We start from the raw sequence: 112,395 nt of genomic DNA, 5'->3' as shown, positions 1-112,395 counted from the left end.
CCAGCGCCATCCCGACCCCGAGCACGTCGGTGAGCATGTGAGCGGCATCGGAGATCAGGGCCAGCGAGGACGTCGCGAACCCCACGACGAACTCCACCACCATGAAGACCGCGCCGATGCCGAACGCGATCCACAACTTGCCGGCGTGCTGCCCACTCGCGCTCGCCGATCCGTGCCCATGCCCGTGGCCCATGCTTCGGAACATATAGCGATATGCGCATGAGTGCAATCTGGCGTATTCCCGTCTCACTCCGTGGTGACGGAGGTCATGCTCTGGCGGCGTTGGGGGTGGGTGTGAAACGGAGTGGCGGGAGTGCGCTAGGATCTTCCACGTAGCTACGGCCCCCGTAGCTCAGGGGATAGAGCACCGCCCTCCGGAGGCGGGAGCGCAGGTTCGAATCCTGCCGGGGGCACCGAAGTCGAAGGCGATCCATGTTCGCGGAGTGCGCGAACCGGGTCGCCTTCGGGCGTTTTCTGGGGGCTGGGAACGTCCGCGTGTCGCCTCTGCTGGGGGCACTGTTTCTTCTCTACTGCTCGCTCAAGTCCGCCAGCAGGTTGTTCGGCGGGGCATGGACGCCGGTTCGGGACGAGAAGGTGCGGCGGTAGTCGGTCGGAGTGGTTCCCGTCGCGACCCTGAAGTGGTGGCGGAAGTTCGCCGGAGTTCCCAGACCGCATGCCTGGCCGATGTGGTCTATGCCGGCGTCGGTCGTCTCCAGCAGTTCGCGGGCGCGGCTGATCCGGGCGGCCGTGAGCCACTTGATCGGGCTGATCCCGAGCTGTGCGGTGAACGTCCGGGCGAACGTGCGCTCGGCGACTGCGGCGTGCGCGGCCAGCGCGGCGACCGTCAGCGGGGTGTCGAGGCGGCGCAGCGCCCACTCCAGGGTCGCGCTCAGCTCGGTGCGGTTCGGTGGCGCCGGCGGGCGGGTCACGTACTGCGCCTGGCCTCCCTCTCGGTGTGGCGCGGCCACGATTCCGCGGGCGATCGACGTGGCCGTGGCCGCGCCGCAGTCCCGGCGCACTAGGTGCAGGCAGAGGTCGATGCCGCTGGCCACCCCGGCCGAGGTGATCAGGGAGCCGTTGTCGACGTAGAGCGCGCCGGGGTCCACCTCGATGCGCGGATACCGGCGGGCCAGCTCGTCGGTGAGCAGCCAGTGGGTGGTCGCGCGCTTGCCGTCGAGCAGGCCGGTGGAGGCCAGGGCGAACGCGGCCGTGCAGATGGTGGCGATCCGCGCACCCTGGGAGTGCGCCTCGCGCAGCGCGTCCCGCACGTCCGGGGTGGCCTCCGGCGGTGTGTCGCGCTCCGAGCCCCGGTAGGCGGGCACGATCACCGTGTCCGCCGTGACCACCTCGTCGAGGCCGTGCGGCGCGGTGAGCGACCAGCCGTTGAGGGTCTCGACCGGCCCGGCGGACCGGCCGCACAGGATGACGTCGTAGCGGCTGTCGTGCAGGCCGAAGGTCTGGAACGGCATGCCGACCTCCATCGGCTGCACGCCGTCGAGAGCCAGTACCGCGACGCGATGCCGCCGGCGAGACGAACCGGTCATGGCGGAATCCTATCGATCATGGGCATTCCTGCTACTCGCCGCGGTGGGGCGGGGTGCGAAGGATGAGGGCATGACGGACACGCAGCCCTACCGCATCACCGTGCTCCTCTTCGACGGCGTCGAGGAACTGGACTTCACCGGCCCGTGGGAGACGCTCCGGATCTGGCAGACGGTGGCGAGCCGGCCGGTGAGCGTGCGCACGGCCAGCCTCGACGGGGCGCCTGTGCGGTGCGCGCTGGGGTTGACGGTCACCCCGGACGGCGGGATCGACGACGAGCCCCTGCCCGACCTCATCGTGCACCCCGGCGGCGCGGGCATCGACGCGCTCTACGCCGACCAGGCCCATCTTGCCCGGATGCGGGCCATCGCCGAGCACGGCACGATCATGACCTCGGTCTGCAACGGCGCGATGGTCTACGCGGCGGCCGGGCTGCTCGACGGCCGGGCCGCCACCTCCCACTGGCTCGTCCTGGACGAGTTGGCAGCGCAGCACCCGGCGGTCGAGGTCGTCCGCGACCGGCGCTGGGTGGACACTGGCACGGTGGTGACCAGCGCGGGCATCACCGCCGGCATCGACATGGCACTGCACCTGATCGACCGGCTGGAGAACACCGACACGGCCAGGGCGGTGGCCGGCGTGCTCGAGCACCCGTGGGACCCGGAGGTGGACCGCGTCGCGGCGATCAGCCCGGAGAACCGCCAGCACACGCTCACCTCCATCGTCCCGCTGATGCAGGCGGCCCGCCGGGCCGAGTGATCGCCTCGGTCACGGCCCTTTCCGGCGCTGGCAGGATGTGATGAAGGGGGTCGTGCTCGTCGGACGCGCGTTCCCCTTCCCGGCCCGAGGATTGGACGCAATTGGGACGCTCGTCGGTGTTCACCTTCCAGTACATCGCCATCGACACGGAGGCCGGTGTCACGCCGGAGGAGTTCGAGACCTTCGTGCGTGCTGAAGGCGTTCACCTGCCCTTGTACCTGGGGTGGCGGTGGACTCTGCTGCGCGGGTTGCGCGGAGAGCGGACCGGGCAGTACCTGATGTTGTACGAGATCGAGAGCGCCGAGCAGCGCGACCGCTACGTCACCGCCAGGGGCGAGCAGACCGAGCAGGCCCGGCTGTTCTGGGCGCAGCACCCCGAGGCGGAGGCCGTGCTGGCACGGTGGCGGCGGCTGGGCACGTTCGGTGAGCTGCCCACGTTGTTCACCGACTACCGGCTGCTGGCCGACAACCCGCGGAGCACGGTCACGCCCGGCCCCCGCTACCGCGACCTCCCAGGCGAGGATCCCGTCGCCAGGGTCGTCGGGATCCACAACCTGGCGTTGCGCGCCGGTGTGACTGAGGAGATGTTCGACCGCTTCATCGCCGAGAACCACCACCGGATCGACGACTACCCGGACTGGCGGTTCCACGTGCTCAAGGGCGAGCGGGGCAACCGTCTCGACCAGTACGTGATGATGATGGAGATCGCGAGCCTGGACGCGTTGGACGTCTTCTACCCCGAGCCCGACATCGCCACCGGGGAGGCCGCGGAGTTCGCGGCCGCCCACCGCGACACCAAGCAGATGTACGAGGAGTGGAAGCAGCTGGCCTCGTTCTCGGGCTCGCCGCAGATCTACACGGACTACCTCGCCGTCGCGGAGAACCCGGCTTAGCCCCGCACGACCGGGCGTGCGGTCAGAGCTTCACCCTGACGACCGTGAACGGCAGGTTCGGCTCGGCGATCTGGTACTGGAAGTTGACCACCAGCAGGTCGCCGCCGTCGAACACCGCCGTCGACGGGACGTCCATGCCCCGGCCGTTGATCCGGTGCTGCACCTTCGCGCGCGAGTAGTCGTCGTTCAGCTGCAGGACGCTGATCTCCCCCTCGGGGTGGAACAGGCTCGTGACGCTGTACAGCTTGCCGCCGCGCAGAAGCAGGCCGTCCGAGCCGATGTCGGTCACGCCGCCGAGGTCGATCGGCAGAACGGCACCGGTCCTGGTGCTGATGCGGTAGAACGCCTGCGAGTTGGTGTCGGCCATCAGCACGTAACGGCCGTCCGGGGTGACGACGAGACCGTTGCCGTTGATGACGCCCTCCGGCTCGTACTTCACCGGAGTGCCGACGAAGCTCACCGCGGTCCGCAGTGGCTGCTCGACCTGCCTGCTCTTCAGCTGTGCCGAGGTGATCCGGTAGAGCACCGGGCGGATCGAGTCGCTGACGTACGCGTCGCCGTTCGGGGCGATGGCGACGTCGTTGACGAGGCCGTCCCGTGTGCCGGAGTCGAAGACGTGCAGTAGCTGTCCGGTGTGGACACTGTGGACGAAGACCTTGCCCGTGGCGCCGCCCGCGACGATCAGGCGGCCCTGGCTGATCTTCATGCCGACCGCGGTGGTGCGGCCGTGCTGCCCGCCTGGCAGGAAGACCCGCAGCCGCGGCTGGTCGAGACGGCCGCGCCAGATCGTTCCGTCGGTCGTTCCGCTGACGTAGAAGTACGGCGAGCCCGGCTCGTGGGCGATGCCCTCCGGGTAGGCCTTGTCGCCGGGGACGACGTACCGGCTGATGGGCTCGCGGCCGTGGGCGCCGGCGGGTGTCGCCGGCGCGAGCGCGGAGAAGGCCAGTGCCGCCGTGAGCACGCCGCCGAGCGCGCGGGTGGTGAACATGGTTGTGCTCCAGAACTGTTGGTGTGGTTGACGGTTCCATGGAAGTGCGGTGGCCGGACGAGCGGCAGGGCCGGCTTGTCGGGGGGAGAATCTCGACCCCCTTGCCACCGGGTGGCGTGCCTAGACTCGAGGCGTGAGCGACCACGGCCAGGCCTCGTCCGGCAACCGCGCGGACGTGCGCGAGTTCCTGGCCAGCCGCCGCGCCAGGATCAGCCCGGACCAGGCCGGTCTGCCCGTCGCGGGACGGCGCCGCGTGCCGGGGCTGCGCCGCGAGGAGGTCGCGATGCTCGCCGGCGTCAGCGTCGACTGGTACACCCGCCTGGAGAAAGGCCACATCCGCGGCGTTTCGCAGGAGGTGCTCGACTCCGTCGCCCGCGTCCTGCAGCTCGACGACGAGGAACGGATCTACCTGCTCGACCTGGCCCGCGCCTCGCGGCCCGCACGCCGAGCCCGGACCGCCACGCCCCAGCTGCCGGCGAACGTCCAGTGGTTGCTCGACAGCATGACGGGGTCCGCGGCGATGGTCACCAACGCGCGCCAGGACGTGCTCGCGACCAATCCGCTGTCCCGCGCGCTCTACGCGCCGTTCTTCAGCAGCGCCACCACGCTCGACGACGGCCGCGCGAACCTCGTGCGCTACCACTTCCTCGACCCCGGCGCCCGCGACTTCTACGGCGACTGGAACCTCACCGCGGACACGCTCGTGGCCTCACTGCGCACTGAGGCCGGACGCAACCCGAACGACGCCGGCACCCGCGACCTCGTCGGCGAGCTCACCACCGCCAGCGCCGACTTCCGGACGCGGTGGAACACGCACGACATCCTCATCCACCCACGGGGCGCCAAGATCTTCCGGCACCCCGAGGCCGGCCGCCTGACCCTGAGCTACCACGCCCTGGACCTGCCGATCTCCACCGGCGACACTCGGCACCTGTGCGTCTGCACCGCCGAGCCCGGCTCACCCGACGAGGACAGGCTGAGCCTGCTCGCGAGCTGGGCGGCCACCTCCGGCGCCGATCAGGCGTTCAGCGCGGCGATCAGGTCGTCACCCGGCAACTCCACGCCCAGCTGACCACCGGGGTTGATGACGAGCACGGCGCCCGCCAGCGCCGGGGCCAGTTCGCGGCCCGTCGTCTCCATCGGGGAGGCGGCCTCTGGCGGCAGGTGGCCGGGTGCCGACCAGACCGCCACGAAGCGTTGCCCGTCCTGGGTGACGCCCATGCGCAGGTTGCCCTGGCCGTCGGTCTCGAGGATCAGGTGGGCGTCCAGCGTCGCCTTCAGCAGGCTGTGCTGCGGTGCCCAGCCTGCCGCTGCGTACCCCAGCGACACGTCCAGGTCCGCGAGGGGTTCGGGGAAGCCGCGGCGTTGCGGGCCTGGCCGGTAGTTCGGGTTGAGGTAGGTCTCGCCGGTGAACTCGCCGTCCTCGCCGACCGCGTACGCGCCGAAGAGCGTCGCGTCCGGGATGCCCTCGATGTAGTTCGGGTTGACCTCCGGGTCCGCGCACCACAGCCAGGCGTCGGGGACCTGGCGGCGGGCCCTCTCGCGCATCGCGTCGGTGAGCGGGGGCAGGCCGGGGTGCAGGGTGAAGTCGTCGATGTAGCCCGGGAACTCGGTGTACCGGTTCGGCAGGACGTAGGCGCGGACGCCTTCCGCGGTGACGGCGGTGATCAGGGTCCAGGGGCCCTTGAGCCGGTAGAGGTGGTGCTCGCGGTCGGACTGGATCTCGGTCTCGTAGGCCAGGTTGCCGTCCTGGTCGCCGTAGCGGTGCACCCACAGGTCCTCGACCTGCGTCAGCCGCACGCCGGTCATCGTGTCGAGTTGCGGGTCCTGCTCGGAGATCACCTGGTACGGCGACTGCCAGGCCGGCAGCTCCTCGTCGATCTCGAACCGCAGCGCGTCCTGGTTCTCGATGAGCTGGCCGGTCAGGTAGGTGACCGCGTTGCGGACGTCGGCGAACCGTTCGCGCCTGTCCTTCAGCTCGCCCTCCGCCCAGTAGACCTCGTACCAGTCCCCGTCGCGCACCAGGCACCACGCCCGGTCGCGGTGGCCGTCGAGGCTGTAGAAGCGCGGGCTGGTCTGGACGCGCGTGATCACCAGGAGCAGGGGTTCCAGCGCCTTGCGGAAGGCCGCCTCGATCTGGTTCTCGTCGAACGGCCTGCCCATCGCGAGCGCGGCCGCGCGGGCCTTCGCGTTCTCCGTGACGACCGGGCACTCGTAGCGATGCTGCCGGATGTGGTCGACCAGCGCCGTCGACGGCGGGATCTCGTGCTCGCGCAGGTAGTGCGCGACGCTTTCCGGCCACACCCAGCGCCCGTCGGTCCGGAAGGCGAGCGGCACGACCCGCTCAGCACCGCTGAAGAGGTCGTTCGCCGAGCCGCGCGACGACAGGACGACCGGGGCGCTGTCCAGGTACTGCAGCAGCAGGTACTTCTCCCTGGCACCGATCATCGGCCGGTACCAGACGCCCTTGCCGTCCTCGACCACGTCGAAGGCGCGCACCAGTTCGAGCGGGGCCGCGACCTCCGGTTCCCGTGGCAGGAGCGCGTGGACACGGCCTGTCTGCTGGGCCTTGCCCGCCGCGTGCCACATCCAGTCGGGCACCGCTTCCGGCCGCCTGGGCATCAGGCGCAGCTCGTCGGCGGCGAGGTCGAGCGCGACGCCGTAGTGCACCGGGACCAGCCACTCCGGCTGACCCTCGATCAGGAACCGGCGCGTGGTCTCGCCACCGGAGACGAACGTGAAACCGGCCGTGAACCACGTGCCGAGGCTGTTGCGGAAGTCGCGCAGCCGTTGCCGGTACAGCCACTGGCTGACCATCACCGGAGGCGCCCACGCGCGGGTGGTGCCGTCGACGGTGACCGTCGCCTCGATCTCCATGTGGCCGCCGAGGGCACGGCACTGAAGGTCGATCTGCTGCCAGCCCTCCGGTGCGAGCGCGACGACAGCCTCCTCGACCCGGTCCGCGATCGACGTGTTGGTGCGCGGCATCACGTCGCCAGGAGGCAGTGACGGGTACTGCGGCCATCCGCCGCCAAGGCTCGGCAGGTCGCGGATGAACACCAGCCGCTCGTCGCTCACGGTGCCCTGCAACGGATCCAGGTCGGTCGACTCGGCACCGTCCTCGGTGACGCGCCAAACTTTTGCGCTGAGCACCGTCTCGTACTGCCCGGTCGTGCCGGGCTCGATCCGGAACGCCTCGTTGCCGTCGATGGCGAACTGCACGTGCTTCACTCCTTGCCGCACAAGCGAAAACCGGTCACGACTGCCGCGGTTCGACGAACTCGGCCCACTTCGGCGGCTGCTTGCCCATCTCCTCCATCATCTCCATCATGTCGCGGAGGTCGGCGACGTTCGGCGCGGTGCCCGCGAACCAGTCGCTGACGCTGTCCCAGGCCTTGCGCGCGCCCTCGCCCTCGACGACGTCCCAGACGGGCGGGTCGTCCTGGTCGAGGTCCGCGCCGTCGACGACGTGGTAGGCGTAACCCTGGTGCGCCGTCAGCACGAGCAGGCCGCGCGGGTCCGCCAGCTCGTGGTCGAGGCCGCCGAGGGTGGCGACGACGTGCCGCTTGCGTTCGGCGGTCATGGCTTCGACCCCGAACGCGGTGCCGGCCAGCCACAGTCCTGATCGGACACCCATGACGCGCAGAACCTCGCGCACCGCCTCGGGAACGCGTTCCACGCCCTGGTCCGCCGCCATCTGGTCGATCTGGTCGTCGGACGCGCCTGCCACGGACCCGCGGCGCAGACCGTTCGCGCACACGCTGTCGAAGATCGCGTCGATGCGCTCGCCCGGGTTGCCGATCGGTTGGTTCACAGCGGGTACAGCCTCTCTCCAGCTCGGTTGACGACTTCCAGGCGCATGTTCGGGAAGACGCGCTCGTAGGCGAGCATGATCTTCTGGCACGACATGCAGATCTGGAACTCGGCCGGGGTTCCGTCGCGCTTGGCGGACGGCAGGTCGACCACCATGCGGAGATCACCCGAGACGTCCGCGGCGGAGAACGGTGTATAGGTCTCGCCGTTCGCCTCAGCCCTCGCCATGGCGCGCTTGTTGAGTTCGTCGACCGCGAGGGACATGCGGTCCTGCGTGCGCTGGACCTCGCCCTTGAAGCCGTCGCGGTAGTAGTTCGGGTCTTCCTTGTCGAGACGGTCGACCACCCTGTTGGCGTCGCGCAGCGCCGTGTCGACCTCGTTGGGGGTCAGGCCGCTGTACTCGGCGAGCTGGTGCCGTGCGAGCTCTTCGAACATCTTCGGTTCCGAGTCGTTGACCCGCGGGGTGCCGGCGCCGTCGCGCCAGACCCCGCTCTCCGGGTCGTACGAGGTCGCGTTGGAGGTCTCGAAGAGGCGCTCGTTCTTCGGCGGCTGCTGAGGGGCTTCCGCCGCCGGACTCCAGTCGTGCTGCTTGCCGCTGAAGTTGTAGAAGTCAGCCGACTCGCCGTCGCGATCGCTGCGGTAACGCCCCGTGGACAGGGTGCGCTCGTGCGGCCGGCGTTCGGCGTCCGTGCTCGGGTTGCGGCCGGTGAGCTCGCGGACCGAGTCCAGGCCCTCCTCGCGCTTCTCGCGGTTGTCCTCGCGCAGCTCGCGGAAGTCGTCCTCCCGCTCGCCACGTCGTTCCGCGGTGCCCGGCGCGAACTCGGGCGTCTCGTCACCCCACTCGGGCGTGTGCCCTGGCGGGTAAGGACTTTCGTGGATGCTCTGCGAGCCGTCCTGGCCGAACGTCCGCCACTCGCCGTTCGGCGGCCAGCCGGGACCGTCGTCGGTGTTCCTGGTGGCGAAGACGTTGCCGTTGTAGTCGACCCAGGCGTCCGTGTTCGGCGCGGTCACCGGCGCGCCGAGCTCCTGGGCGAGCTGGGCCGCGAACCCGTCGTCCCGCCTGCCCGTGTCGCAGCCGACGAGGGTGATCGGGTCGCCCCTGTTGTAGTCGGGGTTCGCGCGGATGACGTCGGCGACGTCCCTCGGGGTGAGCGGGTGGTTGCCGACTCGGGCGTTGTGCTCGTCGCTGTGCAGGTCGACGACGAACTGGCCGGGGATCCTCGGGAGTTCCCTGGCCGTGTAGTACCCGTTGTTGTCCTGCGACCTGTCGAAGATCGCCATGCCGGCCGGGGTGCTGTGCACGTGGTCGCGCACGACCGGATCGAGGTCTTCGCTGAGCGAGTCGAGGCGGTCGCTCAGCGGTTTCTGGGGGCGTTGCGGGGGTTCCTCGTCGTGGCGGTCGGTGTCGTGCCTGTCGGTGTCGGGCTTGTCGGAGTCGGGCTTGTCGGTGTCGTGTTGCTGCGACTCGTGTTGTGGCGCCGGGTCCTGGGACGGGTGTGGTTGCTCGGTCCTGGCGGGCTCGGGATGGCGGGTGGGGTCCGGCGTGTCGGAGCGGTCGGAGTGGCCTGGCGTATGGCGCGGCGACGGCTCGTTCGAACCGCTGAGGCGGTCCGCGATCGACGGGCGCGGCAGGTCCGGCTGGCGTGGCAGCGGCTGCGTCGGGCCGGACTGGCGCTGTTCGGGCACATCGGACTTGACCGGGGTGTCGCTGTGCCGGGGAGTGACCGGCTCCTGCTTCGGAGGCGTCCGGTCGGCGCGGGTGTCCGCCTGGTCTCGCGTGTCCGCCTGCGCGGTGGTGCTGTCAGCGGTCCGGTGGCCGATGAAGTCCGGGTTCGGCACGAACGGACCGAGCACCCGCCCGCCGTCGTAGCTGACCTGGTGCCAGCCCTCGACGTAACGCCAGTCGATGCCACCGGGGAAGAGCGTCTCGTTCTCGGCGTACCTGTGGGCGTGACCGACGTTGTCCAGCGTCGCGTCGGTCATGATGCCGCCGGGCGCCTTGATGACGTACACCTTGCCTTCGCCCGTGCCCGACCGCTCCATCGCGACCTTCTCGTTGGGCGTGGTGCTGACGAACGCGTTGGTGTGCGCGTCGACGTGCCGGCGGAGGTCCGGCTCCTCCCAATGCCTGGGCACGTCGAACCCGCCCGCCGCCTTGATCTCCTCCGGCGAGCGCGTGTCCCCGCGGTACAGGACGTTCTCGTCCCTCATCCAGCCCGGGACGTCCCGGTACACGACCTTCGACGGGTCCACTCCGTAGAGCGACGGGTCGAGTCCCCGGATGGCGACCGGTGGCCCGCCGTCGGGTCCGGGAGATGGCGACGTGTAGGACGGGTGGGGCGTTTTCGGCTCTTCCGGGGTCGGCTGGTGCCCGTCCGGCGCCGGCTGGGTGCCGGGGTGCTGCCCACCCGGCGGGCCGAACGAGCCGGGCGGCATGTCCTGGTGCGGACGTGCCGGAGGCGCGAACGACTGCGGCGGCCCACCAGGACGCCGGTCGCCTCCCTGCGGAACCGGTGCGTTGCCGTGTCCCGGCATGGCGGGCGGGCGATGCGCGGGCGGGGCCTGCTGGTGGAGGCCCGCAGGCGGGCCGCCTGGACGGTGGCCACCAGGCGCGTTCGGAACGCTGTGGTGAGCGCCGGGATGCGTGTTCTGTCCCCAGGGCTGCGCGCCAGGACGCGTGTGGGAGCCGTTGCCGGGCATGCGGGGGACGTCTGGGCGCATGCCTGGAGCGACCTGCGGCATCCCGTGGCCACGCGGCGGCACGCCAGGTCCGCCGGGACGCGTGCCCGGAGCACCTGGCGGTGTGCCTGGGCGTGCGTTCACGGGGTCGCCGGGCATCCCCTGGTTGTTGGGGCGCACGCCGGGAGCACCGGGTTGCATGCCCGGATGGCCGGGACGCGTGCCGGGTGCGCCGGGGTGCGTGCCAGGTGCGCCGGGGTGCGTGCCAGGTGCGCCAGGACGCATGCCCGGAGCGGCGGGAGGCGAGTTCTGAGCGCTTGGGTGCGTGCCAGGGGCGCCAGGGTGCGAGCCGGGTGCTCCGGGAGGCAAGTTCTGCGCACTTGAGTGCGTGCCGGGGGCACCGGGGCGCGAGTTCTGAGCACCTGGATGCATACCGGGGGCGCCGGGGTGCGAGTTCGGAACGCCAGGAGGCGGGGTGTGGCCTCCTGGCGCGCCGGGGCGCGTGCCCTGGCCGCCGGGAGGCGTGTTGTTGCCGCCTGGCATGCCGGGTCCGCCTGGACGCATGCCGGGAGGTGTGCTCGGCGCGGGACCGTTGCGGCCGTGGCCGCCCGTGTTGGCTCCGCCCTGTCCGAACGCTCCTGGAGCTCCGGGGGCGGCGTGGGGGTTCGGCGTTGCGCGGCCCTGGGTTCCGGGGGCCTGGCCGCCGAAGCCCTGGGGAGTTGGTCCGCCGGGAGCCGTGCGGCCTGAGTTCGGGGGCGGGCCTGCCTGGCCGGGACCGCCGGGCCGGCCTCCAGCAGGTCCGCCGGCGGCAGCCATGCCACCCGGCGGGCCACCGGCCGGTGCGCGGCCCTGTCCGCCGGCCGCTATACCCGCGGGCGGGGCACCGGGCGGGCGGCCTTGGCCACCAGCCGCAGCCATACCCCCAGGTGCGCCGCCGGCGGGCGAACGTCCCTGGCCGCCGGGCACACCTCCAGGCGGACCGCCGATAGGCGAACGTCCCTGGCCTCCGGCGGATGGGCCACCGGCGGGTGTGGTGCTCGGAGTCTGGCCGCCGGGCCGAGGTGCGCCTCCCTGACCCGAGGTCGGGCCGCCTGCCGGGTTCGTCGTGCGCGGGGGTGCACTGCCTCCGGGAGCGACCGGAGCCGAAGCGGTCGGCCGCCCGGCTGGAGGGGCGCTCGACGTGGTCGTGGGACCGCCGAGCTTGTCGGGCAGTCTCGCCGGCTGGCCGCCGAGAGCGGGTGGCTTCGGGGAGCCGGTGCCCGGGGTTCCGCCCGGGATCGGCGGCGCTGACGAGGCGCGGTTGCCGGAGGAGGACGACGCCGTGGAGGAAGGGGTGCTGGTGGACGCGGTGGTGGAGGGCTGAGCCGGCGTCTTCGACTGGATGCGGTTCATCGACGAGGCGGCCGACTGGTCCGCGTCGCGCGCGGTGCGGGCGGTCTCCCTGGTCTTGGTGCCCGCGTTGTCCGCGGCGGCGGCTGCCTTCTCGGCACCACCGCGGGCGGTTTGGATCGCCCGGTCGGCGTGTTGCATCGCCACCTGGCCGAACACGCCCGCACTGCCCGAGGTGGCGTTGATGTTCAGCTTGGCCGCGACGGAGGAGCGGACCTGGTCACCACGGCTGGTGATCTTGCCGCCGAGCGACTCGACGGCGTCCGGGTCCATCCGGGTGCCGCGGCCACCGAGGCCGCCCGGTGTCGACGGAGACGACGACGGCGTGGGCGACGGCGTGTTGCCGCTGTGCGAGTTGCCGCCGTGATGAGAGGAGGACCCCCGAGTCCGGCCGGTCATCAGGCGTTGGCGGGAGGCATGTCGTAAGGCTTGACCGCGTCGTACGCGGTCTTCGCGTAACCGCCGTACTCCGCGAACCGTTCGAGCCCCTTGACCAGGCCCTGCATCTTCTCCGCCAGCTTGGCCATGCGGCCGCCGAAGCGCGCCATCGCCGACGCCAGCTTCGACAGGCGGCCGGCGATCTTGGTCGCCATCATGGCCGCGCGCGTGCCCGCGTACCCGGCGAAGGCGGCTATGGAGCTGCCCAGTGTCACCACCGCGGACGCTGCGGCGATGAGCGCGCTCGCGATCAGTTCGCCGATGAGGTCCGAGATCCAGCCGAACACCAGCGACCGCAGCTCGCAGACGAGCGCGCCGGACAACGCGTAGATCGCGGCGGTGCCGTCCATGGTCTTGCCGAGCGCCTCGTACTCGCCCGACATCTGTTCCATCTCGCGCTTGAACGCGTCGCCCGACTCGCCCTGCCAGTCTGCGACGGCGCGCATGTCCTCGCGGTGCTCCTGCGCGACCATCTTCATCTGCAGCGCGGCCTGCTTGAGCTGATCGGTGTTCGCGTTGATCTCGTCCGGGTTGCCCAGCAACGCGTCCAGCGGCTCGCGCAGGAAGTCGACGTGCTCCAGCAACCAGCCGACACCGGCGGACGCGAGCATTCCCAACGGGTTCGCCATCGTGGCGACGACGTCCACCACCACACCGGCACCGCCGAGCGCGACGTCGATGACGTCCGGCCCCTCGCCTTCGGACTCCGACGTCAGCGAGTCGACGAAACCGGCGACGCTGTCCACGACGCCGGCACCGGTCGACCACGTGGTCGTGCTGTTCTCCTCGGACACCCCGGACCGCCCTACTGCTTCTTGAAGATCGAGTCGCCGCCGAAGTCCTCGTCGTCGTCAGCGCGCGGACGCAGTGCGGGACGACGAACGGGCGGCGGAGGCGGGGCCGTGGCGGCGCGCTCCTCGTACTCCTCGTTGAACGCGTAGCCCGCCGGCTTCGGCTGCTCTTCCTCCTCCGGCGGCGGTAGGTACTCGGTGATCATCCGGTAGGTCTCGGACCCCTCACCCTCGACCTCGGCGAACGTCTCGGCGACCTTCACCGCCGCACCGCGCTGCGCCTTGCGCGCGATCTCCAGAATCTCGCCGGACAACTGGCCGTGCGACTTCCGCATGGCGTCCGCGGTCAGTTCGAGGCCGGTCAGCGCGCCGTTGGGCGCGACGCTCACCGTGATCGTCCCGTCGTTGGACGAGGCCGAACCGCCTGCCTGCGCCAGCCCCTCCTGGACCGCTGCGGCCTTCGCCTGCGCGTCGGCGATCTTCGCCTCGAAGTCCCGCATCCACTCTTCGGGCGTCTTCACCCTGTCCCCCAGCTCACCCTCGATCGAACGACCCAAAGGATTCCACAGCCGCGCCGGGCATGTCGGCCGAACGGCCGTATCGGCGGATCCCACACCCTGACGAGGTCGGCGGGACGCGCTGGCCGGCCGTACGGTGCCGGCACGGAAACAGCGGAAAGGACGAGATGAGCGAGGAGCTGAACCGGGAGCGCCAGGACCTGGTCGGCCTGGCACGGCGGTTCGGGTTGCCGCAGACGGTGAGCGGGGACCCGTTCCCGCCGTCGCAGCAGGGTGCGCCCCTGATCGTCGACACGGACGCCGGGAACGATTCGGATGCCGCCATCGAGCTCGTCGCGACGCAACCGTCGCTGGCCCTGGTGTCCACAGTGGATCAGCGCAGAGGTCGCCGCCTTCGACGTCTGCTCGACCTGCACGGCCGCACCGACGTCCCGGTAGCCGAGAGCAACGAGCTCGACAAGGCGGTGAGGCGCGTCATGACGAGCACAGACGGCCCGGTCCGCTGGGCGGGCCTGGGACCGGCCACGAACGCCGCCCTGGCTCTCGGGGAGCCTGGTGTCGCGGAACGGCTCGTGATCAACCAGGCGGGAGACCCTGCGGTCCTCCTGCGCGACCTCACCGCGGCGAGAGCCGTGCTCACCAGGGCGAAGCTGCCGAAGCTCGTGTGCTGGGAGACGTTCCGGCACGACGGGCTGGTGGTCGCCACCGCACTCCAGCTGCCGTTCGTGGCACTGCGACGCGAACGCGTCGCGCTCGACGAGGACGGCCGACTGGTCGAGGCGCCCGGCGGCGCGCTCGTGCGAGTCACCGTCAAGGCGGACCAACGCGCGTTCCGGGACTGGATGTCCGAGGTGCTCGGCTAGGACGCGCCGGCCGCGATGTCCTGAACCACCGCGCACGCGCTCGGCACCGGGTCCTGCTCGTTGACGTGCCCGGCCACCCGGCGGAGCAACGCCTTGAAGGTCTCCCGATCCGCGGCAGGAAGGCCGGACAGGACGTGCGCCTCGGCGTGGGAGAGCCGGAGGTCCAGCTCCTCCAAGCGCTTGCGGCCCACGTCCGTCGCCACGACGAGACGGGTGCGGCGGTCGGTGGGCGCGGGCGTGCGGGTGACGAGGGAGGCGCGCTCCAGGTCGTCCAGCAGGTAGGTCATGACCGTGCGGTCTATGCCCAGTTGCTGGCAGAGCGCGGACTGGCTTTCCGGCTGGTCACGCACCGAGGCGGTGAGGATCTGGTAGCCGCGGTGGCCGCCGGGGAGGTCGCCGACGGCCGCGTTCGTGGCCTTGACGAAGGCGCGGAACACCACGCCCAAGGTCCAGCCGAAGTCGTCCTCCAAAGCGGTCACGCCCCAATGATAGCCAGGACAGAACGTCTGTCACACAGAACATCTGCGTGGCATACTTTCGGCATGACAGATTACGGTCACCCGCTGGAGTTCGGGGTGTTCCTGCCGCCCGGTGCCGAGGACTTCGCCACGACGTTGCGGCTCGCCAAGACCGCTGACGTGCTCGGACTGGAGCTCGTCAGCATCCAGGACCACCCCTACAACGCGGCGAACCTCGACACGTGGACGTCGTTGTCGGTCATCGCTGCGTCCACGACCAACGTGCGTGTGTTCCCGAACGTGGCGAACTTGCCTCTTCGGCCGCCGGCTGTGCTTGCGCGCGCTGCGGCGAGTCTGGACGTGATCAGCGGTGGGCGCGTTGAGCTCGGGCTTGGTGCTGGGGCGTTCTGGGACGCCATCGCCGCCATGGGCGGGCCGCGTCGCACCGCGCCGGAGTCCGTCGAGGCGTTGGAAGAGGCCATCGCGGTGATCAGGGCGTTGTGGACGCCCGGTCGCGGGATTCGCTTGCAGGGCAAGCACTACTCGTTGGACGGGGTGCGGCCCGGGCCGATTCCGAAGCACGACATCGGCATCTGGCTGGGTGCGTACAAGAAGCGGATGCTCCAACTCACCGGGCGGAAGGCGGACGGGTGGTTGCCGTCCAGCCCGTATGCGCCGCCACAGGAACTCAGTGCGATGAACGCCGTCATCGACGAGGCGGCGAACGAAGCCGGTCGTGCGCCCGCGGACATCCGCAGGCTCTACAACATCACTCCCGAACTCAACGCCGAGCAACTCGCCGAGGTGGCGCTCAACGACGGCATGAGCGGGTTCGTCCTGATGGTCAACACCGACGACGAGCTGCGCACGTTCGCCGAGGAGGTCGCACCGGCCGTGCGCGAGATGGTGCAGAAGGAACGCGGTTCGAAACTGTGGGACGAGTCGACGCGCCCAAAAGGCCCGGCGCCTGAAGCGGGCGCCGTCTACACCGCTTCGGGCAGGGCGATGGGGCGTCAGCTGGTCGGGGTGCACAACCACCTGCGGGACGAGCTGAACAAGGTCCGTTCGATCGTGAAGCAGGTCGCGGACGGCGTCATCCAGGCAGGCGAGGCGCGGTCCGAGATCAACGCGATGACCATGCGCCAGAACAACTGGGCGATGGGCGCGTACTGCGAGAGCTACTGCCGGCTCGTCACCATCCACCACACGCTGGAGGACACGAGCCTCTACCCGCAACTGCGCCGGGGCGACCCGCGCCTCGGGCCGGTGCTCGACCGGCTGACCGAGGAACACCAGGTCATCCACCACGTGCTCGAACGCCTCGACGCCGCGTTGGTGGCCCCGGTCGCCGAACCGCACCGCATCACCGAGGTGCAGGGGGCGGTGGACCTGCTCGCGGAGACGCTGCTGTCGCACCTGTCCTACGAGGAGGGTGAACTGGTCGAGCCGATGGCGCGCATCCCGTACCACCACTGAGTGCACTTGGGCGTGTGAGGCGGCACGCGGCCAGGGGTTGCCAACAGACTGGGGTTCGTGGACACCAGGAAGCGAGTCGATCCCGTCCGGCGCGGTCGCACCATCCTGGGGGCGTCGTTGCTGCTCACAGCCGTCGCCGCGGGGACACGGGCCGCCGTCGGGTTCAGCTACGCGGCCGAGACGGAGGCCGCGATCCGGGCGAAGGACGGCGTGGACGTCACGATCGCGCTGCACACCGGGATGACGTACGCGTGGCTCGTGTTCGCGGTGCTGACCGGTGTGGCCGCGATTCCGTTGCTGCTCAACGGCTCGGGCCGGACGTTCGCGGCCGGCGTCTGCTACGCGCTCGGGATGCCGTTGCTGCTGTTCAGCATCGGCGTGATCGCGCCGATCGGCACGGTTCAGACGCTGACCTGGCTGGCGTGCGGGACGATCCTGTTGCTGGCGTGCTTCGTGATGCTGACGTCCGGTCCTGTTCCCCAGCAGCGTCAGGCTCCGGACCGGCGCAGGCCGGTCCGGAGCCGTCACCGCTAGACGCCTGCCACCGTGCAGGTGGCGGTCGCGGACCTGCCGGGGTTGCTCTCCGAAGCGGCCGTCAGGGTCACCTTGGACATCAGCGAACCGCCGCCCCGCTGCGCGTGCACCGGAACGTCGACGCGGCCGCCGAACTTGGCCGTGGCCAGCGCGTTCGGCACCGAGACGGTCCAGCCGTTCGACGCCGTCGCCGTCACGCGGTAGACGTCGCCGTCGAGGTACTGGTCGACGGGCTCCGGGTGCTGGCCGCCGGGCGCCGCCGCACGACCGGTGTTGGTGAGCGGGAAGCGGCACGTCGCCACTCCCGACCCGTCCACGCGAGCAGCGGTCGGGGTGACCCGGACGCCGCGCTGCTGCGGGCCCGCGCCGTCGAGCGACCGGATCGCCACCGTGTAGGACAGCACGCCGCGCGAGTCGCGTTGCAGGTCCAGCACGTAGAAGTGCAGGCGGTTGGCCGTGTCGACGAACTCGAACTCGCTGCCGGAGTTCGTGCCCGCGTGGAACAGCGCGTCGGACAGCTGGCGGTAGTCGCCGATCGTGATCGGGACCTTGGTGCCGTCGGGCAGGACGTAGTCGGTCATGCCGATGTCCTGCGGGTTGGCGTCGATCACCCACGTGAACGGTGCGGCGTCGACGTTCTTGGTCTTGGCGAGCAGCACGCCGGCGTCCGGGGTGAACGAGTCGGCGCCCATCCTGTCCACGACTTCGAGCGTGTAGTTGTTGTAGCCGCCGCCGTCGCAGAACGGGTCGGTGGACACGTTGCAGGACGGCGTCTTGTCGCCCGTGCCCAACGCCAGGTTGATGCCGGTCAGTCCGGTGGCGCCGGGGTTGACCTCGCGGGCGGTGATCTTCGCGATGACCGTGCCGGACCCGGCCAACGCCTCACGGGACAACCGCAGGACGTTCTTCTCGTCGACGATGCCCAGCTTGATCTTGTTGCGCAGAGTCTGTTGCGCGCCGAGGGACGCACCACCGGTCGCCGGGATCGTCCAACGCGAGTGCGGGCCGCCCGGGCCGTTGAACGAGCCGCGCGACAGCATGTCCCACGGGCCGCTGTAGTCACGGCGCGGCGGGCTGCCGTAAGGGTTGTTGTAGTTGTCGCCGATGCCGAGGATGTGGCTCAGCTCGTGCGCGTAGACGCCCTGGCCGGAGCTCTCGGCCTGGGTGGACGACCCGCCGCCCGCGTTGGGCCAGATCGACGAGCCGGCGGCCCACGACGTCCAGTCGACGTACCGGGTGCGCGACCAGTTCGGCAGCGCGGGGTCCGGCGGGCCGAAGTCGTCGGTCACGTCCTCCTTGGTCCGGAACTTCATCATCCCGAACTCCTGCCACGTGCCGGACTCGTCCTGGCCCGCCGACAGGTAGTAGATGAAGTCGTAGCCAGCCGGCACCTCGGCGCCGACGTCGGCCACCCACGCGGCACGGCCGTCCGTGCGGATGTTGCGGTTGCAGGAATCGCCTGCGGGACAACCGGTTCCGCCCTGGAACTCCATGGCGTACTCGTGGTCCTTGCCCGGCATCTGGTACGGGCCGAACGCCTTCAGCTCGACGCCGTAGCGCCCGCCGGAGGTCTCCATCCAGTACTCGTGCACGGTGTGGCCGCGGTTGAGGCCGTTCGGCTTGTTGAGGAAGTCCTGGTAGAACTGGCCGACCTCGGCGCGCGGCACGCCGGAGGCCTCGGCGCTCGGGTTGCCGAACACCGTGGAGTTCTTGGGCTGCGTCACGACGAACGGCTGGTTCGGGTAGTCCAGCAGGACCAGCGCGCCCTTGAAGTTGCGCACCGAACCCCTGGCGGACGGGTCGGCCCAGTTCGTGCCGGGAATCTTCTTGTAGTCGCGTTCCCAGGTCATGTGGTCCGGGTTGACCCAGTTCTGCGGGTCGACCGGGCCCGGGAACCCCGCCTGCGCCAGCACGCGGGCGGAGTCTCTGGTCTGCTGCCACGGCTGTTGCTGCGGCCAGTGGTCGTACTGCCAGTGGTTGGCCGGTTCAGGGGCGGCCGCCGAGTTGCCGACGTTGACCATCGCGATCGAGAGGAGCGCGACGATCAGCAGGGCAGGGCGCCGGTGTTTGCGCTTCATGAGCCAACCGTGGTGCAGAACGGCCCTCGTCAACCACCGTCGATCGTCTGGCGCTCAACGGAATTCCGGCAGATCGACGCGAACGGACGCGCCGCGCGGTCTCGGCACGAACCGCACGCTGCCGGAGTGCGCGGACACGGTGTCCGCCACGATCGCCAGTCCCAGACCGGATCCAGGCAGGGCGCGGGCGTCGGGGGCGCGCCAGAACCGTTCGAACGCCGAGGTCCTGTGCTCGAACGGCACGCCGGGGCCCTCGTCGCTGACGGTGAGCCAGCCCGGCTTCGAGCGGACGGTGATCGCGGAGCCGGCCGGGGAGAACTTCACGGCGTTGTCCAGCAGGTTGAGCACGCTGCGTTCCAACGCGCCCGCGTCGCCGACGATGGACCACTCTGCGCGGTCGACGTCGAACACGTGGTCGTGGGCTCGGCTGCGGGCGCGCTGGACCGCCCTGTCGATCACGCCGGCGACGTCCACCGGGTCGCTGGCCAGCTCCTTCTCGTCGCGGGCGAGCACGACCAGTTCGGTGACGAGGTCGCTGAACTCCTGGCTCTGGGCCTGCAGTCGGTCGAGGACCTCGGCTCGCTGGGGCAGTTCGCGGCCCGTCCGTTCGGCGCGGACCAGCAGGTCGATGTTGGTGCGCAGGCTGGTCAACGGCGTGCGCAGCTCGTGGGCGGCGTCGTTGACGAGATCCCGCTGGCGGCGGCGGGAGTCGGCGAGGGCTGCGGTCATCAACGTGAACGCGCGGCCCAGCCTGCCCACCTCGTCGCGGCCGTCGACGGTGACCGGGGTGGTCAGGTCCTCGGTGCGCGCGATGTGCTCGACGGTCTCGGTGAGGCGTTCCATCGGGGCCAGGGCGCGGCGGGTGAACCACAGCCCCGCTCCGGCCGCCAGCAACGCGCCGAGGACCGACACGGCCACCAGGACGCCGGCGAGCGCGGTGAGGGTGCTGTTGATCTCCGCCTTGCTGCGACTCAGGATCAGCACCTCGCCGGGACCGATCGGTTGCAGCAGAACGCGTGCCTCGGCACCGGACTCCGTGACGCCGTCGCGGAACGTCGGTGTGGTCACGACGTCCTCAGCCGCGGTGACGACGGGGTCGACGCCCGGTGGCGCGCAGCTCAGGCCGTCGGCGGTCAGCGTCTGGATGCCCTGCAGGACCTGGCGGAGGCCCTCGGCGGGAACCCCTTCGTCGCAACGGATCTTGATGCGCGGCGGCGGCGTGCTCGCCAGCAAAGACCTGTCGAGCTGCGAGCTCAGGTTGTGCTCGGTGGCGACCCAGGTCACGACGCTGATGCCGGCGATCGCGACCGCCACGACGAACGCGGTGATCAGGGCGAGCTTGCCGCGCAACAGGACCGGGCGGCTCACGGCGACTCGCGCAGGATGAAACCCATGCCGCGCACGGTGTGCAGCAGACGCGGGCGGCCGCCCGACTCGGTCTTGCGGCGCAGGTAGCCGATGTACACGTCGAGCAGGTTGGTGCCCTGGTCCTTGCCCCACACGGCGTGCCTGAGGTGCTTCTTGGTCAGCAACCGGTCGGGTTCGCCGAGGAAGACGGCCAGCAGGTCGAACTCCGTCGGGGTCAGGTCGAGCAGGTCACCGCCGCGCACGACCTCGTGAGCGCGCGGGTCCATCCGCAGGTCGGCGAACTGGAGCACCTGCGGTGGCGTGCGGCGCCGGTTCTGCTTCAGCAACGCCCTGATGCGGGCCAGCAGCTCCTCCAGCGCGAACGGTTTGACCAGGTAGTCGTCGGCGCCGGCGTCCAGGCCGGTGACCTTGTCGCCCAGCGCGTCGCGGGCGGTGAGCATCAGCACGGGCAGGCGTTCCCCGGCGGCACGCAGGCGCCGACAGGCCTCCGAACCGTCCAGAACGGGCATCATCAGGTCGAGAATCGCCAGGTCGGCGTGGTGCACGAGCGGCAGCGCCTCGGCACCGTCCGCGGCGGTCGTGACCTCGTAGCCCTCGAACTCGAGGCTGCGCCGCAGACTGTCCCGCACATCCGGGTCGTCGTCCACCACGAGCAGTCTCATGCCGAGGACGGTAGAGCCGTTCGCTGTGAGCCAGCTGTGCATCCGCGCTCTCACGATTCTCTCAGCGCAAGCCAAGGACGTTCTCACAACTCCGTCAGCACGCTCGGTTCAGGAACGAGCGAGTTGTGTCCACAGTGGAACGGAGAGAGCCATGACGGCGGTGAGCACCGCACAGGCCACGGGGACGGTGGACATCATGATCCCCGTCTACAACGAGGAACGCGCGCTGCCCGGCTGCGTCGAGGTCCTGCACCGGTTCCTGACCGAGCAGTTCCCGTTCGACTGGTCGATCGTCGTGGTCGACAACGCCAGCACGGACAGGACCATGGAGGTCGCCGGGGAACTGGCGCGCAAGTACGAGCGGGTGCGCGTGCACCACCTCGACCGCAAGGGCCGCGGACTGGCGCTGCGGGAGTCGTGGGGATCCAGCGAGGCGGCGGTCGTCGTCTACATGGACGTCGACCTGTCGACGGGACTGGACGGGCTGCTGCCGCTGGTCGCGCCGCTGCTCAACGGGCACTCGGACCTCGCGATCGGGTCGCGCCTCGCGCCGGGGTCGCGGACGGTGCGCGGGCCGCGGAGAGAACTGGTCTCCCGTGCCTACAACGCGTTGATCAGACTGACGCACGGGGCGCGGTTCAGCGACGCGCAGTGCGGGTTCAAGGCGGCGCGCACCGAGGTCGTCCGGCCGTTGCTCGGGCAGGCGCGCGACGAGGCGTGGTTCTTCGACACCGAGCTGCTGCTCCTGGCCGAGCACAACGGTTTGCGCGTGCACGAGGTGCCCGTCGACTGGGTCGAGGACGTGGACAGCCGGGTCGACGTGGTCGGCACCGCGATCGACGACGTCAAGGGGTTGATCCGGGTTGCCCGTGCCAAGGCCAACGGAACCGCTCTCGTGAACGGGTTGCCGCGCCGGCCACTGCCCCGCGCGATCCACCCGGACGCCGTGCTGAGCCGCAGCGAGGGCGGACTCTCCTGGCAGGTGCTGTCGTTCGCGGTGATCGGCGTGATCTCCACTCTCGCGAACCTGGCTCTGTACGGCGCTTTCCGGCTGTGGTGGCCCGTGCTGGCGGCGAACCTCGCCGCACTGGTGATCACCACGTTGTTCAACACGGAGGCCAACCGCCGCTTCACCTTCACGGCCCGCAACACGTCCCGCGGCAAGACGCACCTGCAGGGACTCGTGGTGTTCGGGCTCTACTTCGCGTTCACGTCGACCGCGTTGCTCGTGCTGCACGCGGTCTCCCCCGACCCGCCACGCGCGCTGGAACTGGTGGTGCTGCTCGGCTCCTCGGCGCTGGGCACGGTGGGTCGCTTCTTCCTGCTGCGGAGCTGGGTGTTCCGCCGCGCCGAACGAAAGGACGACGTATGACCGCCACTGCCGAAGTGGCAGCCCCTGCTGGCGAACCCGTCGAAGCACGACCTCCCAGTTGGCCCGTCTGGGCCCTCGTCGCGATCTGCGTGCTGGCCGGTGGCCTGTACGCGTGGGCGATCGGCGCGGGACAGGTCGGCAACTCCTACTACTCGGCCGCCGCGAAGTCGATGTCGACGTCGTTCACCAACTTCCTGTTCGGCTCGTTCGACCCCGCCGGTGTGGTGACCGTCGACAAGCCGCCGATGTCGTTGTGGCCTCAGGCGTTCGCCGTGTGGATCTTCGGGTTCCACGGCTGGGCGGTGCTGCTGCCGCAGGTGGTCGAGGGCGTCGCGGCGGTGTTCCTGCTGCACCGCACCGTCCGGCTGTGGGCGGACGAGAAGGTGGCGCTGCTCGCCGCGTTGATCTTCGCGCTGACTCCGATCACCGTGGCGATCAACCGCGACAACAACCCGGACACGTTGCTGGTGCTGCTGCTCGTCGCCTCCGCCTACGCCTTCACGCGTTCGGTCAAGGCCTCGGACAGCCGGCAGCGCACGAAGTGGTTGCTGTGGTGCGCTTTCTTCATCGGCTGCGGGTTCCTGACGAAGATGTTGCAGGCGTGGATCGTGGTGCCCGGCTTCGGCCTGGCCTACCTGGTGGGGTCTAGCGCGCCGGTAAAGCGGCGGATCCTCGACCTGCTCGGCGCGGGCGCCGTGCTGGTGGCGTCGTCGTTCTGGTGGGTGGCGCTGCACGCGTTGTGGCCGGGCTCCAAGCCGTACGTCGGCGGAAGCACGGACGGCGGCGCGTGGGACCTGATCATCGGTTACAACGGGCTGGGCCGGGTGTTCGGCGGGAGCGGCAACCGAGGTGGCGGCAGCATGCCGATGCCCAGCGGCGCGGCGCCGACCGGACAGGGGCCGATGGAGTTCGGCGGACCCGGTGGCGGTGCGATGTTCGGCGGTCAGCCCGGCATCACGCGCATGTTCGACGCCGCGGTCGGCGGGCAGATCTCGTGGCTGCTGCCGTTGTCGCTGCTGGTCCTGGTCACCGTCTCGGTGGCGGGCGCGCTGCGGTGGCGGCGCGGGGTTCCCGGTGACGCGGCCGAACGCGCGGGCTGGTTCATGTGGGGCGGCTGGCTGCTGGTCACGGCGCTGGTGTTCAGCCTCGCGCAGGGCATCTTCCACCCGTACTACACGACGATGCTGGCGCCGGCCGTCGCCGCGATCAGCGCCGCCGGGATCGTGATGTTCTGGCGTGCCAAGAGCTTCGTGCGGTTCCTGCTGCCGCTGTCGGTCGTGATCACGGCCGGGTGGGCGTTCGTCGTGGTCTCCCGGGACACGTCCTGGCACGGCTGGACGCGGTGGGCGGTGCTCGGAGTGGCCGCTGTCGCTGTGGTCGTGCTGCTGCTGGGACTGCGCCGGGCCGGACTCGTGGCCGCGGTGGCCGCGATGCTGCTGGTGCCCGCCGTGTGGTCCACGGCCACGGCCGCGACGGCAAGTTCGAACGGCTCGATCCCCGCGGCCGGTCCGGCCGAGCGCGGTGGTGGCTTCCAGGTCTTCCGCGGTGGACAGCGGCCGGGGAACGGCAGGCCGCAGATCGGGACGATGCCCGGCCCCGGCGGTGGTGGCCGGGGCGAGCTGACCGACGAGCAGAAGCGAGTTCTGGCCTACGCCAAGGAGAACAGCGGTGATGCGGAGATCATCCTCGCGGTCGCCGGCTCGTCGCAGATGGCCTCGCCGTTCATCATGGGCTCCGACGAGGTCGTGATCGGCATGGGCGGGTTCTCCGGCTCGGACGACGCTCCGTCGGTAGACCAGCTGCAGGCGTGGGTGAGCGAGGGCAGGCTGAAGTACGTGCTCAGCGGCGGTGACCGCATGGGCGGCTTCGGCGGCCGTGACGACAACGGCCGCCAGAAGTGGATCACCGACCACTGCACCGCGGTGGACCCGAGCGCCTACGGAGGCGGATCGGAGCAGCTGCTGGAGTGCCGCGCGTGACGGTCAAGGCACCAGTGCCCAGGCCTGCTGCGCACTGGCCTTGCAGAAGGCGAGCCAGCGGCTCTGCGTGGTGATCACGCCGTCGGAACCGGCGCGGGCGAGGGCGGCGGAGGAGTTGGCTTGCGTCTGCGGGCCCCAGTCACCGTCGATGCCGGTCGAGATGCCCCAGATGTACTGGCAGGCGGCCTGGACGAAGTACGTCTGGGTCGTCGAGCCGGTGTTGAAGCTGGAGTCACCGCTGCCGGAGATCGCGTTGTCGATGTGGGCGTGGTTGTGGTGCTCGGTGTCGTCGAGGTACGAGAGGACGTGGCGGAAGTGGTGGTGCAGCGACGCCATCGTTCCCCAGTAACGGATCCGCGCGGTGCGCAGGGCGTCACCGGTGGTGTTCTTCCACTGGTCGTAACGGGCGTTGAAGGCGGTGAACGTCGCGCCCGTGTCGCGGTTCGTGATGAGCATGCGCGCGAGGTCGAACGCCCTGCCCTCGCCGTGCATGCCCGACTTGTTCACGTACGCGCCGTACGAGTAGATCTTGTGCGGCGCGGTCCAGTGGTACGGCGTCCAGTTGCGCCAGTGCACGTGCCAGGCCTCCAGCCGCGCGTAGAACGCGGGCTCGTAGCGGAACGACGACGCGGCGCCGTTCACCTCGTAGAAGGTCGGCTGCGAGTTGATCTCGCTGTGGCTGACGAGGGTCGCCGCGGAGGCGTTCGTGGTGCCGAGCAGAACCGCAGCCGATCCCGCCACACCTGCGGCGAGGATGCTCCGGCGCGACATAGGTCCGTTCATGCCCGGAAGTGTTCTGCCGGGCATGAACGCGATCCCTAGTCCTGCGACCAGTCTTCGGCCGCCGGAACCTCCTCGTCCGCCGCCTCTTCTTCGAGCACGCGACGGACCTGTTCCTCGCTCGCACCGAACATGAAGCACATGCCTCCGACGTTAGGACGCGGCGACTTTCCGGGCTTCTCGATTCCTGCTCGCTGTTGCCCCTTCTCGTTCCGGCCTCCACGTGTTGGGATGCACCATGACCGATCGCGGCGAACGCATTGTGAGCGTGCTCGAAGAGGCCTTCTCCGGCCTGATGACCGCCGACCCCGCCGCGTTCCGGCACAAGTTCCGCAAGATGGCGGCCGAGCCGTTCGCGTTCTACCGGGGCAGCGCGTGCCTGTTCTACGCCGACATGGCCGAAATGCCCGATGAGTGGACGGACGAACGCACCGGCCGCATCTGGATCCAGGGCGACCTGCACGCGCAGAACTTCGGAACCTACATGGACTCCGAGGGCACACTGGTGTTCGACGTCAACGACTTCGACGAGGCCTACCTCGGCGCGTTCACGTGGGACCTCCGCCGCTTCGCCGCCTCGATGGCCCTGCTCGGCTGGCGCAAGGCGCTGCCCGACAGCGCGATCACCGAACTGATCCGCACCTACGTCCTCTCGTACGTCGCGCAGGTCCGCTCGTTCGCCGAGCACCCGAACGACGAGCTCTTCAGCCTGCGCCTCGACAGCACCGAGGGCGTGCTGCACCGCGTCCTGCAACGGGCCCGCCTGGCCACCAGGATCGGCCTGCTGGAGGAGAAGACGGCGATCGTCGACTACGAACGCCGCTTCCGCCGCGACCGCGAAGGCACCCACGAGCTCGACCCCGAGGTCCACGAGGCCGTCCTGCGCGCCTACGAGTCCTACCTGGACACCATCCCGACCGGCAAACGGGCGTCGAGCCGCACCTACGCCGTCAAGGACGTGGTGGGCCGCAGCGGTTTCGGCATCGGCTCCGCCGGCCTGCACGCCTACAACATCCTGGTCGAGGGCCGCTCCCAGGCGTTGGAGAACGACGTCGTGCTGTCGATGAAGCAGGCCAACATCGCCGCGCCCAGCCGCATCGTCCCCGACGAACGGATCCGCGAGTACTTCACCGACCACGGCCACCGCACCGCCGTGTCGCAGCGGGCCCTGCAGGCGCACGCCGACCCGTGGCTCGGCCACACCGAGATCGACGGCGTCGGGTACGTCGTGTCCGAACTCTCGCCGTACGAGGCCGACCTGGACTGGTCCGACCTCACCGAGCCGCTGGACATGCTGCCGGTGCTCGACCACCTGGGGCGCGCCACCGCGAAGATGCACTGCGTGGCCGACTCGGACTCGTCGCAGACCCTGGTCGACTTCCAGTGCGAGGAGGCGATCGCGGCGGCCGTCGGGGACCGCGACGCCGACTTCTGCGACTCGATCGTGGAGTTCGCGCTCGACTACGCGCGGCAGACGCGCGAGGACCACCGGCTGTTCGTGGACGCGTTCCGGGACGGCCGGATCAAGGGCGTCGGCTCCACGGCGTGATCCAGGCGACACCATGCGTATTCGTTAGATGACTATTCTAGTGAATATGCGCATCCTCTTCTCCAGCGTTCCCCAGCACGGCCACCTCCTGCCCCTCTTCCCGCTCGCCCGCGCGTTCCGGGAGCGCGGGCACGAGGTCGCCGTCCTCACCGCGGCGGGCATGGCGCCCGTGGTCGCCGCCCAGGGGCTCGGCCACCTCGCGGCCGGACCGCTGCCGGACGTGCTGTTCGCCGAGGTCGCACGCCGCACCGGGGCGGACCCGGCCGGTGCCCCGACGCCCGAGTCGGTGGCCGAGTTCTTCGCGGGCACGCGGGTCGACCTCACGGCGGACGAGGCTCTGGCCGTCGCCGCGGACTTCCGGCCGGACCTCGTCGTGGCCGAGGCCTGCGACTTCGTGGGGCCGCTGGTGGCCGCCGCCGCGGGCGCGCCGGTCGCGACCCTGGCCTTCGGGCCGCCGTTGCCCCTGGTGTTCACTGACGCCATGGAGGCCCTGGCGCGCACGCGGCACGAGGCGCGTGGACTGCCCTGGCAGCCCCGGAAGTGGCTGCTCGACACGTGGCCCGCGCCGATGCGCGCGGACGGGTGGCAGCAGCCGGAGGGGTGGTTGCCGCTGCGCCCCGAGGCGTTCCGCGACCCCGGTGCGCAGGCCTGGAAGCCGCAGGTGTCGGTGCGGCCGCGGGTGCTGGTGACGTTCGGGACGTTCTTCGGCGACCCGGCGAAGCTCAGCCCGTTGGTGCGCGAACTGTCCGCCGAGGACCTGGACGTCGTGGTGACACTGGGCCTGCTGGCCACGGCCGAGGACTTCGACGTCGACCACGAGCGCGTCACGTTCGTCGGGTTCACGCCGATGGAGGACCTGCTGGACGGCGTGGACGTGGTGGTGACGCACGGCGGTGCGGGCACGACGGCGGCCGCGTTGATGAAGGGCGTGCCGCTGGTGGTGCTGCCGCAGGGCGCCGACCAGTTCCTGCAGGCCGAACGGGTCGCGGCCGCCCAGGCCGGCATCGCGCTCGACCCGCCTTCGCAGACGCCGCAGGCACTCGCGGAGGCGGTGCGGACGGTGCTCACCGACGTGCGGGTCCGCGAGAACGTCACCACCATCGCCAAGGAGATCGCCGCCATGCCGGACGCGCACGAGGTGGCCACGACACTGGAAGCCGGTCTGTGACGAGGTCCTACCACTCCCCGCGCCGTGCGCAGGACGCCGCCGGCACCCGCCGGGACATCCTGCACGCGGCCACGGAGTTGTTCTCCGCCAACGGGTACGCGCGCGTCACGGTGGCGGAGATCGCCAAACGGGCCGGGGTCGCACCGCAGACCGTGTACTCCAGTGCGGGCAGCAAGGCCGAGATCCTGCGCGAGGTCGTCAGCGAGTCGATCGCCCGCAGCGGCTCGGCCTCGGCCACGGACGCGATCCGGGAGACCGACGGCGTCGCGGCGGCGATCACGTTGCTGGCCAGGGGAACTCGGCTCTGCAACGAGAACGAGCAGCAGGTCGTCGAGGTGCTCTTCGCGGCGATCCCGGCGCACGAGGACGGCGCGGCGTTGTGGGAGCACAGCACCGGGAGCTACCGGCAGGCGCTCCGGGACGTCGCGGAACACCTGCGGGACAAGGGACTGCTGGAGATCGACGTCGAACGGGCCACCGACGTGCTGTGGTTCTGCTTCGGGTTCGGCGCGTGGCGGACCCTCGTCAAGGAGTGCGGCTGGTCGTGGGACGACGCCGAGCGGTGGCTCGCGGAGCAGGCCACCAGGATGCTCGCGAAGTAGCTAGTGCACGAGGCCGTGGTGCCGGTTCGTCCACGCGGCGACGGCCGGCAGGACGTCCGTGATCCACTCGCGGGCGGCGGCCGTGAGTTCGTAGCGGGACGCGCGGCGGAGCACGAAACCGTTGTCCTGCAGACGTTCCAGCGTGAGGATGACCCTCGGTCCGAGGATCGCGACCAGGTCCTCCGTCGCCTTCGGACCGTCGGACAGCGACACGAGGACCTGCGGCAACTGGTCGCTGCTCATCAGGTCCTGCAACGCGAGCAGGTGGTGCAGGGCCGAGGAGTCGGTGCGCTCGGCGGCGAACGTGCTCGGGTCGTGCAGCTGGACTCGGGCCCGGCCGCCGCGCTTGGCGCGTTGCAGGGCCGCGTCGGTGTCGCGGACCAGGTCGATCAGCGTGTTCTCGCCGCTCGGCACGTGGGAGGCGACGCCGATGGACGCCGTCTGGCCGTGCAGGGTGAGGTGATAGCCGTCGTTCGTGGTGATCTCGGTCTGCAGCGTGCGGATGCCGCGCAGGATTCGTTCGGCCACCACGGCTGCTTCTCGGCCCGTGGTGTGCGGCAGCAGCACGAGGAACTCATCGCCACCGTGGCGGCACACGAGGTCCGTTGGGCGCGTGTGTGCTTTCAGGACCGCGGCCACGTTGGTCAGCACGACGTCACCGGCCGGGTGGCCGTACTCGTCGTTGATCTTCTTGAAGCGGTCGAGGTCGACCATGAGCAGCGCGACCTGTTCCCACCGGCGCTGGGCTCGGCGGTACGTCGCGGGCGCCTGGTCGTCCCAGCCCCAGCGGCCGAGGAGGCCCGTCAGCCGGTCCGTCGCCCAGGCGCCGACCGGTTGGGCGCACGAGCCGCAGCGCGAGGGAGCGCTCTCGTCGTGCAGGCGCAGAGAACCGTGGTCCACCGGCAGTCCCATCCGCGCAGTCGCCATGAGTCCCCCCGGATTCGCTGACCGGCCCGATCTGCCCCTTTCAACTGAGGTGACGTCGTTCGGATCAAACGCGACACATCAGTGCAAGCGGCGGAGTGTGATCATAGGACTACGGATTGGTGGATTCAACCCCTGTGATGCCATATGCTCGCGTGGTTCCACAGCAGTGGAACGATTTCTGGCCCTGAGGCGCTCCAGCGGAGGTGTGGCGTGAGGCCGTTCGCCGAGGTCCTCAACGAGCTGTGCACCAACCCGCCCGACGGCCGCGGCAAGGTCACCAACGTAGCGCTCTCCGCCGCCGTGAAGGCACGGGGCGGGGACATCGCGCACGGGTACATCTCGCAGCTGCGGCTCGGCGTGAAGGACAACCCGACCTGCCAGGCGCTCGTCGACCTCGCCGGCGCGCTCGGCGTGCACCCCGCCGTGTTCCTGGGTGGGCGTCGAGAGCTGCACACGGCTGAACGGCCCGGATGGCGGCCCACGGCGTTGAGCACGCTCTTCGAAGCCGTGCACCCGCCGGACCGCGGCCCCTGGTCGCCGGAGGAGGTCGCGACGGCGATCAGCTCGTCCGGCCACTTCGGCAGCATCTCCGCCAGCTACATCCGCGAGCTCCTGAGCAACACCAGCGACAACCCGCGGCTCAAGCACATCCTCGGCCTGGCCGACCACTTCGGTGCCGACCCTGCGTACTTCTTCGACGACGAGCTCGCGGCGCGCGTCGACTCGGAGCTGACGGACTTCCTGGCACTGCGCGAACTCGGCGTCGTCGAATTCGTCACCCGTCTGGCCGAACGCACGGGCGATCTCTCCCCACAGGCCAGGGCCGCTGCGGTAGAAGGGTTCCGGCAAGCCCTCGAAGTCGGTGAGGGGTGGTCGTTCCCGTTGAACAGCCGCCGCCCCTCCGCGGACCACACCTGACGACGACGGCGTGAAGATCTCGGCCTGGACGGCTGCAGACGACATCGAGAGGAGGCGACGGGTGAACCGCAGGAGACTGCGCAAGCTGGTCGACGAGGTCGCCCGGGACCTCGCGCTGCCGCCCGACGCCACGCACCAGGAAGCGAGCCGCCGGGTCTGCGAGCTGATGAGCGAACGGCTCGGGCGGCGCGTCGACGTCCGGTTCGCCGCCATCACGAACGCGGTCTGCCTGAGCGGCGCGACCGCGTTGCTGGAGAACGGCACGTACCTCGTCATCTGCGCCGACTCGCCGTCCTGGTACCACCGCCTGCACGTGCTGCTGCACGAGTTCGCCCACGTGCTCCTGGAGCACCAGCCCGTCGCGCTGAGCCGCGACGAGGGCCTGCGCAGGCTCGCGCCGCACCTGCTGCCGCGGATGGCGAAGATCATCGCCGGGCGCACGACGCTGACCGAGGACGAGGAGCGCGAGGCCGAGAACCTCGCCGACCACCTGCTGGAAAGGCTGACGGAGCACCGGGTGTGGGCCGACACCGCCGAGGAACCGGCGCACGTGCGCAGGGTCGCCGAGTCTCTAGAGGGAAGATCTCGCTGGGTGCGTCGTGGCGATCTTTAACCTGATCTACCTCTCGTGCGGTGCCGTCGGTCTCTTCCTCCTCGCGTACAAGATCCGCTCGCTGCGGTCCAGCTGGGGCAGTCCCCGCGTCGTGGCGCTGATCTCCACCGTGTTCTTCTCGGCGTTCGCCATCCTCTTCGCGGCGCCCGCGAACATCACCTGGATCAACCGGGCCACCGGCGTGCCGAACTTCGCCGCGCTGCTCGTTTACAGCCTCGTGGTCTGCTTCGCGGGCTCGGCGTTCGCGCTGGTGCTGTACTGGCGCTACCCGGCGGCCCAGGCGTGGCAACGGGTCCGGCTGATCGTCGTCAGCTACGCCACCGTCGTCGCCGCGATGGTCGTGCTGTTCTTCAAGTCCGAGGTCTCCGAGGAACGCCAGGTCGACTTCGACACCTTCTACGCCACGCAGCCGACGATCGCGGTCTTCCTGTTCATCTACTTCGTCGCCACCATGATCGGCTGCGGCGGGCAGGCCTACCACTGCTGGCAGGGCTCGCGCGACGAGGCGATCTCCGCACGGCCGTGGCTGCGGCGCGGGCTGCGCTGGTACTGCGCGGCGGCGTTGTTCCCCATGGCGTTCGCGATCATCAAGCTCTTCGTGCTGCTGATGGACTGGGCCGGTGAGCGCAGCTTCGACGTCCTGAGCACGACGGCGCCCCTGATGGCGTCGCTGTCGATGATCCCGCTGGTGATCGCGATGGCGTTGCCGGTCTTCGGGCCGCACCGCCCGTCGCCGTCGCAGTGGGTGCGGCGCTGGCGCACGTACTTCGCGCTGCGGCCGCTGCACCGCGCGCTGGTGCACGTGAACCCCGGCATCGTGCTGGTGGCGCCAGGCAAGTTCCTCAACCCGCACCACCGCGTGCGCCGTCAGATCATCGAGCTCAACGACTGGCGCTGGGCGTTGACGCCGTACTTCGACCTGTCGGTCGGCGAGACCGCCAGTTCGCTGGCGCAGCGTGCCTCGCTGACGAAGGACGAGGTGGCCGCCGTCGTGGAGGCCGCGCAGCTGCGGGCCGCGGGCTCGTCCGGTGGCCGTGCGCGAACGCCCCAGCGCCGTCCCGCCGCGGAGATCGTCGATGGCACCGACCTCGCCGGCGAGCACGACAGGTGGGTCCGGATCTCGCGCGCGTACCAGCACTCGCCGATAGTCGACGCGGCCGTCGCCGACGCGGCACGGGTGGAAGCAGCAGGGGGAATGGACTAGATGGCACCCACACACGCCGTTGTGCTCGGCGGAGGACTCGCGGGCGTGCTCGCGGCGTCCGTCCTCGTCCGGCACGTGGACGAGGTCACCGTGGTGGAGCGCGACAAGCTGCCCGACGGCCCCTCGTCGCGCTCCGGCGTGCCGCAGGCCCGGCACGCGCACCTGCTGATGTCCGGTGGCGCGCGGGCGATCGAGTCGTTGCTGCCGGGGACGCTGGACGCGTTGTTCGCCGCCGGGGCGCACCGGATCGGGGTGCCGAACGACCTGGTGTCGCTGAGCGCCCAGGGATGGGTGCCGCGGTTCCCCGAGATGCAGTTCATCGTCACGTGCAGCCGTTCGCTGCTCGACTGGGTGGTGCGCGTCCAGGCGTTGCGGGACAACAAGATCTCGGTGCTGACCGGAACGGAGCCGGTGTCGTTGCTCGGTTCCGCCGACGCCGTGACCGGGGTGCTGGTGCAGGACCGGATCTCGGGTGAGCAGGTATCGCTGGAGGCCGACCTCGTCGTGGACGCGACCGGGCGCGGCTCCCGTCTGCCCGCGTGGCTCGCCGAGTTCGGGCTGCCCGCCGTGGAGTCCGAGAGCGTCGACTCCGGACTTGCTTACGCCACCAGGATCTTCCAGGCTCCCCCGACGGCTGCCGCCGGGTTTCCGCTCGTCAACGTGCAGGCGAACCCGCGTGACCCGTTTCCCGGGTGCACCGCGACCCTGCTGCCCATCGAGGACGGCAAGTGGCTGGTCACGCTGTCCGGAACGCGCGGCGGTGAGCCGTCGACCGACTCGGCGGAGTTCGTGTCGTTCGCGCGGTCGGTGCGCAACCCCGTCGTGGGTGAGCTGATCGAGTCCGCCGAGCCGTTGTCGCCGGTGTACGGGTCGCACAGCACGGCGAACCGGCGGATGTTCTTCGAGCGCTTGAAGTCGTGGCCCTCGGGGCTGCTGGCGCTGGGCGACTCGGTGGCGACCTACAACCCCGTGTACGGGCACGGGATGTCGATCGCGGCGCAGAGCGCGCAGGTGCTCGACTCGGGTCTCGCGGCCGGGCGTTCCGCGCAGCAGATCCAGCGCGGGATCGGCAAGGTCGTCGACGGGGCCTGGGCGATGGCGACCAACCAGGACATCCTGTATCCGGGCGCGGTCGGGAAGCCGTTGCCGCTGGCCGGGCGGGTGTTGCAGCGCTATGTGGACCGTTTGGTGCGCACGGCGACCACGGAGGCCCCGGTGACTCGGGCGTTCCTGGAGGCGTTCACGTTGTCCGCGCCGATGGCGAACCTGCTGAGCCCCCGGATGATGTGGGCGACGCTGCGCGGACCGCGGTCGGCGTCGCCGGAACCGACGCTGACCGCGGACGAGCGGGACCGCGTCACCTCCGCGGAGTGAAGTCCGCGCTCTGCACGTAGGCCATCGCGCTGATGAACGCCGGGTCCCGCATCCTGGCGTCCAACTCGTCTGCGGTGGGCTCCGCGACGCGCTGGTGCAGCCACCACAGGTTGCCGAACGGGTCGGCGAACCGGCTGACCCTGTCACCCCAGAACATCTCCGTGGGTTCGGTGACGACCCTGCTGCCCAGGTCCTGGGCACGCTGGAGCGTCTTCGCGTCGTCGGCGACGTAGAGCCGGAGGAACGCGGGCGTGGGCGGCCAGTTCGGTACGTCGAAGAGCATGACGGTCGAGTCGCCGATGCGGACCTCGGCGTGGCCGATCTCCGGCGGCTCGCCGACTCGTCCGAGCTCGGTGGCGTCGAACACCTCGACGATGAAGTCGATCAGCTCGGCAGTCCGGCCCTGACTGATCAGCCACGGCGTCACGGTGTGGTAGCCCTCGGGCACGACGTTCATGTGGTCTCCCCTTGTTCTCGGTTGGGGGCGACCGTAATCGCGATGTAGGACGAGATCGGTCCTAGTTTTGTTTTACGTTTGCGGCATGAGTGATGCGGCCCGGTTGTTGCGCCTTCTGTCGTTGCTGCAGACGCCGCGCGAGTGGCCGGGCAGCGAGCTCGCGGCACGGCTGGAAGTCACACCGCGGACGGTGCGGCGCGACGTCGACCGGTTGCGCGACCTCGGCTATCCCGTCGAGGCCTCGATGGGAGTGCTCGGCGGGTACCGGCTCGGCGCGGGCGCGGCGATGCCTCCGCTGCTGGTCGACGACGAGGAGGCCGTCGCCATCGCGGTCGGGTTGCGGGTCGCCGCCCGCCAGCCGGTGGCGGGCATCGCCGAAGCGTCCCTGCGCGCGTTGTCGAAGCTGCAGCAGGTGCTGCCGCCCCGGCTGGCCAGGCGGGTCGCGTCGCTGACGTCGGCCACCTCCGCCCCGGTGTCCCCCGCCTCGCAGGTCGACCCCGGCCAGCTGACCACGGTCGCCGGCGCGGTCACCGCTCGTGAACGCGTGCGGTTCACCTACGTGGCCAACGAGAACGTGGTCTCGAAGCGGCACGTGGAGCCTGTTCGGTTGGTAGCGCTGGGCCGGCGCTGGTACCTCCTCGCCTTCGACGTGGATCGGGACGACTGGCGGACGTTCCGGCTGGACAGGGTCTCGTCGGCGGTGGCGACCGGTGCGCGCTTCGCACCCCGCGTGCCGCCCGGTGGGGACGCGGCGGCGTTCGTGACGCAGAAGATGTACGACACGGCGCCCACGTTCTCCGCGCGGGCGATCCTGCGGTTGCCGGTGGAGCTCGCGCGGGCCCGGCTGGCGGACTTCGCCGGTGAGCTGGTGGTGTTGGACGACGGGTCGTGTTCCTGGCGCAGCGCTGAAGACACCGTTGAGTACCTGGCGTTTCGCCTCACCTCGCTGGGGTGTGAGTTCGTGGTGGAGGGGCCGGAGGAGTTGGTCGTGCACCTGCGGGGGTTGGGTGAGCGGATCGGGCGGGCGGTGGGGCGGGCTGGGAGCGGAAGCGCTGGCGGGAGGTAGGCGGGGCCTGGGTGGGCCGGCAGGCAGGAGTGGCGGCAGGCGAACGGGAAGTGGTCGCGGGGCGGACGAGCGAGACGCGTCAGGCCACGGGGCAGGTGGGTGGACGGACGCGGCGGCAGGCAGAGCTTGCGGACGCGCCGCGAGCGGTGCCGGCACGAACCGGCCGGCCCGAAGCGGAGCCGACCAGGCGTAGCCAGCCAGGCGAAAGCTCGGCCAGGCGAAAGCTCGGCCAAGCGAAGCTCGGCCAGGCGAAGACCAGCCAGAGGCGAAGCCCGACCAGAGGTGCAGCCTGGCCAGAGACGCAGCCGGCCAGAGGCGCAGCCCGACCGGACGCGCAGCCCGGCCAGAAGCCCGGCCGACCCTCATCCGCCTGGCGGCCCCGCTCTCACCCCCAGCACCGGCTGCCCTCCCACCACGCCCTCGTACGACCGGTCCCAAGGCCACCGCCCCGCCTCGTCGGCGTGCACGAGCTGCAGCGCCTCGATGCCCTCCCCGTACAGCCGCGCCGACACCAGCAGGTGCGCCCACGGGCGGGCCACGCGCACGACCTCCAGCAGCGGGCCGCCCGGCACGGTGAAGCGCTTTCCCACGGCGGGGAGGCAGCTGTGCGCGAGGTGTTCGGCCATGTCGTCGAGCAGGCGGCCCGCTTCCAGGACGGGCATGCCCGTGACGACGAGTTCCGGGAGGCCCTGGGGGCTGAGGCCGACCGTGTAGGCCCAGGGCGGGTGGGCTCGGTCCCGTTCCACCGCCTGCACGGCCCAGCCCCTGGCGGCGATGCAGCGGCGCAGGGTGGCCAGGTGTTCTTCCATTCGGTCGGCGGGGTGGTCGCAGTCCCAGCACATGGCGGTCTCCTCGGATCGGTGGTGGATCCAGTGTGCCGAGGAGCACCGACAAGATCGTTTGAGCGATTCGTTGACAGAAAGTTGACAAACGATCTGTGGGCCGTCTGGATCGTTAATCTGCGACGCACGGAGGAACGTGCATGCGCCAAAGAACGGCTCAATCCGAAGAGGCACAGGGACACCGCCCTGCCGGGGGCTGCGGGTACTGAATGCGCATCGAACCCGGCAGCCCACTCGCGGACGCGGTCAAGGCCGCGCGGTCCGCCGCACTGCGCGGCAACGTGCTCGGTGTCGACCTCGCCTACGCGAAGGCCGCGAAGATCAGTCCCGCTGTGGCTCACGACCACTGCTCGACCCTGCTCAACCTCGGTGCGATCACCAAGGCCGCGCAGCGCTGCGACGAGTACCTGAGTGCGGGCAACGACACCACGTTGCGGGTGCTGCGAGCCCAGATCCGCAGTGCCGCAACGGATCACACCGCCGCCGAGCAGGACGTGCGCGAGCTGCGGCGGCTCAAGCTCACCGAGTTGGAACAGGCGCGGCTCGCACGGGTCGCCGCGCTGGCCGCCGCCGACTTCTACGACTACCCCACCGCCGAGAGCGAGCTCGACGCCGCCGAACGCCACTTCCGCCGTGCCGGGCGTCCCGAGTACCTGGAGCACATCGGCCGCGACCGGCTCCTGCTGGACGTGCGCAGGGGCACCCGCGTCGCGAAGCTCGGCGACCGGATCGCCCGCACGCCGATCGAGTTCCTGCAACGGGCCGCCGCGCTGCGCCGTGAGGTCCGGTACGAGGAAGCGCTGGCGTTGATGACGAGGTGCGTCACCAGCTACCAGATCGAGGCGGCGCTGAGGTTCGCCGTCCTGTACGAGCTGACGGTGCTGCTGGTCATGACGCGGCAGGCGGGCGCGGCGCGCAGGCTCTTCCCGCTGCTGGTCGCGGCGGCCGGTCCGGAGGTGGTCTCGCGGCTCCCGGACGCCACGCAGGCGCTCAGCCCTGAACGCAGGCTCTCCCACGTCCGCCGGCTGATCGCCGAGGACGAGCTGCTCAAGGCGGAAGGCATGCTGGGCGAGGGGAACTCCCCGCTCTGGCACCTGACGGCGGCCGAGCTCGCTCACGCACAGGGGCAGCTCGACCAGGCGGTGCTGCACTTCGAGGTCGCGAGCCGGTCCGGTCACGCCGAACTCACCGCGCTGGCGTTGCGCGAGCTCGGTGACACGTTCGCCGACGCGGGAAAGGAGGACCTGGCGGCACAGCACTGGGAGGAGTCGCACCGGATCGAGGACACCATCGCCGACCACCGCGACAGCCCCAGCGTCAAGCTCCGGATGCTGCGCGCCGCCCCCGGTGTGCGGGACGGCCGGGTGCGCGCCGCGGCCCGGCGCGTGCACCGCGAGGGCGACAGGGCGTTGCCGGGACTGGTGGTGGCCGTCGAGGCGGCCAGGGGTACGCCGGTCCTCCCCCACACGCGCGAGCTCCCGAGCTTCACCGACCTGCGGGCGGCCCGGCGCTGGCTCGCCGCCGTCAGGAGGCACCTGCCTGGGGACCAGGTCGTGTGGATGATGCACGCGACGCCGGACCGGCTCCACCACCTGATCATCGGCCGCCGTGTCACGCACGTGACCACCGACGTCCACATAGGCGACCTCACCGACACGATCCGCCGCCTCAGGGCGTGGAAACCCAAGTACGACAAGGCGATCCTCGGCGCTCTGCTCGTCGAGCTGGCCGGCCTGATCGCGCTGGACGACGTCGTGAAGGCCCTGCCGCCCAAGGTCACCAGGATCGCCGTCGTGGCGGGGGACGTCCTCGCCGACGTCCCGCTGGCGGGCCTGCCCGTCCCCGGCACGACCGACTTCCTCGGCCTGACCCACGCGCTGTCCAGCCTGCCGTGCCTGTCCGCGCTGCGACCGCTGCAACGGCGCTCCCGCAAGCAGCGAGGCGACGAGACCGCGACCGTCGCAGAAGCTGCTGAACTGCAACGAATTCTGAGAACCACCAGCTTCCAACGCCTCCGCATCAACGCCCACGGCATGCACGACCGCATGAACCCCGACCAGTCGTGGCTCCAGTTCGACGACGGTCAGGTGTCGGTGGAAGCGTTGGCAAAACTGGACTTCAGCGCGTTCGGAACGGTCGTGCTCGGCGCCTGCGAGTCCGGGATGGCGCAGCAACGCGGCCGTGACGAACGGACCGGGTTCGTCCGCGCGGCCATCACGGCGGGTGCGGCGGCGGTCGTCGCCGCTCGCTGGAAGGCCGAGGGCGAGGCCGCGCGCAAGGTGCTCGACGCGTTCGACCGCAACCTGGCGAGGTTCCCCCGGGACCGCGCCTTGCAGCACGCGCTGGGAGAGGTCGCCGACCGGCACCCGGCCGACTGGGCGTGCTGGTCCCTGCACGGCGACGCGGGCGTGCAGACCTCAGCGGGCCCGCTGCGCAGACGACTCAGGAAGAACGGAGACCCAGTGCCGCTCGAGACCCGTCCCAAGGTGTTCCTGTCGTTCGCGGGGAAGGACCGCGAGCACGCCGAGCGGCTGCGCGCCGAACTGGAGGCCCGCAACGTCAACGCCTTCCTGGACGAGAACGAGGTCGAGCCCGGCGGCAACGTCGCCGCCGCGATCGACGAGGCGCTGGCGACCTCCGACTACTACGTGCTGCTGTGGTCGGCGAACACCCCTCAGCGCGAGTGGGTCGCCGGGGAGTGGACAGCGGCGTTCAACCTGGAGATGACACGCCGCCGCGCCTTCCTGTTCCTGGTCCGGCTGGACGAGGAACCGCTGCCGCCGCTTCTCGCGCCGCGCAAGCACATCGACCTCGTGGACGCCGCCGACCGCCTCGTCGCGGTGTGGCGCTCCGACCGCAAGTCCGAGCTTCCCGTGTTCCCGCAACCCGTTCCGCCGACGCCGGGCGGCCCGACCGCCGCGATCTCGGTGCGCAGCCACGACCTCGGCACCACGCACGTCGTGATGACACCGCTGCACCTCACGGGCGCCGCGCTGTACCGGGCGGTGTTCGACGCGCTGCAGCTCCCGACCGAGCAGGTCACGTTCGACGGCACGATCGGGATGCGGTTCAGCTACGAGCTGTACCAGCAGAACGAGCCGATCCCGGACGACGAGTCCGTTGTGGAGCTGGCGTCCGACGTCGTGGACATCGCGGTCCGCGTCGAGTCGATCGGCGCCTCCGCCGACCGCGGCGAGGACCACGACGAAGGCTTGGAGGTCGACCAACAACGCATGCTGCTGGTCGCGGCCTTCCGTCACCTGCTCCCCTAGGTTCCGTCGATCGGGTGAATTCCCTTCCCGCTGTCAGCCTTCGCTGGTGTCAACGCCTGTAACCGGTGAAGGTCGCCCCAGGGCGGTTAACGACACGAGCGGACGCTGAAGGGGAAGGCCGTTGAGCGCACCGGATCAGGGCTTCGCGGAGTTCTTCCGCGAGTGCCGGCCAGTGCTGACCAGGACGTTGACGGCTCTGAGCGGCGACACCCGTGTCGTCGAGGACATCGCGCAGGACGCACTGCTGATCGCACAGCACCGGTGGAGCGACATCCACGCGTACGACAAGCCCGAGGCGTGGGTGCTCAAGGTCGCGATACGGCTCATGCGGCGCTGGCAGCAGCGGTACGCGCACGAAACACCGCTGGCCGAGGTGCCGGAGGTAGTGCGGCAGGCCCACGACGTGGAGGCGCTGCATTCGGCGTTGCGCGAACTCTCCCCCAGGCACCGCGAGACCGTGGCGCTGCACCACCTGCTCGGCTACTCGGTCAGCGAGATCGCCGCGGTGCTGGTGGTCGGCGAGTCGACCGTGCGCACGCACCTCACCCGCGGCAGGGCCGAGCTGCGAAGGATTCTCGGAGGCAGTGATGAGTGAGCTGCTGGACCGGTTCGAGCTCGACGACGCGGTGGAGCAGATGTACCGCGCGGGTGAGGCCGCCGAACGGGCAGGTCGGCTGCGCGAGGCGGCCGTGCACTTCCGGGTCGCCGCCGACCAACGCCTCGGCGACGCCGCCGTGCGGCTGACACGCGTCCTGTTCGCACTCGGCGAGACGACCGAGGCCGCGCAGTGGTGCGCGGCCGCCGTGCGGGACGGGTTCACCGAGGCCGAGGACCTGGTCCGCGAGAACTCCGAGGAGCGGCAACGGTTTCTGGAGCACGCGGCCCGCATCATGGTCGGCGCGCCCACGTTCGACTGGCTGCCGTCAGGGATGCCGGCCCGCCGCATCCCCACCGCGGAGATCACGAGGCGCACTCGGGCGTTGCGCGCACTGGACCAGCGTTATGGCGGAATCGCCTGCCACACCTCGGTTCTGGAGCACCTGGCCGCCGTCGAACCGATGGTCGTCGTGGGCGACGCTCCGACGTGGACGGCCGTCGCCGAGGTCTGCGAGCTGGCGGGCTGGACGGCGTTCGACAGCGGCCTGCCGGGCACCGCGCTGCCGCACTTCGCCCACGCCCTGACGTTGGCGCGTCAAGCCGAGAACGAGTCGCTGATCGCGTCCGTGCTGACCCACGCCGGCCGGATGTTCCTGCACCACAACGCACCCGACGACGCGCTGAAGGCCTTCCAGCTCGGTTTCGTGGCGGCGCACAACGCGTGGGCCGACCGGCGCGCGCTGGACGATCCCCCGCAGGCCATCGCGTCACTCACCACGAAGGTCGGTACGTACGGCGAGGGCCGGTCGCGCACGCTCGCGCTGACGGCGCTGGCCCGCAACCACCTGGCGCTGGGCGACGAGGTCGCGGCGACCGAGTTCGCGGCGCAAGCTGTGGCATCCGCGCGGAACCTGCGTTCGACGCGCGCCGACGACCACCTGCGCTGGCTCGATCAGGAAGCCCGAGCCGCGGGCGCATCGGTGCTGGCAGAACAGATCTCGGCCCGTTCCGCGCGCTCCGGCTGACGCTTTCACCCGATCCGGGCCGATACACGCGTGCGTGCATGCGGGTAAGTTTCGCACCATGGCCGAGCCTTTCTCGTGGGTGCCCGCAGGGATCAACACGGACGTGCCCAGCGCGGCACGCGTCTACGACTTCCTGCTGGGAGGTGGCCACAACTTCGCGTCGGACCGCGTGGTCGGCGACAAGGTGCTGCAGATCCTGCGCGACGGCCGCGCCATCGCCGCGTCGAACCGCTCGTTCATGCGCCGCGCCGTCCTGCTGATGATGGAGCAGGGCATCACGCAGTTCCTCGACCTCGGCTCGGGCATCCCCACGGTCGGCAACGTCCACGAGATCGTGCAGCAGGAGAACCCGGACGCACGCGTCGTCTACGTGGACTACGACGAGGTCGCGGTCTCGCACAGCCAGCTCATCCTGGAGGACAACGCCAACGCGGGCGTCGTCCAGGCGGACATGTGCCGCCCCGACGACGTGCTGTCGGACCCGGTCGTGAAGGACCTGATCGACTTCTCGAAGCCAGTCGGCCTGCTCATGGTCGCCGTGCTGCACTTCGTCTCGAACGACAAGGGCCCGGCCGAGGTCGTCGCCCGCTACCGCGACGCCATGCCCGCGGGCAGTCTGATCGCCCTGTCCCACCTCACCGCCGACTTCAAGCCGGACGAGATGGGCGGAGTCGTCGAGGCCATGAAGCACAGCCGCGACCCGATGTACTTCCGCGCGCTCACGGAGTTCGAGCCGATGTTCGCCGGCATGGAGGTCCTCCAGCCGGGCGTCGTCCCGGCGCCGCAGTGGCACCCGGAACTCGGCCCGGCCGGAGAAGGCGGCCCGGAGGACGTCTACGTGGGCGTCGGCCGCAAGGTCTAGCGGAACTTCCAGGCCTGCGCCGCGGAACCGTTGCAGGTCCAGAGGTTCAGGCGCGTGCCGGGAGTGGTGGACGCACCGGGGTTGTCCAGGCACAGCCCCGACTGCGGGTTCTGCACCGAGCCGTCCGACCGCACGCGCCACTGCTGCGCGCCCGTGCCGTTGCACTGCCACAGCTGGACGACGGTGCCGTTGGTGGTGCCGCCGTTGTCGACGTCGAGGCACTTGCCGGCGATGGTGATGGTGCCGTCGGCGACGACGCGCCACTTCTGCGCGTAGGTGTTGTTGCAGGTCCAGATCTGGATCGGGTTGCCGTTGGCGGTGCCGCCCTTGTCGTTGTCCAGGCACAGCCCCGAGGGCAGTTCGACGGAGCCGGTGCCGGACGGGTGGCGTTCGGCCGGGAGTGATGGCGTGTTCAGGTGGTAGAAGTCGACGGCCAGGTAGTTCGGGGTCTTGCGGGCCGCGGGCTCGCAGAAGCGCTGTGCTCGGTTGACGGTCTTCGCGTTGTCGGTGATGACGGTGCCCTGCATCGGGACGTCGCGGAAGTGGTTCATCACGTACAGCGGGCGGAAGTTGGTCTCCGTGGCGGTGAGGGGCTTGTCGCCCCAGCGGGAGTAGCAGGACCAGTCGCTGTTGCCGACGCCCGCGCCCATCGACCAGTAGTTCTCGACGGTCCAGTCGCGCTGGTAGAGGACGCCGGAGTCCTCGCGGCCGTCGCGGCCGTGCGAGGTGAAGATGAGCAAGCGCTTGCCGGAGGCCCTCATCTGCGACAACGTCGGCCAGCCGTTCTCGCGGACGCCCTCCGCGCGGAACAGGACGTCGTTCAAGCCTCGGACGCGGGCCAGTTCGGAGCGCAGGACGTCGGCCGAGACGTAGTCCTCCAGGAAGACCGTGACGATCTCGGTGGGGCGTGACTTCAGGAAGTCGACCATGCGCTGGAGGTCGACGTTCAGGGCGACGGGCTTGCTGACGGCCGTGCAGCTGTTGTGGCAGAGGATGGCGCCGTCGGGGGTCTGGTGGATGTCGAGCATGAAGCCGCGGACGCCGTCGTTCAGCTGCTGCACGATGCCGCGGGACTGGTTCGGGGCGATGTTGGCGAACATGAAGCCGCCGTCGACGCCGTTCGCGTAGGCGTTGTGGGCGGTCAGGAACGTCATCTCGTCCAGGCGCGGGTCGGCGGGGGTCTGGACGCGGACGGGGGTGACCGGGGTGAGGAACCACGTGTCGTTGCCGGTGCCGACGCGGACCTGGTCGGTGCCGGACGCGATCAGGTAGCGGTCGGCGCCGGGGTCCTTGAACCGGTATCTGTCCTGGTCGTCGAGGATTCCGACCCACTGGGCGTCGGGGCTGGAGCAGCTGACCATCTGGGCAACGTCGCCGGAGCGGCCCAGGCACTGGCCGCCCTCGGAGAGGGTGCTGCCGTTCCAGGAGAACTGCTGGCGGTCCTCGTTGCCCTTGGGGCGGTGCTGCTGCACCGAGGAGCCGGAGACGGCCGCGTTCTGGCCGGTCACGGCGCTTTGCAGGTAGTAGTTGCCGTTGGGGGCGGCGGCCGCGTCGACGGGGACGAGCAGCAGCGACAACAGCGCGAGCACAGGGATGATGCGCATGAGGTGAAGGCTGGCTCATCGGCGTGAACATGAAAAGGATTCACACCGAAATCCGGCCGAACCGAGACCTCTGTGGCCCAGCCCACAGAAACTCGGTGCAGCGGATGGAGCAGCGAAGGGGGTTTCCCACTCCGCAAACGACCGCGACTGGAAGGGGGCGGCGTGGGGTTCGACCAGTTCGTCGCTGAACGGCTGGACCGGTTGCTGGGGTACGCCACAGCGATCACCTGCGACAAACACCTGGCGCAGGACATCGTGCAGAACGTGCTCTTGCGCGCGCAGGGCAAGTGGGAGCGCATCGGCGCGATGGACGCGCCGTACCTCTACGTGAAGCGCATGGTGACCAACGACTACCTGTCGTGGCGGCACCGCAAGGCCGCGCGTGAGATCGCCGTGGAACGCAGCGAGCTCGCCAAGCACGCGCCGGCGATGGCCGATCCGGCCGACGCGCACGCCGAACGCGAGGCCATGCGCGCACGGATCGCGATCCTGCCGCGCAAGCAGCGTGCCGCGTTGGTGCTGCGGTTCTACGAGGACTGCAGTGACGCCGAGATCGCACAGGTGCTCGGGTGCACGGAATCCACCGTGCGCAGCCAACTCTCTCGCGCACTGCAGACGCTGCGCACTCACGAACTCGCCCGGTCCGCCACCCTGGGGGTGCACTCATGAACGACCTGATCCGCCAGGCCATCGCCGCTGAGGCCGACGACCGCGTCGACTCCAGGACCGTGCTGGCCAACCTGCACAAGCGCAAGAAGGCCAAGCCGTTCGGCATGATCATCGGGGTCGCGACGCTGACCGTCGCGGCGGCGGCAGCGGCCGTCATCATCCCGACGACGATCAAGAAGACCGATGCTCAACCGGCGAGCCCGCCTGCCGACGGGGCGCAGAACGTCCTGCTGATCGGGACCGACGACCAGCGGATCGCGGACGCGATCGTGTTCGCCCGCTTCGAGGCCGACGGATCCGCGGCGATCATCTCGCTGCCGCGCGACATCTACGCCGGATCGAGCCCCGACAAGCTCAACAGCCTCTTCAGGGACGACCCGCGCAGGCTGACCGCGGCCGTCGAGGATCTCACCGGCGTGAAGGTCGACCACTACGCCGCCGTCCAGATGTCGGAGTTCGGCCGGGTCGCCACGGCCGTGGGCGGCATCGACGTGTGCTTGAACAACTACGTGCACGACCCGTACAGCGGCGCGCACTTCATGGCGGGCAGGCAGACGCTCGTCGGAGAGCAGGCGCTCCAGTTCCTGCGGCAGCGCCACGACCTCCCCGGCGGTGACCTGGACCGGGTCAGGCGCCAGCAGGCGTTCCTCACCTCGTTCGCCACGAAGATCACGAAGGACAACGCCCCCGAGCTGCTGCAACTGCTCGAACGGTCGATCGCGTACGACGAGGGGTGGGACCTGCTGAAGTTCTCGCAGCGGTTCACGGGGCCGGTGAAGGTCCGGAGCGCGACGCTGCCCGTCGGTGAGATGGCGCAACGCGGCGACATCACGGGGTACGAGCCGGACCCCGGTCAGTCGAAGCAGTTCGTCGCGGACCAGTTCGGCGGCAAGGGCTCGACGGAGACCGGCTGCGTGAACTGACGATCACTCGGATGGAGCATCAAGTCGCTCTTCTGCGCAGCCGATGACCTGCATGTAGCGCGCGAAACGGCCGCTACGATCAATTTGTGCGCGAACCACTTGAACGTGACTCCGAGATCGCGCACATTCGTGAAGCTCTGGACGCAGCCACCCGTGGTGAGGGTCGCGTCGTCGTCATCCAGGGCCGTGCGGGCATCGGCAAGACCAGGCTCGTGCACGAGTGCCGTGAGCTGGCCAAAGAGCATGGTTTCGGGCGACTCCAGGCCGTCGGTGACGCCCTGGAGAGCGCTATGGCGTGGGGCGTCGTCCGGCAGATGGTCGAGCGGTCGGTGTCGCGGTACTCCGGCGAGATCCGCGAGAAGATCCTCGCCGGGCCGTCCGGTGCGGCGCTGAAGGCCCTGGACGACGCCGCGCTCGACCCGAGTCAGGCCGAGTTGGCGCGCACGCTGCACTCGTTGTGGTGGGTCGCGGTGGACCTCTCCTCCACCCGGCCGCTGCTGATCACGGTGGACGACGCGCACTGGGCAGACCACTCGTCGCTGCAGTTCCTCGTCTACCTGTCCCGCCGGATCGCGGACCTGCCGATCGCGCTGGTCGTCGCGACACGGCCACCGATGGACAACGCCGGACCGCTCGCGCAGCTCAGCGTGTCCGCCGACCGGTTGCTGCCGCGCCCGCTCACCGCGGACGCGCTCAGCGCACTGGTCGGCGGGCACCCCGAGGTGATCACCGCTCTGCACGCGGCCAGCGGCGGAAACCCTTTCCTGTCAGGAGTCCTGGTCGACGAGCTCGCGGCGCTGGGGCTGCCGCTCGACGACGCGGCGACGGCGGAGAAGGTCGGCACGCTCGGGCCGAGCACGGTTTTCCGCGCCACGCTGGGAAGGCTGCCCGCCGACGCCGTGTCGCTCGCGGGCGCGGTCGCCGTTCTCGGCACGCACGCGGATCCGTGGCAGGCAGCGGAACTGGCCGAGGTCACCGACCTCACCGGCGCGGCCGAGGCGTTGACGGCGGCGAACGTGCTGATCACCGGTGAGCACCTGGAGTTCGTGCATCCCGTTGTGCGGGAAGCGGTTCTGACCGGTCTCGGGCCGATCGCGCGTGCCTCGCTGCACGCACGCGCCGCGAAGTCGTTGCAGGAACAGCACGCTCCGGCCGACCGGGTGGCAGCGCACCTCGTCCACGCTCCCAAGGGGACACTGCCGAACGCGGCGGAGGTGCTGCGCAAAGCCGCGTCGGCGTTGCTCGCGGCCGGCGATCCCCGCACGGCCGCAGGACATCTGGCGCGTGCGGTGGACGAGAAGCCCGACGACGCGGGACTGCGCGCGGAACTCGGGCGCGCGTTGCTGCGTCTCGGCGACGCGGTCAACGCCCAACGGCACCTGAAGGCCGCGGCACAAGGGCTTCCGGACGCGGAACTGGTGGCGGCGGCTGCCTCGGCAACGGCCGCGCTGGAGGGTCCGGCCGCGGCGATCGCGGAACTGACCGAGGCCATCGCGGCCCGTCCCGGCGGTGAGTCGAGGCTGCACCTGGAGGCACGGCTCGCGGTCTTCCGCTCGTTCCTGCCCGACCAACGCCGAACCGCCTCCCAGCACCTCAGCGCGTACGCGGGCCTCGCGGGCAGCACCCCGGACGAACGCACACTGCTCGGACTGCTCGCGCAGATGGGCCGCTACGAGGTGTGGCCGCACGACGAGGTGGCCACGACGGCGACGCGCGCGCTCGCGAACGGTGCGTACCTCGACGACGCGACGGGCAGCACGGACGCGATGGTCGCGTGGCTGGTGGCGTTGCTCGCGCTGATGGCCGCAGACGGCGTCGACACCGCGCGGCACGAGATCGAACGGGCCAGGCTGAAGGTCCGCCGGCACGGGTCGCCGATCGAGTTCGCGATGGTGGCGAACGCGTCGCTGTTCCTGAACTGGCGCTGCGGGAACATGCAGGTCGTCGAGGCGGAGGCCGAGGGAGCGCTGGCCGCCGTCGCGCACGAGGACCCGGTGTCCGAGGTGATCAGCCTGCGCGCGACCTCGACGCACTTCGCGGTGTACGCGGCGCTCGAACGGGGTGACGTCGCGGCGGCGAAGGCGTTCATGTCGGCGTTCGACGGCAAGCACGCCGACGCGCGGCTGACCATGCCGATGATCTGGCTGCACGAGGTGCGCGCGTTGATCGCACTGGCCGAGGGCGACGCACGGCGCGCGATGTCCGAGGCCTACCACCAGCGCGACGCGATGCACCAGGTGCACGTCGATCCCCCGACCATCCCGTGGCGTGCGCCGGCGACTCGGGCGGCGTTGCTGCTCAACCAGCACGAGCTCGCGCTGGAACTGGCCACCGAACAGCTGGAGGTGGCGCGCAGGTGGGGTGCGGCGACCGAGGTCGGCGCGGCTCTGCGGCTGCTCTCGAACGCGGACGCGCACTCACGGCTGGAGCTGCTGACCGAGTCCGTGTCCGTGCTGGAGCAGTCGCCGTCACGCCTGGAGCTCGCCCGCTCGCTGGTGGACCTGGGTGAGGCGCTCCGGGTCGTGCGCAGGCGGACGGACGCGCGCGAGCCGTTGCACCAGGCCATCGACATCGCCGAGAAGTGCGGCTCGGCGGTTCTGCGGACCCGTGCGGTCGAGGCGTTGGAGGCGCTCGGCGACCGGCCACGACGTCAGGTCGTGGTGGGGGCGGAGGCGCTGACGGCGTCCGAACGCCGGGTGGCCGACCTGGCGGCGGCGGGCAGGGCGAACAGGGAGATCGCGCAGGAGCTGTTCGTGACGCCGAAAACGGTCGAGAACCACCTCGGCCGCATCTACACGAAGCTCGGAATCGCAGGTCGCAGAGACCTCGCCCGCGTCCTCGCCTGAGACAGAGCGACGTGGGGGTGTCCCTGATACACCCAACTTTCCGGCAACGGGGTTGAGGGTTCTCCCCTCATGCCCTTGGGGGTCCGCCTCGGCGAATCTTGTGTCACCGCAGGGGAACACAAGACTCGAAGGGGACACAGAAATGATCCGCAACGCTCTGATCGCCGCCGCCGCTCTGACCGCCGTCGTCGCTCCCGCCACCGCGATGGCCGACCCGATCATCGGCACGCCCGCCCCGTGCATCGGCGCCTCCGACCTCGTCGGCCCGCAGTTCAACGTCAAGAAGTGCGGCGTCAGCGACGTGGACCAGCACCGCGCCGGCCTGGAGAGCAACGGCAACGCGTACTGCGGACCGGCGTCCCTCTACAACGTCCTGCACTACTGGGGTCACGAGAAGAACGCGCCGGTCGGCTGGCTGACCACGAAGGTCGGCAACCTCGACCCGAAGGACCCCGCCGACTTCAGCGTCATCACGAACTCGATCTGGCGCGTCGGCGTCGACGCGAAGTACAACGGCGGCACCAACCTCACGAACCTGCGCAAGGCGTGGGACATCGCCACCAAGCCCGCCCGCGACGCCGGCTGGACCACCTCCGCGGGCGCCGTGAGCACCCACGAGAACGCGGACTTCGCCGGTGACCTCGCGAAGAAGCTCAACGAGGGCCCGATCCAGCTCGTGTACGGCCGCTACAAGGCGGGCCCCACGACCGGTTCGCTGCAGCGCAGCGGTGGCCACATCGTCACCGTCGTGTCCGCGACCGGCACGTTCGGCGGCAACACGATCCAGCTGAAGCTGGCCGACCCCGGCCGCGCGGGTGACAGCGGTCAGGGCGACTACCTCTACACGCAGTCCGCCTACGAGTCGCTCGACGTCACCCTGACCAAGCGGTCCATCAAGGAGTACGTGCCGGTCAAGGACAACGAGAACACCCGCGAGGACGAGTCGCTCGAACCCGGCACCTACCGCACGGTGACGCGCTGGGAGCTGACCGGGCCGCGGTACGTCAGCGACACCACGCGTCAGATGGTCGAGGCGTTCAACTGGTTCGACATGGCCAAGTAAGCAACTGTTCTGAGGGCCGCATCCCTTCTGGGGTGCGGCCCTTCGGCCTAGCCTGAAGCCATGCACAACCGCGATCGGGAACGCACCCGCCGCCGGTTGCTGGACGCCGCGTTCGTCGAGTTCGCCGCCCACGGGATCGCCGGGGCCCGGATGGAACGCATCGCCCGCATAGCCCGGTGCTCCGCGGGCCTCGCCTACAACTACTACGGCGGCAAGGACGAGCTGTTCGACGCCGTGCAGTCCGAGGTGGCGGGCGCCACCTCGCTGGAGTTCGACGTCCGCGACCTGCCGGGGTACGCGGGCCGGTTGTACGACCTGCAGCACCAGCACCCCGAGTTCGCCCGGCTCGCGACCTGGCAGCGACTGGAGCGCCGTTCCCAGGAGGCCCGCACCGCGGAGGTCGAGGCGATCCGGTCCGCTCAGGAGGCCGGGCTGGTGTCGTCGCGGTTCCCCGCCGACCAGGTGTTGCAGCTGGTGCTGGCGGTCGCGTCGATGTGGGCCTCGGCTCCGTCGAGTTCGGACCACGGCGTGCGGCGGCGGACCGTCGAAGCCGCCGTGCACCGGCTGGTGGACCCGTAGCCTGGAGGTATGCGTGTTCTCGTCGTCGCCGCTCCCCTCCTGGGTCACGTCTTCCCGTTGATGCCGCTGGCCCTGGCTCTGCGCGACGCCGGACACGAGGTCGTCGTCGCCACGGGCGGTGAGGCGTTGCGGGTCCGCGACTCCGGGTTGCGGGTCGAGGACGTCGTCGGGTCGAAAGTCCGCTTCGGACCGATCGCACTGCGGATCATGCTCCGGCACCCGCTGGTGGCCAGGCGGGAGATGCGGGGCAGCGGCCGGCTCGACTTCGTGTCGCGGTTGTTCGGCGCGGTCGGTGACGCGATGACCAGGCCGTTGCGGGCGTTCGCCGAGAGCTGGCGGCCGGACGTGGTGGTGCACGAACCGCTGGCCGCCGCCGGGTCGGCGCTGGGCGTGCCGTCGATCATCCACGACGTGTCGCTGTTCGACGGGCTGGACCTGACGGCCGCGGTCGGTGCGCGCATGAAGGCCGCAGTGCGTTCTCCCACAACGGTTCTGCGCACGGCGCCGTCGTCGCTCGCGGAGTTCCTGGGCGGGAAGCCGATGCGGTTCGTGCCGTACAGCGGTGACGGCGAGGTGCCCCAGTGGCTCGCGGAACCGTCCGGCAAGCCCCGGATCCTGGTCAGCAGGAGCACCGCGCCCGGTCCGGGCTCCGGCCGGATGATGGCGGCCGTGGTCAGGGCGGCCGAGCGGGTGGACGCCGAGTTCGTGCTCGTGCGTCCCGACCGGACCGAGGGGCTGCCCGCCAACGTCCGGACGGTCGGATGGGTGCCGATCCCGCGCGTGCTGCCGTTCTGCGACGGGATCGTGCACCACGGCGGCGCGGGGACGTTGCTCGGCGCGCTCGCGGCCGGGGTGCCGCAGCTCGTCGAACCGGGGCCGGGTGACCGGACCGTGCACGCCGAGGCGATCACCAGGCGTGAGGCGGGGCTGAGGGCCGAGCCGCGCGACGTCACGCCGGACCTGCTCACGCGGCTGATCGAGGACTCGAAGCTGCAGCGGGCCGCCGGTGAGGTGCGCGCGGAGATCGCCTCGATGCCCTCGCCCGCGGACATAACCGATCAGTGGCACAGGTTCGTGAATTGACCCTGACGTAATAGAAGAGCACCTAATCTGACTCGGTGCGCATTCTCTTCTCGAGCCTAGGCTCCCACGGACACGTTTACCCGATACTTCCGCTCGCGACCGCCGCGCGAGCGCAAGGCCATGACGTTCTCTACGCCGTCGACTCAGGATTCCACGCGACAGTGGAAAAACTCGGACTCACGGTGGTCGACGCGGGCATCAGCATCTGGTCCGCGTTCCGCCAGGCGAACGAGCTGCACGGCACGGGCGAGTTCCGGCGCGACATGCTGCGCCAGACCGCCGTCGACGCGTTCGGATCAGTGCTGCCCAGGGCCTTCGTGGCCGACCTGGAGCCGGTGCTCGAACGGGACAAGCCCGACCTCGTCGTCTTCGAGCTCATGAACCCCGGCGCGGGTCTCGCGGCCATGCGCGCCGGAATTCCGGCCGTCTGCCACGGGTTCGGCAAGATGGACGAATCCCTTGTTCCGGAAGCGATGAGCGAGTTGCTCCTGAAGTACGTCGCCGAACTCGGGATCGCCCTGCCGAATGGGCAACATTACGGGCTCGGATCGACTTATCTCGACGTCTTCCCGCCGTCGCTGCAGGATCTGACGTTTCTTTCGGACGTGGATCGCATTCCGATGCGTCCGGTCCCGTTCACCGAGCCGGGCGAATTGCCCGGTTGGGTCGTGGAGCACGAAAGGCCGCTGGTCTACCTCACGTTCGGCACGGCGTTCTCGAACCAGGACGTGCTGCGGACGGCCATCACCGGGCTGTCCGGTGTGGACGCCGAACTCCTGGTCGCGACGGGCCCGCAGGTCGACCCGTCCCTGCTCACCGACGTCCCCGACCACGTGCACCTGCTGCCGTGGGTGCCTCAGGCGGATCTGCTCGCGCACGCAGATCTCGTCGTGCACCACGGTGGCGCCGGCACCACGATCGCCGCGATGACGCACGGCCTGCCGCAGCTCGTGCTGCCGCAGGGTGCCGACCACTTCCGCAACGCCGAGATCGTCGCGAGCACCGGCGTGGGAGCCCGGCTCGTCGGCGCGGACTTCACCGCGGACGCGGTGCGGGAGACGGCACGGAAGTTGTTGGAGGACAACGACGTTCGGATCGCGAACGCCGGCATCGCCGCGGAGATCGCCGCCATGCCGCACCCGGACGAGGTCGTGCCGAGGCTGGTCGAACTGGCCGGCTGAGGACGCGCGGACCGGTGCCTACTCGCTGGGCACCGGTTTCAACTCCGCCAGGACCTCGTCGACGGAGTCGTAGAGCGACAGGACGTCGGCCACGCCGGTGACCTGCAGCGGCCGCCTCACGGCGCGTTGCGGCGCCACGACGTGCAGTTTCCTGCCGTGTTCGTCGGCGATCTCGTGGGCGGAGATCAGCGTGGAGATGCCGGTCGAGCCGAAGAAGGTGACCAGGGCGAGGTCGGCGATCAGCGCGGGCCCGGCGGTGGCCAGGGCCAGGCGGACGGCGTCCAGCACGACATCCGCCGTGTCGACGTCGATCTCGCCTTCCACCGCTACGACCACCACGCCCGCCACCTCGGTGGCACGTACGGTGAGCAGCGGTGATTCCTCGAACTGTTCTTCGTTCACCAGCACTCCCCGGTGGCCGAAGCGCAAAAGACCCTGACTCCGAGCACGCTGCTGAACCCGGTTACGTCTCCGACGTTACGACCGTTGCTTCCCCATCACAACCTATCCCACGGCGTATCGGAAGTTGCGCGACCGTCCGACCACGAAAGGTCGCAGCGCCTCGAACACCTCTTCGTGCTGCTCCCGCACGCCGAGGCGCGGCGAGACGAGTTTGACCAGGTGGGTGGCCCCAGGGCCCAGTGCGGCACCGAGCGGCAGCACCCCCAGGAAGACCTCGGCGCTGGAGTGCGCGGCGATCTCCCTGGCGCGTTGGAGCGCCTCCAACGGCAGGTCCTCCACCATCACGTTGTCGCCCTCGTAGGCGTGCGGCGGCAGCGGCCTGCCGGCTGCTTCGGCGAACGGCTTCAGGCCGAACTCCTCCTTCACCACCGGCGCGACGCGGAGGTGGTCGATCTCGAACGGCTTCGTGCTCGCGAAGGTGATGCGGACGACGTCACCGAGGGTGGTGAGCGCCGGGGTGACGTGGTCGGGCAGGTCCCAGGTGTGGAACGCCTCGAACACCTCACGTTCGTAGCGGGCTTCGAAGAACAGCTCACCGGCGTGCACCTGCTCGATCGGGAGGAGCCCGAACTCCAGCGCGGTGACGACGTCGCCCACCTTCTCCGTCTTGACGACGCGGTCACTGGCGAGCCCGAACTCCCTGGCCAGCACGCTGAACCCGCCGCCGAGGGTGTAGCCGACGACACCGACGTCACTCGCGTCGCCACTGAGCGGCGCGAGGCCGTGCGGGGTGGCCTTCTCGATCACCTGCTGCCAGACCGCACCCGCCTCGGCCCTGGCGGTGCCGGTGGCGGGGTCGACCTCGACGGCGTTCATGCGCCTGGTGGAGATGAGGACACCGGTCGTGGCCCTGGTGAGCCCGTGGCCGGTGGTCTGGATCGCGTGGTCAAGGCCGTGGGACTCGGCGTGGGCGACGGCTTCCTCCACGTCGCGCACGTTCTCCACGGCGAAGATGACCTGCGGTTCGTGGCGGAGTCCGGTCTGGAAACCGCTGCGTTCCTCGTCGTAACCGGCGTCTCCGGGGTAGAAGATCTGCATGTCTCCAGGGTCACTGGCCTGCGTCTATATGTCCAAGATCTAGTTGTGCTGCGTTCTATAATCATCGGTTATGGAGCTTCGGCAGCTGGAGTACTTCGTCGCGGTCGTCGAGGAGGGCTCGTTCACCCGGGCGGCGGAGCGGGTGCACGTCGCGCAGCCCGGGATCAGCGCGCAGATCCGGCGGCTGGAGCGCGAGCTCGGGCACGACCTGCTGGACCGCTCGGGCCGCACGGTGACGCTGACCGACGTGGGCGCGGCGGTGCTGCCGCTGGCGAGGGCGGCGCTGGGGTCGGTGGAGTCCGCCCGGCGGACCGTGGAGGAGATGGCTGGGCTGGTGCGCGGGTCCGTGCGCGTCGGGATGGTCGTGTCGTGCGGGATCATGGACCTCCCCGAGCTGCTGGCGGACTATCACACCTCGTTCCCCGACGTCGAGATCACGTTGTCGGAGGCCAACTCCGACGCGCTGATCTCGTCCCTTGTGGACGGTCGGCTCGACTTCGCACTGGTCGGGTACGCGGGTGCGGAACCCGAGGGGCTGTCCGTCCGGGTGCTGGCCGACGAACCGCTCGTGGCCGCGGTCGCCAACTCGGATCCCTGGCACGGCAGGGAGTCCGTGCCGCTTTCCGAACTGCTGGAACGCGGGTTGATCAGCCTGCCGCCGGGCACCGGGTTGCGCGGGGCGCTGGACGCGGCGTGCGGTGCGCGACGGCCGCGGATCGCGTTCGAGGCGTCCGCACCGCCGATGGTGATCACACTTGCGCAGCGCGGGCTCGGCCCGGCGATCCTGGCCGAGTCGATGGTGTCCGGCCTGCACGCCGTGCGGATCACCGATCCCGTGCCGCACAGCAGGCTCGCGTTCGCGTGGCGCACCGAAGGTCCGCACAGCCCGGCCGCGCGAGCGTTGATCAGGTTGGCGGAAAATGAGATGACACCGGTTTAGACCTCTGTCACGATCAACCCATGTTCCTGACGGCTGAGCACAAGACGTACGCGGGTGTTCCCGCGGGCGCGCTCGCCGTCGCCTCGGTGCAGCTCGCCGGCGCCCGACTCTGACCCTTCTCCAGTCCATCCTTCAGGACCACTGGAGGAGGGTTGTGGCGGTCCGCGGTTCTGAGCCACCTTTCGCACCGAGGAACAGGAAGATGAAGCAGGAGTTCGTGCGCGCCAAGCCGCACCTCAACATCGGCACCATGGGGCACGTCGACCACGGCAAGACCACGCTGACCGCGGCCATCACCAAGGTTCTGTCCGAAAAGGACCCTTCGGGCACGACCTTCACGGCGTTCGACCGGATCGACCGGGCGCCGGAGGAGCTGGCCCGCGGCATCACGATCAACATCGCGCACGTCGAGTACGAGACGCCGACGCGTCACTACGCGCACGTCGACATGCCCGGCCACGCCGACTACGTGAAGAACATGATCACGGGTGCGGCGCAGCTGGACGGCGCGATCCTCGTGGTGTCCGCGGAGGACGGCACGATGCCGCAGACGCGTGAACACGTGGTGCTCGCGCACCGGGTGGGCGTGCCGCACGTGGTGGTGGCGCTGAACAAGGCCGACGCGGTGAGCGACCCGGAGCTGCTCGACCTGGTGGAGCTGGAGGTCCGCGACCTGCTCTCCCAGTACGGCTTCGACGGCGACGCCACACCGGTCGTGCGGGTGTCCGGCCTGCGCGCGCTGCAGGGCGACCCGGTGTGGGTGGAGTCAGTGGTGGACCTGCTCGACGCCGTGGACTCGCACGTCCCGGTGCCCGAGCGGGACGTCACCGGCCCGTTCCTGATGCCGATCGAGAACGTCCTGACCATCACCGGTCGCGGCACGGTCGTGACCGGCGCGATCGAGCGGGGCGTGCTCGGCCTGGGCGACCAGGTCGAGGTGCTCGGTCTCGGCTCCGCGGTGACCTCGGTCGCCACCGGCATCGAGACGTTCGGCAAGCCGATGCAGCAGGCCCAGGCGGGAGACAACGCCGCGATCCTGCTGCGCGGCGTGAAGCGCGGCGACGTCCGGCGCGGCCAGGTCCTGGCCCTGCCGGGCAGCGTCGCGCCGCACACCCGGTTCCGCGCGACCGTGTACCTGCTCTCGCACGCCGAGGGCGGCAGGCACACCGGTATCGCGTCGAACTACCGCCCGCAGTTCCACTTCCGCACCGGCGACGTCGTCGGCGTGGTGGAGCTCGACAGGACGCTGGCCCTGCCAGGTGACACCGTCGAGGTCGTGGTGGAGCTGGGCAAGGCGGTGGCGATGGACACCGGGCTGGGCTTCGCGATCCGCGAGGGCGGCAAGACCGTGGGTGCCGGCACGGTCGGCGAGATCCTCGCCTAGGCGGCGGTCGACGGCCCGAGAAGGTGGCCGCGCCGCCTTGGGAAGCGCGGTGGGACTTCGGTTCCGCCGCGCTTCCTACTTCGAGCCGTCGCTCACGGGCTCCGCTTCGACCGGCTTCGACTCGGGCGAGCCGCGCTGGCGCAGGTAAACGCTGAGGATCGCCATCGACGCGATCGCGAGGAACTCGGACTGCCAGTTCTGCAGCGACCGGTTCCAGAAGTCGGCGCTGAAGAAGTAGCCGACCAGGCTCGTCTTCTCCGCCAACGGGTCGGAGTTGTTGGCGTACCAGCCCGCGATCCACTGCATGGTCCACGAGAAGAGGAACAGCGACAGCATCGCGAGGCCGAGTGAGTTCTCGTAGAGCCAGCGGTGCCTGCGCTCGGGCTTCAGCCCGGCGTCCTTCACGCGCTTCGACTCCGGCGAGCCGCGTTCCACCAGCCAGACGGTGGCGGTGACGTACAGGAAGAACTGGAGGTACTCGGACTGCCAGTTCTCGAAGACGTCGACCACGAAGTCCGCGCTCGTGAGGTAGGCGCCCAGGGACAACACCGGCTGACCCAGCGCGGCCTGACGCTCGTTGTAGTCGGCGTGGCCGGCGAAGAACTGGCCGACCAGCGCCGCCAGGAAAAGTCCCGCGAAAACGAGCGTCAGGCTGTGCTCGCGCAGGAATCTCCTCATTGGACCCGGATGCCCTGCGCCTCAGGCATCAAACATCGATCAACGGCACGACCTGCTTGGCCCAGAAGTCGAAGAACTCCTGCTGCTGCGGGCCGATCTGCTGCACGTAGACCTCGTCGAACCCGGCGTCCGCGAACTCCTTGATCTTCTCCGCGTACTTCTCCGGATCCGGGCCGCACGGGATCGCGTCCCTGATCATGTCCGGCGTCACGAGCTCGGACGCCTGCTCGAAGTGGCGAGGGGTCGGCAGCACCTGGGCGAGCTCGCCGGGCAGGCCGTCGTTGGGCCACAGGCGGTGCGCGGTGGCGACGGCATCCTCTTCGGACTCCGCGTAGCAGACCTTGAGGCCGCTCTGGGCCGGGCCGCGGCCGCCCTCGGAGCGGTACTTCTTCACCAGTTCGCCGGCGGGGCCCACGGACACGTAGCCGTCGCCGCAGCGGGCCGCGAGCTTGACCGCCTTCGGGCCGAACGCGGACACGTAGATCGGCACCGGGCGTTCGGGGACGGTGTACACGCGGGCGTTCTCGACGGTGTAGTGCTTGCCGTGGTGCGTGACCTCGTCGCCCTGGTGCAGCGTGCGGATGAGGCCGATCGCCTCCTCCAGCATCTCCAGCCGCACGTCGGCGGACGGCCAGCGGTCGCCGAGCACGTGCTCGTTCAACGCCTCTCCGCTGCCGACGCCGAGGACGAACCTGCCCTCGGTCTGCACGGCCGCGGTGGCGGCTGCCTGCGCGATGACCGCCGGGTGGATGCGGACGATCGGGCACGTCACGGCCGTGGTGATGGGCAGCGTGACGGCCTCCGACAACGCGCCGATCGTGCCCCAGACGAACGGGGACTGGCCCTGCTCGTCGTTCCACGGGTGGAAGTGGTCGGAGATCCACAGCGCCTCGAAGCCTTGTTCCTGGGCCATTCGAGCGTTCCGGACCAGCTCGCGCGGCCCGTGTTCTTCCGAGGAAAGGAAATAGCCCAGCTTCACGGCAGCAACTCCTGGATCTTGGTCTGCAGTCCGCGGCGCAACACGTCCCACGCGTCGGGGTCGCCTCGCAGCACCGCCTCGGTCATGTCCTTGATCTGCTCGAACGTCGCGTGCGGCGGGATCGGCGGCACGTTCGGGTCGCAGCGCACGTCGAGCACGGTCGAGCCGTCGAACGCGAGCGCGGTCTCCCAGGCCGTGCCGAGCTGCGCCGGGTCGTTGATCTCGATGCCCTGCAGGCCGATGGACCGCGCGAAGGAGGCGTACGAGATGTCCGGAAGTGTCTGCGACTCCTCGAACTTCGGCGCTCCGCCCATCGCGCGCAGCTCCCACGTAACCTGGTTGAGGTCGTTGTTGTGGAACACGCAGACGACGCAACGGATGCCGTACCGCTTCAACGTCAGCAGCTCCGCCATGCCGTTCATCTGCATGGCGCCGTCTCCGACCAGGGCGATCAACGGCCGGTCGGGCTGCGCGAAGGCGGCGCCCAGCGCGTACGGCACGGCGCAGCCCATCGTGGCGAGCGTGCCGGACAACGAGGACCGGACGTTCCCGCGGATCTTGAGCAGCCGTGCGTACCAGTTCGTCGCCGAGCCCGAGTCCGCGGTGACGATCGCGTTGTGCGGCAGGCGTTTCGAGAGCTCCGAGACGATCCGCATCGGGTTGACCGGGTCGGCGGGCACCTGCGCCTGCCGTTCGACGACCTCCCACCAGCGTTCGACGTTCTTCTCGATCGTCTCGCGCCACGAGCGGTCGGTCTTCTCGTCCAGCAACGGGATCAGCGCGCGCAACGTCTCCCGCGCGTCGCCGACGAGGTTGACCTCGGTCGGGTAGCGCATGCCGATCGAGCGGCCGTCGACGTCGACCTGCACGCCGCGCGCCTTGCCGTACTGCGGCAGGAACTGGGAGTACGGGAAGTTCGAGCCGACGATCAGCAACCGGTCGCAGTCGCGCATCATCTCGTACGACGGACGGGTGCCGAGCAGCCCGATCGAGCCCGTCACGTACGGCAGGTCGTCGGGCAGGACGTCCTTGCCCAGCAACGCCTTCGCGACGCCGGCACCGAGCAGGTCGGCGACCGCGCGCACCTCCTCGGCCGCGTCACGGGCGCCCTGGCCGATCAGGATCGCGACCTTCTCGCCGCTGTTCAGCACCTCGGCCGCGCGCCGGACGTCGTCCAGGGCGGGCACGACGGTCGACGACGGGCGAGACGGCGGGCTCGACGGGATGTACTTGAACTCGTGCTTGGGAGCGGCGTAGTCCTGCTCCTGCACGTCGTTCGGGATGATCAGCACAGCGGGCGCGCGTTCGGACTGGGCCGTGCGCATCGCCCGGTCCAGCGCGTTCGGCAGCTGCTCGGGCACCGTGACGTCGACCAGGAACGAGGCGACGTCGCGGAACAGCGAGTGCAGGTCGACCTCCTGCTGGTAGCTGCCTCCCTGCGCGGTCCTGGCGGTCTGGCCGACGATCGCGACGACCGGCACGTGGTCGAGCTTCGCGTCGTAGAGGCCGTTGAGCAGGTGGATCGCACCCGGCCCCGAGGTGGCGAGGCAGACGCCGACGTCACCGCTGAACTTGGCGAAGCCGACGGCGGCGAACGCGGCCATCTCCTCGTGGCGGGTCTGGATGAACCTGGGATCGTTGTCGGCCTTGCCGAACGCGGCCACGATCCCGTTGATGCCGTCGCCGGGATACGCGAACACCTGCTTGACACCCCAGTCGCGCAGGCGTTGCACGACGAAGTCCCCGACGGTCATGAGTTGTTCCCTTCCAGCACGTACACCGTGTACGCGGAACGGATGATCGGCTGCGCGACGTTGCGGACCCGGACCCCGCCCGGCGTCAGACCCTGTTCGGTGCCGAAGTGCGCGTGGCCGTGCACCGCGAGATGCGTGCCGGTCGCGTCGATGGCCTCGCCGAGCAGGTACGAGCCGAGGAACGGGTAGATCTCCGGCGGCTCACCGCGCAACGTGTCGGGCACCGGCGCGTAGTGCGTCAGCGCGACCTTGATGTCGGTGTCCAGTTCGGACAGTGCGCCCCGGAGGTTCTCGGCGATGTCGACGGTGTGCTGGACGAACGCCTTCATCTCGCGCTCGCCGAACGCGCTGCCGCACTTGCCCGCGAACCCGCCGCCGAACCCCTTCACGCCCGCGACGCCGATCGAGCAGCCGTTGACCCGGTGGGTGAACGTCGTGCCCTCCAGGACGTGGATGCCCTTGTCCTCCAAGGTCTTGGTGACCTCAAGAGGCTTGTCGTCCTGGTGGTCGTGGTTGCCCAGCACGGCGACCACGGGCACCGGCAGGTCCGCGAACTCGTCCGCGACCACCTCGGCCTCGACGACCGTGCCGTGCCGGGTCAGGTCACCGGCCAGGAGAAGGACGTCGGCGTGCTCGCCGACCTTCTCCAGCGCCGGACGCAGGTGCCCGCGCATGTCCTCGCCGAGGTGGATGTCCCCGACCGCAGCGACTCGGATCATCGCAGGTCCTCCTCACCCTCCGGTTCGCCCGCAGGTGTCACGCGCACGTCGTTGAAGATCGTCAGCTCGGGGGCGGCCTCGTGCAGGACCTCCTCCAGCGCGGCCCGGCGGTCCGCGCACGCCACGTCGCCGGAGAGCATCACGTGATCTCCGCGCACGGTGACGCGCACGCCCAGCTCGGCGGTCCGGGGGTCCTCGGCCACCGCCCTACGCAGATTTGCCGCCAGGTACTGCTCGGAACTCATGGTTCCTCCCGATGATGTCCAGGCGTTCGATGAGCATCAGGAACGCTTCGGCGTACGGAGAGGCCTTGGTCTCCTCGCGCACCTGGTCCCAGTCGATCTGTTCGCGCAACGCACGGGCGAACGGCAGCAGTTCGCTGAAGTCGCAGCGATGTCCGTCCAGCACCAGCAGCTTGCTGCTCAGCACGAAGGTCGCCGGCATGACCGGCAGCATCACCGAACCGACGGGCATGTCCTCCGCCATCGCCAGGACTTCGTCGGTCACCGGCCGCTCGTTGGGCCGGAACAACAGGTCCACCAGCGAGTCACCGTCGTAGACCTTCAGCAGCCAGTCCTCCGGCGGCTCCGCACCGCGCAGTCCCGCCTCCACCAGCACCCGCACGGCCTCGTTGACGTCCTCCTCCTTCACCAGGAGGTCGACGTCGTGCTCACTCACGGGTCCTCCTCGCGCATAACCGGCACAGCCACCGGTCAGCGCGAACGGGATCTCCGCTCCACGTAAGACCTTGGCGACCTTGGTCAAGGTCATCAGCAGTTCGGCCTGCACGTCGCTCATGCACTCCGGGCTACCCGCCGATGCGCGGAGTGAACCTCAGTCCGTGGCGAGGCGCGCGTGGGTCTCGGTGTCGTAGCGGACGCCGTCGTAGAGCAGCCGGGCGCGTTCGACACCCTCCACGGCGAACCCCGCCCCTGTCGCGACGCGGCAGGAAGCGGGGTTGTCCACGCGGTGTGCGAGCTCCAGGCGGAACAGGCCCAGTTCGGCGAACGCGAACTCGCTCACGGCCCTGCACGCCTCGGTCGCGAGGCCCTTGCCCCGCGCCTCCTCCCGCATCCAGTACGAGATCCACCCGGTGAGGTGACGGCGTTCCACGCTCGACACGGCGACGTTGCCCACCGGCACGCCCTCGTGCAGCACGGCGAACGAGTAGGCGGTGTCCTCCTCGCGACGGGCCATGAGCAGCGCGATCCAGTCCTGCGCGGCGGTGAGCGAGTCGATCGGGAGGGTGAACTGGCGGGCCATCAGCCCCTCGCCGGCCGCGGCCAGGATGATCGGGGCGTCGTCGAGGTGCCAGGGCCGCAGCAGGGTGTCCACCCCTCCACCTTCCGAATTCGGGCATCCCCCTGCAACTCAGGGGGCGTCCCGCACGTCAGAAGAACAACGGCAAAGGGAGAGCAGATGGTCATTTTCGGCTGGCGGACGACGATCGAGCAGCTGCGGATGCTGCAGCTGGTGTGCGGGCACTGCCACCACCAGTCGGCGCACAACCTGTTCCGGCGCTACACGAAGCCGACCATCTTCTTCATCCCGCTGTTCACGATCAGCAGCAAGTACGGCCTGCAGTGCACGTTCTGCGGTGTCTCCTACGACATCAGCAAGATGCACGCGCATCAGCTCGTCTGACAGGCCTCGCATCCGGGCGCGTGCTCGTCGGTGGTGACGCGCCCGCACTCCGGGCAGATCAGTTCGAGAAGGCAGGCCGGCTCAGCCTCAGGGACACGGCCGAGGTCCAGACCCAGCCGATCGTCGCGACCGCGTAGAGCAGCACCGTGCCGCCGGGGTCGCCCAGGAACGCCATCGGCACCATCAGGAGCACGCCCGTCAGGCCGCTCATCACCGCCAGCCACCCTCCGAGCCTACGCGCGAACACGAAGCACGCCCCGATCCAGCCGATCATCGCGACGCCGAACGCGACCGCGTGCAACGCGCCGTGCCAGGACATCGACGCGGGTAGTCCGTCCGGTGCGCCGAGCGGGAAGCCGAGGGCCGGATCGGCGACGAACACCCCGCCGAGGATCATCCCCACCCCCATCAGGCCGATCAGCCGCGCACCCCACCTCGTGTGCTTCGCCATGCCCGTGGCCGCGACCACGAACAACGCGCCGCTGACGACGAAGTTCGCGATCTGGATCCAGCCGAGCGAGCCGAGGCTGAGCATGCTGAACGGGTGCCGCGCGAGGTCGAAGCCCTCGCGGGTGAACGCCTGGGCGTACCCGACGACGAGGTAGAGCGGACCGGCGACGACACCACAGGCGATGCGGGACATGGGTTCCTCCGAGGTTCGGTGTGGGGAGAACGAAACCACCGACAATTTTTTTTGTCAAGACTAGTCACGCTGTCTTGACGAAGAGAATCGTCGGGAGCAGGATGGCACCATTCCACCGACCAGAACGGGAGATCCGATGGGCCACGAGTTCACGAGCACCGACGAGATCGAGGTGCCGGCGTCCGTCGAGGACGTCTGGACGGCCATCGCGACGGGGCCGGGCATCGACTCGTGGTTCATGGGCCGCAACGAGGTCGCGAACGGCCAGGTCAAGATGGCCTTCGGCGGCTACGAGCCGACGAGCGAGATCACCGCCTCCGAGCCGGGCAGCCACTTCGCGTACGACAGCGGCAAGGCCCCTGACGGCCGGTTCATCGCCTACGAGTTCCTCGTCGAGGCCCGTGAGCAGAGCAGCACCGTGCTGCGGATGGTCACGAGCGGCTTCCTGCCCGGTGACGACTGGGCCGACGAGTTCGAGGCGATGACGCTGGGCGGCGCGCTGTTCCGCCGCACGCTGCTGGAGTACCTGACGTACTTCCCCGGCCGCACGGCCCGTCCGCTCACGGTCTTCGGGCCGATGATCAGCGACTGGGACGAGGCCTGGAAGAAGCTGGACGCGGCGCTGGCCGAGAGGCTCCCGGACGCCGTCGAGTTCCACCGCAACGCCCACACGATCGGCCTGCGCACCGACCGCGGCATGTACCGGTTCATGCGCGGGTTCTTCGGCCCGATCATCGCCGCACACCACGTCTTCGAGGGCGACGAGTCCGAACAGGACTGGCAGAGCTTCCTCGACACCACCCTGGGAGAGAACCGATGACGCACTTCACGACTTCCGCCGACGGCACCGAGATCGCGTACTCGATCACCGGCTCCGGTCCCGCGCTGGTCCTCGTGGACGGCGCCATGTGCCACCGCATGTTCGGACCGTCGACCGAGCTCGCGTCGGTGCTGGACAAGAACTTCACCGTCTACACCTACGACCGGCGCGGCCGCGGCGAGACCGGTGACGGCGCGACGCCGTGGTCGCTGGAGCACGAGGTCGAGGACATCGACGCCGTGATCAGGGAGGCCGGCGGCAGCGCGTTCGTCTTCGGCGTCTCCTCGGGCGCGGTGCTGGCCCTCGAAGCGGCCACGCGCCTGCCGTCCATCTCCCGGCTCGCGATCTACGAGGCGCCGTTCGTCGTGGACGACACCTACAAGCCGCGGCCGGCGGACATCGTGCGGCAGATGAACGACATGCTGGCGCGCGACGACCGCTCCGGGATGCTCTCGACGTTCATGAAGATGGTCGGCGCGCCCGGCTTCGGCGTCGCGGTGATGAAGCTGACGCCGGTGTGGAAGAAGCTCAAGCTCGTCGCGCACACGCTGCCGTGGGACCTCACGATCCTGGGCGACGACGGCCGCGGCTCCAAGCTGCCCACCGACCGCTGGACCGTCAAGGTGCCGACGCTCGCGATGGACGGCGGCAAGAGCCCCGAGTACCTCCGCAACGCCATGAAGAACGTCGCGGAGGTGGTGGGAGCGGACTACCGGACGCTGCCCGGTCAGACGCACATGTACAAGTCGTCGGTCATGGCGCCGGAGCTGGTGGAGTTCTTCTCGCGGGCCCAGCGCACCGCGGGTCCCATCGCGTAACCGGCCACGACGAACAGCCCGCCGACCAGCACCCAGCCGATCGCGCCCCAGCCGAGCACGACGGTGGTGAGCAGGGCGGGGCCGACCATGCGCGCGACGGCCGTTCCCGTCGCGAAGAAGCCCTGGTACTGGCCCTGCCGGTCGGCGGGTGCGAGGGCGAAGCTGATCTCCCACGCACCGGACGCGAGCATCATCTCGCCGAGCACCTGCAGCGCGGCGGCCGCGACCAGCAGCGCCGCCGCGGGCCAGGCGCCGAAGCCGAACGCGGTGGTGGCGAACACGGCACAGGACGCGAGCATGACCAGTCGGGCGTGCTTGACGAGCCTCGACGACGCGGTGAGTCCCTGCGCGCGCTGGGCGATCCTGACCTGGAACAGCACGACGGCCGCGGTGTTGAGCACCAGCAGCGCGGCGGCGAGCCACGTCGGCGCCTCGGTGCGCTGCACGATCCACAGCGGGATGATCAGGCTCAGCAGCGGCATGTAGAGCAGCATCACGGCGTTGATCAGCGTGATCAGGGCGTACGGGCGGTCCTTCAGGACGTCGAACTTGCCCTTCGTCCTGGACATGACGGTCTCCGGGAGCGTGCTCAGCACGACTGCGGCGATGAGGAACGCGACGACGTCGAGCACGAACACGGCCGTGTAGGCGGCCTCGGTGCCGAGGTGCAACGCGAACCCGCCCGCCGCCGCACCGATCGCGATGCCGGCGTTGGCCGTGGACTGGATGCGCGCACGCGCCCGTGTGCGCTCCTCCGGCGTGGTGAGCCCGGCGAGCAGGGCCTGCCGGGACGCCTGAAGGCCGCTCTGGAAGCTCGCGTACAGGCACATGACCAGGACGAACGCGCCGAAGTTCCGGGTGAGCAGCAGGATGCCGATGCTGGCGGCCGTGGCGGCGGCGAGCACGACGGCGGTGGTGCGCGGGCCCAGGCGGTCGGCGACGTGTCCCAGCGCGACTCCGGCGACGGCTCCGACACCCCACGCGAGGGTCAGCGCGAGGCCGACCTTCGCCGCGCTCAGGCCCACGACCTGCGTGAAGTAGAGCGCCGAGACGACGAGGAACCCGCCGTCCCCGATCGAGTTCGTGAGCTGTGCGTACGCGAGTCGCCTGGTCATGTCCTAGACCGTAGGACGGTGATTGGCCCTAGCCGTGGGACAAGACCGCGCTGCGTTTCTGGGCCAATTTCGTGCCCGCCCACGACACCGCGAAGCCCAGAAGGCAGAAGACCACCGCGACGAACAGGCTGTTCAGGGCGACGGCGCCGTACCCCTGCTGCCGCGGGTCGAGGAACGGGTACGGGTACCAGCCGACGATCGAGCCCCTGACCAGCGAGTACACCAGGTAGGCGAACGGGAACGCGAGCCAGGTCCACCACCTGCGGGTTCGTTCCGGCGCGAGCAGCCACTCCGCCACCACGAGGATCGGGACGATCGTGTGCAGCACCCAGTTCGCGTAGGACGGCGTCTGCACGTCGATGCCCTTCAACAGCAGCCAGTACACGAGGCCCGTCGTCGCCATGTAGAGCACGGCCGCGCCCCTGATCTGCGCCGACACCGGCCTGAACACGCCCAGCAGCGCCACCACCGCGGCGAAGAGGTTCGACAGGATGGTGAAGAAGCTGTAGTGGTCGACCGGCCGGAACCGGTCGCCCAGCACGACTATCAGGTAGATCTCCGCCGAAAGAACCAGCAGCAACACGACCATCCGGAGCAGCTTGATCACGTCCGGAATTAGAACTCGGTTTCGTCAGGGGTGCATCCGGGAGCCCTTGAAGATCTTGTCGACGGCGTTCTTCTGGCCGTGCACGGCGATGCCGACCAGGTCGAGGTCCTGCGTGTGCACCTTGCGGACGGCCGCGCGGTTGTCGGCGTCGTTGCCGGTCGCGAACAGGTCGGCGGTGAAGATCGTCATCGCCTGCTCGCGGTTGAGCGCCCGTTCGTGGGCCTTCTTGAGCAGTTCGGCGGTGCCCTGGAGGACCACGACGGGCTGGCCGAACATCGGCAGGTAGTGCACGTCGTCGGCGTCGACGTAGGGCTCGCCCCTCAGCGTCTCCGGCAGGCCGCTGACGAGGAAGGCCGTGACGTTCAGCGCCTGCCAGCCGGCCAGGTCGTCCCGCAGCAGCACAGCGATCTTGGTGTCGAACATGGACACCACGATCGCGGGCGTTCCCGTGTGCGGTCTTGTACGTTCCTGACATGAGCACGGCCGCGTGGAAGCCCGCGGTGGAAGGCATCAAGGAGGTCTTCCACGCCTCCTTCACGACGCACGTCTACCCGGCGCACACGCACGACGCGTGGACGTTGATGGTGCTCGACACCGGTGCCGTGCGGTACGAACTGGACCGTCACGAGCACGGCGCTCTCGTGGACGGCGTCACGCTGTTGCCGCCGCACGTGCCGCACGACGGCCGGTCCGCGTTGCCGACGGGCTTCCGCAAGCGCGTGCTGTACCTCGACGACTCCGCGCTGCCGTCCGACCTGGTCGGCAAGGCCGTCGACACGCCGATGCTGCCCGATCCCCTGCTGCGACAACGGGTGCACCAGCTGCACCTCGCGCTGGACGAGCCGTTCGAGGCGTCGTCGCGGCTCGCGTTGATCACCGAACGGCTGGTGCACCACTTCGCCGGCACCACACCGGTCGCGCACGCCGATCCGACGCTGGCCGACCGGTTGCGGCAGTTGCTGGACGCGTCGCTGCCGTCGGGGATCACCCTGGCCGAGGCCGCTTCGGAGTTGCAGACCAGTCCCACGCACCTCGTGCGGGCGTTCAGCCGCCGGTTCGGGTTGCCGCCGCACCGGTACCTGACCGGCCGCCGTGTGGACCTCGCCCGTGGCTTGCTGATCGAGGGACGGCCCGCGGCCGAGGTGGCGGTGCTGGCCGGGTTCCACGACCAGTCGCACCTGACGCGCCATTTTCGCCGTGTCCTGGGTACGAGTCCCGGACGCTTCGTACGCTGACGTCGTGCACGTCGGCATCCTTGGGCCCGTTGAGGCGCGTTCTCCGCACGGCAAGATCGCGGTGGGTGGCCCGCGGCCGCGCACCCTGCTGGCGTTGCTGGCGATCCGGGTGGGCGAAATCGTGCCACTCGACCGGTTGGTGGACGAGCTCTACGGCGCCGAGCCGCCGTCGGACGCCGCGAACGCCTTGCAGGGCCAGGTCTCGCGGCTGCGGCGGGCGCTCGGGGACGCGTCGCTGATCGAGTTCCACCCGGCCGGGTACCGCCTGGCGTTGCCGGCGTCCCAGGTCGACGCGCACCGGTTCCTGGCGTTGGCGACGGACGGCCGGCAGGCGTTGGAGCAGGGCGACCCGCAGGCGGCGGAATCCCTTTTGTCCGAAGCACTTCAGCTGTGGCGCGGCCCGGCGCTCGCCGACGTTCCCCTGGCGGACCACGCGACACGCCTGGAACAGCAACGGTCCTCCGCCTCGGGGTCGCTCGTCGCCGCGCGGATCCGGCTCGGCAGGGCCGACGTCGCCGAGATCCAGGACCTGGTGCGGCAGAACCCGTTGGACGAACGGCTGCGCGGATACCTGATGCAGGCGCTGAACCAGCAGGGCCGCCAAGCCGAGGCGTTGCAGGCGTTCGAGGACGCCCGTGCCCTGCTCGCCGACGAACTGGGCACGGATCCGTCACCCGAACTGCGCGCCGTCCACCTCCAGGTGCTGCGCGGCCCGACCCAGCGCGAGCTGCCCGCGCAGCTGACGTCGTTCGTCGGCAGGCAGGAGGAACTGAGGCGGATCGGGACGCTGACGTCCCGGCTCGTCACGCTCACCGGTCCCGGCGGGGCGGGCAAGACGAGGCTCGCGCTCCAGGCCGCCGGTCCCGGCGCGATCTTCGTCGACCTGGCACCGGCGAAGGACGTGGCCGCCGCGACCCTGCAGGCGTTGGGGCTCAAGGAAACCGCGCTGGAACCGGAGGAACGCCTCACACTGGCCCTGCGCGAGCGGTCGGCGTTGCTGGTCCTCGACAACTGCGAGCACCTGATCGTCCAGGCCGCGCGGCTGGCGGGGCACCTGCTCAGCACGTGCCCGTCGTTGCGGATCCTCGCCACGAGCCGGGAGGCGCTCGGCATCACCGGCGAGACGCTGTGCCCGGTGCCGCCGCTCGACGCCGAGCAGAGCGTGACGTTGTTCGCCGACCGCGCCCGCCTGGTGAACCCGGCGTTCGTGCGCGACGGGCACACCGCCGACATCTGCCGGGAGCTCGACGGCCTCCCGCTGGCGATCGAACTGGCCGCGGCCCGCACCCGGACGTTGACGACCGAGGAGATCGCGGACCGCCTGAACGACCGCTTCCGGTTGCTCACCAAGGGAAACCGCGCCGCGGCACCGCGCCACCAGACGCTGCGCGCCGTCGTGGAGTGGAGCTGGGACCTGCTGTCCGAGGACGAACGCGACCTGGCCGCGTGCCTCGCGACGTTCAGCGGCGGGGCGACCCTGGAGGCCGTCGAGGAGGTGGGCGGGCACGACATCGAGGTGCTGGACGCGTTGGTGGACAAGTCACTGGTGGAGGCCGCAGACGGCCGCTACCGGATGCTGGAGACCATCCGCGAGTTCTGCTCGCAGCACAAACGGGTCGACGCCGCCCACGCCACCTACTTCCTCGCGCTGGCCCGCCGCGCGGATCCCGAACTGCGCCAACGGGATCAGGTGAGGTGGTTCGCCCGGCTCACCGCGGAGCACGCGAACCTGATGCAGGCCCTGGCGTGGACCGCGGAGCACGACCCGTCCCAGGCCCTGGAGCTCGTCAGCGCCCTGGCCTGGTACTGGTACCTGAAGGGCAGCCGAGCGGAAGTCCTCGGTGTGACAAGGGAACTGCTCGCCCGCGTGCCCGAGGAGTCCACAGAGGAATACACGATCCTGCTGGCACTGGCCGCTCCGGAACGGGTGCAGGGCAAGTTCCGCGAGCTGCGCGGGCCGATCAGGCAACCGTTCGTGCTCATCGCGTGGGCGATGCTCTCCGGCCCGCCCGACCCGTCCGCGCCGCGCACCCCGTTGCAGGACGAGGTGGAACGCAGCGAGGACCCGTGGATCCAGGGCCTGATCGGGTTCAGCAACTCCTACACCGGCTGGACCGTGCGCGGCGACAGGGAACTGGCGATCACGCAGTCCCGCGAGGCGTTGCGACGGTTCCAGGACCTGGGCGAGCGCTGGGGTTCGGCGCAGGTCCTCGACGTGCTCGCCGTCCTCACCGAGGACCCCGCCGAGTCACTAGCTTTGACGGACCAGGCACTCCAGGCGGTCGCCGAACTCGGCGCCGTGGAGGAACTCGCCGAACTGCGGGGCCGGCGCGCAGACCGGTTGCTCGACGTCGACGAGGACGCGGCCGAGCGCGACTACCTGCAGGCGCTGGAGATGGCGACGCGGGCGGGCCTGGCCGCCACGCGGGCGCTGGCGAAGACGGGCCTCGCCAGGATCGCCCTGCGCAGGGGTGAGCCCGGGCAGGCCGAGAAGCTCCTGCGGGAGGCCCAGCAGGAGCTCGGGGTCGGGTGGATGCACGCGGCGGCGCAGCAGCAGGTTGATGCCGCACTCGCCGAGCTGGCCCGCGGGGATCACGGCTGAGGCTCGGCCGCGCCCTAGAGACCACAAGCCACGCTCAGCCCATGACCGGCGCAACGGCCGCAACCGAAAGACCACAGCCCGAGCCCGGCCGACAACCTCCGCGCCGGCCGCGACCCGGAAGCCTAGACGCCGCCGATGAGCTTCAGCATCTGCTCGATCTGCCCCTGCCGGGTGTTGACCACCCGCTCGGCGTAGGCGGTCGCCTCGGGGTTCTGGCCGTCCTTCTTCTCCGTGAGGGCCATCTCCACGCCGGCGCCCTGGTGCCCGGTCATCAAGTTGAAGAACAGCTGGTCGAACTCGGCGCCGCTCTTCTCCTTGGTCTCGTTGATGACCTTGTCGTCGAGCAGCGGCTGACCTCCGTGGGCGACGTGCAGGCTGGCGCCGTCACCTTCCGGCTTGTCCCACAGCTTCAGCCACGACTTGAGCATCGTGAGCTCCTCGCGCTGGGTCACGTCGATCGCGCCCGCGAGGTCCTTCGCCTCCTTGCTGGTCGCCTTCGCCAGCCCCACCTGCGACAGGCTGATGCCGAGCTGCAGGTGGTCCACCATCATCTGCACGAACGTCACGTCCGCGTCGTTGAACCTCGCACTGGCACCCGGAACGGGTGGTGCGGCGGAAGACTCGCCGTGCCCGTGGGCCTGCTGGCCCTCCGGCACGACGGCCTGTCCGCCGCACCCCGCCAGCGCCAGGACCGCGATCGCGATCACCAGGCGCTTCATCGGATCAGATCTTCTCCCACAGAGCCGCCACGTTCGGCGGTTCCCAGCCGGTCAGCGAGGTGTGTCCCTGACGGCAGCGGTAGGTCGAGCCGCCGTAGGTGACGGTCTGGCCGGTCGCGTAGGAGGTGTTCGCCGCCCACGTGCCACCGGCGGGCGGGGGCTGCGTGGTCGTGGTGACCGGGGGGTTCGTGGTCGTCGTAGGGGGACGGGTGGTCGTCGTGGTGGGCGGCGGGGTCGTGCCGCCACCACCGGTGATGTTGAGGTCGATGCACGAGTAGAACGCGTTGACCGTGTCGCCGATGTTCCAGATCGCGAACAGCTTCTGGCGACCGGAGAACCCGCCGAGGTTGATCGAGTGCGTGGTCGGGTTGTTCGGCTGCTGGTTGTTGCCGGCGAAGTAGCCGACGCGCGTGTTGCCGATGAAGTACTCGTAGTCGCGCGTGGCGTGCCGTGCCGTGAAGGTCCACGTCAGCGACAGGGTCTGGCCGGTGTTGGTGACCTTCCAGGGAAGGCTGTCGTTGTCGAGCGGGGCGAACGCGCCGTTGTCGCCGCTGCAGTTCTTCTTGCCCTTGACGCCCTCGGCGCTCTGGGGCTCGTACTTCGCCTGGCCGCAGAGGTCGACGGAGATGTCACCCCTGGCGCACTGCGCGGACCGGCTCGCCGGCGACGACACGTAGCCGTGAGCGCTGGCGGAACCGACCGGCGTGATGAGCACGATGGCAGGGACAGCGGCCATCAGGAGGGCCGCTTTACGCATGATTTTCATTCGTCCGAACTCCTTGGATCGTTCCCAAACGGGTTGACCCGTAGGCAGGGGGCGGGAACCGGGAGCGCTGCCGCGCGCTCACCGATCCAGTTTCGGTTCAGTGGTCCAGACCATAAACCGGTGTTCGGAAAGTGGTCAAGCGATCACCTCGCGAGAACGGGAAACTTGTTCTCTGCCAACAAGTCCAGTCGCTCCACTGGTCCTGCCATCCGCCATTCGGGTCACAGGTTCAGACCGATCAGCCCACTGGTACGAACGCGCGGTGACTGGGTAACCCGGTGACATTCGCGATTTCGACGAGCCCAGCAGGGCGGCCGGCCCCGGTGTCGTAGCCGACGGACCCGCAGGTGCCGCAACGGTACTCGTGATCGATCCAGCGGGCGAGGCCCTGCACGACGCGATTCCCGCGACGTGGCGGGATCTGACCGACCGGCTGCGGATCGTGTGGCTGCGCGTGCCGGCGGCTCCCGGCTGGAAGTCCACAGTGGACATGGTCCTGACCAGGCACCGCGACGACGTCCAGCCGGTGCTCGACGTCGTCACCAGCGGCCCGATCGCGGCGGACGTGGTCGACCTGGTGCGCCACCACGAGAACCTGGTCCGCTCGGTCCTGCTGGTGGACCCGGAGGTCGACGTCCCCGACCCGTTCGCCCAGGTGGTTCTTCGCAGCTCAGAGGGCCCCGTGCCCGCTCCGCTGGGCCATCCCGACGTGGTCTTCGGCGTCGTGGCGGCGCTCAACGAGCTGAGCTGAAGCTTAGGTTGAAGAACTTTCTCTGAACCGGACAGATCGGCCACCCGTATCCCTCGTCAGGGAACCGAGACGGGAGGCTTCATGCGAGCGCGTCTGCTCATCATCGTGCTAGGGCTGCTTGCGCTGGCGGGTTGTTCGACGGTCGGCGGCGGCGGTTCGGGCGAGCCGGCGGCCAACGAGTCGGACGCCACGTTCTCGTTGCAGATGATCCCGCACCACCGGCAGACGATCGAGATCGCCAAGGTGGCGATGGAGAAGTCCAAGGACGAGTTCGTGATCAACGTGGCGGAGAAGATCGCCACCGCCGAAGCGGGCGAGATCGAGCAGATGTCCACCTACCTGCGCAGCTGGAACATCCAGGTGCCGGGTGACGACGCCAACGCCACGCACAAGATGGCGGGCATGATGACCGTCAAGGACGTCGAGGCGCTCAAGTCCGCCACCGGCAAGCAGTACGACGACCTCTTCCTCGCCACCCTCTCCCGCCACCTCCGCAGTGGCGTGGACATGGCGAAGAACGCCCAGGCCAAGGGCGAGCACATCGGCTCGAAGGCCTTGGCGGGCAAGATCATCGTGTCGCAGACCGAGGTGCTGGACCAGATCGCCGCAAAGCAGAAGTCCTGACGCCCCAACGGGACTCGCCACGACACACGTCCGCCGCCTTCGGGGCAGTGGGCGTGTAGGCGCGTTCGGAGGCCGAAAACCGATCGGCCCCCACCCCTGCCCGCCAATACTCTCCCCCGCATGTACCCACAGGTGGAGCCCTACGCCCAGGGCATGCTCGACGTAGGCGACGGCCAGCAGATCCACTGGGAGGCCAGCGGAAACCCGTCCGGCAAACCCGCCTGCGTCTTCCACGGCGGCCCGGGTTCCGGCTCGCACCCCCGCTGGCGCGAGGACTTCGACCCCACCCACTGGAACCTCGTCCTCTGGGACCAGCGAGGCGCCGGTCGCAGCACCCCGTCGGCCGCGGACCCGGCCACGGACATGGTGCACAACACCACCCAGCACCTGATCGACGACGCCGAGAAGCTCCGCGAACACCTCGGCATCGACAAGTGGCTGCTGATCGGCGGTTCCTGGGGCTCGACCCTGATCCTCGCCTACGCCATCCAGCACCCCGACAGGGTGAGCGAGATCATCATCCCGGCGGTGACGACGAGCCGTCCGGAAGAGCACGCGTGGATCACCCGCGGCCTAGCCCTCTTCTACCCCGACTACTTCGACGCCTTCGTCGGAGGCGTCCCGGAGGAGGACCGCGACGGCAACCTGGCCCTGGCCTACAACAGGTTGCTCAACTCACCGGACCCCGCGACGCGGGAGAAGGCCGCGTGGGACTGGAGCAAGTGGGACCTGTCCACGATCACCGGTGGCGACAACGACTTCACCGGTACCCGGTACGAGGACCCGGAGACGCGCTACCGGTTGGCGCGGACCGTCAGCCACTACTGGGGCAACGAGGCGTTCCTCGAACCGGACCACATCTTCGACAACCTCGACCGGCTCAAGGGCATCCCCGGCGTGCTCATCCACGGCCGCAACGACTTCGGCGGGCCGCTGTCCACGGCGTGGGAGGTCGCGAAGAGGTGGCCGGACGCCGAACTGGTCATCCTGAACGACGCCGGCCACGTCATCATGGAGGGCAACAGCATGGACAAGGCCATCGCCGCCGCCGTCCAGAAGTTCCGCTAGGGAGCCACGGGTCCGGAGCGGTAGAGGTCCTCGCCCGCCCACCGGATCCGGTCGTCGAAGCCGAAACCCGGTGCGGCGACGAAGTTCGAGGCCTCGTCGATCGAACCGGAGCCGTCGTACTTCGCCCGCAACGGGTACGGGAACACCGGGCGGGTGCGCACGACTGTGCCGTCGTCGTCACGGCCCTCGGCGATGATCCGGTCGGGCACCCGGCCGCCTTCGACCCACGACACGAGCGCGCGGAACGGGTTGAAGTCGGTCAGGGTGTCACCGCCGGCGCAGTGCCACATCGACGGCACGACGAAGAGCTTCGCCCAGTCGACGTCCTTGCCACCGGTGAGGCGCTGCCAGTAGTCGAGCGTGCCCTCGAACGGGATGCCCTGGTCGCCCGCGCCGTGCCAGATGATCAGCTTGGCGCCGGCCCGCCGGAACTCCCGCAGGTCCAGGGAGAGCGAGTTCGCCTTCACCGTCTCGGGCACCAGCTGCCGGAACGAGCTCACGGTGAACTCGAACGACTCCAGCGACGAGTGCGGCCTGCCGATCGGGTAGACGAGGTGCTTCAACCCGTTGTCGGCCAGTTCGGGTGCGATGCCGCGGCCGAGCCCGGGAGACGGGTTCAGCCAGAACGTCCACGAGATCTCGGACCCGTACGGCTGGCCGCCGGGGTACAGCCGCACCCCCTGGTCGGCGGGCCCGGCGTAAAGACGGCGGACGCGGGCGATCTCGTCGTCGGTCAGCTGACCGGCCAGCGTTCCGGGATCGAACTCGCACAGGCGCGGATCCTCGATCTGGCCGTCCACCAGGCCGTCGAGCCCGTCGCAGGCGGCCATCACCGCGCTGTGCAGCACGAAGATCTTGTCGTTCGGGATGGTGTTGCGCGCGATCCAGGCCTGGTAGCCGATCAGCCCGGTGTAGTAGGCGCCCGGCGCGGCCGCGATGATGCCGTCGAAGTCGTGCGGGTAGCGCTGGGCCAGCAGCAGGCCCTCACGGCCGCCGTTGGAACAGCCGCTGAAGTACGACTTCACGGGAGCCTTGCCGTAGAACGCCTTGATGATGTGCTTGGACACCTTCGACAACGCGTGCGGTGCACGGAAGAAGTAGTCGTCGCGGGCCTTCTGGTCGGAAGCCGCCCAGCTCGCGTCGAACGGGTTCTCCGGTGGCGCCTGGTGCCCGTCGTCGGTCGCCGCCACCGCCGCGTCACCGAACGCGGGTCCGCAGCCGGGCGGGAAGTCCGGATCGTCGATGATCCCGCAGAACCCGCCGCAGCCGTACTGGAGGTAACGGCCCTCGTAGCCGCGGAGAGGCAGCTTCAGCTGGAACCCGATGTTCGGCTCGATCGTGCCGCGGACGTCGCAGAACTCCTTGGCACCGGACACGACCGAAGCCGACTTCACCTGGGTGCGGGCGTCCGGAACGTCGAACGAGCGCACCAGGTCGGCGCACGAACGCACCGGTCTCGAACCCGGTGCGGTGGCGGCGGGAGCGGCCCCCGCCGCCACCGTCCCCAACACGGCCAAACACACGAACAACCTGCGGAACATCGAGCGCCCTTCCCCCTGACCCGGACGTACAGGGGAAGTGTCGCAGCTAACTCACGTGCACGCGTGGGCGTCGGGTCGGATCCGACTCCGCCGAGCGGATGATCTCGCGTACGACCGGAGGCGTATCACCACGTCCGAGGATCAGGTAGCGGAACAGGTGCCCCAGCGGATTGCCCTCCGACCACTCGAAGTGCGCGTGCGGGATCACACCCGTCGAGTCGCGCAACGCCAGCAGGATCGCGGCGATCGCGTTCGGCGCGGCGGGGGCCGAGGCGCGCAGCACGCGGTGGCCGTCCACCTCGACGCCGGTCACGCACAGGACGTTGCTGAACGCCGACGGGTCGACGATGTCGATCTCCAGGAAGATCACGTCCGCCGTGCCCGGCACCGGGTTCATGCCGCGCTGCTCGACCTCCTTCTCGTCGTACTCCGCCTTGTCACCGGCCTGGCGGCGGTTCGCGATCAACGTGATCCGCCCGTCGTGGGCGATCGTGTCGCTGACGAACCTCCGCGCGTTCTCGTCGAACTTGATGCTGTCGACGCGCAGCTCGGTCGTGCGGGAGATCCGGGACACCAGCGAGATCACGATGATGCCGATGATGAAGCCGAACGAGATGGTGATGCCGTCCGGCTTCTCGATCACGTTCTCCACCAGCGCGTACACCAGGACCAGCGTCAGCACGGTGAACCCGATGCCCGCTCCGCGCTGTCCCTTGCGCCACGCCGAGACCGTCACCGCGAACGATCCGGAGACCATCATCGCCAGGATCCCGGTCGCGTAGGCGCCGGCCTGCGCGTTCACGTCGGCGTTGAAGATGATCGTGATGATGATGCAGATGACCGTGTAGACGATCACGACGGGACGAACCGCGCGTCCCCACTCCGGCGCCATGCCGTACGACGGCAGGTAGCGCGGCACGATGTTGATCAGACCGGCCATCGCCGACGCGCCGGCGAACCACAGGATCAGGATGCTGCTGATGTCGTAGACGGTGCCGAACACCTCGCCGAGCAGTTCGTGCGCGAGGTACGCCAGCGCGCGGCCGTTCGCCGGACCGCCGGGGGCGAACTTGTCCTGCGGCACCAGCACTGTCGTGATGAACGACGTCGCGACCAGGTACACCGACATGATCAACGCGGCGGTCGTCAGCAGCTTGCGCGTGTTGCGCACCCGGCTTTCGAGGCGCTCCTCCGGCGTCTTGCCGGAGGAGGAGACCAGCGGCATCATGCTCACGCCGGTCTCGAAGCCGGACAAACCGAGCACCAGCAACGGGAACGCCAGGATCGCGGGCCCGACGACACCGAAGAACCCGTCGCCGTGCGCACCCAGCGCCGACACCCAGCGGTCGAGGGCGTCCGGCGTCGCGAAGACGTCCACGAGCCCCACCACGGCCACGACGGCGTTCAGGCTGAGGAACACCGCCACCAACGGAATCGCGACGCCCACGGCCTCGCTGAAGCCCATCAGGAACACACCGCCGAGGATGAGCAGCAGGACGATCGTCAGCCACAACTCGGTGCCGTGCAACGCCTCCGGCACGTACGGGTTCTCCAGCGCGTGCACCGACGCGTCGGCCGCGGACAGCGTGATCGTGATGATCCACGACGTCGCCACGAACCCCAGCAGCACCAGCACGAAGATCTTGCCGCGCCAGAACGGCAGCAGGTCCTCCAGCATCGCCACGGACCCCTGGCCGTTCGGGCTCTCCCTGGCCACCCGCCGGTACATCGGCAGCATGCCGAGCAGCGTCAGCGCCACGATGAGCAACGTCGCCAGCGGGGACAGCGCGCCGGCGGCCAGTGCGGCGATGCCGGGCAGGTACGACAGGGTCGAGAAGTAGTCGACGCCGGTGAGCGTCATGACCTTCCACCACGGGTGCGGCTTGGCGTGCGACTCGTGGCTCTCCGGGCCGGAGGGCGCCACCCGGTCCGCGAGCAGCCATCTGCCGAGCGGCCCGCCGGGCGGTGCCGGCCGTTCCGGGCTCGGGACCTCGGCGGGAATGGCGTACTCCGTGCTCATGGCGCGAAGCATGGCACGGCCGGATCCCTAGGGCCGGAAGTCCGCCGGGAAACCCGCTTCCTGAATGGACAAACCGGACGGACGCAGCATTCCGATCTTCCCCTGCGTGTGCAGGTCCAGGAACATGTCCACAACGTCCGGATCGAACTGTTCGCCCCGGCCTGCCCAGAGTTCCCGCCGTGCGCGGTTCTCGTCCAGCGCTGTCTGATGTGGACGGTTCGACCGCATCGCGGCCCACGCCACGCACACGGACAGGATCCTGGCCTCGGGACGGATGTCCGCACCGCGCAGCCCGTCCGGGTAACCGGCACCGTCGTAGCGCTCGTGCTGCTGCCTGATCACGTACGCGACGCCCGTGAACCCCGGCACCATCCGCGCGAGCCGGTAGCCGAAGTCGGGGTGCTGGCGCAGCAACCGCCACTCCTCCTCCGACAGCGCGCCGGGCTTGGTCAGCACCACCTCGGGGATGATGACCTTGCCGATGTCGTGCAACCTGCCCGCGAGCTGGGTGATCCTGGTCGTGGGCGCGTCGAGCCCGAACTCCCCCGCCGCCACGCCCGCCCAGCGCGACACCGAACGGCTGTGGTCGTAGCGGTGCAGCCACCCGTCCACGCGGTCGGCGACCTGGCAGAGGAACTCCGCCATCGCGCCGTCGGTGTCCGGGTCGACCGCGGGCAACGGCTCGGGGCCGACCGCGATCCTGTTGCGCCCCGCCGCTTTCGCCGCGTACAGCGCGCGGTCCGCGATCACCACGATGTCGTCGGGGCCGTCGCCGTGCGTGGGGAAGCTCGCCGAGCCGACCGACACCGTGACGGACAACGGGATGTCGTCGTTGCCCGCGTTGACCGGGATCGGCTTCTCCGCCACGCGTTCGCGCAGCCGGTTCGCGATCACCGACAGACGGCTCGGACCGGCGTCCGGGACCAGCAGCGCGAACTCCTCGCCGCCGTACCGGGCGAGCACCTCACCGGACCGCGACGCCGCGCGCAGCCGTGCCGCGACCTCCATCAGCACGTCGTCGCCCGCGGGGTGGCCGTAGTTGTCGTTGATCGACTTGAAGCGGTCGACGTCGATGATGAAGACCGCCACGAAACCGTCGTTGCGCCTCGCGCGCGAGATCTCCAGCGGCAGCTGGGCCTCGAAGAACCGGCGGGTGTGCAGGCCGGTGAGGCTGTCGGTGATCGCGAGCTTGCGCTGGTCAGCGACGAGCCCCGCGAGCCTGGCGATGATCAGCAGCGACAGCAGCGCGCTGCCGCCGGCGATCACCAGGACGTCCTGCGACGACTGGCCGACGTCGTGGACCAGCATCAGCACCGGTGCGGCGAGGGCGGCCGAGCTCAGCGCGATGATCCGGCCGCGGCTCAGCCCGACGTCCTTGACGTGCGCGCGGTCGACGAGGCGCGCCATCGTCGGGTGCAGCGCCGCCGCGCCCATGCACAGGTTCGCCGACAACCAGATGGCGTCGAGGAAGTTGCCCGCGTGGTAGGTGCCGTCGAGGCGTTGCAGCACGTAGATCGTGTCGGCCGTCAGGATGCCCAGCAGGTTGCACGTCAGCAGGACGAACGCGCGCGGGCGAGGGCCCGCCCCGAAGATCAGGCGCAGCGCCACGACGAACAGCGCGAGGTCCATCATCGGGAAGCCGAGCGAGGCGATCTTGGCGAGAACCGGTGAGGTGAGTCGCGCCTGCGGGCCGATGACGTAGAGCCAGGAGGCCATGCCGGCGACGACCGCGAGCACGGCGGCGTCGAGCAGGCTCGGCAGGTCGAGGCCCGGCGTGCGGCGGCGGATCAGCAGGATCACGCCCGCGACCATCAACGGGTAATGACCCAGGTAGAAGATGTCCGCGTAGGACGGGTAATCCTTGTGGTCGAAGATGTAGTGCGATGCGTAGAACGTGAGGTCGGCGATCGCGTAAACGACCTGACTGAGTGCGAGGAACACCCATGGCCGCCTCCATTGGGGGCGGTTGCGCTTGACACCGGCGAATGTCGCGATCGCGGCCGACGCGCTGATCGTGCAGTAGAGCACCACGCGCACGGTTTGCCCTGTCGTCCCCGCGGGGCTGACCGGAATCAGGTAGTAGACGCCCAGCAGCAGGTGACCCGCCACCAGGTACATCCACCACGCTCCGGTGCTGCCGGCACGGAAGACGGTCACACGAGACCCCTCGTTCTACGACTTTGGTCGAGCCAGGTGATGATGCCCGACTTGGGATGATCGCGGCACCGTCGTTACTCCAATGAGGTGACCCACCATTACTGACGTTACCGCAAATCCAGGTTCTGTTTTCGACCGCCGCGGCGACGTTGATCTCCCGTGTCGCCGATCCACGCCGGCGGTGCACCCCGATCGATTTTGACACGACTTTTCGCTGCTCGAAGGTGATTCACGCACCTTGTGTGCTGGATAATTCCCGGCCCACCGGTCGGTAAGCGCCGTCGATGCGACCTTCGTCGTTGACAGTTGCTGGTTCACAAGCAGTCGGACGCCGTGATCAACGGACTATCGTGAGGCCGTGGACGGCGTTCGGTTCGGGGTGCTTGGGCCGCTGCTCGTCACGCACGAGGGGCGTACCGTCCACGTTCCCGCAGGCCAGCCGCGGCAGGTGCTCGTACTGCTGCTCCTGCACACCGGTCAGGCCGTCAGCGTCGACCACCTCATGTCGGTCCTGTGGGACGGTGATCCGCCCGCCAGCGCGCGCAAGGCCGTCCAGGTGCACGTCTCGCAGCTCAGGAGGGCTCTCAGGGGCCTTCCCGGGGTGTCGCTGGAGTGGTCGGGGCACGGCTACCGGCTCGACGTGCCGGACCGCTCGCTCGACCTGCAGCTCTTCCGCGAGGCGCGGGACCCCGACGAGGCGCTCGGGTACTGGCGCGGACCGGCGCTCGCCGAGCTGACCGCGAACACCCAGATGGCCGGCCGGCTGGAGGAGGAACGCCTCGGCGCGGTCGAGAGGCGGGCCGACAAGGCGGTGAGCGACGGCCGGCACCACGAGATCATCGGCGAGCTGACCGGGTACGTCACCGAACACCCGACCAGGGAACGGCTGCGGGGCGCGCTGATGGTCGCCCTGCACCGCAGCGGGCGGCAGGCGGACGCGCTCAGGACGTACGACGAGGGCCGCCGGAGGCTGGCGGAGGAGCTCGGGCTCGATCCCGGCCAGGAGCTGCGGGACCTGCACACCGCGATCCTGCGGGGTGACGTGCCCGCCGTGCCGCGCGAACTGCCCGCGAGGCCCGACCCGTTCGTCGGGCGGCGGGCGGAGATCGCGCTGATCACCAGGGCCGCCGAGAGCGTGATCGCCGTGCACGGGCCCGGCGGGCAGGGCAAGAGCGCGCTGGCCACCGCGGCGGCGCACGAGCTCGCGGGACGTTTCCCGGACGGACAGCTGTACGTGGACCTGCACGGCGCGACGCCCGGTCGTTCGCCGCTCTCCCCCGCCGAGGTGATCAGGCGGTTCCTGCGCGCGCTCGGCACGCCGCCGCTGGCCGTCCCGAACGACGTCTCCGAGGCCGCCGCGCTCTACCGGTCGGCACTCGCCAGGCGGAAGGTGCTGGTGCTGCTCGACAACGCGGTCGACGCGGCGCAGGTCGTCCCGCTGCTGCCCGGTGAACCCGGTTCCACCGTGCTGGTCACGAGCCGCCGGATGCTCGCGACGCTGGGCGCGCGGCACGTGCGGCTCGACCCGTTGCCGGAAGAGGACGCCCTGCAGTTGCTGGGTGACACGGGTGAGGCTGCTCGCGAGGTCGCACGGGCCTGCGACCACCTGCCGCTGGCGCTGACGATCGCCGCCGCGCGGCTGCGGTCGCGTCCCGACTGGACGACGGCGACGCTCGCCCGGCGACTCGCAGACCGGCGTCACCGGCTGGACGAGCTGGACTTCGACGACCTCGGTGTCCGGTCGAGCTTCCAGCTGGGCTTCGAGGGACTCGGAGCGGCCTCGACGCGGGCGTTCACGCTGGTGTGCAGCCTGAACGTGCCTTCCGTCAGCGAGCCGGTGGTGCGCGCGTTGCTCGGGCAGGACGACGTGGACCGCGCGCTGGACCCGTTGGTGGACGCCAGACTCGTGGAGCCGTGCGGGCCGGAGCGGTACCGGGTGCACGACCTGCTGCGGCTGTTCGGCGCGGAGCAGGTGACGGAGGAGAAGCAGGAAGCGCTCTCCCGCGCGCTCACGCACTACCGTTCGACGCTCGCCTCGGCGCTGAAGGCGTTGCGGCCGCACGCTTATGGCGCTTTGACGCACTCCACCGCCGGACAGGCCGTCGACGAGCCGTTGCGGTGGCTGACCGACGAGGCCGAGAACCTGTTGGCAGCGGCGCGTTCCACGGTGGCCGATCCCGCGCTGGCGGAGCACGGGCTGGCGATCGCGCACATGCTCTACCCGCACCTGTTCAAGCAGGACAGGGTCGCGGACCTGGTCGAGCTGGGCCGGATCGCGGACCTGGCGGCGCGCACGATCGGCACCTCGGCGGCGGTCCAGACCGCGCTTCTGGTGCGGTCGGCGGCCAACCGCAGGATCGGTTCGTTCGAGACCGCGCGTGCGCAGCTGGAAGAGGTGCTGGAGGCGCGTGCCGACGACCCGTTCGGGCAGGGGCGTGCGCTCGCGGGGATCGGAACGATCCAGCGCGAGCTCGGTGAGCTGGAAGCGGCGACGGCGACGCTGAAGCGGGCCATCGAGTTGACGTCGGAGCACGGACCTGCTGGCGCGCAACGGGTTCCGTTGTCCGCGCTGGCTCAGGTGCACCAGGTCGCCGGGCGGTTCACCGAGGCGCTCGACGCCGCGGAGGAGAGTCTTCGGCACGCCCGTGAGCACGCGGACGACGCCGGAACCGCCTACGCACTTGCCTCGCGGGGCCAGGCGTTGTTCAAGCTCGGCCGGCTGGACGAGGCCTTCGCCGCGCTGAGCGAGTGCATCGCGTTGTGCCGAGCGACGGGTGAGCACAACGACGAGTGGCAGGCGTTGCTGTGCCGCGCGGAAGTGCTGCTGGCGTCGGGAAACCGCGCACTGGCCACAAAGGACGCCGAACGCTGTCTGGAGATCACCAGCGCCCGCGGTGACCGCTACGGCGAGGGCGTGGCGCACCTCGTGCTCGCCGAGGCAGGTCTGGAAACGCACGCGGACCGGGCGGCCGAACTGCTCGGCACACCCGGTCTGCGCAGGGACAACCTCTTGGACTCCGTGATCGGCTAGATCAGCCGCAAGATCAGCCGCAGTGCTCGAAACCGCTGGTGTAGCTGGAGGAACCGACCATGCCGCCCCACTTGACGCACTTGCCGGGCGCCTTCTTCTTCACGGGACCGGCGTAGTAGCCGTACTCGTCGCGGTCGGTCGTGCGGGCCGCGCCCTCGACCTCCAGGAACGCGCCGACGTCGGACGCCGCACCGATCTTGGTGGTCTTGATCGCGACGACGCAGTTGTAGCCGTTGGAGGCGTTGTACAGCAGGGAGACGCGGGCACCGGTGACGTTGGCGCCGTCGATCACCTTGTAGCCGTCACCACAGGCCTCTTCGGGGGTGTACGGGTTGGTGGTGCCACCGCCGCCGCACTTGTTGTTCGACTTGTAGTTCTTGGTGCCGTAGTACAGGATCGTCGTCCCGGAGAACTTGATCTTCTGCGGCGAGCCGTTCAGCAACTGCTCGAAGTGCAGGTGCGCGCCCGTCGAACCGCCGGTGTTGCCGACGTTGCCGATGGTCTGGCCCTGCGAGACGCTCTGGCCGACCGAGACCTTCTGCGCGGAGAGGTGGGCGTAGCGCGTGGTCCAGCCGCTGCCGTGGTCGATCTCGATCCAGCGGCCGTAGCTCGTGCTGCCCTCGTTGCGGACCTTGCTGACCGTGCCGGACGCGGACGCCACGACAGCGTCACCCTCGTCCGCGCTGCGGTTCAGGTCGATCGCGAGCTGCGGGCTGTGGTTGGTCCTGGTCTGCCCGGACCACGTCTGTCCACACGGGAACGGCAGCTCGAAGTTCGTGGCGGCGCTGGCCTGCGGGCCACCGAGCACCAGCACACCCAGGCCGATCGCGAGTCCGGCGACACCCGAGATCACTCTCTTGACGTTCATGATCTTCCCCTCAGTCATCCGAAGATCCGGCGGACCTTCGTGTACGGCGTTCCGTGGCTGTCGAGCTCACTGATCCGAACGCTCTTGCCATCACGTGGCGGAGAGGCCTCCAGGATCTTGTTCTCACCCAGGTAGAGGGCGACGTGCGTGGTGGCGTCGGCGTCGTTGTCGGAGCGGCCCCAGAAGACGAGGTCGCCCGGCTTGCGGTCCTTCAGCGCGACCGCACGGCCCTTGGTGTTCTGCACACCGGTCCAGGCACCGATGTCGAGTCCCGCGCCCTTCCAGAAGGCGTACAGCGTGAGGCCCGAGCAGTCGCAGCCGAGGCGGTTGTAGTCGTCACCCTGCGAGGGGTCGTTGTCCGGGTAGTGGTGCACGCCGTACGACGCGCCGCCCTTGCCACCGGCTCCCCAGGAGTAGAGATAACTTTTGCCAGTTTGCGACTTCGCGGTGTCGATCACGCGCTGGACCTTCTCCGCGTTCGTGCCGGTCGACGGCCCCGCGGGACCGTTGCCGCGGCCGTGCACGGCGTTGCCCGTCGGTGCCGGTCTTGAGGTAGTTGTCGGGCACCCACAGGTCGTCGGTGGTGAGGTCCCAGATCGTGCCGCTCTCGGCCTGGGCCTGGCACTTCACGGGAACCTCTTGTCCCGCCAGGTACTTGTCGACGACCGAACCGGGAGCCGTTGCCGCGTCACCCTTGTTCCTACGTCCGTTGAGGTCGACCTTGGCGGGGAAGGACTTCGAGACGGCGCGTGAACGTGCGGACCTCGGCCTGAGCCGTGCCGGCGCTCGTGAGAGGCGCCAGCACGACCAGGGCGGCGACCGCCGTGAGAGCGGTCTTCCTCATGTCAGCAGCGGATGCTGGTGCGGCCGGTGGGCGTGTTGCCGCTCCACTTGATGTTGCCGACGGCGTGGGTGCACACGCTCAGCGTGTTCGTGCCCGACGACCAGTTGTCCGCCTTCTTGCTCTGGCACTTCAGGCCTTCGAGCGAGTAGGGCGCGCTCGATCCGGTGGCGACCGAGACGCAGACCTCCCAGTTGGAGTGCGAGGAGCGGAAGCCCTCCCAGACGTAGGTGTAGGCCCAGTTCTTGTTGCAGCCCTTGAACTGCTTGACCGAGCCGATGGTGGTGCCACCGCTCGTGATGTACGCGGTGGAGCCGATCTGCGTCACCGGCCCGCAGCCGGGCGCCGACTCGGCCTGCGCGGGCGCGGACAGCCCGAGCATCGCGCCGCCGACGATCACGGCCGCACCGAGCGCGCTGGCGATCTTGCTGAACATGCTTCTCCCTCAACGGTTTTTCTTTGGTGCAGTGCAGGTGCAGGTCAGTCGGTGATGTAGCCGGTCACGGCGCGCCCCCTCAGCAAGCGCTCGACGCGAGACGGGCGGTGCGGTGCACGCCGTTGCGGTCGACGTAGAGCACCTCGCCGCGGGCGCAGCCGGGCGCGTGGACCATGTTTCCCCAGTGGTTGCCGGGCGTTCCCGCCGCGACGAAGCCGACGTGGTCGCTGCCCGACCACACGGTGATGCGCAGAGCCGAGTCGCCGCCGGAGTAGTTCGAGACGCGCACCCAGTTCGTCCTGCAGCCGGGCGACCACCGCAGCTCCGCCGTGCCGCCCGTGTACATGGGCGCGGTGTCGGCGGTCGTGGAACCACCGCTGCACCCGGCGGACACCGGGTCCTTGTCGTTGCACCCGCGCCCGCTGCAGGACGCCGCCTGTGCGTCAGGCGCCATCAGGAGCGTGAGCGCGGCGGCGGCGATCAGGGCTGTCGACTTCATGACGCAGACACTGCCGACGGGCGCTCACAGCGACCTGACAGCTACACCCCGTCAGATGTCAGCGAGGTGTCAGAACCCCACGTCAGCGATCGGTGCGCGAGCGGTCAGCGGCAGTCGTCACGGTGTCTCCATGACGTGGTTGCGCAAGCCCTGGGTGGGCCCGTTGGCGTTCGTGGTGGTGGCGTTCGTGGCGTTCTCGCTACCGCCGTACCTGACAGGAGATCGCCTGCAGGCGCGCGTGCAGTCGGACTGGGGACCGCACTACCCCCTGCTCGTCGTGCACGTGGTCTGCGCGTCGATCGCCATCCTCACGTGCGTGGTGCAGATCTGGCCGTGGTTCCGCGGCCGCTTCCCGTCGTGGCACCGCCGCCTCGGCCGCGTCTACGTCGTGGCCGGTGTGCTGCCGGCCGGACTGTCGGGCCTCGTCATCGGCTGGATGACGCCGTTCGGACCGGTCGCAATGGTCAGCACGGTCCTGTTGTCGGTGCTGTGGCTCGTCTTCACGCTGCTGGCGTGGCGCGCCGCCAGGCAACGCAGGTTCCGCGACCACCGCAAGTGGATGATCCGCAGCTTCGCGCTCACCGTCTCGATCATCACGAACCGGATCTGGGGCGTGATCGGGTTCCTGCTGCTGTCCGACCGCGTGCCGGAGGCCGAACTGCCGCAGACGATCGCCGGGATCTCGACGTGGGCCGGGTGGACGATCCCGTTGCTGGCCTCGCAGTGGTGGCTGGAGCGCAAGCCGAAGCGTGCGGTCGCGGAGCGGCGCGAGGCCGTTCCCGTGTGACGCCCGGGCGACTACGGTCGGCAGCCATGAGGCTACTGCTCGCTGTCCTGATGATGGTCGTGCTCGCCCCGGTCGCCTCCGCCGCGCCCGCGGCGGCACCGACCGCGAAGTGCGAGTTCATCCCGACGCCGGAGAACCCGGCCGCCCGCCCCGTCCAGCCGCCGCGCTCCGTCGTGCCCGCGCGCGGCACCGTGAAGGTCACCATCGTGACGAACTACGGCGTGGTCGTCGCCGCTCTCGACCGCGCCAACGCCCCGTGCGGCGTCGAGAACTTCGCCCACCTGGCGCGGAGCTGGTTCTACACGATGTCGCAGTGCTGGCGCCTGACCGACACCACGCGCCTGGGCGTGCTGCAGTGCGGCGACATCTACCGCGCCGAGGAGGGCGGCCCCGGCTACCGGTTCGCCGACGAGGTGACCGGCAAGGAGACCTACGGGCGCGGCACCATCGCGTACGGGAACCAGGGGCCGGGGACGAACGGCAGCGAGTTCTTCATCGTGCACTCGTTCGCCAACATCCAGCCCGTGTACACCGTGATGGGTCACGTCACCCACGGCATGGACACGCTGGACCGGATCGTCGCGGCGGGCATCGTGCCGCAGCCGGACGGCCTGCTCGACGGTGCGCCGAAGAAGCCGGTGAGGATCCTGCACGTGCTCGCTGGTTAGTGTGTGTCAGTGCGAAAGATCCTGGTCATCGGTATCGGCGCCGGCAACCCCGACCACCTGACGGTGCAGGCCGTGAAGGCGTTGCAGACGGTCGACGTGTACTTCGTGCTGGACAAGGGTTCCGTGAAGCAGGAACTCGTCGACCTGCGCGCGTCGATCCTGGCGTCACACGTCACGCGCCCGTACCGCTGGGTGGAGGGCCGCGACCCGGAGCGCGACCGCAACCCCGCCGACTACGCCGCCACCATCGAGGCCTGGCGCCGAGATCGCGCCGACGTCGTGCTGTCGTTGTTGTCGGAGCTGGGCGAGGACGAGGTCGGCGCGTTCCTGGTGTGGGGCGACCCGTCCCTGTACGACTCGACCCTGGCGATCCTCGACGACCTGCTGGCGCGCGGCTCGGAGTTCTCCGTGGAGGTGATCCCGGGCGTGACGTCGGTGGCAGCTCTGACCGCCGGCCACCGCGTGGCCCTGAACCAGGTCGGCAAGCCGGTGCAGATCACCACCGGCCGCCGCCTGGCCGCCGGGTGGCCGTCCGACGTGGACGACGTGGCCGTGATGCTGGACGCGTCGTACTCGTTCGAGGGCGTGGACCCCGACACGTGGATCTACTGGGGCGCGTACCTCGGGATGCCCGACGAGATCCTGGTGTCGGGGCGGGTCGGGGACGTGGCGGCGGAGATCCGCGCGGTGCGTTCCGCCGCTCGTGAGCGCAAGGGCTGGATCATGGACACCTACCTGCTGCGCAGGCCCTGATCACTCCGCAGCCTCACTTCGCAGTCTCGCTCCGCGGTCTCACTCCGCAGTCTCACTCCGCGATGAGCCGCTCGACGGAGCGGACGACGAGGTCCCTGTTCGCGTTCGGGGTGCTGAACCCGAGGATCGACATGTGCACGACCAGGTCCAGCAGGTCGGTGGCGTTGAACGCGGCGGTGATCTTGCCGTCCAGCTGCGCCTGACCGACGGCCTCGACCTTGTGCCGGTACGCCTCGGCCTCCGGCTCCGGGACGGACTCGAACCCGTTCTCCAGCCGGTGGTACGCCGCGAGCCTCAGCAGCCGCGGCTCCTCCTGGTAGGCGTCGAACAGCCGGCCCGCGTAGCCGGGCAGGTCGTCGGGCGTGATCGGCACGGACCGCACGACCCGGTCGATCTGGATCGTCAACAGCTCGTCGAACAGCCCTTCCTTGCTGCCGAAGTAGGCGTAGATCATCGCCTTGTTGCAGCCGGCCTTGGCCGCGATGCGGTCGACGCGCGCGCCGGCGATGCCGTACTCGGCGAACTCGTCCAGCGCCGCTTCGAGCAGGTTCGCCTTGGTCGCTTCCTTGTCCCTCGCCACGTGCTCCATCCTAACCAACCGGTTGGTCGCGGCAACCAACCAGTTAGTTGTCCGCGACGAGAGAGGGCGGCCTGCGCACCACCGATGTGCCGCCGGCAAGAACACCGGGTGATCCACAACGTGGCATGGGATGTCGGGCGCGGCAACATGGGAGACAGACAGGGCCGCTGGACCAGGACCGCCGAGTCGGGACCGCCGAGCCAGGACCGCCGGGCCGCGACCGCCTACCTGACTCAGCCAGCCCGGGACTGCTGCGCACAGGACCGCGGGAACCACGACTGCCGGGCCCACGACTGCCGGGCCCACGACCGCCGCATCCACGACTGCCGCTTCCACTTCACCCGGGAAGCCTCGCCGGGCCGACCGAGCAGCAGGCGCGATCTGGCCGCAGCCGAACAGAGCGGAACTTCCTCGCGCGCCACGGACAGCACCTCACACCCGCGCGCGACCCCGAGCCCGACATTCGGCACCACGCCCGCTGACCCGCAGGCCCGCTGACCTGCGCGCCCCCTGCTCGCCTGCCCACTCTCACGCCCACACGCCTCCTGCCTCCTGCCTCCTGCCTCCACGCCCTCACGCCCTCACGCCCTCACGCCCTCACGCCCTCACCTAGCGAACCTCCCGCATGCCATCAGGCAACTAACCGGTTGGTTGACAGCAAACCCCAAACGTGGTTGCCTAGCTCTAACAACCAAACAGTTAGTTAGTCCAGCCAACTGGTTAGTCGGGAGAGGGTCATGAAGGTCGCACTGGTCACGGGAGCGTCGTCGGGGATCGGCGAGTCCACGGCGGTTGAGCTGCACAAGGCCGGTTACACGGTCTACGCGGCGGCTCGCCGGGTGCAGCGGATGGAGGGGCTGGCAGCACAAGGCATCAAGGTGCTCGCGATGGACGTGACCGACGACGAGTCGATGGTCACGGGGGTCAAGCAGGTCATCGCCGAGTCCGGGCGGATCGACGTGCTGGTGAACAACGCCGGCTACGGGTCGTACGGGGCGTTCGAGGACGTGCCGCTGTCCGAGGGCAAGTACCAGTTCGAGGTCAACGTGTTCGGGCTCGCCCGGCTGGTGCAGCTGGTGGTGCCGCACATGCGCGCGCAGCGGAGTGGGCGGATCGTGAACGTGTCGTCGATCGGCGGCAAGATCTACGAGCCGCTCGGAGGGTGGTACCACTCCACGAAGTTCGCGGTCGAGGGGCTGAGCGACTCGTTGCGGCTGGAGTTGAAGCCGTTCGGGATCGACGTCGTGGTGATCCAGCCCGGCGCGATCAAGACCGAGTGGGGCGGGATCGCCGTCGAGAACCTGCGCAAGCGGTCCGGCCAGGGTGCCTACAAGGAGCAGGTGCGGCAGCTGTCGGCGTTCTTCGGGCAGGTCGAGCGCGGCTCGGAACCGAAGGTGATCGCGGACGTCATCGTGAAGGCGGCCAGTACGAGGAGGCCGCGGACCAGGTACGCGGCCGGGTTCGGCGCCGGGCCGATCCTGTTCGCGCGCAGGCTGTTGTCCGACCGCGGGTTCGACGCGCTGTTCCTCGGGGCCATGCGCCGTGCGGGGCGTGTCTGAGCAGGTACCTTCGGTTCAGAACCACCGAGGGGAGTCGTGTGCACGAGGGGCTGTCGCCAGAGGCCGAGAAGCTCTACCTGGCGATGTTGCGCGGAGACGCCGACGACGGGCCCGACCAGGCACGCGAGGAGCTTGAACGGCTGGGGCTGGTCAGGAACAACGACGTGCGTCCGCCCCGGTCCGCGCTCGCGGCGATCGCGTCCGGTCACGAGGCCGCGGCCGTCCGGGCGCGCGAGACCGCCGAGGTCCTGGCCGCCGCCTATGCCGAGCGCGGCGCGAAGGAGGTCTCCTTCGTCGAGGTGCTCACGGGCGCGGACGAGGTGATCAGCACGTTCGAGGAGATGCAGAGCCAGGCCAAGGCGGGGATCCGGGCGCTCGACCCCGGTTCGTACCTGAGTCCGCAGCCGGAGGCGAGTCCCGCGCAGCCTCCGGCGCTGGCTCGCGGCATCGCCTACCGGGTCGTGTACGAGTCGGCGTTGCTGCAGACCGAACGCGGGTTCGCGTCGGTGCAGGAGAGCATCGCGGTCGGCGAGCAGGCCCGGACGTTTCCCGGTGTGCCGCTCAAGCTCGTGATCGCGGACTCGGACCGAGCGTTGATCGCGGTGCCGACCGTCACGGGCGGGAACGTCGTGGCACTGCTCATTCACCCGTCCGTGCTACTGAGTGCGTTGATCGAGTTGTTCGAGGCGTTCTGGCGAATGGCCGTGTCGATCACGCCCGGCAGCCAGGAGGACACCAACGCGGAGCCGACGACGGCCACCCGGCAGTTGATGGCGCTGCTCAGCGCCGGTCTGACGGACGAGTCGATCGCGCGTGAGCTCGGCATCAGCGAACGCACGGTGCACCGCAGGGTGAGCCGGCTGCAGCAGTTGCTGGGTGCACAGACCCGGTTCCAGCTCGGCGTGCAGGCGTCACGACGAGGTTGGCTCTAGTCACCACCAGTAATTGAGACGCCGATCTTCATCACTCTGGGAACACGATCGGTGACAGTTTCCAGACATGGCGACTTTCTGCCATCACCCAGGAGTGTTAAACGCGGGTTTTACCCCTTCTCCTCTGTTGCAAGCGCGGCCTCACCCGGCCGTGCGGGGGCAGGAAGGGATCCACACCGTGAGGAAGTACTTCAGAGGCGGCATCGCCGCGGTCACAGGGGCGCTGATCGCGACGACCATCGTGCTCACGCCGACGGCGAGCGCGGCCGCCAAGCAGGACCCGGACACGCAGAAGCTCGCAGGTGCGCTCGCCACCCAGAAGGTCACCTGGGAGGAGTGCACCTTCCCCGGCGTCGACCCCGCGACCGTCACGAAGTTCAAGACCGTCAAGGGCCTCGCCTGCGCCACCGTCCAGGTCCCGCGCGACTGGCACAACCCGGCCGACGGCAACACGATCGGCATCCGGGTCTCCAAGACCGAGACCGCCTACAAGGGCACCAGCCGCCAGGGCATCGCGCTGGTCAACCCCGGTGGCCCCGGCGGCTCCGGCCTGCCGTGGGGCGCGGCGATGGCGCTGCGCGCCCCGGTCCTCGCCGGCCAGTACGACTTCATCGGCTTCGACCCGCGCGGCGTCGGTCTTTCCACGCCGCTCACCTGCAGCTACACCGTGCCGAACAGCACCGACGAGAACGTGCTGAACAAGGCCAAGGTCGACGGCTGCCTCGAGAACCCGCTCACGCAGTTCATCACCACCGAGCAGACCACGTACGACATGGACTTCATCCGCGTCCTGCTCGGCGAGAAGAAGATGAGCTACATCGGCTACTCCTACGGCACGTGGCTCGGCACCTGGTACGCCGCCACGTTCCCGAGCAAGGCTCACCGCTTCCTGCTCGACTCGGCCGTCGACGCCTCGCAGTCGACCCTGGAGAACACCTGGGACCTGCAGCCGCGCACCCGCGACCGCCAGTTCCAGGAGGCGCTGCTGCCGTTCATGGCGCGCAGCGACGCCAAGTACGGCCAGGGCACCGACCCGATGGAGATCCGCCGCAACTGGGAGAAGGCCGGCGGCACCCGTGAGTTCGTCGGGCAGCTCTTCGTCGCGTGGTTCGTGCTCCCGGCGATGTACGACACCTCGCAGTACCACGTGGCCGCGTCCGCCGTCGCCTCCGTGATCGACGCCGCCGCCGACGGCACCTCCACGGAGAAGGTCGAGCAGATCGTCGCGAAGATGCTGACGATCCCGGGTCTCACCGACGAGAACAAGGCGTTCATCGCGAAGGCCAAGAACAACGCGCTCGCCGCCATCGCCAAGAAGGAGCGCGTGACGGTCAAGACCACGACCGCCGCCGCCGAGGTCGAGACCTGGGACGCGTCGTTCGAGGCGATCCGCTGCCAGGACGGCCAGTGGAACCAGAACCTGCACTACTGGAAGTACTGGGTCGCCGACCTGACCGTGAACGCGCCGTTCATCGCGCCGTTCATGAGCACGCCGCTGTGCGCCTACTGGCCGGCCAAGACCTCGATGCCGAAGCCGGACAAGAAGACCTTCCCGCGCCTGCTCATCGCGCAGTCCGAGCTCGACGCCGCCACCGCGTACGAGGGTGGTCTCGCCACCTCGAAGGCGCTGCCGAACGCCAAGATGATCAGCGTCGACAACGAGGGCTCGCACGGCCTGTTCCCGTACAACACGGACTGCGTCGACGACCCGATCGTCGCCTACTTCCAGACCGGCATCACCCCGCGCAAGCAGTACACGGGCTGCCAGGCGCTCCCGCTGCCGAACGAGGACAAGACGTTCGAGGTCGGCGGCAAGCTCACCAACGGCAAGGTGAAGATCAAGATGATCACGCCTGCCGTGAAGGAGGCCAACAAGATCGTCAAGGACCTGCTGAGCGGGTCTTCGACGGCGGCGGCCGACGAGTCGGGCATGCCGGCCAACCTGTAACACCCTGTTAGAGCTGCGGCCCTCGGCGCGTTGCGCCGGGGGCCGTTTCCATGCGCGGGGTGGGTTGGGGGCGATGAGGTTGGGGGGCGACAGGGTCGGGGTGACGGGCTGGGTGGCGGCGAGCTGAGGCGGAAGGCAGCGGGCGGTGGGAGGCAGCGGGCGGCGGAAGGCAGCGGGCGGCGGAAGGCGAGCGGCGACAGGAGGCGGACGGGGGCGGCAGCGGGGGCAAAGGCGGCAGGCGGCTAGACATCCGGCGGTGCTGGGGCCGCGGCACCGCCGCGGGCACCGAACTCGGCGGCCGCCCGGGAACCCGTTCCGGCCGGGCCCGGCGCAGACCTCTAGCGCTGCCACCACTTCTTGCGGACCACGTCCACGATCACGCACGTGATGTTGTCCGGCCCGCCGTTGCCGTTAGCCAGCGCGACGAGCTGCCAGACCGCCTCCGTGCCGTCCTCTGTGGACAGCAGGATCTCGTGCACCTCGTCGAGGTCGGTGTAGTCGGTGAGGCCGTCGCTGCAGAGCAGGTAGCGGTCCTCGACCTTCGCCTGGTGCCAGGTGAGGTCCGGGTCGTGCGAGTTGCCGGACTGCAGGGCGCGCAGGACGTAGGCGCGGCGCGGGTGGACCAGGGCCTCCTCCGGCGTCATGCGGCCCGCGTCGACCAGGGCCTGGACCATGGTGTGGTCGTGGGAGATCTGGCGCAGTTCGCCTTCGCGCAACAGGTACGCGCGGGAGTCGCCGATGTGGGCGAGCTGGAAGGCGAGGCCCTCCCAGCGGATGGCGGTCAGGGTGGTGCCGGCGCCCTGCGGGGCTTCGGCGTCGAGTCTGCGGGCGATCTCCGCTACCGCCGGGCCGAGGTCGCCCTGCCAGTCGGCGAGGACGTTGACCGCGAGTGCGCTGGCCACTTCACCGTGCTCGTGGCCGCCCATGCCGTCCGCCACGGCCTGCAGGTCCTGGCGGACGTAGACCGAGTCCTCGTTCTGCTCGCGGACGAGCCCCGGATCGGTCGCCACGGCGATGCGCAGCTCGTGTGTCATGTCTCCAGTAGAGCAGTTGTGAAGTGAGTTCACAAGCAATACGGTTGTGAACCATGGATGAGACGGTCAGCGCCGGAGACATCGCGCGCCTCGCTGAGGTGGGGCGGGCGGCCGTGTCGAACTGGCGGCGGCGGTTCGAGGACTTCCCCGCGCCGGTCGGCGGGACGGCCTCCAGTCCGTTGTACCTGCTGCGCGACGTCGAGTCATGGTTGAAGCGCAACGGGAAGTCGTTCCGGGTGTCGCCGGCCGAGAGGTTGTGGACCCAGCTCAGGACCCACGACGACCTGAAGCTCGGTGAGGCGCTCGCCTCGACCGAGACGGACGCGGAGACGTTCGAGTTCCTCCACGAGCGCTACCTCGAAGCCCACTCGCGGCTGCTGAACCCCACGCCGCCCGAGGTCGTCGAGGTCGTGCTCGCCACGACCGACGGCGACACGGTGATCGACCCGGCGTGCGGCACGGGCGGCCTCCTCAAGGCCTCCAGGGCGCGGAACAAGATCGGGCAGGAGCTCGACCCGGTGTCCGCCGTCATCGCCAGGCGCCGCATGCCGCAGGCGCAGATCTTCACCGGCGACTCGTTGCGGCACAACGGGGTCCAGGAGAAGGCCGACGCGGTCATCTGCGACCCGCCGTGGCACGACCGGGCGTGGGGGCACGAGGAACTGCTCGGCGACGCCCGCTGGACCTACGGACTGCCTCCGCGCGGCGAACCCGAGCTGGCCTGGTTGCAGCACTGCCTGTCGCTGGCCAAGCCGGGCGGGCTGGTCGCCGTCCTGATGCCGTCCGCGGCGGCGACGCGAAGGCCCGGCAAGCGAATCAGGGGGAACCTCCTGCGCGCCGGCGCGGTCAGAGCCGTCATGACGGTCCAGCCGGGACGAGACCTGTGGTTGCTGCGCAACCCGATCGGCCGCGCGCCCGAGCACATCGCGCTGCTCGGGGCGCCAGGGCCGCTCGACCCCAACACGCGGGTCATCGACCTGCTGGACGACGACGTCGACCTCAGCCCGTCGCGGCGCAGCGGCACCGACGCGTCCGCCTACCTCGCGGCCCAGCCGACGTTCGCCCTCACCACTCTGCCCGAGCTGCGCGAACAGGCCGCTCCCCCGATGACGACGATCGGCGAGCTGGTCAAGGCCGCCCCCGGCAAGCACGTCGTCACCTCCCCCACCGGCGCGACGTACGAGATCAACCCGCGCAAGGTCGACCCCGACTTCCTCGAAGGCGTGCTCAGGGCCGCGTTCGCCCGCACGCCGACCGGATCGACGCGGCTGGACGTCAGACGAACGCAGGTCCCGTCGCTGCCGATCGACGAGCAACGCCGCTACGGGCAGACGTTCAAGCAGCTCAAGTCACTGGAGGACGGACTGGCGGAGGCCGCGGCGCTGGTCGGGCTCGGGTACGCGGGTCTGCTCGGCGGACGGATCGGGCCGGCGTGAGAGTTAGGCTTCCGGCGTGCTGATCGCCGACCGCTACGAGATCGACGACCTGCCGCTGGGGCGGGGTGGCATGGGTGCCGTGCACAAGGGCCGGGACCTGCGCCTGGATCGACGTGTCGCGGTCAAGCTCCTGCGCCTGCCCGGCAGTGATGACGAGGTGGCGCAACGGTTCGCGCGCGAGGCTCGGATCGTCGCGAAGCTGGAGCACCCCGGAGTGCCCGTCCTGTACGACTTCGGGACGTTCGAGCAGCGCCTGTTCCAGGTCATGCAGTTCGTCGACGGCGTCACGGTGGCCGATCTGGTCGGCGAGTTCGGCCCGTTGCCCGAGGCCTGGGCCGCGAACATCGCCGCGCAGGCCGCCGCGGTGCTGGCCGCCGCGCACGAGGAGGGCATCTGCCACCGCGATCTCAAGCCCACCAACCTGATGCTGTGCCCGGACGGCGCGGTGAAGGTGCTGGACTTCGGCCTCGCACTGCTGCGGGAGAGCGACGTCGCGCCGTTCAGCAGGGCGGGCCAGATCCTCGGCACGCCCAGCTACATGGCGCCCGAACAGATCCAGCGCGGGACCGCCGAGCCGCGCAGCGACCTGTACGCGCTGGGGTGCGTGCTGCACGAGATGCTCACAGGTGAACAGCTGTTCACCGGCCCGACGGCCTACGCCGTGTTCGACAAGCACGTCAAGGAAGCACCACCGAGAACCGAAAGCGTGCTCGATCCTGTGGTGCAGCGGTTGCTGGCCAAGGACCCCCAGGACCGGCCGGCGACGGCGCTCGACGTTTTCGAGGACCTTCAAGGGTTTGCGCAGGATCCACCGGCGCTGCCCGGTTTCGTGCGGGACGGCTCGACGGCGATGTACTCGAGCGTGCAGGTCAGACCGGGATTCGGTTCACCTCGTGATCACCGGTCGCCCACAGGTGCTGCACCGCGTACGCCCGCCACGGCCGCCACGCCTCCGAACGCCTGACCAGCGCGGCCGGCGTCGACGGCAGGCCCAGCGCCTCGGCGGCCAGACGGATGCCGAGGTCGGTCGGCAGGAACGCGTCGTCGTCGCCCAACGAGCGCATCAGGATCGACTCGACGGTCCACGGGCCGAAGCCGGGCAACGACGACAACCATTCCCGCGCCACTGCCCGGGAAGCGCCGGGAGACAGGTCCAAACCGGACTCCAGCGCACCGAGCAGCGCCGCCATCGTACGGCGGCGCGACTCCGGCATGGCCAGCTCACCGACGTCGAACGCCAGCGGGAACAGGAACATGTCCCCTACCGGTGTGCCATAGGCCGCCACGAGCCGTGCGGCGTGCGTGCGCGCGGCCTTCGTCGAGACCTGCTGGCCCAGCACGGCCCGGATGGCGAACTCCGCGCCGTCCACCGTGCGCGGCACACGGCGGCCTGGTGCGGCGGAAACCAGCGGCGCCAAAAGGGGATCCGCGGACAACGCGGCATCAACGACGAATGGATCGGCGTCGAGGTCGAGCAGAAACCGGCAGAGGTCTAGAGCACTAGCCGAATCGCGAGCATCGGACAGTTCCAGCGTGCACGCGACGTGATCCGGGAACGGCCGCAAAGAGGCGATGCCGAAACCGCGGGGAAGTCGCAAGGTTCGCCGGTAGACACCGTCGCGCCACTCCTCCACGCCGGGAACCGCGGTGGCGATGAGGTGGCCGAACAGGTTGTCGGGACACAGAGGTGATTGAAAGGACAACCGTTCCGAGAACGCGCTCAGCCGCATGCGGGCCAGCATGCCGTCATTCCTGCTGAGACGCTGGCGGGAAAGCGACATCATTCCGGACGGGGCCAACCGGGTGACCTGCTTCGCAGCCGGAAAATCCGTGGCTAGGCTGACCGCAGCGCCGCCGCAGCAGTTGTCAGGTTCAGCAGGGAAGGGCGGCGTCGCGTGCGATGAGAGCGGCCTGTACGCGGTTGTCGCACCGGAGTTTCGTCAGCAGTCGGCTGACGTGGGCTTTGATGGCCCCTTCTGAGAGGTACATGAGCCGTGCGATGCGTGCGTTCGCCATGCCCTGCGCCAGGTACACGAGCACTTCCTGCTCGCGTCGGGTGAGCAGGCTGATGCGGCTGCGTGCGGCGTCACGGCGTTCCGAGTCGGCGCCGGTGAAGTGGTCGATCAACGCCCGCGTCGCGGACGGCGAGAGCATCGCCTCTCCCGCGGCGACGGCGCGCACGGCGTTCACCAGCGCGCCGGGTTCGCCGTTCTTGAACAGGAATCCCGCCGCACCGGCCCGCAACGCGGGGAACAGCAACTCCTCGGTCTGGGGCGTGCACAGCATGATCACCTGCGTGCCCGGCACGTGCCTGCGCACCATCCGCACCGCCGCGAGGCCTTCCATGCCGGGCATGGACGCGTCCATCAGCAGCACCTGTGGGCGTTGGCGCCGCGCCATTTCGAGCGCGCCGCCGCCGTCGCCGGCCTCACCGACCACCACGACACCACCGGACCGTTCCAGCACGCCGCGGACGCCGGTGCGGATCAGCACCTGGTCGTCAGCGATACCAACGGTGATCGTGCGCGGTTTGTCCACCAGTTGCAGACCTGCGCTCGCCCACGAAGTGCTCGTCGTCAACGTCATGCGGACTCCCTGTCAGACCGGACCAGCTTCCAGTTTGTTCCCGAACGAGAGCGGCGGGAAGGCAGGCATAACGAAGAGGTTGCGAACCGTCTCGGTCGTATCAAGCCGTAACGGGTCGCACGGGACGCTTCACCACGCACCACCTGCTCGAACGCCGGACCGAGACAGGAACACCCTGCCGTTACGGCTGGAGGAAAGGGACTCATGACCAGCAACGGGCGTTGCGCGCTGTGCGACGGCACGATGCCTCCCGCCACCTCCGAGCAACGCAGGTCCTACTGCTCCAACGCATGCCGCCAACGGGCGTACCGGCGCCGGGTGACCGTGTCCGCGGCGGCACCCGCCACCAGGCAGAACCTGCGCGTGCTGTCGAACCTGCCCGCCGCGCGCGACACGTTCGTCGGGCGCCAGCAGGAGCTGTCGAAGATCGACCAGCTGTTGCGCCGCCATCGTCTCGTTACGGTCGTCGGCAGTGCGGGTGCGGGCAAGACGAGGCTCGCGCTGGAGGCCGCGGGCCGGCTCAGGCGCGGCCGGACGGACCGGGTCCTGCTCGTCGCGCTGGGCGAGATCACCGCTTCCCGAGACGTCGTGCCGGCCCTCGCCGACGCGCTCGGAGTGCTCGTGCGGTCCGACGAACCGTTGCGCGACACCGTGGTCGAGACGCTCGTGAACATGAAAGCGGTCGTGGTCCTCGACAACTGCGAGCACCTCCTCGACACGTGCGCCGAACTCACCGACACGCTGCTCAACCGCTGTCCCGGCGTCCGCGTTCTCGCCACGTCCCGCGAGGCGCTGTGGATCACCGGCGAGGTCAGCTTCCACGTCGAGGGACTGCCCGTCCCCTCAACGGATCGGGACCTGGTCACGACCGCGGCACCGCGTTCCGAGGCGGTGAAGCTGTTCGTGGACAGGGCTCGCGAGCGCAAGCCCGACTTCCGGCTGACAGCCGCGAACACCGCCGCGGTCGCGTTGCTGTGCGCGCGGCTGGAGGGCATGCCGCTCGCCATCGAGCTCGCGGCGCGGTGGGTGCAGTTGTTGCCGGTCACGGACATCTGCGACCGCATGGACGAACCGCTGGAACTGCTGACGCTGGGCTGCCGCAAGTCGCCGTCGCGGCAGAGCTCGTTGCGGGAGGCCATCGACTGGAGCTACCAGCTGCTGGAGCCGGACGAGCAGTTCGCGCTGCGGCGGCTCTCCGTGTTCGACGGCGGCTTCGACCTGGCCGCCGCCAACGAGGTCTGCACGTCGGAACGCTCCGCGGAACCGGTGCTGGACGTGCTGTCCCGGTTGCAGGCGAAGTCGTTGCTGACGGCCATCCCCGGCACGACCCGGTTCCGGCAGCTGGAGACGATCCGGCTGCACGCCAGGGAGAAGCTGCTGGCGGCCGGCGAGCTCGACACCGCGTACGAGGCGCTGGCCCGCTGGTTCACAGACCTGTCGGACGCGCTGCTCACCACGCCGCTGTCGATGCCGGCGGACGTGCAGCTCAAGCTCGACAACCACGTCGACAGCCTGCTCGGCACGGTCGAGTGGGCGGCCGACCGCGCCGACGAACGCCTGCTGCTGCTGACGTCCTCGCTCGCGGACTGCACCGCCCGCCGCGGACGGCTCGGCCAGGCGCGGGTGCTGCTGCGGGACGCGCTGCGGCGACCGTCCACGCGGGACGACTACCGGTGCGTGGCCCTGAACCACGCGGCCAGGCTCGCGGCCGAGCAGGGCGACCACGACGAGGCCGTGGCGCTGTCCGGCGAGGCGTCGCGGCTCGTGCCGTCGAGCTCGACCGCACTGGCGATGAGCTGCCGCAGCACGTTGGCGGCGGTGCAGCGGTCTTCCGGCGAGTGGGAGGCCTCGGACAAGAACAACACGGAGTGTTTGAGGGTCGCCGAGTTGTTGGGCGAGCCTCTCGCCCGTGCGCAGGCGTTGGTCGATTCAGCGCGCACGGCTTTGTCTCTCGGCAAGCACGAACGCGCCGAGGCGAACGTCATGTCCGCGTTACCGATCTCGCGCGCGTCGGGCGTTCCCGCGCGCATCGCCTCCGCTCTGAACACACGCGGCGCCGTCGCGTTGGTGCAGGGCGACCTGGACGAGTCCGCGCACGCGTTCCAGGAGGCGCTGCGCATGGACGGCATCAACCCGTTGACCGCCCCCGACGCGTTGGAAGGCTTAGCCGTGGTCGCGTTGATGCGCGGTCAGGCCGAGCGCGCGCTACGGCTGGAAGCGACCGGACGGGCCATGCGTCGCTCTGTCGGCGTGGTGCCGAACCCGTTCTGGGCGGAAAAGGTCGCCGGTGCCATGCGCGCCGCACGGCTGATGCTCCCCGTCGCGCGCGCAGAGGCTGTTAGTACGCCGTTGACCGCCACGGAGACCGAGGCGTTCATCCAGGACGAGGTGTGGCTGGACCGCACGGAGGCCGCGTTCGACTCGCTGGACGACCACGAGCGGCGGGTGATCGCGCTGCTCGCGACGGGCCTGACGAACAAGCAGATCGCGAACCGCCTGAACGTCTCCGTGCGCACGGTGGCCTCGCGGCTGCTGCGCCTGCGCGAGAAGCTGGGCCTGCAGAGCCGCGAGGACGTCGCCGCGTGGGGCGCGGAGCGGGCTATCGGTTGAGCGCGTAGACGTCGACCCACAGCCGGCACATGGCCTTGGCCGCCAGCTTCAGGTCGGGAACGTGCTGCGCCGCCTCGGTGTCCTCGCTGGTGATCGCGAGCACGGTCATCCCGGCCGCGCGCGCCGAACGGACGCCGGGTCGTGAGTCCTCGACCGCGAGGCACTGCTCGGGCTCCAGCCCCAGCCTGCGCGCGGCCGCCAGGTACGGATCGGGCGCGGGCTTGCCGTGCTGGACGTCCTCGCCGCTCACGATCACCTGCACGTGCCGCAGGATCCCGGACGCCGACGCGGCCGCCCGCACGTACCGGCGCGGTGCCGCCGACACCAGTCCCACCGGCCCCAGCTCCGCCGCGAGGGCGACCAGTTCCGCGGCCCCCGGCTGCAGCCCGAACGTGCCGCGCGCGATCGCGTCGACCATGCCGTCGACGCACTCCGAGATCGCCCGTTCCGGCGTCAGGCCGTCGCACCGGTCGGCGAGGTAGGCGCCCCAGGTGGTCCTGCCCTGGATCGCGGCCCAGTCGGCGCGGGTCCAGGAGCGGTCGTGGCGGGCGGCGACGGCGCTGATGACCTGGTTCCAGGTGGCCGCGCTGTCCACGAGGGTGTCGTCGAGGTTGAAGACGGTGGCGAGAAGCGTCACTCGATCATGGTTGTGGCAGTGGGGGCGGGAGGCTCGGCGGACTAGGGGGTTTGACCCGATGGTGCGAACTTGCCGGCGGCGAGTTTCGTGATCAGCTGACGGGATTCCTCCTCGCCCAGGGCCTTCCGATCAAGTGCCTTGAGGATGTCCTCGTAGTCCTTGACGGACTCCTTGCGCTCGATGACCAGATTCGAGTTCTCCGCCTCCAGGAAGACCACCGGTTCGATCCGGTCGAACCGCAGCAGGTCGAAGCTGCCCGCCATCCCCGCGTGAGCGCCGGCGGCGAACGGCACGATCCGAAGGTGGATATACGGCCGCACGGACATCTCCAGCAGGTGGTGCAGCTGCGTGCGTACGACCTCGTCACCGCCCGTCTGCGTCCACAGCACCTGCTCGTGGAGGAAGAACGTGCAGTCGAGCCGCTGCCGGAAGACCTCCTGCATGGCGAGGCGCCCGCTGACCCGGTCCTCGATCTCGTCGGCGGGGAGGCCGACGGACTCGGCCGCGATCGCCCGCAGGTAGTCGGGCAGCTGGAGCAGACCGGGGATCACCAGCGGCTGCCAGACCACGAACTCCCTGGCCTTCCAGAGGTGTTCGAGGAAGGTGCGCATGCGGAACGCCTGCTGGTCGGCGAAGTGCTGCCACCAGACCGTCAGGTCCGTCTCGCGGAAGAGGTGCAGCAGGTGGTCGCGCTCCTCTGGATCGATGCGGCAGAAGCTGAGCAGTATCGCCAGATCCACCTCCGTGCAGCCGCCCTTGCCGTGCAGCAGGTCGGACAACTTGCCGGGGTCCCAGTCGATCTTCTCGCAGATCTCGCGCCCGGTGAAACCCGTTCCGGCGATCGCCGCGCGGACGGCGTCGCCGAACTCGCGGCCCCGCGCCGTGGAGAAACGCTTTGGCATGGAACGAAGTTAGGGCCGACCGTCCTGTTTGCGCAGTCACCGGGCCAGAACTCGACCCGAAGGGCTGTCGTCTCGGAACCCCTCCAATGGTTAACCAACTAGACGGGAACCGGACATCGGGGACCTACTAAACCGTTTTCGAACTACTCCATTCGAGTGACGGCAGAGGTCTAGACCTTGACCTTCGAGTGGTCTAAACCACATCGTTCCCGGTACCCCCTGCGACTGAGGAGACCGATGTCCAAGTTCCGATGGCATCTAGCTGCTCTCTTCGCGGCAGTCGCCGCGATGGTCCTCGGAATCGTCGTCGTGCCCGCCGCGAGCGGTGCCGGTGGCGTTTCCGCCACGTTCTCCAAGGGTTCGGACTGGGGAACGGGCTTCGAGGGCAAGTACACGATCACGAACAACAGCTCGGCGGCCCTGACGTCGTGGACCGTCGAGTTCACTCTGCCGGCCAACCACCGCGTCACGTCGCTGTGGGACGGCTCGTACACGACGAGCGGCCAGACCGTCACGGTCAAGAACACCTGGAACGGCAACGTCGGCGTGGGCGGGTCGGTGAGCTTCGGCTTCAACGGCGCGTACAGCGGCACGTTCGGCGCTCCGACCAACTGCAAGCTCAACGGTGGCTCGTGTGAGGCCGGCGGGACGAACCCGACGACCACCACGACGACGTCGACCACGACGTCCACCACGACCACGACCACGACCACCACGACGACGACCGGCCCGCCCCCGCCTCCTGGGAAGATCAACCTGGGCTACTTCGCGGAGTGGGGCGTCTACCCGGCGCGCAACTACCAGGTGAAGAACATCGACACCTCGGGTTCGGCGTCGAAGCTCACGCACATCAACTACTCGTTCGGCAACGTGGTGGGCGGCAAGTGCACCATCGGCGAGGCCTACCCCGCCATCGAGAAGGCGATGACGGCGGCGGAGAGCGTCGACGGCGTTGCTGACACCTGGGACGCGCCGGTTCGCGGCAACTTCAACCAGCTGCTCAAGCTGAAGAAGAAGTACCCGCACATCAAGGTGCTCTACTCCTTCGGCGGCTGGACCTGGTCCGGCGGCTTCGGTGAGGCGTCGCGCAACCTGCCCGCGTTCGTCGACTCCTGCTACAACCTGCTGAAGGACCCGCGCTGGGCCGGCCTGTTCGATGGCATCGACATCGACTGGGAGTACCCGAACGCGTGTGGTCTGTCCTGCGACACCAGTGGCCCGGCCGCGTTCGCGAACATGGCTCAGGCGCTGCGCAACAAGTTCGGCCAGAACTACCTCGTCACGGCGGCCATCACGGCTGACGGCTCCAACGGTGGCAAGATCGACGCCGCCGACTACGGTCCCGCGTCGCAGTACCTCGACTGGTACAACGTCATGACCTACGACTACTTCGGTGGCTGGGCGGAGCAGGGCCCGACGGCTCCGCACTCCCCGCTGACGTCGTACCCCGGCATCCCGACCGCGGGCTTCAACTCCGAGGCCGCGATCTCGAAGCTGCGCTCGAAGGGCGTTCCCGCCAGCAAGCTCCTGCTCGGCATCGGCTTCTACGGCCGCGGCTGGCAGGGCGTGACGCAGGCCGCCCCCGGTGGCACGGCGACCGGTAAGGCTCCTGGCACGTTCGAGGCCGGTATCGAGGACTACAAGGTCCTGAAGACGAAGTGCCCCGCCACCGGCACCATCGCCGGCACGGCCTACGCGTTCTGCAACGGCCAGTGGTGGAGCTACGACACCCCGCAGACGATCACCAGCAAGATCCAGTGGGCCCGCAGCCAGGGTCTCGGTGGAGCGTTCTTCTGGGAGCTCACGGGTGACACCGCGAACGGAGAGTTGATCACCGCGATGAAGAACGCCCTCGGGTAGTCCTTCATAAACGCCGGGAGGGGAGCTGGGTCAACCCAGCTCCCCTTTTGTTTTGCCCGAAAATCAGCAGAAGACCTCGGTGAGCAGCTTGTTGAAGGCCTCTCCCGGGTCGCCCTCGGTGGGTCCGCTGGTGGCGTTGAGCTCGAAGCGCTTCTTGCTGTCCGGCGTGCTCAGCAGCTGCGACGAGTAGCCGGGGATGCCGCCGCCGTGGCCCCACACCTTCGTGCCGCACGGCAGGGTCTCGACCTGCAGGCCGAGGCCGTACTGCGGGCTCACGGCCGTGGTCTTGCTGATCTCGGCCTGCTGCGCGGGCTTGAGCAGCCTGCCGCTCGACAACGCCGTGATGAACGTGTCGAGGTCGCGGGTCGTGGAGATCATCTCGCCGGCGGCCCAGGCGACCGACGGGTTGATCCGGGTGATGTCGGACGGCTTGCCCGCCACGGTCCAGTAGGCGCGGGAGTGCGGGCCGTTGATGTTGACGTTGTCGCCGGGCACCTCAGTGTCCTTGAGCCGCAACGGCTTGAGGATGCGCTGCTCGACGGCCTTCTCGTACGGCTTGCCCGTGAGCTTCTCGACCAGGAGACCGGCGACGACGTAGTTGGTGTTGGAGTAGTTCCACTGCGTGCCGGGGTCGAAGTCGAGCGGCTTGGCGGTGGCGATCGCCAGCAGTTCCTGCGGCGACCAGTGCTTGTAGCGGATCTTCTCGAACTCCTCAGGGCTGAGCGGCAACGCGTTGGTGTAGTTGAAGAGCCCGCTCGTGTGCTGCAGGACCTGGCGGACGGTGATCCGCTGGTCGACCAGGCCGGGCAGGTAGCGGACGACCGGTGCGTCCAGGTCGACCTTCCCCTCACCGGCCAGCTGGAGCAGCACCGTCGACACGAACGTCTTGGTGATGCTGCCGACGCGGAACCTGCCGTCGTCCGGCACCGGGCGGGTGCCGTTCAGGTCGGCCTTGCCGGACGTCGCGGTGAAGCGCTGCCGCCCGTCCACGACTCTCGCCTGCACGCCGAGCGCCGCCCCGCTCTGCGTGATCTGGTCCAGTGCCTGCTGGATGACCTTGCGGTCCGCGCTCGACGTGTCCGCCGACGCGACTCCCCCGGTGGTCAGGGCCAGAAGGCTCGCTGCGGTGACTGTGGCTACCAATCGAATCCCCATGCACCACAGCTAATCGGGGTCGGACGCGACTGCGCATCCACCTTCAGTCGTACGCGGACCCTAGGGGTTTCGCTGAGAAACCCTCAGCAGAAGATCTCGTTGATCAGCTTGCCGTAGGCGTTCGTCGGGTCGCCGGTGCCGACGCCCACGGAGATCGAGAGCTCCACGCGGCGCTGGAGGTCCGGCGTCGAGTAGGCGTAGCTGGAGAAGCCCGGCACACCACCGGGGTGGCCGATGATCGTGGTGCCGCACGGGGCCTTCTCCACGAACACGCCGAGGCCGTAGTCCGTGCTCACCGCGGTGGTCTTGGTCAGTTCGGTCTGCTGGGCGGGCTTCAGCAGTCCGCCGGTGAGCAGGGCGCTGTAGAACGTGTTGAGGTCACGGGTGGTCGTGATGACGTCACCTGCCGCCCAGAAGACGGACGGGTCGAAGCGGGTGGTGTCGACCGTGCGCCCGTTCACGATGCCGTACGAGTGGGCGTGCGGACCGCGGATCTCGGGGTCGTGGCCGGGGAACGTGGTGTCGGTGAGCCGCAACGGCTTCAGGACGCGCTGCTCGACGGCCTTCTCGTACGGCCTGCCGGTGGTCTTCTCGATCAGCAGGCCGAGGACGACGTAGTTCGTGTTGGAGTAGTTCCACTGCGTGCCGGGCTCGAAGTCCAGCGGCCTGCTCGTGGAGATCGCGACGAGCTCCTCCGGCTGCCACCGCTTGAACCTGATCTCCTCGAAGCCCTGCGGGTCGAACGCGAGCGCGTCCGTGTAGTTGTAAAGCCCGCCGGTCATCTGGAGCAGGTGGCGGACGGTGACGCGCTGGTCGACCAGGCCCGGCAGGTAGCGGACGACCGGGGCGTCCAGCGCGATCCTGCCCTCCCCCGCCAGTTGCAGCACCACGGTCGAGGTGAAGGACTTCGTGATGCTGCCCGCGCGGAAGCGGCCGTTGGACGGGACCGGGCGCGGGTCGTTCCTCTCGGCGGTGCCGGACCTCGCGGTGAAGCGGGTCCGGCCGTCGGTGATCCGGGCCTGGGTGCCCTGGGCGACCCCGACCGCGACGAGTTCGTCGAGCCCTTCCTGGACGATCCGGCGGTCTACTCCGGTGTCGTCGGCGACCGCGGTTCCGGTGAAGAGCAGGCTGAAGGCGGCGATGGTGGCGAGCAAGCGTTTCCCCATGCCCCCTCAACGCCTCAATACGGACGTTTTGCTGCGTTCATGGCCGAAACGAGCATGGGACGCACTTTCGGCCAATGCACGTCCTTCTGGCACGTGAACGGCGGCAGGAAACCACCGCACTTGCCCGAACTCGCGCCGATCTCCCAGACGAAGCTCGGCACGCCCAGGTCGTCGTACACCCAGTCGTCGGTGGCGCCGGACGCGTTGTAGAGCACCTCGCCTGGCTGGCCCGCGGTGAACCCGGACAGCGCGGCCATGTCGTTCGCGATCTTGCGCAGCGCGGCGTCGTTGCCCGTCTTCTGCGTGCTCCAGCCCCACGGGAAGAGCACGTAGTTGCCGTAGCTGTGCATGGAGATCACGGCGCCGGTCGTGTCGGCGGAGGCGGCCGCGGTGTCGCCGGGTGCACGGGTGTCGCGGTAGAGCTTGCGCCACAACGACTCCAGTGCCTGCACCTCGACCTCGGAGTCGGCGCGCGTGCCCCGGTAGGTCTCGCTGCACTTGTTCGTCGACGAACCGACCTCGCCCCAGTGCGAGCCCGCGTTGCGGTTGAGGTCGACGCCGCGAGAGCCGGACGTGCAGTTCCCGTTGGCGTTCTTGCGTTGCAGGACGGGCGTGTCGCCGCCGGACTCGACGATCTCGACGCCGTCGGGGTTCGCGATCGGGACGACCCAGACCTCCAGCTCCGAGAGCATCGCGGTGAGGTCCGGGGAGCCGACCAGCTCGTCGACGTAGCGCCACGCCATGTCGCCCGTGGTGATCTCCCTGGCGTGGAGCTGGCCCATCACGAACAGGCGGGGCTTCGGCGCGGTGGGCGTCAGCGCGCAGTCACCTGGGCTCTTCCTGGTGATGCAGATGGCTTTCAGGTCGTAGCCGCCGCTGCCCTGCGTCTTGCGCCACGAGTCGCCGTAGTCGACGACGGTCGCGAGATCGGGGTGCGCCCGGGCGACCTCGTCGAGGTGGGCGAGCTGCGCGGTGATCGTGCGGTAGCCGCCGTAGTAGGTGGTGTCCGCGAGCGAACGCGGCGCCCGTTCCGACGGGGGCATCGCGGTCTCGACGGTGGACCCGTACCCGTCTGCGCGGAGTTCTTCGGAAGTCCGCTGGTCGCCGACGACGAACAGGTCGTCGCCGTCGCGCTGCTCCAGCACGTCGTAACCGAGGCCCAGCAACCGTTGCGCGGAGTCGCCCTTCGGCGCGGGCACGCGCAGCACGTATGTCGCTTGTGGACCTTCCGCCGGCGCTGGGGCGGGACTGAGCAGCAGGGTCAGGCTGGCGAGCAGGGCGACGGCGGTCCGCATGATCACCGATGATGGTCCGTTCGGCTGATCGCCGCCACTCCGTTCGACCGACCGGATGATTACCGTCCGGTTCTTGAGACGCCGAAAGTGTCGACTTGGCGCGATGTGACGAAAATCAATAACATTTGGGTCAGCACCGCAGCGGTTATTGCGCAGTGAAGCCGAAACCGACTCGACGGACAGCGAGGTTCGCACACCACAGGTCTCACGAAGAAGCGGGAGAGCATGCCATGGATCATCTCTACAACGACGGTGTCGCTGAGAGCTCCTTCCCCTGGCGCGGCTCTCCCGCGGACGACGACGAGGGCCTGGAGCCGACCATCGTGCGCAGCATGGACTGACGAAAGTCAGAACGTCTGCGCAGTTCGGAGGCGGTGGGCCAACGCCGTGTGGCGGCGGCCCGCCCCGACCGTGCGCACGGCCTGGCCGATGGCCCGCTTGCTGCCGACGAGCACCACGAGCTTCTTCGCGCGCGTGACGGCCGTGTAGAGCAGGTTGCGCTGCAGCATCATCCACGCGCTGGTCGTGATCGGGATGACCACGCACGGGTACTCGCTGCCCTGGGAGCGGTGGATCGTCATGGCGTAGGCGTGGCTGAGCTCGTCCAGCTCGGAGAACTCGTAGTCGACCTCTTCGTCCTCGTCGGTGCGGATGGTGAGCTTCTGCTCCACCACGTCCAGGCCGATGACGACGCCAAGAGTGCCGTTGAAGACGCCGTTGCGGCCCTTGTCGTAGTTGTTGCGGATCTGGGTGACCTTGTCGCCGAGCTTGAACACCCTGCCGCCGAAGCGCTTCTCGGGCAGGTTGTCGCGCGACGGCGTGAGCGCCTCCTGGAGCACGGTGTTGAGCGCGCCCGCGCCGGCGGGGCCGCGGTGCATCGGAGCGAGGACCTGGATGTCCCTGCGCGGGTCGAGCCCGAACTTGCGCGGGATGCGGTTCGCGACGACGTCCACGGTCAGGGTGGCCGCCTCCTCCGCCTCGTCGCTGCTGAAGAGGAAGAAGTCGGGCATGCCCTGGACGATCGGGTAGTCGCCGCTGTTGATGCGGTGGGCGTTCGTGACGACGCCGGACTCCTGGGCCTGGCGGAAGATGTGCGTGAGCCGGACGTTCGGGACGGGACTGCCCTGCGCCAGCACGTCCCGCAGCACCTCCCCCGCGCCGACGCTCGGCAGCTGGTCGACGTCTCCCACGAGCAGCAGGTGCGCGCCGGGCGGGACGGCCTTCACGAGCTTGTTGGCCAGCAACAGGTCCAGCATCGACGCCTCGTCCACGACCACGAGGTCGGCGTCGAGCGGGTGGTCGCGGTCGTACGCCGCGTCGCCGCCGGGCTTCAGTTCCAGCAGGCGGTGGACGGTGCGGGCCTCGTGGCCGGTGAGCTCGGTGAGGCGCTTCGCGGCACGTCCGGTGGGTGCCGCGAGGACGATCTTCGCGCGTTTCGCCTGGGCGAGCCGGACGATCGAGCGGACCGTGAAGCTCTTGCCGCAGCCAGGGCCTCCGGTCAGCACGGCGACCTTCTCGGTGAGCGCGAGCTTCACCGCCGCCGCCTGGTGTTCTTCGAGGTCGGTGCCGAGCCAGGCGAGCGCCTTGTCCCAGTTGACGGTCGCGAAGCTCGGCATGCGGTCGGTGTCCGCGTGCAGCAGGCGTTTGAGCTGCCCTGCCATCGAGATCTCCGCGCGGTGGAACGGGACGAGGTAGATCGCGATCTCGTCGTCCGGCAGCTCCTCGCGGACGACGCCCTCCTCCTCGACCAGTTCGGCGAGGCAGTCGATGACCAGGCCGGTGTCGACCTGGAGGATCTTGATGGCGTCCGCGATGAGGGCCTGTTCCGGCAGGTAGCAGTTGCCGTCGGTGGTGGCCTCGGAGAGCGTGAACTGCAGGCCCGCCTTGACGCGCTGCGGGCTGTCGTGCGGGATGCCGACGGCCTTCGCGATCACGTCGGCGGTCTTGAAGCCGATGCCCCACACGTCGCTCGCGAGCCGGTAGGGCTCGTCCCTGACGACGTCGATGGACTTGTCGGCGTACTGCTTGTAGACGCGGACGGCGAGGCTGGTGGAGACGCCGACGCCCTGCAGGAAGACCATGACCTCCTTGATGGCCTTCTGCTCCTCCCAGGCGTCCGCGATGAGCTTGGTGCGCTTCGGGCCGAGCTTGGGGACCTCGATGAGCCGTTGCGGCTCGTGCTCGATGACGTCGAGGGCGTTCACGCCGAAGTGGGTGACGATCTTGTCCGCGAGCACCGGTCCGATGCCCTTGATCAGGCCGGACCCGAGGTAGCGGCGGATGCCCTGGATCGTCGCGGGCAGGATCGTCGTGTAGTCGTCGACGTGGAACTGCTTGCCGTACTGCGGGTGCGAGCCCCAAGTACCGCGCATGCGGATCGACTCGCCGGGCTGCGCGCCGAGCAGCGCCCCGACGACCGTGACCAGGTCACCGCGGCCCGTGTCGACCTTGGCGACGGTGTAGCCGTTGTCCTCGTTGGCGTACGTGATCCTCTCCAGGACCGCTTCGAGGACGTTCATGGTGCGAACCTACCTCCTGGGTTCTGCACACGATCTTCACAACTTGTCCCGGCGTCCTCCACGACATACCCATAAAGTCGCCGCCATGACAGGTCAGCGCAGGGTGCTCGTCGTGGAGGACGACATCACGATCGCCGAGTCCGTGGCCGTGCGGCTGCGGGCGGAGGGGTTCGAGGTGGCGGTGGCCCACGACGGGCCGTCCGGGGTGGCTGTCGCCGCTTCCTTCCTGCCTGACCTGGTGGTTCTCGACGTGATGCTGCCGGGGTTCGACGGGCTGGAGGTGTGCCGGCGGATCCAGGCGTCCCGGTCGGTGCCGGTGCTGATGCTGACCGCGCGGGGGGACGAGACCGATCTGCTGGTCGGGCTCGCCGTGGGGGCCGACGACTACCTGACGAAGCCGTTCTCGATGCGCGAGCTGGCCGCACGTGTGCACGTGCTGCTGCGCCGCGTGTCCCGTGCGGTGTCGTCGCGGTCGCTGGAGCTGGGCGACCTGCTGATCGACCTGTCGTCGCGGCGGGTGTCGCGGTCGGGCGTCGAGGCGCACCTGACGCCGACCGAGTACGACCTGCTGGTGTTCCTGGCCGAACGCCCGTCGGCCGTGCAGGCGCGGGAGCGGTTGCTGGCGGAGGCGTGCGGCTGGCACGAGGGTGCGTCGTCGCGAACGGTCGACTCGCACGTGAAGGCGCTGCGCCGCAAGCTCGGCGCCGACCTGATCCGGACCGTGCACGGCGTCGGGTACGCGCTGGAGGTACCTCGATGAAGCGTGTGCTCGACCTGCTCGACATGCTGCCGCGTCCGCTGGACTCGGTGCGGTCGATCAAGCTGAAGCTCGGCATCGTGATCGTGGTGTCCGGGTGCGTGTCGTTCGCGTACTTCCGTTACGTGACGGGGTGGTTGCCGCCTCGGACGACCCTGATCGCCCTGGTGCTGGGGCTGCTGACCTCGCAACTGCTCGCGCACGGCATGACGTCGCCGTTGCGGGAGATGACCTCCGCGGCCCGGTCGATGGCCTCCGGGGACTACTCGCGGTCCGTGCGTGCCACGTCTTCGGACGAGGTCGGGCAGCTCGCCGAGGCGTTCACGGTGATGGCAGCCGACTTGGCCGCCGCCGACCAGCAGCGGCGCGAGTTGATCGCGAACGTGTCGCACGAGCTGCGGACACCGATCTCGGCGTTGCAGGCCGTGCTGGAGAACGTGGTGGACGGGGTGGCGTCTCCGGACGCCGCGACCATGCGGACCGCTCTCGCCCAGACCGAACGGCTGGGGCGGCTGGTCACCGAGCTGCTGGACCTGTCGAAGATCGACGCCGGGGTGCTGTCGCTGAAGCGCGAGACGTTGTCGGTCTCGTCCCTGGTGGCCGATGTGGTGGCGGAGGCCGCGGTGGCCGCGCCTTCCGCGTCGTTCTCGATCGACGTTGCCGGTGATCTGACTGTTTTCGCTGATGGGGAGCGGCTGCACCAGGTGCTCGTGAACCTGGTGGACAACGCTGCCCGGCACGGACCCACCGGGGGGTTGGTGTCCGTGGCCGGGTACGCGTCGGCTGCCTGTGTGGTGCTGGAGGTTCGGGACGAGGGGCCGGGGATCGCGCCGGCCGACCGGTCCCGGATCTTCGAGAGGTTCACCCGAGGGGAGAGGGCGGGCGGTGGCGGGACCGGGCTCGGACTCGCCATCGCCCGATGGGTGGTGGACCTGCACGGCGGCACGATCGCCGTCGTGGACCCCGGATCGTGCATCCGGGTGACTTTGCCTCGCTGACCTGGACTTTTACCTCTAGCTGACTAGCGTCCGCACCGCCTTGCCGGTGTGGCGGTGAAGCACGCCCGGATTCGGGCTTGGGAGAGAGACATGACTGACTCGACTGGATCGTCCGGGACGCCTGAGAAGCCCGGAGCGGGTGGAAAGCCGGAGCGGAAGGCTGTGGGGAAGGGTGCGGGGCGGCCCAGGTACCGACATTTGCGGAAGGTGGGGTACCGGCCCACGGTTGGGGGCGGGGAGCCGGCGGGTTCTGGGGACTCGCCGGACCCCGCGGAGGCTGTGGCGGAGCCCAAGCCGGTCGCCGAACCCGCGCCTGCGCAGCAGCCCGTTGCCCAGTCCAAGCCTGCCGCCGAACCCCCGCCCGCCGCGCAACCGACCGCCCAGCCCCTCCAACCCGCCGAGGTCGTCACCGCCACCCTCCCCCCGCCCTCCCCCTGGCAGGGCCCACCCCGCTACCCCGCCCCCGCCAACGCCATGCAGGCCCCCGGCCTCCCCTTCATGCCCTGGTGGCGCCCACCCACGACGGGCGCGCCGGGCAAGGCCCTCATCGCAGGCCTCGCCGCAGGTCTGGCGGGCGCGTTCCTCGCCGTGCCCAACAACGGCATCGGCTGGTTCCTGGCCGGCGTCGTCGGTGTCGGCGCGGTGCTGTTCTACAGCGGCAAGCCGACGGTCGAGCGGGCGTTGTGGCTGGCGGGCGCGCTGGCGTTCCTCGCGATGGCGTTCCTGCGTGCCGCCGAGTGGGTGTTCCCGCTCAGCCTGATGGCCTCGATGTTGTGCGGGTCCATCGCGATGGCCGGCGGCAAGACGGTGCGGGGGCTGGTGTTCGGCGCTGTCGGGGTCGGGCTGGGTGGGCTGCGGTCCATCCCGTGGGTGGCGAAGGGCTTCAAGAAGCGCGGGCCGGTCGGCATCCGGCCGTTCGTCTCCGTCGGTGTGGCGTTGGTGTTGCTGGTGGTCTTCGGGTCGCTGCTGGCCGGGGCGGACAAGGGGTTCAACGACTTCCTCGAAGCGCTGGTGCCCGACCTGAACGTCGACGACTGGTTCCAGCAGGCGTTCTTCGGGGTTGTTGCGGCGCTGGGGGCTCTGGGTGCCTGTTATCTGGTGGCGGCGCCGCCGGAGATCAACGAGGACGCGGAGCAGAAGCCGGGATCGTTGCGGCTCAAGGACTACGGGTTGCCCGTCGGTGTGCTCGTGTTGCTGTTCACCGGGTTCGTGGGGACGCAGCTCGCGGTGTTGTTCGGCGGCGAGGCCTACGTCATGAAGACGGCGGGCGTGACGTTCGCCGAGTACGCGCGGTCCGGGTTCTGGCAGCTGCTGTGGGTCACCATCCTCACGCTCGGCGTGATCGCCGGTGTCGCGCGGTTCGCGGTGAAGAAGACGCAGAAGGACCAGTTGTGGCTGCGGGTTCTTCTGGGGTCACTGGCTGTTCTCACACTTGTCATCGTCGCGAGTGCCTTGAGTCGCATGTGGTTCTACCAGCAGGCGTACGGGTGGACGGTGCTGCGGCTGCTCGTCGCGTCGTGCGAGGTGTGGCTGGCCGTGGTGTACCTGATGGTGATCGCGAGCGGGATCTCGTTGCGTGCCAACTGGTTGCCGAAGGCGATCGTCGCGACCGGAGCCGCGTTCTTCCTCGCCGTGGTGGCGATGAACCCC

At 69.6% G+C, this 112,395-nt stretch carries 102 protein-coding genes and 1 tRNA gene (2 of these 103 running past the window's edge); 53 read left to right on the top strand and 50 right to left on the bottom strand.

All coding sequences use genetic code 11. The features are described from left to right. Positions 1-193: the beginning of a cation diffusion facilitator family transporter gene (locus ACFWN2_RS27410; RefSeq protein ID WP_382432069.1), read on the bottom strand. 716 nt of this gene lie to the left of the window's left edge; the window shows 193 of its 909 coding nt (coding positions 1-193); its start codon is at positions 191-193; the stop codon falls past the left edge of the window. A 148-nt stretch (positions 194-341) separates the two neighbouring features. On the opposite strand from ACFWN2_RS27410, the gene ACFWN2_RS27405 reads away from it, so the two are divergent. Beyond that, positions 342-413 (top strand) — tRNA-Arg (locus tag ACFWN2_RS27405). Positions 414-527: 114 nt separating this feature from the next. On the opposite strand, the gene ACFWN2_RS27400 is transcribed toward ACFWN2_RS27405, so the two are convergent. Next, positions 528-1,544 (bottom strand): GlxA family transcriptional regulator, encoded by a 1,017-nt coding sequence (locus ACFWN2_RS27400; RefSeq protein WP_382432067.1) that lies wholly within the window; start codon positions 1,542-1,544, stop codon positions 528-530. 70 nt (positions 1,545-1,614) lie between these two features. Between ACFWN2_RS27400 and ACFWN2_RS27395 the strand changes: the two genes are divergently transcribed. Continuing rightward, positions 1,615-2,301, top strand: a complete 687-nt coding sequence (locus tag ACFWN2_RS27395; protein WP_382432065.1) for a DJ-1/PfpI family protein — start codon at positions 1,615-1,617, stop codon at positions 2,299-2,301. Between the two features lie 116 nt (positions 2,302-2,417). After that, on the top strand, positions 2,418-3,194 hold the full coding sequence (locus ACFWN2_RS27390; RefSeq protein ID WP_382432063.1) for a hypothetical protein: 777 nt from the start codon (positions 2,418-2,420) through the stop codon (positions 3,192-3,194). Between the two features lie 22 nt (positions 3,195-3,216). Here ACFWN2_RS27390 and ACFWN2_RS27385 read toward each other — a convergent pair whose 3' ends face one another. Further along, on the bottom strand, positions 3,217-4,182 hold the full coding sequence (locus ACFWN2_RS27385) for an SMP-30/gluconolactonase/LRE family protein (protein ID WP_382432061.1): 966 nt from the start codon (positions 4,180-4,182) through the stop codon (positions 3,217-3,219). A 133-nt stretch (positions 4,183-4,315) separates the two neighbouring features. Here ACFWN2_RS27385 and ACFWN2_RS27380 point away from each other — a divergent pair, with 133 nt between their 5' ends. After that, positions 4,316-5,254 (top strand): helix-turn-helix transcriptional regulator, encoded by a 939-nt coding sequence (locus ACFWN2_RS27380; protein ID WP_382432059.1) that lies wholly within the window; start codon positions 4,316-4,318, stop codon positions 5,252-5,254. Here ACFWN2_RS27380 and ACFWN2_RS27375 read toward each other — a convergent pair. From ACFWN2_RS27375 to ACFWN2_RS27365, 3 genes are read right to left on the bottom strand one after another with little or no spacing between them, the layout of a single operon-like run. Beyond that, complete coding sequence (locus tag ACFWN2_RS27375) at positions 5,200-7,404, bottom strand: SseB family protein (protein WP_382432057.1); 2,205 nt, start codon at positions 7,402-7,404, stop codon at positions 5,200-5,202. The two genes, ACFWN2_RS27380 and ACFWN2_RS27375, sit on opposite strands and share 55 nt — an antisense overlap. Positions 7,405-7,438: 34 nt before the next feature. Then, positions 7,439-7,996, bottom strand: a complete 558-nt coding sequence (locus tag ACFWN2_RS27370; protein ID WP_382432055.1) for a hypothetical protein — start codon at positions 7,994-7,996, stop codon at positions 7,439-7,441. Further along, complete coding sequence (locus tag ACFWN2_RS27365; RefSeq protein ID WP_382432053.1) at positions 7,993-10,716, bottom strand: hypothetical protein; 2,724 nt, start codon at positions 10,714-10,716, stop codon at positions 7,993-7,995. The genes ACFWN2_RS27370 and ACFWN2_RS27365 overlap by 4 nt, the downstream gene beginning before the upstream one ends. A 1,339-nt stretch (positions 10,717-12,055) precedes the next feature. On the opposite strand from ACFWN2_RS27365, the gene ACFWN2_RS27360 reads away from it, so the two are divergent. Beyond that, positions 12,056-12,430, top strand: a complete 375-nt coding sequence (locus ACFWN2_RS27360) for a hypothetical protein (RefSeq protein WP_382432051.1) — start codon at positions 12,056-12,058, stop codon at positions 12,428-12,430. Positions 12,431-12,461: 31 nt separating this feature from the next. Here ACFWN2_RS27360 and ACFWN2_RS27355 read toward each other — a convergent pair whose 3' ends face one another. Further along, positions 12,462-13,295 (bottom strand): hypothetical protein, encoded by an 834-nt coding sequence (locus tag ACFWN2_RS27355; protein ID WP_382432049.1) that lies wholly within the window; start codon positions 13,293-13,295, stop codon positions 12,462-12,464. Positions 13,296-13,306: 11 nt separating this feature from the next. Beyond that, positions 13,307-13,813, bottom strand: a complete 507-nt coding sequence (locus tag ACFWN2_RS27350; RefSeq protein WP_382432047.1) for a YbaB/EbfC family nucleoid-associated protein — start codon at positions 13,811-13,813, stop codon at positions 13,307-13,309. Between the two features lie 164 nt (positions 13,814-13,977). Here ACFWN2_RS27350 and ACFWN2_RS27345 point away from each other — a divergent pair, with 164 nt between their 5' ends. Next, positions 13,978-14,673 (top strand): hypothetical protein, encoded by a 696-nt coding sequence (locus ACFWN2_RS27345; RefSeq protein ID WP_382432045.1) that lies wholly within the window; start codon positions 13,978-13,980, stop codon positions 14,671-14,673. On the opposite strand, the gene ACFWN2_RS27340 is transcribed toward ACFWN2_RS27345, so the two are convergent. Then, complete coding sequence (locus tag ACFWN2_RS27340) at positions 14,670-15,152, bottom strand: MarR family winged helix-turn-helix transcriptional regulator (RefSeq protein WP_382432043.1); 483 nt, start codon at positions 15,150-15,152, stop codon at positions 14,670-14,672. The genes ACFWN2_RS27345 and ACFWN2_RS27340 overlap by 4 nt on opposite strands. Positions 15,153-15,215: 63 nt before the next feature. Here ACFWN2_RS27340 and ACFWN2_RS27335 point away from each other — a divergent pair, with 63 nt between their 5' ends. After that, on the top strand, positions 15,216-16,607 hold the full coding sequence (locus ACFWN2_RS27335; RefSeq protein ID WP_382432041.1) for an LLM class flavin-dependent oxidoreductase: 1,392 nt from the start codon (positions 15,216-15,218) through the stop codon (positions 16,605-16,607). A gap of 57 nt (positions 16,608-16,664) precedes the next feature. After that, positions 16,665-17,141 carry a hypothetical protein gene (locus ACFWN2_RS27330; protein ID WP_382432039.1) on the top strand — a complete coding sequence of 159 codons (477 nt, stop codon included), beginning with the start codon at positions 16,665-16,667 and terminating at the stop codon, positions 17,139-17,141. On the opposite strand, the gene ACFWN2_RS27325 is transcribed toward ACFWN2_RS27330, so the two are convergent. From ACFWN2_RS27325 to ACFWN2_RS27315, 3 genes are read right to left on the bottom strand one after another with little or no spacing between them, the layout of a single operon-like run. Beyond that, complete coding sequence (locus ACFWN2_RS27325; RefSeq protein WP_382432037.1) at positions 17,138-19,219, bottom strand: M6 family metalloprotease domain-containing protein; 2,082 nt, start codon at positions 19,217-19,219, stop codon at positions 17,138-17,140. The two genes, ACFWN2_RS27330 and ACFWN2_RS27325, sit on opposite strands and share 4 nt — an antisense overlap. 54 nt (positions 19,220-19,273) lie before the next feature. Further along, positions 19,274-20,587, bottom strand: coding sequence for an ATP-binding protein (locus tag ACFWN2_RS27320; protein ID WP_382432035.1), 1,314 nt, complete (start codon positions 20,585-20,587; stop codon positions 19,274-19,276). Next, positions 20,584-21,249 (bottom strand): response regulator transcription factor, encoded by a 666-nt coding sequence (locus tag ACFWN2_RS27315; RefSeq protein ID WP_382432034.1) that lies wholly within the window; start codon positions 21,247-21,249, stop codon positions 20,584-20,586. The genes ACFWN2_RS27320 and ACFWN2_RS27315 overlap by 4 nt, the downstream gene beginning before the upstream one ends. A gap of 151 nt (positions 21,250-21,400) precedes the next feature. Here ACFWN2_RS27315 and ACFWN2_RS27310 point away from each other — a divergent pair, with 151 nt between their 5' ends. Both ACFWN2_RS27310 and ACFWN2_RS27305 read left to right on the top strand, forming a co-directional pair. Next, positions 21,401-22,621: a glycosyltransferase gene (locus ACFWN2_RS27310; RefSeq protein ID WP_382432033.1), complete on the top strand. Its 1,221-nt coding sequence runs from the start codon at positions 21,401-21,403 to the stop codon at positions 22,619-22,621. Next, complete coding sequence (locus ACFWN2_RS27305; RefSeq protein WP_382432032.1) at positions 22,618-24,600, top strand: ArnT family glycosyltransferase; 1,983 nt, start codon at positions 22,618-22,620, stop codon at positions 24,598-24,600. The genes ACFWN2_RS27310 and ACFWN2_RS27305 overlap by 4 nt, the downstream gene beginning before the upstream one ends. A 3-nt stretch (positions 24,601-24,603) precedes the next feature. Here the strand turns inward: ACFWN2_RS27305 and ACFWN2_RS27300 are convergent, their stop codons facing one another. Further along, positions 24,604-25,383: a hypothetical protein gene (locus ACFWN2_RS27300; RefSeq protein WP_382432031.1), complete on the bottom strand. Its 780-nt coding sequence runs from the start codon at positions 25,381-25,383 to the stop codon at positions 24,604-24,606. Between the two features lie 235 nt (positions 25,384-25,618). Here ACFWN2_RS27300 and ACFWN2_RS27295 point away from each other — a divergent pair, with 235 nt between their 5' ends. From ACFWN2_RS27295 to ACFWN2_RS27285, 3 genes are read left to right on the top strand one after another with little or no spacing between them, the layout of a single operon-like run. Beyond that, positions 25,619-26,929: a DUF2252 domain-containing protein gene (locus ACFWN2_RS27295; RefSeq protein ID WP_382432030.1), complete on the top strand. Its 1,311-nt coding sequence runs from the start codon at positions 25,619-25,621 to the stop codon at positions 26,927-26,929. Between the two features lie 46 nt (positions 26,930-26,975). Then, positions 26,976-28,097: a nucleotide disphospho-sugar-binding domain-containing protein gene (locus ACFWN2_RS27290; RefSeq protein WP_382432028.1), complete on the top strand. Its 1,122-nt coding sequence runs from the start codon at positions 26,976-26,978 to the stop codon at positions 28,095-28,097. After that, positions 28,094-28,699 carry a TetR/AcrR family transcriptional regulator gene (locus ACFWN2_RS27285; RefSeq protein WP_382432026.1) on the top strand — a complete coding sequence of 202 codons (606 nt, stop codon included), beginning with the start codon at positions 28,094-28,096 and terminating at the stop codon, positions 28,697-28,699. Before ACFWN2_RS27290 ends, ACFWN2_RS27285 begins: the two co-directional genes overlap by 4 nt. Here ACFWN2_RS27285 and ACFWN2_RS27280 read toward each other — a convergent pair whose 3' ends face one another. Further along, a complete protein-coding gene (locus tag ACFWN2_RS27280; protein WP_382432024.1) occupies positions 28,700-29,626 on the bottom strand; it encodes a diguanylate cyclase in 927 nt (308 codons plus the stop codon). Positions 29,627-29,836: 210 nt separating this feature from the next. Here ACFWN2_RS27280 and ACFWN2_RS27275 point away from each other — a divergent pair, with 210 nt between their 5' ends. From ACFWN2_RS27275 to ACFWN2_RS27260, 4 genes are all read left to right on the top strand, one after another. Then, a complete protein-coding gene (locus ACFWN2_RS27275; protein WP_382432022.1) occupies positions 29,837-30,544 on the top strand; it encodes a hypothetical protein in 708 nt (235 codons plus the stop codon). A 61-nt stretch (positions 30,545-30,605) separates the two neighbouring features. Further along, positions 30,606-31,157 carry a hypothetical protein gene (locus ACFWN2_RS27270; protein ID WP_382432020.1) on the top strand — a complete coding sequence of 184 codons (552 nt, stop codon included), beginning with the start codon at positions 30,606-30,608 and terminating at the stop codon, positions 31,155-31,157. Further along, on the top strand, positions 31,144-32,361 hold the full coding sequence (locus ACFWN2_RS27265; protein WP_382432018.1) for an MAB_1171c family putative transporter: 1,218 nt from the start codon (positions 31,144-31,146) through the stop codon (positions 32,359-32,361). Before ACFWN2_RS27270 ends, ACFWN2_RS27265 begins: the two co-directional genes overlap by 14 nt. Next, positions 32,362-33,735, top strand: a complete 1,374-nt coding sequence (locus ACFWN2_RS27260) for an NAD(P)/FAD-dependent oxidoreductase (RefSeq protein ID WP_382432016.1) — start codon at positions 32,362-32,364, stop codon at positions 33,733-33,735. Here the strand turns inward: ACFWN2_RS27260 and ACFWN2_RS27255 are convergent. Next, positions 33,719-34,192, bottom strand: coding sequence for a VOC family protein (locus ACFWN2_RS27255; protein ID WP_382432014.1), 474 nt, complete (start codon positions 34,190-34,192; stop codon positions 33,719-33,721). The two genes, ACFWN2_RS27260 and ACFWN2_RS27255, sit on opposite strands and share 17 nt — an antisense overlap. An 85-nt stretch (positions 34,193-34,277) precedes the next feature. On the opposite strand from ACFWN2_RS27255, the gene ACFWN2_RS27250 reads away from it, so the two are divergent. Next, the gene (locus ACFWN2_RS27250) at positions 34,278-35,258 is read left to right on the top strand and encodes a helix-turn-helix transcriptional regulator (protein WP_382432012.1); all 981 of its coding nucleotides are present in this window, start codon (positions 34,278-34,280) and stop codon (positions 35,256-35,258) included. 362 nt (positions 35,259-35,620) lie between these two features. On the opposite strand, the gene ACFWN2_RS27245 is transcribed toward ACFWN2_RS27250, so the two are convergent. After that, complete coding sequence (locus tag ACFWN2_RS27245) at positions 35,621-36,100, bottom strand: DUF4262 domain-containing protein (RefSeq protein WP_382432010.1); 480 nt, start codon at positions 36,098-36,100, stop codon at positions 35,621-35,623. Between the two features lie 209 nt (positions 36,101-36,309). Between ACFWN2_RS27245 and ACFWN2_RS27240 the strand changes: the two genes are divergently transcribed. The 4 genes from ACFWN2_RS27240 to ACFWN2_RS27225 all read left to right on the top strand — a co-directional run bounded on the left by ACFWN2_RS27240 (position 36,310) and on the right by ACFWN2_RS27225 (position 41,856). Continuing rightward, on the top strand, positions 36,310-39,372 hold the full coding sequence (locus ACFWN2_RS27240) for a TIR domain-containing protein (protein WP_382432008.1): 3,063 nt from the start codon (positions 36,310-36,312) through the stop codon (positions 39,370-39,372). Positions 39,373-39,493: 121 nt separating this feature from the next. After that, complete coding sequence (locus tag ACFWN2_RS27235; RefSeq protein WP_382432006.1) at positions 39,494-39,967, top strand: sigma-70 family RNA polymerase sigma factor; 474 nt, start codon at positions 39,494-39,496, stop codon at positions 39,965-39,967. Continuing rightward, a complete protein-coding gene (locus ACFWN2_RS27230) occupies positions 39,960-40,994 on the top strand; it encodes a hypothetical protein (protein ID WP_382432004.1) in 1,035 nt (344 codons plus the stop codon). Before ACFWN2_RS27235 ends, ACFWN2_RS27230 begins: the two co-directional genes overlap by 8 nt. A 58-nt stretch (positions 40,995-41,052) precedes the next feature. Then, a complete protein-coding gene (locus ACFWN2_RS27225) occupies positions 41,053-41,856 on the top strand; it encodes an SAM-dependent methyltransferase (protein WP_382432002.1) in 804 nt (267 codons plus the stop codon). Here ACFWN2_RS27225 and ACFWN2_RS27220 read toward each other — a convergent pair. After that, positions 41,853-43,460 carry an RICIN domain-containing protein gene (locus ACFWN2_RS27220; protein ID WP_382432000.1) on the bottom strand — a complete coding sequence of 536 codons (1,608 nt, stop codon included), beginning with the start codon at positions 43,458-43,460 and terminating at the stop codon, positions 41,853-41,855. The genes ACFWN2_RS27225 and ACFWN2_RS27220 overlap by 4 nt on opposite strands. Positions 43,461-43,622: 162 nt before the next feature. Between ACFWN2_RS27220 and ACFWN2_RS27215 the strand changes: the two genes are divergently transcribed. From ACFWN2_RS27215 to ACFWN2_RS27185, 7 genes are all read left to right on the top strand, one after another. Next, a complete protein-coding gene (locus ACFWN2_RS27215; protein ID WP_382431998.1) occupies positions 43,623-44,129 on the top strand; it encodes a sigma-70 family RNA polymerase sigma factor in 507 nt (168 codons plus the stop codon). After that, positions 44,126-45,052, top strand: coding sequence for an LCP family protein (locus ACFWN2_RS27210; protein ID WP_382431996.1), 927 nt, complete (start codon positions 44,126-44,128; stop codon positions 45,050-45,052). The genes ACFWN2_RS27215 and ACFWN2_RS27210 overlap by 4 nt, the downstream gene beginning before the upstream one ends. An 86-nt stretch (positions 45,053-45,138) precedes the next feature. Next, positions 45,139-47,898 carry an AAA family ATPase gene (locus tag ACFWN2_RS27205; RefSeq protein ID WP_382431994.1) on the top strand — a complete coding sequence of 920 codons (2,760 nt, stop codon included), beginning with the start codon at positions 45,139-45,141 and terminating at the stop codon, positions 47,896-47,898. 142 nt (positions 47,899-48,040) lie between these two features. Continuing rightward, positions 48,041-48,961 carry a hypothetical protein gene (locus ACFWN2_RS27200; RefSeq protein WP_382431992.1) on the top strand — a complete coding sequence of 307 codons (921 nt, stop codon included), beginning with the start codon at positions 48,041-48,043 and terminating at the stop codon, positions 48,959-48,961. A 60-nt stretch (positions 48,962-49,021) separates the two neighbouring features. Further along, positions 49,022-49,540, top strand: a complete 519-nt coding sequence (locus tag ACFWN2_RS27195) for a TetR family transcriptional regulator (protein ID WP_382431990.1) — start codon at positions 49,022-49,024, stop codon at positions 49,538-49,540. A gap of 9 nt (positions 49,541-49,549) precedes the next feature. Then, positions 49,550-50,623 carry a nucleotide disphospho-sugar-binding domain-containing protein gene (locus ACFWN2_RS27190; protein WP_382431988.1) on the top strand — a complete coding sequence of 358 codons (1,074 nt, stop codon included), beginning with the start codon at positions 49,550-49,552 and terminating at the stop codon, positions 50,621-50,623. A gap of 35 nt (positions 50,624-50,658) precedes the next feature. Beyond that, entirely contained in the window at positions 50,659-51,804 is a 1,146-nt protein-coding gene (locus ACFWN2_RS27185; RefSeq protein ID WP_382431986.1) for a glycosyltransferase, read from the top strand. Positions 51,805-51,822: 18 nt separating this feature from the next. Here ACFWN2_RS27185 and ACFWN2_RS27180 read toward each other — a convergent pair whose 3' ends face one another. Both ACFWN2_RS27180 and ACFWN2_RS27175 read right to left on the bottom strand, forming a co-directional pair. Next, on the bottom strand, positions 51,823-52,206 hold the full coding sequence (locus ACFWN2_RS27180; RefSeq protein WP_382431984.1) for an STAS domain-containing protein: 384 nt from the start codon (positions 52,204-52,206) through the stop codon (positions 51,823-51,825). A gap of 102 nt (positions 52,207-52,308) precedes the next feature. Continuing rightward, positions 52,309-53,304, bottom strand: coding sequence for an FAD-binding oxidoreductase (locus ACFWN2_RS27175; protein WP_382431982.1), 996 nt, complete (start codon positions 53,302-53,304; stop codon positions 52,309-52,311). Between the two features lie 70 nt (positions 53,305-53,374). Here ACFWN2_RS27175 and ACFWN2_RS27170 point away from each other — a divergent pair, with 70 nt between their 5' ends. Then, positions 53,375-54,244, top strand: a complete 870-nt coding sequence (locus ACFWN2_RS27170; protein ID WP_382431980.1) for a LysR family transcriptional regulator — start codon at positions 53,375-53,377, stop codon at positions 54,242-54,244. A 202-nt stretch (positions 54,245-54,446) separates the two neighbouring features. After that, on the top strand, positions 54,447-55,628 hold the full coding sequence (gene tuf / locus ACFWN2_RS27165; RefSeq protein WP_382431978.1) for an elongation factor Tu: 1,182 nt from the start codon (positions 54,447-54,449) through the stop codon (positions 55,626-55,628). A gap of 75 nt (positions 55,629-55,703) precedes the next feature. On the opposite strand, the gene ACFWN2_RS27160 is transcribed toward tuf, so the two are convergent. The 7 genes from ACFWN2_RS27160 to ACFWN2_RS27130 are packed head-to-tail and all read right to left on the bottom strand — an operon-like array spanning position 55,704 to position 61,093. Beyond that, the gene (locus tag ACFWN2_RS27160; protein WP_382431976.1) at positions 55,704-56,306 is read right to left on the bottom strand and encodes a DUF6766 family protein; all 603 of its coding nucleotides are present in this window, start codon (positions 56,304-56,306) and stop codon (positions 55,704-55,706) included. Positions 56,307-56,334: 28 nt separating this feature from the next. Continuing rightward, on the bottom strand, positions 56,335-57,285 hold the full coding sequence (locus tag ACFWN2_RS27155) for a TIGR03557 family F420-dependent LLM class oxidoreductase (RefSeq protein ID WP_382431974.1): 951 nt from the start codon (positions 57,283-57,285) through the stop codon (positions 56,335-56,337). Next, positions 57,282-59,039: a thiamine pyrophosphate-requiring protein gene (locus ACFWN2_RS27150; RefSeq protein WP_382431972.1), complete on the bottom strand. Its 1,758-nt coding sequence runs from the start codon at positions 59,037-59,039 to the stop codon at positions 57,282-57,284. The genes ACFWN2_RS27155 and ACFWN2_RS27150 overlap by 4 nt, the downstream gene beginning before the upstream one ends. Then, positions 59,036-59,758 carry a metallophosphoesterase gene (locus ACFWN2_RS27145; protein WP_382431970.1) on the bottom strand — a complete coding sequence of 241 codons (723 nt, stop codon included), beginning with the start codon at positions 59,756-59,758 and terminating at the stop codon, positions 59,036-59,038. The genes ACFWN2_RS27150 and ACFWN2_RS27145 overlap by 4 nt, the downstream gene beginning before the upstream one ends. After that, the gene (locus ACFWN2_RS27140) at positions 59,755-59,961 is read right to left on the bottom strand and encodes a BON domain-containing protein (protein WP_322788954.1); all 207 of its coding nucleotides are present in this window, start codon (positions 59,959-59,961) and stop codon (positions 59,755-59,757) included. The genes ACFWN2_RS27145 and ACFWN2_RS27140 overlap by 4 nt, the downstream gene beginning before the upstream one ends. A gap of 4 nt (positions 59,962-59,965) precedes the next feature. After that, on the bottom strand, positions 59,966-60,556 hold the full coding sequence (locus ACFWN2_RS27135; RefSeq protein ID WP_382431967.1) for a hypothetical protein: 591 nt from the start codon (positions 60,554-60,556) through the stop codon (positions 59,966-59,968). Between the two features lie 36 nt (positions 60,557-60,592). Next, positions 60,593-61,093: a GNAT family N-acetyltransferase gene (locus ACFWN2_RS27130; RefSeq protein WP_382431965.1), complete on the bottom strand. Its 501-nt coding sequence runs from the start codon at positions 61,091-61,093 to the stop codon at positions 60,593-60,595. A gap of 84 nt (positions 61,094-61,177) precedes the next feature. Here ACFWN2_RS27130 and ACFWN2_RS27125 point away from each other — a divergent pair, with 84 nt between their 5' ends. Further along, complete coding sequence (locus tag ACFWN2_RS27125; RefSeq protein WP_089921678.1) at positions 61,178-61,402, top strand: zinc-ribbon domain-containing protein; 225 nt, start codon at positions 61,178-61,180, stop codon at positions 61,400-61,402. Positions 61,403-61,460: 58 nt separating this feature from the next. On the opposite strand, the gene ACFWN2_RS27120 is transcribed toward ACFWN2_RS27125, so the two are convergent. Beyond that, positions 61,461-62,045: a DUF998 domain-containing protein gene (locus ACFWN2_RS27120; protein ID WP_382431962.1), complete on the bottom strand. Its 585-nt coding sequence runs from the start codon at positions 62,043-62,045 to the stop codon at positions 61,461-61,463. Positions 62,046-62,181: 136 nt separating this feature from the next. Here ACFWN2_RS27120 and ACFWN2_RS27115 point away from each other — a divergent pair, with 136 nt between their 5' ends. Together ACFWN2_RS27115 and ACFWN2_RS27110 are read left to right on the top strand one after the other, a co-directional pair. Next, positions 62,182-62,865, top strand: coding sequence for an SRPBCC domain-containing protein (locus ACFWN2_RS27115; RefSeq protein WP_382431960.1), 684 nt, complete (start codon positions 62,182-62,184; stop codon positions 62,863-62,865). Beyond that, positions 62,862-63,683, top strand: a complete 822-nt coding sequence (locus tag ACFWN2_RS27110; RefSeq protein WP_382431958.1) for an alpha/beta fold hydrolase — start codon at positions 62,862-62,864, stop codon at positions 63,681-63,683. Before ACFWN2_RS27115 ends, ACFWN2_RS27110 begins: the two co-directional genes overlap by 4 nt. Here the strand turns inward: ACFWN2_RS27110 and ACFWN2_RS27105 are convergent. Genes ACFWN2_RS27105 through ACFWN2_RS27095 form a run of 3 tightly spaced genes read right to left on the bottom strand, consistent with a single transcriptional unit; the run spans position 63,593 to position 65,828 of the window. Next, a complete protein-coding gene (locus ACFWN2_RS27105; protein ID WP_382431956.1) occupies positions 63,593-64,798 on the bottom strand; it encodes an MFS transporter in 1,206 nt (401 codons plus the stop codon). The two genes, ACFWN2_RS27110 and ACFWN2_RS27105, sit on opposite strands and share 91 nt — an antisense overlap. 28 nt (positions 64,799-64,826) lie before the next feature. Beyond that, positions 64,827-65,405 (bottom strand): Pr6Pr family membrane protein, encoded by a 579-nt coding sequence (locus ACFWN2_RS27100; protein ID WP_382431954.1) that lies wholly within the window; start codon positions 65,403-65,405, stop codon positions 64,827-64,829. Between the two features lie 24 nt (positions 65,406-65,429). Then, complete coding sequence (locus ACFWN2_RS27095; protein WP_382431952.1) at positions 65,430-65,828, bottom strand: DUF2000 family protein; 399 nt, start codon at positions 65,826-65,828, stop codon at positions 65,430-65,432. 50 nt (positions 65,829-65,878) lie between these two features. On the opposite strand from ACFWN2_RS27095, the gene ACFWN2_RS27090 reads away from it, so the two are divergent. Continuing rightward, the gene (locus tag ACFWN2_RS27090) at positions 65,879-66,640 is read left to right on the top strand and encodes an AraC family transcriptional regulator (protein ID WP_382431950.1); all 762 of its coding nucleotides are present in this window, start codon (positions 65,879-65,881) and stop codon (positions 66,638-66,640) included. Positions 66,641-66,644: 4 nt separating this feature from the next. Continuing rightward, complete coding sequence (locus ACFWN2_RS27085; protein WP_382431948.1) at positions 66,645-69,242, top strand: BTAD domain-containing putative transcriptional regulator; 2,598 nt, start codon at positions 66,645-66,647, stop codon at positions 69,240-69,242. 122 nt (positions 69,243-69,364) lie between these two features. Here ACFWN2_RS27085 and ACFWN2_RS27080 read toward each other — a convergent pair whose 3' ends face one another. Beyond that, positions 69,365-69,961: a DUF305 domain-containing protein gene (locus tag ACFWN2_RS27080; protein WP_382431946.1), complete on the bottom strand. Its 597-nt coding sequence runs from the start codon at positions 69,959-69,961 to the stop codon at positions 69,365-69,367. 4 nt (positions 69,962-69,965) lie between these two features. Then, entirely contained in the window at positions 69,966-70,727 is a 762-nt protein-coding gene (locus ACFWN2_RS27075; protein ID WP_382431944.1) for a lytic polysaccharide monooxygenase, read from the bottom strand. 364 nt (positions 70,728-71,091) lie between these two features. Between ACFWN2_RS27075 and ACFWN2_RS27070 the strand changes: the two genes are divergently transcribed. The 3 genes from ACFWN2_RS27070 (at position 71,092) to pip (ending at position 73,170) form a co-directional block, all read left to right on the top strand. Beyond that, positions 71,092-71,478 carry a hypothetical protein gene (locus ACFWN2_RS27070; RefSeq protein ID WP_382431942.1) on the top strand — a complete coding sequence of 129 codons (387 nt, stop codon included), beginning with the start codon at positions 71,092-71,094 and terminating at the stop codon, positions 71,476-71,478. 81 nt (positions 71,479-71,559) lie between these two features. Further along, positions 71,560-72,102, top strand: a complete 543-nt coding sequence (locus tag ACFWN2_RS27065) for a DUF305 domain-containing protein (protein ID WP_382431940.1) — start codon at positions 71,560-71,562, stop codon at positions 72,100-72,102. A gap of 120 nt (positions 72,103-72,222) precedes the next feature. Then, a complete protein-coding gene (gene pip, locus ACFWN2_RS27060) occupies positions 72,223-73,170 on the top strand; it encodes a prolyl aminopeptidase (protein ID WP_382431938.1) in 948 nt (315 codons plus the stop codon). Here pip and ACFWN2_RS27055 read toward each other — a convergent pair. Genes ACFWN2_RS27055 through ACFWN2_RS27045 form a run of 3 tightly spaced genes read right to left on the bottom strand, consistent with a single transcriptional unit; the run spans position 73,167 to position 78,888 of the window. Further along, positions 73,167-74,711, bottom strand: a complete 1,545-nt coding sequence (locus ACFWN2_RS27055; protein ID WP_382431936.1) for a tannase/feruloyl esterase family alpha/beta hydrolase — start codon at positions 74,709-74,711, stop codon at positions 73,167-73,169. The two genes, pip and ACFWN2_RS27055, sit on opposite strands and share 4 nt — an antisense overlap. Positions 74,712-74,757: 46 nt before the next feature. Beyond that, entirely contained in the window at positions 74,758-76,731 is a 1,974-nt protein-coding gene (locus ACFWN2_RS27050; RefSeq protein ID WP_382431934.1) for an amino acid transporter, read from the bottom strand. A gap of 27 nt (positions 76,732-76,758) precedes the next feature. After that, positions 76,759-78,888 (bottom strand): diguanylate cyclase, encoded by a 2,130-nt coding sequence (locus ACFWN2_RS27045; protein ID WP_382431932.1) that lies wholly within the window; start codon positions 78,886-78,888, stop codon positions 76,759-76,761. Positions 78,889-79,246: 358 nt separating this feature from the next. Between ACFWN2_RS27045 and ACFWN2_RS27040 the strand changes: the two genes are divergently transcribed. Continuing rightward, positions 79,247-81,919 carry a BTAD domain-containing putative transcriptional regulator gene (locus ACFWN2_RS27040; RefSeq protein ID WP_382431930.1) on the top strand — a complete coding sequence of 891 codons (2,673 nt, stop codon included), beginning with the start codon at positions 79,247-79,249 and terminating at the stop codon, positions 81,917-81,919. Between the two features lie 13 nt (positions 81,920-81,932). Here the strand turns inward: ACFWN2_RS27040 and ACFWN2_RS27035 are convergent, their stop codons facing one another. The 5 genes from ACFWN2_RS27035 to ACFWN2_RS27015 all read right to left on the bottom strand — a co-directional run bounded on the left by ACFWN2_RS27035 (position 81,933) and on the right by ACFWN2_RS27015 (position 84,563). Further along, positions 81,933-82,790: a M23 family metallopeptidase gene (locus ACFWN2_RS27035; RefSeq protein WP_382432253.1), complete on the bottom strand. Its 858-nt coding sequence runs from the start codon at positions 82,788-82,790 to the stop codon at positions 81,933-81,935. A gap of 11 nt (positions 82,791-82,801) precedes the next feature. Continuing rightward, entirely contained in the window at positions 82,802-83,311 is a 510-nt protein-coding gene (locus ACFWN2_RS27030; protein ID WP_382431928.1) for a C40 family peptidase, read from the bottom strand. Between the two features lie 176 nt (positions 83,312-83,487). Then, on the bottom strand, positions 83,488-83,631 hold the full coding sequence (locus tag ACFWN2_RS27025; RefSeq protein WP_382431926.1) for a hypothetical protein: 144 nt from the start codon (positions 83,629-83,631) through the stop codon (positions 83,488-83,490). A gap of 1 nt (position 83,632) precedes the next feature. Then, on the bottom strand, positions 83,633-84,064 hold the full coding sequence (locus ACFWN2_RS27020; RefSeq protein ID WP_382431924.1) for a hypothetical protein: 432 nt from the start codon (positions 84,062-84,064) through the stop codon (positions 83,633-83,635). Between the two features lie 79 nt (positions 84,065-84,143). Next, the gene (locus ACFWN2_RS27015; RefSeq protein WP_382431922.1) at positions 84,144-84,563 is read right to left on the bottom strand and encodes a DUF2690 domain-containing protein; all 420 of its coding nucleotides are present in this window, start codon (positions 84,561-84,563) and stop codon (positions 84,144-84,146) included. Between the two features lie 130 nt (positions 84,564-84,693). Between ACFWN2_RS27015 and ACFWN2_RS27010 the strand changes: the two genes are divergently transcribed. Genes ACFWN2_RS27010 through cobF form a run of 3 tightly spaced genes read left to right on the top strand, consistent with a single transcriptional unit; the run spans position 84,694 to position 86,771 of the window. Then, the gene (locus tag ACFWN2_RS27010; protein WP_382431920.1) at positions 84,694-85,350 is read left to right on the top strand and encodes a DUF2306 domain-containing protein; all 657 of its coding nucleotides are present in this window, start codon (positions 84,694-84,696) and stop codon (positions 85,348-85,350) included. 26 nt (positions 85,351-85,376) lie between these two features. Continuing rightward, positions 85,377-86,018: a peptidylprolyl isomerase gene (locus tag ACFWN2_RS27005; protein WP_382431918.1), complete on the top strand. Its 642-nt coding sequence runs from the start codon at positions 85,377-85,379 to the stop codon at positions 86,016-86,018. Between the two features lie 9 nt (positions 86,019-86,027). Next, entirely contained in the window at positions 86,028-86,771 is a 744-nt protein-coding gene (gene cobF, locus ACFWN2_RS27000) for a precorrin-6A synthase (deacetylating) (RefSeq protein WP_382431916.1), read from the top strand. Between the two features lie 52 nt (positions 86,772-86,823). On the opposite strand, the gene ACFWN2_RS26995 is transcribed toward cobF, so the two are convergent. Beyond that, on the bottom strand, positions 86,824-87,351 hold the full coding sequence (locus tag ACFWN2_RS26995) for a TetR family transcriptional regulator (protein ID WP_382431914.1): 528 nt from the start codon (positions 87,349-87,351) through the stop codon (positions 86,824-86,826). Positions 87,352-88,088: 737 nt separating this feature from the next. Between ACFWN2_RS26995 and ACFWN2_RS26990 the strand changes: the two genes are divergently transcribed. The 3 genes from ACFWN2_RS26990 (at position 88,089) to ACFWN2_RS26980 (ending at position 91,790) form a co-directional block, all read left to right on the top strand. Beyond that, a complete protein-coding gene (locus ACFWN2_RS26990; protein WP_382431912.1) occupies positions 88,089-88,910 on the top strand; it encodes an oxidoreductase in 822 nt (273 codons plus the stop codon). A gap of 38 nt (positions 88,911-88,948) precedes the next feature. Further along, positions 88,949-89,842 (top strand): helix-turn-helix domain-containing protein, encoded by an 894-nt coding sequence (locus ACFWN2_RS26985; RefSeq protein ID WP_382431910.1) that lies wholly within the window; start codon positions 88,949-88,951, stop codon positions 89,840-89,842. 178 nt (positions 89,843-90,020) lie between these two features. Next, entirely contained in the window at positions 90,021-91,790 is a 1,770-nt protein-coding gene (locus ACFWN2_RS26980) for an alpha/beta hydrolase (RefSeq protein WP_382431908.1), read from the top strand. A gap of 338 nt (positions 91,791-92,128) precedes the next feature. Here the strand turns inward: ACFWN2_RS26980 and ACFWN2_RS26975 are convergent, their stop codons facing one another. Continuing rightward, the gene (locus tag ACFWN2_RS26975) at positions 92,129-92,824 is read right to left on the bottom strand and encodes a PP2C family protein-serine/threonine phosphatase (protein WP_382431906.1); all 696 of its coding nucleotides are present in this window, start codon (positions 92,822-92,824) and stop codon (positions 92,129-92,131) included. A 53-nt stretch (positions 92,825-92,877) separates the two neighbouring features. On the opposite strand from ACFWN2_RS26975, the gene ACFWN2_RS26970 reads away from it, so the two are divergent. Next, positions 92,878-94,260, top strand: a complete 1,383-nt coding sequence (locus ACFWN2_RS26970) for a class I SAM-dependent DNA methyltransferase (RefSeq protein ID WP_382431904.1) — start codon at positions 92,878-92,880, stop codon at positions 94,258-94,260. A gap of 16 nt (positions 94,261-94,276) precedes the next feature. Beyond that, complete coding sequence (locus ACFWN2_RS26965) at positions 94,277-95,224, top strand: serine/threonine-protein kinase (protein ID WP_382431902.1); 948 nt, start codon at positions 94,277-94,279, stop codon at positions 95,222-95,224. On the opposite strand, the gene ACFWN2_RS26960 is transcribed toward ACFWN2_RS26965, so the two are convergent. After that, the gene (locus tag ACFWN2_RS26960) at positions 95,130-96,002 is read right to left on the bottom strand and encodes a DNA-3-methyladenine glycosylase family protein (protein ID WP_382431900.1); all 873 of its coding nucleotides are present in this window, start codon (positions 96,000-96,002) and stop codon (positions 95,130-95,132) included. The genes ACFWN2_RS26965 and ACFWN2_RS26960 overlap by 95 nt on opposite strands. 130 nt (positions 96,003-96,132) lie before the next feature. After that, on the bottom strand, positions 96,133-96,846 hold the full coding sequence (locus ACFWN2_RS26955) for a response regulator (protein WP_382431898.1): 714 nt from the start codon (positions 96,844-96,846) through the stop codon (positions 96,133-96,135). A 204-nt stretch (positions 96,847-97,050) separates the two neighbouring features. Here ACFWN2_RS26955 and ACFWN2_RS26950 point away from each other — a divergent pair, with 204 nt between their 5' ends. Then, entirely contained in the window at positions 97,051-99,456 is a 2,406-nt protein-coding gene (locus ACFWN2_RS26950; protein ID WP_382431896.1) for an ATP-binding protein, read from the top strand. On the opposite strand, the gene ACFWN2_RS26945 is transcribed toward ACFWN2_RS26950, so the two are convergent. Next, a complete protein-coding gene (locus ACFWN2_RS26945; protein WP_382431894.1) occupies positions 99,446-100,093 on the bottom strand; it encodes an HAD family hydrolase in 648 nt (215 codons plus the stop codon). The two genes, ACFWN2_RS26950 and ACFWN2_RS26945, sit on opposite strands and share 11 nt — an antisense overlap. A gap of 41 nt (positions 100,094-100,134) precedes the next feature. Then, positions 100,135-100,995, bottom strand: a complete 861-nt coding sequence (locus ACFWN2_RS26940) for a helix-turn-helix domain-containing protein (RefSeq protein WP_382431892.1) — start codon at positions 100,993-100,995, stop codon at positions 100,135-100,137. Positions 100,996-101,232: 237 nt separating this feature from the next. On the opposite strand from ACFWN2_RS26940, the gene ACFWN2_RS26935 reads away from it, so the two are divergent. After that, the gene (locus ACFWN2_RS26935; RefSeq protein ID WP_382431890.1) at positions 101,233-102,855 is read left to right on the top strand and encodes a glycosyl hydrolase family 18 protein; all 1,623 of its coding nucleotides are present in this window, start codon (positions 101,233-101,235) and stop codon (positions 102,853-102,855) included. Positions 102,856-102,918: 63 nt separating this feature from the next. On the opposite strand, the gene ACFWN2_RS26930 is transcribed toward ACFWN2_RS26935, so the two are convergent. The 4 genes from ACFWN2_RS26930 to ACFWN2_RS26915 form a co-directional block, all read right to left on the bottom strand. Next, positions 102,919-104,010: a serine hydrolase domain-containing protein gene (locus ACFWN2_RS26930; protein WP_382431888.1), complete on the bottom strand. Its 1,092-nt coding sequence runs from the start codon at positions 104,008-104,010 to the stop codon at positions 102,919-102,921. An 83-nt stretch (positions 104,011-104,093) separates the two neighbouring features. Then, the gene (locus tag ACFWN2_RS26925) at positions 104,094-105,176 is read right to left on the bottom strand and encodes a serine hydrolase domain-containing protein (RefSeq protein ID WP_382431886.1); all 1,083 of its coding nucleotides are present in this window, start codon (positions 105,174-105,176) and stop codon (positions 104,094-104,096) included. Positions 105,177-105,190: 14 nt separating this feature from the next. Next, on the bottom strand, positions 105,191-106,471 hold the full coding sequence (locus ACFWN2_RS26920) for a M14 family zinc carboxypeptidase (protein WP_382431884.1): 1,281 nt from the start codon (positions 106,469-106,471) through the stop codon (positions 105,191-105,193). A 347-nt stretch (positions 106,472-106,818) separates the two neighbouring features. Continuing rightward, a complete protein-coding gene (locus tag ACFWN2_RS26915; protein WP_382431882.1) occupies positions 106,819-108,990 on the bottom strand; it encodes an ATP-dependent RecD-like DNA helicase in 2,172 nt (723 codons plus the stop codon). Between the two features lie 85 nt (positions 108,991-109,075). Between ACFWN2_RS26915 and ACFWN2_RS26910 the strand changes: the two genes are divergently transcribed. From ACFWN2_RS26910 to ACFWN2_RS26900, 3 genes are all read left to right on the top strand, one after another. Further along, positions 109,076-109,750, top strand: a complete 675-nt coding sequence (locus ACFWN2_RS26910; protein ID WP_382431880.1) for a response regulator transcription factor — start codon at positions 109,076-109,078, stop codon at positions 109,748-109,750. Next, positions 109,747-110,745, top strand: coding sequence for an ATP-binding protein (locus ACFWN2_RS26905; protein ID WP_382431878.1), 999 nt, complete (start codon positions 109,747-109,749; stop codon positions 110,743-110,745). Before ACFWN2_RS26910 ends, ACFWN2_RS26905 begins: the two co-directional genes overlap by 4 nt. A gap of 279 nt (positions 110,746-111,024) precedes the next feature. Beyond that, positions 111,025-112,395: the 5' portion of a DUF4153 domain-containing protein gene (locus ACFWN2_RS26900; protein WP_382431876.1), read on the top strand. 273 nt of this gene lie beyond the right edge of the window; only the first 1,371 of its 1,644 coding nucleotides appear in the window; it begins with the start codon at positions 111,025-111,027; the stop codon falls past the right edge of the window.

The organism is Lentzea sp. NPDC058436, from assembly GCF_042721515.1.
GTDB lineage: Bacteria > Actinomycetota > Actinomycetes > Mycobacteriales > Pseudonocardiaceae > Lentzea.
The sequence above is the reverse complement of the archived record's forward strand: the minus strand, read 5'-3'. Positions and strand labels throughout refer to the sequence as shown.

What these genes read in the sequence shown, in the direction of transcription:
- ACFWN2_RS27400 (WP_382432067.1), bottom strand. Translation starts at nt 1,544, where the DNA reads ATGACCGGTTCGTCTCGCCGGCGGCATCGCGTCGCGGTACTGGCTCTC.
- ACFWN2_RS27395 (WP_382432065.1), top strand. Translation starts at nt 1,615, where the DNA reads ATGACGGACACGCAGCCCTACCGCATCACCGTGCTCCTCTTCGACGGC.
- ACFWN2_RS27385 (WP_382432061.1), bottom strand. Translation starts at nt 4,182, where the DNA reads ATGTTCACCACCCGCGCGCTCGGCGGCGTGCTCACGGCGGCACTGGCC.
- ACFWN2_RS27365 (WP_382432053.1), bottom strand. Translation starts at nt 10,716, where the DNA reads ATGCGCCCAGACGTCCCCCGCATGCCCGGCAACGGCTCCCACACGCGT.
- ACFWN2_RS27360 (WP_382432051.1), top strand. Translation starts at nt 12,056, where the DNA reads ATGCGGTTCATCGACGAGGCGGCCGACTGGTCCGCGTCGCGCGCGGTG.
- ACFWN2_RS27345 (WP_382432045.1), top strand. Translation starts at nt 13,978, where the DNA reads ATGAGCGAGGAGCTGAACCGGGAGCGCCAGGACCTGGTCGGCCTGGCA.
- ACFWN2_RS27335 (WP_382432041.1), top strand. Translation starts at nt 15,216, where the DNA reads ATGACAGATTACGGTCACCCGCTGGAGTTCGGGGTGTTCCTGCCGCCC.
- ACFWN2_RS27325 (WP_382432037.1), bottom strand. Translation starts at nt 19,219, where the DNA reads ATGAAGCGCAAACACCGGCGCCCTGCCCTGCTGATCGTCGCGCTCCTC.
- ACFWN2_RS27315 (WP_382432034.1), bottom strand. Translation starts at nt 21,249, where the DNA reads ATGAGACTGCTCGTGGTGGACGACGACCCGGATGTGCGGGACAGTCTG.
- ACFWN2_RS27310 (WP_382432033.1), top strand. Translation starts at nt 21,401, where the DNA reads ATGACGGCGGTGAGCACCGCACAGGCCACGGGGACGGTGGACATCATG.
- ACFWN2_RS27305 (WP_382432032.1), top strand. Translation starts at nt 22,618, where the DNA reads ATGACCGCCACTGCCGAAGTGGCAGCCCCTGCTGGCGAACCCGTCGAA.
- ACFWN2_RS27300 (WP_382432031.1), bottom strand. Translation starts at nt 25,383, where the DNA reads ATGAACGGACCTATGTCGCGCCGGAGCATCCTCGCCGCAGGTGTGGCG.
- ACFWN2_RS27295 (WP_382432030.1), top strand. Translation starts at nt 25,619, where the DNA reads ATGACCGATCGCGGCGAACGCATTGTGAGCGTGCTCGAAGAGGCCTTC.
- ACFWN2_RS27290 (WP_382432028.1), top strand. Translation starts at nt 26,976, where the DNA reads ATGCGCATCCTCTTCTCCAGCGTTCCCCAGCACGGCCACCTCCTGCCC.
- ACFWN2_RS27280 (WP_382432024.1), bottom strand. Translation starts at nt 29,626, where the DNA reads ATGGCGACTGCGCGGATGGGACTGCCGGTGGACCACGGTTCTCTGCGC.
- ACFWN2_RS27260 (WP_382432016.1), top strand. Translation starts at nt 32,362, where the DNA reads ATGGCACCCACACACGCCGTTGTGCTCGGCGGAGGACTCGCGGGCGTG.
- ACFWN2_RS27255 (WP_382432014.1), bottom strand. Translation starts at nt 34,192, where the DNA reads ATGAACGTCGTGCCCGAGGGCTACCACACCGTGACGCCGTGGCTGATC.
- ACFWN2_RS27250 (WP_382432012.1), top strand. Translation starts at nt 34,278, where the DNA reads ATGAGTGATGCGGCCCGGTTGTTGCGCCTTCTGTCGTTGCTGCAGACG.
- ACFWN2_RS27245 (WP_382432010.1), bottom strand. Translation starts at nt 36,100, where the DNA reads ATGTGCTGGGACTGCGACCACCCCGCCGACCGAATGGAAGAACACCTG.
- ACFWN2_RS27240 (WP_382432008.1), top strand. Translation starts at nt 36,310, where the DNA reads ATGCGCATCGAACCCGGCAGCCCACTCGCGGACGCGGTCAAGGCCGCG.
- ACFWN2_RS27230 (WP_382432004.1), top strand. Translation starts at nt 39,960, where the DNA reads ATGAGTGAGCTGCTGGACCGGTTCGAGCTCGACGACGCGGTGGAGCAG.
- ACFWN2_RS27225 (WP_382432002.1), top strand. Translation starts at nt 41,053, where the DNA reads ATGGCCGAGCCTTTCTCGTGGGTGCCCGCAGGGATCAACACGGACGTG.
- ACFWN2_RS27220 (WP_382432000.1), bottom strand. Translation starts at nt 43,460, where the DNA reads ATGCGCATCATCCCTGTGCTCGCGCTGTTGTCGCTGCTGCTCGTCCCC.
- ACFWN2_RS27210 (WP_382431996.1), top strand. Translation starts at nt 44,126, where the DNA reads ATGAACGACCTGATCCGCCAGGCCATCGCCGCTGAGGCCGACGACCGC.
- ACFWN2_RS27200 (WP_382431992.1), top strand. Translation starts at nt 48,041, where the DNA reads ATGATCCGCAACGCTCTGATCGCCGCCGCCGCTCTGACCGCCGTCGTC.
- ACFWN2_RS27195 (WP_382431990.1), top strand. Translation starts at nt 49,022, where the DNA reads ATGCACAACCGCGATCGGGAACGCACCCGCCGCCGGTTGCTGGACGCC.
- ACFWN2_RS27190 (WP_382431988.1), top strand. Translation starts at nt 49,550, where the DNA reads ATGCGTGTTCTCGTCGTCGCCGCTCCCCTCCTGGGTCACGTCTTCCCG.
- ACFWN2_RS27175 (WP_382431982.1), bottom strand. Translation starts at nt 53,304, where the DNA reads ATGCAGATCTTCTACCCCGGAGACGCCGGTTACGACGAGGAACGCAGC.
- ACFWN2_RS27170 (WP_382431980.1), top strand. Translation starts at nt 53,375, where the DNA reads ATGGAGCTTCGGCAGCTGGAGTACTTCGTCGCGGTCGTCGAGGAGGGC.
- tuf (WP_382431978.1), top strand. Translation starts at nt 54,447, where the DNA reads ATGAAGCAGGAGTTCGTGCGCGCCAAGCCGCACCTCAACATCGGCACC.
- ACFWN2_RS27160 (WP_382431976.1), bottom strand. Translation starts at nt 56,306, where the DNA reads ATGAGGAGATTCCTGCGCGAGCACAGCCTGACGCTCGTTTTCGCGGGA.
- ACFWN2_RS27150 (WP_382431972.1), bottom strand. Translation starts at nt 59,039, where the DNA reads ATGACCGTCGGGGACTTCGTCGTGCAACGCCTGCGCGACTGGGGTGTC.
- ACFWN2_RS27145 (WP_382431970.1), bottom strand. Translation starts at nt 59,758, where the DNA reads ATGATCCGAGTCGCTGCGGTCGGGGACATCCACCTCGGCGAGGACATG.
- ACFWN2_RS27135 (WP_382431967.1), bottom strand. Translation starts at nt 60,556, where the DNA reads ATGAGCGACGTGCAGGCCGAACTGCTGATGACCTTGACCAAGGTCGCC.
- ACFWN2_RS27125 (WP_089921678.1), top strand. Translation starts at nt 61,178, where the DNA reads ATGGTCATTTTCGGCTGGCGGACGACGATCGAGCAGCTGCGGATGCTG.
- ACFWN2_RS27120 (WP_382431962.1), bottom strand. Translation starts at nt 62,045, where the DNA reads ATGTCCCGCATCGCCTGTGGTGTCGTCGCCGGTCCGCTCTACCTCGTC.
- ACFWN2_RS27115 (WP_382431960.1), top strand. Translation starts at nt 62,182, where the DNA reads ATGGGCCACGAGTTCACGAGCACCGACGAGATCGAGGTGCCGGCGTCC.
- ACFWN2_RS27110 (WP_382431958.1), top strand. Translation starts at nt 62,862, where the DNA reads ATGACGCACTTCACGACTTCCGCCGACGGCACCGAGATCGCGTACTCG.
- ACFWN2_RS27105 (WP_382431956.1), bottom strand. Translation starts at nt 64,798, where the DNA reads ATGACCAGGCGACTCGCGTACGCACAGCTCACGAACTCGATCGGGGAC.
- ACFWN2_RS27095 (WP_382431952.1), bottom strand. Translation starts at nt 65,828, where the DNA reads ATGTTCGACACCAAGATCGCTGTGCTGCTGCGGGACGACCTGGCCGGC.
- ACFWN2_RS27090 (WP_382431950.1), top strand. Translation starts at nt 65,879, where the DNA reads ATGAGCACGGCCGCGTGGAAGCCCGCGGTGGAAGGCATCAAGGAGGTC.
- ACFWN2_RS27080 (WP_382431946.1), bottom strand. Translation starts at nt 69,961, where the DNA reads ATGAAGCGCCTGGTGATCGCGATCGCGGTCCTGGCGCTGGCGGGGTGC.
- ACFWN2_RS27075 (WP_382431944.1), bottom strand. Translation starts at nt 70,727, where the DNA reads ATGAAAATCATGCGTAAAGCGGCCCTCCTGATGGCCGCTGTCCCTGCC.
- ACFWN2_RS27065 (WP_382431940.1), top strand. Translation starts at nt 71,560, where the DNA reads ATGCGAGCGCGTCTGCTCATCATCGTGCTAGGGCTGCTTGCGCTGGCG.
- pip (WP_382431938.1), top strand. Translation starts at nt 72,223, where the DNA reads ATGTACCCACAGGTGGAGCCCTACGCCCAGGGCATGCTCGACGTAGGC.
- ACFWN2_RS27055 (WP_382431936.1), bottom strand. Translation starts at nt 74,711, where the DNA reads ATGTTCCGCAGGTTGTTCGTGTGTTTGGCCGTGTTGGGGACGGTGGCG.
- ACFWN2_RS27050 (WP_382431934.1), bottom strand. Translation starts at nt 76,731, where the DNA reads ATGAGCACGGAGTACGCCATTCCCGCCGAGGTCCCGAGCCCGGAACGG.
- ACFWN2_RS27025 (WP_382431926.1), bottom strand. Translation starts at nt 83,631, where the DNA reads ATGAGGAAGACCGCTCTCACGGCGGTCGCCGCCCTGGTCGTGCTGGCG.
- ACFWN2_RS27020 (WP_382431924.1), bottom strand. Translation starts at nt 84,064, where the DNA reads ATGTTCAGCAAGATCGCCAGCGCGCTCGGTGCGGCCGTGATCGTCGGC.
- ACFWN2_RS27015 (WP_382431922.1), bottom strand. Translation starts at nt 84,563, where the DNA reads ATGAAGTCGACAGCCCTGATCGCCGCCGCCGCGCTCACGCTCCTGATG.
- ACFWN2_RS27010 (WP_382431920.1), top strand. Translation starts at nt 84,694, where the DNA reads ATGACGTGGTTGCGCAAGCCCTGGGTGGGCCCGTTGGCGTTCGTGGTG.
- ACFWN2_RS27005 (WP_382431918.1), top strand. Translation starts at nt 85,377, where the DNA reads ATGAGGCTACTGCTCGCTGTCCTGATGATGGTCGTGCTCGCCCCGGTC.
- ACFWN2_RS26990 (WP_382431912.1), top strand. Translation starts at nt 88,089, where the DNA reads ATGAAGGTCGCACTGGTCACGGGAGCGTCGTCGGGGATCGGCGAGTCC.
- ACFWN2_RS26975 (WP_382431906.1), bottom strand. Translation starts at nt 92,824, where the DNA reads ATGACACACGAGCTGCGCATCGCCGTGGCGACCGATCCGGGGCTCGTC.
- ACFWN2_RS26970 (WP_382431904.1), top strand. Translation starts at nt 92,878, where the DNA reads ATGGATGAGACGGTCAGCGCCGGAGACATCGCGCGCCTCGCTGAGGTG.
- ACFWN2_RS26960 (WP_382431900.1), bottom strand. Translation starts at nt 96,002, where the DNA reads ATGCTGGCCCGCATGCGGCTGAGCGCGTTCTCGGAACGGTTGTCCTTT.
- ACFWN2_RS26955 (WP_382431898.1), bottom strand. Translation starts at nt 96,846, where the DNA reads ATGACGTTGACGACGAGCACTTCGTGGGCGAGCGCAGGTCTGCAACTG.
- ACFWN2_RS26950 (WP_382431896.1), top strand. Translation starts at nt 97,051, where the DNA reads ATGACCAGCAACGGGCGTTGCGCGCTGTGCGACGGCACGATGCCTCCC.
- ACFWN2_RS26940 (WP_382431892.1), bottom strand. Translation starts at nt 100,995, where the DNA reads ATGCCAAAGCGTTTCTCCACGGCGCGGGGCCGCGAGTTCGGCGACGCC.
- ACFWN2_RS26935 (WP_382431890.1), top strand. Translation starts at nt 101,233, where the DNA reads ATGTCCAAGTTCCGATGGCATCTAGCTGCTCTCTTCGCGGCAGTCGCC.
- ACFWN2_RS26930 (WP_382431888.1), bottom strand. Translation starts at nt 104,010, where the DNA reads ATGGGGATTCGATTGGTAGCCACAGTCACCGCAGCGAGCCTTCTGGCC.
- ACFWN2_RS26925 (WP_382431886.1), bottom strand. Translation starts at nt 105,176, where the DNA reads ATGGGGAAACGCTTGCTCGCCACCATCGCCGCCTTCAGCCTGCTCTTC.
- ACFWN2_RS26920 (WP_382431884.1), bottom strand. Translation starts at nt 106,471, where the DNA reads ATGCGGACCGCCGTCGCCCTGCTCGCCAGCCTGACCCTGCTGCTCAGT.
- ACFWN2_RS26915 (WP_382431882.1), bottom strand. Translation starts at nt 108,990, where the DNA reads ATGAACGTCCTCGAAGCGGTCCTGGAGAGGATCACGTACGCCAACGAG.
- ACFWN2_RS26910 (WP_382431880.1), top strand. Translation starts at nt 109,076, where the DNA reads ATGACAGGTCAGCGCAGGGTGCTCGTCGTGGAGGACGACATCACGATC.
- ACFWN2_RS26905 (WP_382431878.1), top strand. Translation starts at nt 109,747, where the DNA reads ATGAAGCGTGTGCTCGACCTGCTCGACATGCTGCCGCGTCCGCTGGAC.